99 protein-coding genes, 1 tRNA gene and 3 pseudogenes (2 of these 103 running past the window's edge) are annotated in these 114,909 nt (G+C 71.9%); 41 read left to right on the top strand and 62 right to left on the bottom strand.

Annotated elements, in window-relative coordinates; genetic code table 11:
• Window positions 1-805, bottom strand: the 5' portion of a protein-coding gene (locus OG904_RS16605) for a hypothetical protein (protein WP_405491656.1). It extends 23 nt beyond the left edge of the window; only the first 805 of its 828 coding nucleotides appear in the window; the start codon lies at window positions 803-805; its stop codon lies off the left edge, out of view.
• A 160-nt stretch (window positions 806-965) separates the two neighbouring features.
• Here OG904_RS16605 and OG904_RS16600 point away from each other — a divergent pair, with 160 nt between their 5' ends.
• The 7 genes and pseudogenes from OG904_RS16600 to OG904_RS16570 all read left to right on the top strand — a co-directional run bounded on the left by OG904_RS16600 (window position 966) and on the right by OG904_RS16570 (window position 7,410).
• A complete protein-coding gene (locus OG904_RS16600; protein WP_405491654.1) occupies window positions 966-1,580 on the top strand; it encodes a phosphatase PAP2 family protein in 615 nt (204 codons plus the stop codon).
• A 23-nt stretch (window positions 1,581-1,603) separates the two neighbouring features.
• A pseudogene (locus OG904_RS16595) lies at window positions 1,604-2,488 on the top strand (A/G-specific adenine glycosylase); the annotation flags it as partial.
• A gap of 213 nt (window positions 2,489-2,701) precedes the next feature.
• Window positions 2,702-3,262, top strand: a complete 561-nt coding sequence (locus OG904_RS16590) for a SigE family RNA polymerase sigma factor (RefSeq protein WP_405491652.1) — start codon at window positions 2,702-2,704, stop codon at window positions 3,260-3,262.
• A 38-nt stretch (window positions 3,263-3,300) separates the two neighbouring features.
• Window positions 3,301-3,966, top strand: a complete 666-nt coding sequence (locus OG904_RS16585; RefSeq protein ID WP_405491650.1) for a hypothetical protein — start codon at window positions 3,301-3,303, stop codon at window positions 3,964-3,966.
• 70 nt (window positions 3,967-4,036) lie between these two features.
• Entirely contained in the window at window positions 4,037-4,744 is a 708-nt protein-coding gene (cseB, locus tag OG904_RS16580) for a two-component system response regulator CseB (protein ID WP_405491648.1), read from the top strand.
• A gap of 48 nt (window positions 4,745-4,792) precedes the next feature.
• Entirely contained in the window at window positions 4,793-6,109 is a 1,317-nt protein-coding gene (gene cseC / locus OG904_RS16575) for a two-component system sensor histidine kinase CseC (RefSeq protein WP_405491646.1), read from the top strand.
• Between the two features lie 50 nt (window positions 6,110-6,159).
• Entirely contained in the window at window positions 6,160-7,410 is a 1,251-nt protein-coding gene (locus OG904_RS16570; RefSeq protein ID WP_405491644.1) for a LamG-like jellyroll fold domain-containing protein, read from the top strand.
• Between the two features lie 18 nt (window positions 7,411-7,428).
• On the opposite strand, the gene OG904_RS16565 is transcribed toward OG904_RS16570, so the two are convergent.
• Window positions 7,429-8,043 carry a M23 family metallopeptidase gene (locus OG904_RS16565; RefSeq protein ID WP_405491642.1) on the bottom strand — a complete coding sequence of 205 codons (615 nt, stop codon included), beginning with the start codon at window positions 8,041-8,043 and terminating at the stop codon, window positions 7,429-7,431.
• A 412-nt stretch (window positions 8,044-8,455) separates the two neighbouring features.
• Between OG904_RS16565 and OG904_RS16560 the strand changes: the two genes are divergently transcribed.
• Window positions 8,456-11,497, top strand: a complete 3,042-nt coding sequence (locus tag OG904_RS16560; RefSeq protein WP_405491640.1) for an NACHT domain-containing protein — start codon at window positions 8,456-8,458, stop codon at window positions 11,495-11,497.
• A 90-nt stretch (window positions 11,498-11,587) separates the two neighbouring features.
• Here OG904_RS16560 and OG904_RS16555 read toward each other — a convergent pair whose 3' ends face one another.
• Window positions 11,588-14,113, bottom strand: coding sequence for an ATP-dependent Clp protease ATP-binding subunit (locus OG904_RS16555; RefSeq protein ID WP_405491638.1), 2,526 nt, complete (start codon window positions 14,111-14,113; stop codon window positions 11,588-11,590).
• A gap of 475 nt (window positions 14,114-14,588) precedes the next feature.
• Here OG904_RS16555 and OG904_RS16550 point away from each other — a divergent pair, with 475 nt between their 5' ends.
• Window positions 14,589-15,218, top strand: coding sequence for an SCO3374 family protein (locus OG904_RS16550; RefSeq protein WP_405491636.1), 630 nt, complete (start codon window positions 14,589-14,591; stop codon window positions 15,216-15,218).
• Here OG904_RS16550 and OG904_RS16545 read toward each other — a convergent pair.
• The 12 genes from OG904_RS16545 to OG904_RS16490 form a co-directional block, all read right to left on the bottom strand.
• Window positions 15,200-15,538, bottom strand: a complete 339-nt coding sequence (locus OG904_RS16545) for an Lsr2 family protein (RefSeq protein ID WP_405491634.1) — start codon at window positions 15,536-15,538, stop codon at window positions 15,200-15,202. The two genes, OG904_RS16550 and OG904_RS16545, sit on opposite strands and share 19 nt — an antisense overlap.
• Before the next feature lie 165 nt (window positions 15,539-15,703).
• On the bottom strand, window positions 15,704-16,234 hold the full coding sequence (locus OG904_RS16540; protein ID WP_405491632.1) for an amino-acid N-acetyltransferase: 531 nt from the start codon (window positions 16,232-16,234) through the stop codon (window positions 15,704-15,706).
• Between the two features lie 9 nt (window positions 16,235-16,243).
• Complete coding sequence (locus OG904_RS16535) at window positions 16,244-16,780, bottom strand: BlaI/MecI/CopY family transcriptional regulator (protein WP_405491630.1); 537 nt, start codon at window positions 16,778-16,780, stop codon at window positions 16,244-16,246.
• Between the two features lie 124 nt (window positions 16,781-16,904).
• Complete coding sequence (locus tag OG904_RS16530; RefSeq protein WP_405491628.1) at window positions 16,905-17,084, bottom strand: hypothetical protein; 180 nt, start codon at window positions 17,082-17,084, stop codon at window positions 16,905-16,907.
• A gap of 13 nt (window positions 17,085-17,097) precedes the next feature.
• Window positions 17,098-17,775: a hypothetical protein gene (locus tag OG904_RS16525; RefSeq protein ID WP_405491626.1), complete on the bottom strand. Its 678-nt coding sequence runs from the start codon at window positions 17,773-17,775 to the stop codon at window positions 17,098-17,100.
• Window positions 17,776-17,871: 96 nt separating this feature from the next.
• Window positions 17,872-18,057 carry a DUF397 domain-containing protein gene (locus OG904_RS16520; protein ID WP_405491624.1) on the bottom strand — a complete coding sequence of 62 codons (186 nt, stop codon included), beginning with the start codon at window positions 18,055-18,057 and terminating at the stop codon, window positions 17,872-17,874.
• A 237-nt stretch (window positions 18,058-18,294) separates the two neighbouring features.
• Entirely contained in the window at window positions 18,295-19,026 is a 732-nt protein-coding gene (locus OG904_RS16515) for a GntR family transcriptional regulator (protein ID WP_405491622.1), read from the bottom strand.
• A 148-nt stretch (window positions 19,027-19,174) separates the two neighbouring features.
• Complete coding sequence (locus OG904_RS16510) at window positions 19,175-19,984, bottom strand: type III pantothenate kinase (protein ID WP_405491620.1); 810 nt, start codon at window positions 19,982-19,984, stop codon at window positions 19,175-19,177.
• A 3-nt stretch (window positions 19,985-19,987) separates the two neighbouring features.
• The gene (gene nadC, locus OG904_RS16505; protein ID WP_328303973.1) at window positions 19,988-20,938 is read right to left on the bottom strand and encodes a carboxylating nicotinate-nucleotide diphosphorylase; all 951 of its coding nucleotides are present in this window, start codon (window positions 20,936-20,938) and stop codon (window positions 19,988-19,990) included.
• Between the two features lie 53 nt (window positions 20,939-20,991).
• Window positions 20,992-22,740, bottom strand: a complete 1,749-nt coding sequence (locus OG904_RS16500; protein ID WP_405491618.1) for an L-aspartate oxidase — start codon at window positions 22,738-22,740, stop codon at window positions 20,992-20,994.
• A complete protein-coding gene (gene panC / locus OG904_RS16495; protein ID WP_405491616.1) occupies window positions 22,737-23,741 on the bottom strand; it encodes a pantoate--beta-alanine ligase in 1,005 nt (334 codons plus the stop codon). Before panC ends, OG904_RS16500 begins: the two co-directional genes overlap by 4 nt.
• The gene (locus tag OG904_RS16490) at window positions 23,738-24,718 is read right to left on the bottom strand and encodes a Rossmann-like and DUF2520 domain-containing protein (RefSeq protein ID WP_405491614.1); all 981 of its coding nucleotides are present in this window, start codon (window positions 24,716-24,718) and stop codon (window positions 23,738-23,740) included. The genes panC and OG904_RS16490 overlap by 4 nt, the downstream gene beginning before the upstream one ends.
• 409 nt (window positions 24,719-25,127) lie before the next feature.
• Between OG904_RS16490 and OG904_RS16485 the strand changes: the two genes are divergently transcribed.
• From OG904_RS16485 to OG904_RS16475, 3 genes are all read left to right on the top strand, one after another.
• Complete coding sequence (locus tag OG904_RS16485; RefSeq protein ID WP_405498059.1) at window positions 25,128-26,285, top strand: threonine aldolase family protein; 1,158 nt, start codon at window positions 25,128-25,130, stop codon at window positions 26,283-26,285.
• A 392-nt stretch (window positions 26,286-26,677) separates the two neighbouring features.
• Window positions 26,678-27,802, top strand: coding sequence for a DUF5937 family protein (locus tag OG904_RS16480; RefSeq protein WP_405491612.1), 1,125 nt, complete (start codon window positions 26,678-26,680; stop codon window positions 27,800-27,802).
• A gap of 176 nt (window positions 27,803-27,978) precedes the next feature.
• Window positions 27,979-29,532, top strand: coding sequence for a M28 family metallopeptidase (locus tag OG904_RS16475; protein WP_405491610.1), 1,554 nt, complete (start codon window positions 27,979-27,981; stop codon window positions 29,530-29,532).
• Between the two features lie 139 nt (window positions 29,533-29,671).
• Here the strand turns inward: OG904_RS16475 and OG904_RS16470 are convergent, their stop codons facing one another.
• Window positions 29,672-30,622 carry an SAM-dependent methyltransferase gene (locus OG904_RS16470; protein ID WP_405498057.1) on the bottom strand — a complete coding sequence of 317 codons (951 nt, stop codon included), beginning with the start codon at window positions 30,620-30,622 and terminating at the stop codon, window positions 29,672-29,674.
• A gap of 136 nt (window positions 30,623-30,758) precedes the next feature.
• Here OG904_RS16470 and OG904_RS16465 point away from each other — a divergent pair, with 136 nt between their 5' ends.
• The 3 genes from OG904_RS16465 to OG904_RS16455 are packed head-to-tail and all read left to right on the top strand — an operon-like array spanning window position 30,759 to window position 33,806.
• On the top strand, window positions 30,759-31,958 hold the full coding sequence (locus OG904_RS16465; RefSeq protein WP_405491608.1) for a sensor histidine kinase: 1,200 nt from the start codon (window positions 30,759-30,761) through the stop codon (window positions 31,956-31,958).
• Between the two features lie 3 nt (window positions 31,959-31,961).
• Complete coding sequence (locus OG904_RS16460) at window positions 31,962-32,654, top strand: response regulator (protein WP_405491606.1); 693 nt, start codon at window positions 31,962-31,964, stop codon at window positions 32,652-32,654.
• Between the two features lie 3 nt (window positions 32,655-32,657).
• On the top strand, window positions 32,658-33,806 hold the full coding sequence (locus OG904_RS16455) for an endonuclease/exonuclease/phosphatase family protein (RefSeq protein ID WP_405491604.1): 1,149 nt from the start codon (window positions 32,658-32,660) through the stop codon (window positions 33,804-33,806).
• A 95-nt stretch (window positions 33,807-33,901) separates the two neighbouring features.
• Here OG904_RS16455 and OG904_RS16450 read toward each other — a convergent pair whose 3' ends face one another.
• A complete protein-coding gene (locus OG904_RS16450; protein ID WP_405491602.1) occupies window positions 33,902-35,395 on the bottom strand; it encodes a PH domain-containing protein in 1,494 nt (497 codons plus the stop codon).
• Window positions 35,392-35,883 (bottom strand): PH domain-containing protein, encoded by a 492-nt coding sequence (locus tag OG904_RS16445; RefSeq protein WP_405491600.1) that lies wholly within the window; start codon window positions 35,881-35,883, stop codon window positions 35,392-35,394. The genes OG904_RS16450 and OG904_RS16445 overlap by 4 nt, the downstream gene beginning before the upstream one ends.
• 31 nt (window positions 35,884-35,914) lie before the next feature.
• On the opposite strand from OG904_RS16445, the gene OG904_RS16440 reads away from it, so the two are divergent.
• The 3 genes from OG904_RS16440 (at window position 35,915) to OG904_RS16430 (ending at window position 38,278) form a co-directional block, all read left to right on the top strand.
• Window positions 35,915-37,057 carry an NADH-quinone oxidoreductase subunit D gene (locus OG904_RS16440; RefSeq protein ID WP_405491598.1) on the top strand — a complete coding sequence of 381 codons (1,143 nt, stop codon included), beginning with the start codon at window positions 35,915-35,917 and terminating at the stop codon, window positions 37,055-37,057.
• A gap of 26 nt (window positions 37,058-37,083) precedes the next feature.
• Window positions 37,084-37,995 carry an arylamine N-acetyltransferase gene (locus tag OG904_RS16435; RefSeq protein WP_405491596.1) on the top strand — a complete coding sequence of 304 codons (912 nt, stop codon included), beginning with the start codon at window positions 37,084-37,086 and terminating at the stop codon, window positions 37,993-37,995.
• A 67-nt stretch (window positions 37,996-38,062) separates the two neighbouring features.
• Window positions 38,063-38,278: a hypothetical protein gene (locus tag OG904_RS16430; protein ID WP_405491594.1), complete on the top strand. Its 216-nt coding sequence runs from the start codon at window positions 38,063-38,065 to the stop codon at window positions 38,276-38,278.
• A gap of 160 nt (window positions 38,279-38,438) precedes the next feature.
• On the opposite strand, the gene OG904_RS16425 is transcribed toward OG904_RS16430, so the two are convergent.
• The 4 genes from OG904_RS16425 to OG904_RS16410 all read right to left on the bottom strand — a co-directional run bounded on the left by OG904_RS16425 (window position 38,439) and on the right by OG904_RS16410 (window position 42,090).
• Window positions 38,439-39,599: a hypothetical protein gene (locus OG904_RS16425; RefSeq protein WP_405491592.1), complete on the bottom strand. Its 1,161-nt coding sequence runs from the start codon at window positions 39,597-39,599 to the stop codon at window positions 38,439-38,441.
• Between the two features lie 97 nt (window positions 39,600-39,696).
• On the bottom strand, window positions 39,697-40,683 hold the full coding sequence (locus tag OG904_RS16420) for a glycine betaine ABC transporter substrate-binding protein (protein WP_405491590.1): 987 nt from the start codon (window positions 40,681-40,683) through the stop codon (window positions 39,697-39,699).
• Window positions 40,684-40,738: 55 nt separating this feature from the next.
• Entirely contained in the window at window positions 40,739-41,404 is a 666-nt protein-coding gene (locus OG904_RS16415) for an ABC transporter permease (RefSeq protein ID WP_328300104.1), read from the bottom strand.
• Window positions 41,404-42,090, bottom strand: a complete 687-nt coding sequence (locus OG904_RS16410; protein ID WP_405491587.1) for an ABC transporter permease — start codon at window positions 42,088-42,090, stop codon at window positions 41,404-41,406. Before OG904_RS16410 ends, OG904_RS16415 begins: the two co-directional genes overlap by 1 nt.
• A gap of 133 nt (window positions 42,091-42,223) precedes the next feature.
• On the opposite strand from OG904_RS16410, the gene OG904_RS16405 reads away from it, so the two are divergent.
• A complete protein-coding gene (locus tag OG904_RS16405; RefSeq protein WP_405491585.1) occupies window positions 42,224-43,186 on the top strand; it encodes an ABC transporter ATP-binding protein in 963 nt (320 codons plus the stop codon).
• A gap of 33 nt (window positions 43,187-43,219) precedes the next feature.
• On the opposite strand, the gene OG904_RS16400 is transcribed toward OG904_RS16405, so the two are convergent.
• The gene (locus OG904_RS16400) at window positions 43,220-44,329 is read right to left on the bottom strand and encodes an alpha/beta hydrolase (RefSeq protein ID WP_405491583.1); all 1,110 of its coding nucleotides are present in this window, start codon (window positions 44,327-44,329) and stop codon (window positions 43,220-43,222) included.
• 152 nt (window positions 44,330-44,481) lie between these two features.
• On the opposite strand from OG904_RS16400, the gene OG904_RS16395 reads away from it, so the two are divergent.
• The 6 genes from OG904_RS16395 to OG904_RS16370 all read left to right on the top strand — a co-directional run bounded on the left by OG904_RS16395 (window position 44,482) and on the right by OG904_RS16370 (window position 49,412).
• A complete protein-coding gene (locus tag OG904_RS16395) occupies window positions 44,482-46,332 on the top strand; it encodes a phosphatidylglycerol lysyltransferase domain-containing protein (protein ID WP_405491581.1) in 1,851 nt (616 codons plus the stop codon).
• A gap of 81 nt (window positions 46,333-46,413) precedes the next feature.
• Window positions 46,414-47,319, top strand: a complete 906-nt coding sequence (gene folP / locus OG904_RS16390) for a dihydropteroate synthase (protein WP_405491579.1) — start codon at window positions 46,414-46,416, stop codon at window positions 47,317-47,319.
• Window positions 47,316-47,759: a nuclear transport factor 2 family protein gene (locus OG904_RS16385; RefSeq protein ID WP_405491577.1), complete on the top strand. Its 444-nt coding sequence runs from the start codon at window positions 47,316-47,318 to the stop codon at window positions 47,757-47,759. Before folP ends, OG904_RS16385 begins: the two co-directional genes overlap by 4 nt.
• Window positions 47,760-47,890: 131 nt before the next feature.
• Window positions 47,891-48,250 carry a dihydroneopterin aldolase gene (folB, locus tag OG904_RS16380; protein WP_405491575.1) on the top strand — a complete coding sequence of 120 codons (360 nt, stop codon included), beginning with the start codon at window positions 47,891-47,893 and terminating at the stop codon, window positions 48,248-48,250.
• Window positions 48,251-48,258: 8 nt separating this feature from the next.
• On the top strand, window positions 48,259-48,855 hold the full coding sequence (folK, locus tag OG904_RS16375) for a 2-amino-4-hydroxy-6-hydroxymethyldihydropteridine diphosphokinase (protein ID WP_405498055.1): 597 nt from the start codon (window positions 48,259-48,261) through the stop codon (window positions 48,853-48,855).
• A gap of 71 nt (window positions 48,856-48,926) precedes the next feature.
• The gene (locus OG904_RS16370) at window positions 48,927-49,412 is read left to right on the top strand and encodes a DUF3180 domain-containing protein (protein ID WP_405491573.1); all 486 of its coding nucleotides are present in this window, start codon (window positions 48,927-48,929) and stop codon (window positions 49,410-49,412) included.
• Between the two features lie 48 nt (window positions 49,413-49,460).
• On the opposite strand, the gene folE is transcribed toward OG904_RS16370, so the two are convergent.
• The 6 genes from folE to dacB all read right to left on the bottom strand — a co-directional run bounded on the left by folE (window position 49,461) and on the right by dacB (window position 57,048).
• A complete protein-coding gene (folE, locus tag OG904_RS16365) occupies window positions 49,461-50,069 on the bottom strand; it encodes a GTP cyclohydrolase I FolE (RefSeq protein WP_328300096.1) in 609 nt (202 codons plus the stop codon).
• A gap of 96 nt (window positions 50,070-50,165) precedes the next feature.
• Entirely contained in the window at window positions 50,166-52,193 is a 2,028-nt protein-coding gene (ftsH, locus tag OG904_RS16360; RefSeq protein ID WP_405491570.1) for an ATP-dependent zinc metalloprotease FtsH, read from the bottom strand.
• 216 nt (window positions 52,194-52,409) lie between these two features.
• The gene (gene hpt / locus OG904_RS16355) at window positions 52,410-52,970 is read right to left on the bottom strand and encodes a hypoxanthine phosphoribosyltransferase (RefSeq protein WP_405491568.1); all 561 of its coding nucleotides are present in this window, start codon (window positions 52,968-52,970) and stop codon (window positions 52,410-52,412) included.
• Between the two features lie 66 nt (window positions 52,971-53,036).
• Window positions 53,037-54,164, bottom strand: a complete 1,128-nt coding sequence (gene tilS, locus OG904_RS16350; protein ID WP_405491566.1) for a tRNA lysidine(34) synthetase TilS — start codon at window positions 54,162-54,164, stop codon at window positions 53,037-53,039.
• Between the two features lie 233 nt (window positions 54,165-54,397).
• Window positions 54,398-55,549, bottom strand: coding sequence for a zinc-dependent metalloprotease (locus OG904_RS16345; protein ID WP_405491564.1), 1,152 nt, complete (start codon window positions 55,547-55,549; stop codon window positions 54,398-54,400).
• 38 nt (window positions 55,550-55,587) lie between these two features.
• Window positions 55,588-57,048 carry a D-alanyl-D-alanine carboxypeptidase/D-alanyl-D-alanine-endopeptidase gene (gene dacB / locus OG904_RS16340; protein ID WP_405491562.1) on the bottom strand — a complete coding sequence of 487 codons (1,461 nt, stop codon included), beginning with the start codon at window positions 57,046-57,048 and terminating at the stop codon, window positions 55,588-55,590.
• 165 nt (window positions 57,049-57,213) lie between these two features.
• Between dacB and OG904_RS16335 the strand changes: the two genes are divergently transcribed.
• Window positions 57,214-57,708 carry an inorganic diphosphatase gene (locus OG904_RS16335; protein WP_008742522.1) on the top strand — a complete coding sequence of 165 codons (495 nt, stop codon included), beginning with the start codon at window positions 57,214-57,216 and terminating at the stop codon, window positions 57,706-57,708.
• Between the two features lie 211 nt (window positions 57,709-57,919).
• Window positions 57,920-59,578: a threonine/serine exporter ThrE family protein gene (locus OG904_RS16330; protein WP_405491560.1), complete on the top strand. Its 1,659-nt coding sequence runs from the start codon at window positions 57,920-57,922 to the stop codon at window positions 59,576-59,578.
• A gap of 188 nt (window positions 59,579-59,766) precedes the next feature.
• On the opposite strand, the pseudogene OG904_RS16325 reads toward OG904_RS16330, so the two are convergent.
• Window positions 59,767-60,435: pseudogene (locus OG904_RS16325) on the bottom strand (DedA family protein); the annotation flags it as partial.
• Between the two features lie 82 nt (window positions 60,436-60,517).
• Entirely contained in the window at window positions 60,518-61,276 is a 759-nt protein-coding gene (locus OG904_RS16320; RefSeq protein WP_405491558.1) for a MerR family transcriptional regulator, read from the bottom strand.
• Between the two features lie 241 nt (window positions 61,277-61,517).
• Here OG904_RS16320 and OG904_RS16315 point away from each other — a divergent pair, with 241 nt between their 5' ends.
• Window positions 61,518-62,471: an IS481 family transposase gene (locus OG904_RS16315; protein WP_405491034.1), complete on the top strand. Its 954-nt coding sequence runs from the start codon at window positions 61,518-61,520 to the stop codon at window positions 62,469-62,471.
• Here the strand turns inward: OG904_RS16315 and OG904_RS16310 are convergent.
• The 4 genes from OG904_RS16310 to OG904_RS16295 all read right to left on the bottom strand — a co-directional run bounded on the left by OG904_RS16310 (window position 62,468) and on the right by OG904_RS16295 (window position 67,640).
• A complete protein-coding gene (locus OG904_RS16310; RefSeq protein WP_405491556.1) occupies window positions 62,468-62,980 on the bottom strand; it encodes a DinB family protein in 513 nt (170 codons plus the stop codon). The two genes, OG904_RS16315 and OG904_RS16310, sit on opposite strands and share 4 nt — an antisense overlap.
• 104 nt (window positions 62,981-63,084) lie before the next feature.
• Entirely contained in the window at window positions 63,085-65,160 is a 2,076-nt protein-coding gene (mrdA, locus tag OG904_RS16305; protein ID WP_405491554.1) for a penicillin-binding protein 2, read from the bottom strand.
• Between the two features lie 60 nt (window positions 65,161-65,220).
• The gene (locus tag OG904_RS16300) at window positions 65,221-66,678 is read right to left on the bottom strand and encodes an aldehyde dehydrogenase family protein (RefSeq protein ID WP_405491552.1); all 1,458 of its coding nucleotides are present in this window, start codon (window positions 66,676-66,678) and stop codon (window positions 65,221-65,223) included.
• A gap of 101 nt (window positions 66,679-66,779) precedes the next feature.
• A complete protein-coding gene (locus tag OG904_RS16295) occupies window positions 66,780-67,640 on the bottom strand; it encodes a helix-turn-helix domain-containing protein (protein WP_405491550.1) in 861 nt (286 codons plus the stop codon).
• 311 nt (window positions 67,641-67,951) lie between these two features.
• Between OG904_RS16295 and OG904_RS16290 the strand changes: the two genes are divergently transcribed.
• Complete coding sequence (locus tag OG904_RS16290; RefSeq protein WP_405491548.1) at window positions 67,952-68,464, top strand: ATP-binding protein; 513 nt, start codon at window positions 67,952-67,954, stop codon at window positions 68,462-68,464.
• A 158-nt stretch (window positions 68,465-68,622) separates the two neighbouring features.
• On the opposite strand, the gene OG904_RS16285 is transcribed toward OG904_RS16290, so the two are convergent.
• On the bottom strand, window positions 68,623-68,859 hold the full coding sequence (locus tag OG904_RS16285; protein ID WP_328300083.1) for a DUF397 domain-containing protein: 237 nt from the start codon (window positions 68,857-68,859) through the stop codon (window positions 68,623-68,625).
• Window positions 68,860-68,963: 104 nt separating this feature from the next.
• Window positions 68,964-71,033, bottom strand: a complete 2,070-nt coding sequence (locus OG904_RS16280; protein WP_405491546.1) for an FUSC family protein — start codon at window positions 71,031-71,033, stop codon at window positions 68,964-68,966.
• A 130-nt stretch (window positions 71,034-71,163) separates the two neighbouring features.
• On the opposite strand from OG904_RS16280, the gene tatA reads away from it, so the two are divergent.
• Window positions 71,164-71,358 (top strand): Sec-independent protein translocase subunit TatA, encoded by a 195-nt coding sequence (tatA, locus tag OG904_RS16275; RefSeq protein WP_405491544.1) that lies wholly within the window; start codon window positions 71,164-71,166, stop codon window positions 71,356-71,358.
• Between the two features lie 152 nt (window positions 71,359-71,510).
• On the opposite strand, the gene OG904_RS16270 is transcribed toward tatA, so the two are convergent.
• Window positions 71,511-72,677 (bottom strand): DUF2786 domain-containing protein, encoded by a 1,167-nt coding sequence (locus OG904_RS16270; RefSeq protein ID WP_405491542.1) that lies wholly within the window; start codon window positions 72,675-72,677, stop codon window positions 71,511-71,513.
• A 214-nt stretch (window positions 72,678-72,891) separates the two neighbouring features.
• On the opposite strand from OG904_RS16270, the gene OG904_RS16265 reads away from it, so the two are divergent.
• A complete protein-coding gene (locus OG904_RS16265; RefSeq protein ID WP_405491540.1) occupies window positions 72,892-74,550 on the top strand; it encodes a bifunctional 3'-5' exonuclease/DNA polymerase in 1,659 nt (552 codons plus the stop codon).
• A gap of 80 nt (window positions 74,551-74,630) precedes the next feature.
• Here the strand turns inward: OG904_RS16265 and OG904_RS16260 are convergent, their stop codons facing one another.
• The 4 genes from OG904_RS16260 to OG904_RS16245 all read right to left on the bottom strand — a co-directional run bounded on the left by OG904_RS16260 (window position 74,631) and on the right by OG904_RS16245 (window position 78,421).
• Window positions 74,631-75,911 carry a hypothetical protein gene (locus OG904_RS16260; protein ID WP_405491538.1) on the bottom strand — a complete coding sequence of 427 codons (1,281 nt, stop codon included), beginning with the start codon at window positions 75,909-75,911 and terminating at the stop codon, window positions 74,631-74,633.
• Window positions 75,912-76,033: 122 nt separating this feature from the next.
• The gene (locus OG904_RS16255; RefSeq protein WP_405491536.1) at window positions 76,034-76,546 is read right to left on the bottom strand and encodes a SigE family RNA polymerase sigma factor; all 513 of its coding nucleotides are present in this window, start codon (window positions 76,544-76,546) and stop codon (window positions 76,034-76,036) included.
• Between the two features lie 66 nt (window positions 76,547-76,612).
• Entirely contained in the window at window positions 76,613-77,137 is a 525-nt protein-coding gene (locus OG904_RS16250; protein ID WP_405491534.1) for a GNAT family N-acetyltransferase, read from the bottom strand.
• A 126-nt stretch (window positions 77,138-77,263) separates the two neighbouring features.
• Complete coding sequence (locus OG904_RS16245; protein WP_405498053.1) at window positions 77,264-78,421, bottom strand: serine hydrolase domain-containing protein; 1,158 nt, start codon at window positions 78,419-78,421, stop codon at window positions 77,264-77,266.
• A 338-nt stretch (window positions 78,422-78,759) separates the two neighbouring features.
• Here OG904_RS16245 and OG904_RS16240 point away from each other — a divergent pair, with 338 nt between their 5' ends.
• Window positions 78,760-80,502, top strand: coding sequence for a hypothetical protein (locus OG904_RS16240; RefSeq protein ID WP_405498051.1), 1,743 nt, complete (start codon window positions 78,760-78,762; stop codon window positions 80,500-80,502).
• On the opposite strand, the gene OG904_RS16235 is transcribed toward OG904_RS16240, so the two are convergent.
• A complete protein-coding gene (locus OG904_RS16235) occupies window positions 80,470-82,905 on the bottom strand; it encodes an NB-ARC domain-containing protein (RefSeq protein WP_405491532.1) in 2,436 nt (811 codons plus the stop codon). The genes OG904_RS16240 and OG904_RS16235 overlap by 33 nt on opposite strands.
• Before the next feature lie 106 nt (window positions 82,906-83,011).
• Window positions 83,012-83,290: a TetR/AcrR family transcriptional regulator C-terminal domain-containing protein gene (locus OG904_RS16230; protein WP_405491530.1), complete on the bottom strand. Its 279-nt coding sequence runs from the start codon at window positions 83,288-83,290 to the stop codon at window positions 83,012-83,014.
• A gap of 139 nt (window positions 83,291-83,429) precedes the next feature.
• Here OG904_RS16230 and OG904_RS16225 point away from each other — a divergent pair, with 139 nt between their 5' ends.
• Window positions 83,430-83,936: a DinB family protein gene (locus OG904_RS16225; RefSeq protein ID WP_405491528.1), complete on the top strand. Its 507-nt coding sequence runs from the start codon at window positions 83,430-83,432 to the stop codon at window positions 83,934-83,936.
• Between the two features lie 463 nt (window positions 83,937-84,399).
• Here the strand turns inward: OG904_RS16225 and OG904_RS16220 are convergent, their stop codons facing one another.
• The 13 genes and pseudogenes from OG904_RS16220 to OG904_RS16160 form a co-directional block, all read right to left on the bottom strand.
• A complete protein-coding gene (locus OG904_RS16220) occupies window positions 84,400-84,639 on the bottom strand; it encodes a hypothetical protein (protein ID WP_405491526.1) in 240 nt (79 codons plus the stop codon).
• A gap of 13 nt (window positions 84,640-84,652) precedes the next feature.
• Window positions 84,653-85,762, bottom strand: a complete 1,110-nt coding sequence (locus tag OG904_RS16215; protein ID WP_405498413.1) for a hypothetical protein — start codon at window positions 85,760-85,762, stop codon at window positions 84,653-84,655.
• Window positions 85,763-85,849: 87 nt separating this feature from the next.
• A pseudogene (locus OG904_RS16210) lies at window positions 85,850-86,134 on the bottom strand (WhiB family transcriptional regulator); the annotation flags it as partial.
• A gap of 127 nt (window positions 86,135-86,261) precedes the next feature.
• On the bottom strand, window positions 86,262-86,876 hold the full coding sequence (locus OG904_RS16205; protein ID WP_405491524.1) for a hypothetical protein: 615 nt from the start codon (window positions 86,874-86,876) through the stop codon (window positions 86,262-86,264).
• Window positions 86,873-87,928, bottom strand: coding sequence for a hypothetical protein (locus tag OG904_RS16200; RefSeq protein ID WP_405491522.1), 1,056 nt, complete (start codon window positions 87,926-87,928; stop codon window positions 86,873-86,875). The genes OG904_RS16205 and OG904_RS16200 overlap by 4 nt, the downstream gene beginning before the upstream one ends.
• On the bottom strand, window positions 87,925-88,545 hold the full coding sequence (locus OG904_RS16195; RefSeq protein ID WP_405491520.1) for a hypothetical protein: 621 nt from the start codon (window positions 88,543-88,545) through the stop codon (window positions 87,925-87,927). The genes OG904_RS16200 and OG904_RS16195 overlap by 4 nt, the downstream gene beginning before the upstream one ends.
• A 31-nt stretch (window positions 88,546-88,576) precedes the next feature.
• On the bottom strand, window positions 88,577-89,191 hold the full coding sequence (locus OG904_RS16190) for a hypothetical protein (protein ID WP_405491518.1): 615 nt from the start codon (window positions 89,189-89,191) through the stop codon (window positions 88,577-88,579).
• A 12-nt stretch (window positions 89,192-89,203) separates the two neighbouring features.
• Window positions 89,204-91,465, bottom strand: a complete 2,262-nt coding sequence (locus tag OG904_RS16185; protein ID WP_405491516.1) for a hypothetical protein — start codon at window positions 91,463-91,465, stop codon at window positions 89,204-89,206.
• Between the two features lie 110 nt (window positions 91,466-91,575).
• On the bottom strand, window positions 91,576-92,115 hold the full coding sequence (locus tag OG904_RS16180) for a hypothetical protein (protein ID WP_405491514.1): 540 nt from the start codon (window positions 92,113-92,115) through the stop codon (window positions 91,576-91,578).
• 47 nt (window positions 92,116-92,162) lie between these two features.
• Complete coding sequence (locus tag OG904_RS16175; protein ID WP_405491512.1) at window positions 92,163-95,144, bottom strand: ATP-binding protein; 2,982 nt, start codon at window positions 95,142-95,144, stop codon at window positions 92,163-92,165.
• A 7-nt stretch (window positions 95,145-95,151) separates the two neighbouring features.
• Complete coding sequence (locus tag OG904_RS16170; protein ID WP_405491510.1) at window positions 95,152-95,685, bottom strand: hypothetical protein; 534 nt, start codon at window positions 95,683-95,685, stop codon at window positions 95,152-95,154.
• A gap of 114 nt (window positions 95,686-95,799) precedes the next feature.
• Window positions 95,800-96,069 carry a hypothetical protein gene (locus tag OG904_RS16165; RefSeq protein ID WP_405491508.1) on the bottom strand — a complete coding sequence of 90 codons (270 nt, stop codon included), beginning with the start codon at window positions 96,067-96,069 and terminating at the stop codon, window positions 95,800-95,802.
• 53 nt (window positions 96,070-96,122) lie between these two features.
• A complete protein-coding gene (locus OG904_RS16160; RefSeq protein WP_405491506.1) occupies window positions 96,123-97,811 on the bottom strand; it encodes a conjugal transfer protein in 1,689 nt (562 codons plus the stop codon).
• A gap of 274 nt (window positions 97,812-98,085) precedes the next feature.
• Here OG904_RS16160 and OG904_RS16155 point away from each other — a divergent pair, with 274 nt between their 5' ends.
• The 8 genes from OG904_RS16155 to OG904_RS16120 all read left to right on the top strand — a co-directional run bounded on the left by OG904_RS16155 (window position 98,086) and on the right by OG904_RS16120 (window position 105,742).
• Window positions 98,086-98,493, top strand: a complete 408-nt coding sequence (locus tag OG904_RS16155) for a hypothetical protein (RefSeq protein WP_405491504.1) — start codon at window positions 98,086-98,088, stop codon at window positions 98,491-98,493.
• Between the two features lie 12 nt (window positions 98,494-98,505).
• Window positions 98,506-99,165, top strand: a complete 660-nt coding sequence (locus OG904_RS16150) for a hypothetical protein (protein ID WP_405491502.1) — start codon at window positions 98,506-98,508, stop codon at window positions 99,163-99,165.
• On the top strand, window positions 99,162-100,169 hold the full coding sequence (locus tag OG904_RS16145; protein WP_405491500.1) for a hypothetical protein: 1,008 nt from the start codon (window positions 99,162-99,164) through the stop codon (window positions 100,167-100,169). The genes OG904_RS16150 and OG904_RS16145 overlap by 4 nt, the downstream gene beginning before the upstream one ends.
• Window positions 100,170-100,199: 30 nt before the next feature.
• Window positions 100,200-100,898 (top strand): DUF4913 domain-containing protein, encoded by a 699-nt coding sequence (locus OG904_RS16140; RefSeq protein WP_405491498.1) that lies wholly within the window; start codon window positions 100,200-100,202, stop codon window positions 100,896-100,898.
• A gap of 192 nt (window positions 100,899-101,090) precedes the next feature.
• Complete coding sequence (locus tag OG904_RS16135) at window positions 101,091-101,771, top strand: hypothetical protein (protein ID WP_405491496.1); 681 nt, start codon at window positions 101,091-101,093, stop codon at window positions 101,769-101,771.
• A 6-nt stretch (window positions 101,772-101,777) separates the two neighbouring features.
• Window positions 101,778-103,838, top strand: a complete 2,061-nt coding sequence (locus tag OG904_RS16130; RefSeq protein WP_405491494.1) for a peptidoglycan DD-metalloendopeptidase family protein — start codon at window positions 101,778-101,780, stop codon at window positions 103,836-103,838.
• A 27-nt stretch (window positions 103,839-103,865) separates the two neighbouring features.
• The gene (locus tag OG904_RS16125) at window positions 103,866-104,003 is read left to right on the top strand and encodes a hypothetical protein (protein ID WP_405491492.1); all 138 of its coding nucleotides are present in this window, start codon (window positions 103,866-103,868) and stop codon (window positions 104,001-104,003) included.
• 2 nt (window positions 104,004-104,005) lie between these two features.
• Window positions 104,006-105,742: a type IV secretory system conjugative DNA transfer family protein gene (locus OG904_RS16120; RefSeq protein ID WP_405491490.1), complete on the top strand. Its 1,737-nt coding sequence runs from the start codon at window positions 104,006-104,008 to the stop codon at window positions 105,740-105,742.
• A 163-nt stretch (window positions 105,743-105,905) separates the two neighbouring features.
• On the opposite strand, the gene OG904_RS16115 is transcribed toward OG904_RS16120, so the two are convergent.
• The 5 genes from OG904_RS16115 to topA form a co-directional block, all read right to left on the bottom strand.
• A tRNA-Thr gene (locus OG904_RS16115) sits at window positions 105,906-105,979 on the bottom strand.
• Between the two features lie 126 nt (window positions 105,980-106,105).
• Entirely contained in the window at window positions 106,106-107,677 is a 1,572-nt protein-coding gene (locus OG904_RS16110; protein WP_405491488.1) for an alpha/beta hydrolase, read from the bottom strand.
• Window positions 107,678-107,986: 309 nt separating this feature from the next.
• Window positions 107,987-109,198 (bottom strand): DNA polymerase III subunit delta', encoded by a 1,212-nt coding sequence (locus OG904_RS16105; protein WP_405491486.1) that lies wholly within the window; start codon window positions 109,196-109,198, stop codon window positions 107,987-107,989.
• A gap of 117 nt (window positions 109,199-109,315) precedes the next feature.
• Entirely contained in the window at window positions 109,316-112,651 is a 3,336-nt protein-coding gene (tmk, locus tag OG904_RS16100; RefSeq protein WP_405491484.1) for a dTMP kinase, read from the bottom strand.
• A 305-nt stretch (window positions 112,652-112,956) separates the two neighbouring features.
• Window positions 112,957-114,909: the 3' portion of a type I DNA topoisomerase gene (gene topA, locus OG904_RS16095; protein WP_405491482.1), read on the bottom strand. It continues 846 nt past the right edge of the window; only the last 1,953 of its 2,799 coding nucleotides appear in the window; its start codon lies off the right edge, out of view — the gene reads right to left on this strand; it ends in the stop codon at window positions 112,957-112,959.

Genomic DNA, 114,909 nt, shown 5'->3' with positions numbered 1-114,909 from the left:
AGGTTCGGGCCACCGGCATGCCCGGGGACTTGACCTCGACCACGTACGTGTCCGCCGCAGCCGCCCCCGCCGGGGGCGTCTGGCACTGGTCCGCCGCGCTGAAGTGGCGGTCCCATTCCAGTGATTGCCTGGTCTCGCCCTGCGAGGCGACCCGGAAGAACACGTTGCCCGCGCCCGCCGGGCAGTCCGAGGAGGACCAGACCGGCTTGGCGTTGCTGGCCTGAGTGATGGTCAGCACGGCCTGCTTCGGGCCGAGATCGACCTTGCAGGTCGTACCGGAGACGTTGCGCGCGATGAGTTCGAGGCGCGGCTTCTCGCTCGCCTCGTACTCGTTCTTCACGCTCCTGACCTCCCACTGCAGCGCGCTCGGCACGCACGTGGGCACCGGCGAGTCCGCCGGGACGACCTGGCCCGCGCCGGATCCGCCCGCGCCGCCCTGGTCCGCGGAGCCCGGCTCGCTGCCCGGCTCGCCGTTCTTGCCCGTGCCGGAGCTGGCGCCGGGGCCGGGGCCGGGGCTCGCGCCCGTGCCGCCGCCGCCCGTGCCGCCGCCGCCCGAGCCCGATCCCCCACGCCCGCCCGGGGCCTGACTGATCGCCGGGCCGGACCCGGCGGGTCCCGGGGTGATCTGGGTGGCGGGGCCGGAGCCGCCCTGCCCCTTGCCGTTGGTACTCGGCTGCCCTCCGCCGGAGCTGACGGTCCATACGGCGAGGAGCGCGAGGAGCGCGGCGACGGACGCCAGCACGGCCCTCCGTCGCCAGTAGATGGAGGAGGGGAGCGGCCCGACCGGATTGCGCAGAGATCCCACGGACGGAACTTTACGAGAGTTCGCGGCGCGATCCGTGCCCCACATGCCGCGCACCCGGCTTGTTTTGCCGATGATCATCCTGCGGGGGGATCCCAGAGCCTCCGGAATCAGCCAGGAGTCTGATGAGGACGTTATTCCGCTTTGGATACCGTCGGTGACCATGGACAGCTCCGGCCTCTACCTCGACGTCACCGATTTCGCCCACTCGACCCCCACCTGGGTGCAATCGGCGTTCGAGTTCTTCACCGAGTACGGGCTGCTGGTCTTCGGCGCCCTCTTCATAGCCGTGTGGTGGCGCTCGCGGGGTGCCCGCGACCCCCGCGCGGTGGCCCTCGCACTGCTCGCCCCGCTCGCCACCGCCCTCGCCTACGTCGCATCCGAGCTGGTGAAGTCCAGCGTCGACGAGGAGCGCCCCTGCCGGGCCGTGGCCGGGGCGGCGGCCTCCCTGATCAAGTGCCCGGCCACCGGGGACTGGTCCTTCCCGAGCAACCACTCCGTCATCGCGGGCGCCGCCGCCGTCGTACTGGCCCTGGCCGTTCCCCGCCTCGCGCTGCTGACCGTTCCGCTCGCGCTCCTGATGGCCTTCTCCCGCGTGTTCGTCGGCGTCCACTACCCGCACGACGTGGCCATGGGCCTGCTGCTGGGCGCGAGCCTCGCCCCGCTCGCCGTCCTCGCGCTCACCGGCCCGACCGCCAAGGTCGTCACCGCCGTGCGGGCCGGGGGTGGGCGCGCCGCTGTCCTGATCACCGGCCCGGGCCCGGCACGCCAGGCCTGAAACGTGCCAGGATGCCGTCTGACATGACTGCAACCATTCCCGCCGCCGCACTGCACTCACCCGTCATCGCGTGGTTCGAAGCACACGCCCGCGACCTGCCCTGGCGCCGCCCCGAAGCCGGTCCCTGGGGGGTGATGGTCAGCGAGTTCATGCTCCAGCAGACCCCCGTCAACAGGGTCCTGCCGGTCTACGAGCAGTGGCTCGCCCGCTGGCCCCGTCCCGCCGACCTCGCCGCCGACGCCCCCGGTGAGGCCGTACGCGCCTGGGGGCGGCTCGGCTATCCGCGCCGGGCCCTGCGCCTGCACGGCGCGGCCGTCGCCATAACGGAGCGGCACGGGGGCGACGTACCGCGCGAGCACGCACAGCTGCTGGCCCTGCCCGGGATCGGCGAGTACACGGCGGCCGCCGTCGCCTCCTTCGCGTACGGACAGCGGCACGCGGTCCTCGACACCAACGTGCGCCGGGTCTTCGCGCGCACCGCCACCGGGGTCGAGTACCCGCCGAACGCCACGACCGCCGCCGAACGGCGCCTGGCTCGGGCCCTGCTCCCCGAGGACGAGGACACCGCGGCCCGCTGGGCGGCGGCCTCCATGGAGCTCGGGGCGCTGGTGTGCACGGCCAGGACCCCGGACTGCGGGAGCTGCCCGGTCGCCTCGCTGTGCGCGTGGCGGCTCGCCGGGAAGCCCGCGCACGAGGGCCCGCCGCGGCGCGGGCAGACGTACGCCGGGACGGACCGGCAGGTGCGCGGCAAACTCCTCGCGGTGCTGCGGGAGGCGGTCGGCGCGGTGCCGCGGTCCGTCCTGGACACCGTCTGGGACGAGCCCGTGCAGCGGGCCCGCGCGCTGGACGGGCTGGTCTCGGACGGGCTCGTGGAGCCGCTGGCGGGCCGGATGTACCGGCTTCCGGCAGGCCCCGCGACGACGGCCGGCCAGGCCCCTGAGGCTGAGTCAGGCATTCCGCTTGACTCGGAGAAACCGCAGCTCACGGGCACTGTTACACAACCTATGGGTGTCCGTGCGCCCACCGAAGGCTGACCCGCACAGGCCCGTGACAACGCCTCCGTACCGTCGGATCCGTAAGGCAGCGGATGAACGGTTTGGTCGGAACGGAGGCGGTCTGAGATGGCGCACGGCGAGGTACTCGAATTCGAAGAGTACGTACGCACCCGGCAGGACGCGCTGCTGCGCAGTGCCCGTCGCCTGGTTCCGGACCCGACCGACGCCCAGGACCTCCTGCAGACCGCCCTCGTCCGCACCTACGGCCGCTGGGACGGCATCGCCGACAAGTCCCTCGCCGACGCCTACCTGCGCCGTGTCATGATCAACACGCGCACCGAATGGTGGCGCGCCCGCAAGCTCGAAGAGCTTCCCACCGAGCAGCTCCCCGACGCCTCCGTCGAGGACGGCTCGGACCAGCGCGCCGACCGCGCCCTGCTGATGGACATCCTCAAGGTGCTCGCGCCCAAGCAGCGCAGCGTGGTGGTGCTGCGACACTGGGAGCAGATGAGCACCGAGGAGACGGCAGCGGCGCTCGGCATGTCGGCGGGTACCGTCAAGAGCACTCTGCACCGCGCGCTGGCCCGGCTCCGGCAGGAACTGGAGAGCCGGGACCTGGACATGCGCGCGCTGGAGCGCGGTGACCACACCATCCGGTACGAGGGGCGTGAGCGGTGCGCGGCCTGACTGGCCCAAGACTGAGCGGCAGGAGCTCGGTGGTACTCATGTCGGCGGGGACGGCTGTCCTCGCCGGCACCGTGCTGTTCGCGGCCGGCTGCTCCACCGGGGGCACCGGGCTGCGTGACGGCGGCCCGGCCCGCACCGAGGCGGCGGCCAAGACCGGCGCACCGTCCTCCGCGCCCACCGACCCCGACGGGGGCTCCGCCACCGGGCACCTCCCCCAGGCCTCCGGCACCGCGGGCACGGCCGGCAAGAAGGCCGACCCGGTCGCGATCCTCAAGGCCGACCCGAAGGTCAGCGCCGCGATCAAACGGGACCTGAAGCCCTGCTCGGGCAAGGAGTACCCGGTGGACGTCAGCTACGGCAAGGTCACCGGCGGACCGGCGGCCGACATCGTCATCAACGTCCTGTCCTGCGCCGACGCGCTGGGCCGCGGCTCGTTCGTGTACCGCGCGGACGGGGACAGGTACGAGAATGTGTTCTCGGACGAGCAGCCGCCCGTCTACGCCGAGATCGACCGGGGCGACCTGGTCCTCACCAAGCCGGTCTACGGGAAGAGCGACGCGCTCTCCTATCCGTCCGGCGAGGACCTGATCACCTACCGCTGGAACGGGGAGAAGTTCACCGAGCAGGACCGGGTGCACACCGACTACAGCAACGTGGTCGACGGTGGAACGGTCCCCGCCCCGGCCGTCACCCCGAAGAGCTGACCCCGGACGGACCGCAGGACAGAAGCGAAGAGCACCCAGTACGAGTACCGAGGCGAGGCGAGGCTCCCGAATGGCCGAGACCCATGTCCTGTTCGTGGAGGACGACGACGTCATCCGTGAGGCCACGACCCTGGCGCTGGAACGCGACGGGTTCGTGGTCACCGCCATGCCCGACGGACTGTCCGGCCTGGAGTCCTTCCGCGCGGACCGGCCCGACATCGCCCTGCTGGACGTGATGGTGCCCGGGATGGACGGCGTGAGCCTGTGCCGCCGCATCCGCGACGAGTCCACCGTCCCCGTCATCATGCTGTCGGCGCGCGCCGACTCCATCGACGTGGTCCTGGGCCTGGAGGCGGGCGCCGACGACTACGTCACCAAGCCCTTCGACGGCTCCGTCCTCGTCGCCCGGATCCGCGCGGTGCTGCGCCGCTTCGGCCACGCCGGCGGCCCGCAGGGCAACGGCGGGGGCGAGGACGACGCCTCCGGCGAGCGCGGGGTCCTGGTCTTCGGTGACCTGGAGGTCGACACGGAGGGCATGGAGGTGCACAAGGCGGGTGCCGCGGTGGCGCTGACGCCCACCGAGATGCGGCTGCTGCTGGAGTTCTCCACCTCCCCCGGCACCGTGCTCTCCCGCGACCGGCTGCTGGAGCGGGTCTGGGACTACGACTGGGGCGGCGACACCCGCGTGGTGGACGTCCACGTACAACGGCTGCGCACCAAGATCGGGCAGGACCGGATCGAGACGGTCCGGGGTTTCGGATACAAGCTGAAGGCCTGATGCCTTGAGAAGACGAGCACGGGGGGCGAACGCGGGGATGAAGGCCCGATGAAGCGGTTCACCCTGCGGACCGGGATCCGCTGGAAGATCACGCTCGCCATCGCTTCCGTCGGCGCGCTGACCGCCGTCGCACTGAGCCTGGTGGTGCACAGTGCTGCCCGCGTGTCGATGCTGGAGAGCGCCCGCGAGGTGCAGCTGGACCGGGTGCAGTTCATCTCCCGCACCGCCGAGGCCGGCCGCAAGCCCCAGATGGGTGCCAAGCTCAACGATCCGGAGCTGCCCGCGGTCCTGCGCGAGAAGGCCCGGTCGGGACGGCGCGGCACCTTCATCCAGGACAACCCGCGCGGACTGCCCGAGGTGTGGGCGGCGGTACCGCTCGGCAACGGGCAGGTGCTGTCGCTGAACAGCCCGTTCCGGGAGAGCGCCAACATGCTGCGCGACCTGGACCGGGCGCTGGTCGTCGGATCCCTCGCCGTGGTGATCGGCGGCTCGGCGCTCGGCGTGCTCATCGGCGGCCAGATCTCGCGCCGGCTGCGCAAGGCGGCGGCCGCCGCTCAACGGGTGGCGCACGGGGATCCGGAGGTACGGGTGCGGGACGCGGTCGGGGGCGTCGTGCGCGACGAGACCGACGACCTCGCGCGGGCCGTCGACGCGATGGCGGACGCGCTCCAGCAGCGGCTGGAGGCGGAGCGGCGGGTGACCGCCGATATCGCGCACGAGCTGCGCACCCCCGTGACGGGCCTGCTCACGGCGGCGGAACTGCTGCCTCCGGGCCGGCCGACCGAACTCGTGCGGGACCGCGCGCAGGCGCTGCGGGCACTGGTCGAGGACGTGCTGGAGGTGGCCCGGCTGGACAGCGCGTCCGAGCGGGCGGAGCTCCAGGAGGTGGCCCTGGGCGAGTTCGTCAGCCGCCGGGTCTCCTCGCTGATGCCGGAGGCGAGCGTACGGATCGTCGCGGACGAGATCGTCTCCACCGATCCGCGCCGCCTGGAGCGGATCCTCGGCAACCTCCTGGCCAATGCCGCGCGGTACGGGCGGGCGCCGGTCCAGGTCGACGTCGAGGGCCGGGTCGTACGGATCCGGGACCACGGGCCGGGCTTCCCCGAGGCACTGCTGCGCGAGGGGCCGAGCCGGTTCCGGACCGGGTCCACGGACCGCGCCGGGGTGGGGCACGGGCTCGGGCTGACCATCGCCGAGGGGCAGGCGCGGGTGCTGGGCGCCCGACTGACCTTCCGCAACGTGGCGGCCCCGGGCGGCTTCGTCCGCGAGGGCGCGGCGGCGGCGGGGGCGGTGGCGGTGCTGTGGCTTCCGGAGCACGCGCCGACGGCGACGGGGAGCTTCCCGATCGTCCCGCGGACGGACTGAGCGGCCGGCGGCTGTTCGATTGCCCGCACCGATGTTTTAGCATCCGACGCATGACTGACGGTACGGATCGCCCGCACAGCCCCCAGCCCGAGCCCGGCGCCCCCGACAACGGCGACTACGGCTACCCCCAGGGGCAGGTACCCGCCGGCGGGTACGGCTATCCGCAGGCCGGGCAGCAGCCCGGGGGCTACGGCTACCCGCCCGCCCCCGCCGAGCCCGGTGGTTTCGGCCCGCCGCCCGGCGGCCCGGCGGAGCAGCCCGCCGGGTACGGGTACCCGCAGGCGGGTCCGTACCAGCAGGGTCCGTACCAGCAGGGGCCCTTCCAGCCGGGGTCCTTCGAGCAGCCGCCCTTCGAACAGGGCCCGGGCACGCCGTTCCCGGCGCAGTTCCAGCCGCCGTCCGACGAGCCGGACTGGGCCGCGCTGGCGGACGGGGCGGACCGGGAGCGGCGCCGCAAGCGGCTGTGGGCGATCGGCGGCGGGGTGACCGTACTGGCCCTGCTGGCCGGTGGCGGAGCGTACGTACTGCTGGGCTCCGGGGGGAGCGACGACGACGCAAAGCCGAGCGCCTCGTCCTCGGCCCCGTCCTCCCCCTCGCCGTCGGCGAGCGGGCCCAAGCCGCCGGCCGATGCCCCGACCGTGGCGGGCGACCCGACCCTGCTGCGCGACCGCAGCGGCAAGACGCACCTGAAGATGGGCTCCGAGGCCTCCGTGGTCGCCGTCGACAAGCGCTTCGAGTTCCGCACGACGGGCGGGGAGAACTCCTACGCCGAGTCCGAGAAGGCCCTCGTCGACGTGGCCAAGAGCTTCACCGTCTCGGCCCGCGTCTCGAACAGCGCCCCGAAGGGGCGGCAGATCGCCGTCAGCCAGGGCAACCAGAAGACGTTCTCCTTCGAGCTGGGCTCGGACGAGGTGAACGGCAAGCTGGTGTGGATCTTCCGGGTCCAGACGGACGCGGCGGGCGCGGACGCCACCACCAAGACCGTGGTGGCCGAGGGCCGCAAGGTGGACAACACGCTGACGGAGCTGACCGGCACCTACGACGCCAAGGCCAAGAAGATCTCGCTGTACATCAACGGCAAGGCGGCCGGCGAAACCCCGGTGCCCACCCTCTTCCGGGCCCCCGGCTCGCTGGAGCTGGGCCGGACCCGCGCGCAGGACAAGTGGGCCGGCGGGTGGAGCGGGGCCATGGACAGCGTGCGGGTCTACCGGATCGCGCTCTCGCCGGAGCAGGTCCTCAACCAGCAGCCGGGCAAGCTCGACGCGTCGATCAGGCCGTTCGGCTCCTGGCTGCTGTTCTGATCCCGGACGGGACCGGCGTCAGACGCTGACGCCGACCTGGCGCAGGAAGGCCACCGGGTTCACGGCCGAGCCGTAGTTCGGGGTGGTCCGGATCTCGAAGTGGAGGTGCGGGCCGCTCGAATTGCCGGTGTTGCCGGAGAGGGCGATCTGCTGGCCCTTGGACACCTTCTGGCCGATCTTGACCTGGATCTTCGAGAGGTGCGCGTACTGCGAGTACGTGTTGTCCGCGTGCTTGATCACGATGGCGTTGCCGTAGGCCGGGCCGTCGCCGCCGCCGTTCGGGCCGGCCTTGACGATGGTGCCCGTCGAGACGGCGTCGACCACGGTGCCGACCGGGACGGCGAAGTCCTGGCCGGAGTGCTTGTGCGACCACATGGCGCCGCCCTTGCCGAAGGTCGCGGAGAGCGTGTACTTCGACACCGGCTTCTCCCACAGGGCGGCCGGCTTCGCGGCGACGGCCGCGGCCTGGGCGCCGGCCTGCTCGGCCACGAGCCCGGCGGTGCCGGTCAGGGCGGTCTGGGCCTCGTCGGCGAAGGCGGCGGTCGTCCCGGCCCCGAATGCCAGGGCCGCGCCGAGGGCGCTCGCGCCGATGGCGATACGGGTACGACGGGTGCTGACGCGCTTCGCGGACATGAAGGGGACCTCCGGGGCCGGGGACGGGGACGGTACTGCCGGTACTGCCGGTACTTCGGGTGCTGCGGGTGCTGCGGGCGCTTCGGGCACTTCGGGCGCTTCGGGCAAGAAAGGACCCGGCACGCTGAGCGGGTGCCGGGCTTGCTTGCTCATCCTTGGTAACCCGGGCACCCCGGCTTCCCCAAACCCCTCCGGTACTAACCGGGCTCGTAGGTGCGAGGAGGGCTGTCAGGCCTGTTGACCGCTCTCTTACTGGGGTTGGGGTGGGGCAAATCGGACACCCAGCTCTACGAATGCTCCTAGTAGGTCCGATTTGCCCTGTGCCGCTTGTCACCGGCCCGGGACCTCCGCGGACCTCCGGCGGGACCAAAGCCCTGCGCCCCGTTCCACCCCGGAGCTACGCTCACGGGTCGTGGACGCATCCGTGGTGGGGATCCGGCTGGCCTCGGGGGCCTTTGCCCCTCTCGTCAAGAAACTCTTCCGGGGGGAAGGCGCGGGCGCGGGCCTCGTGGACCGGCCCCTGCGGATCTCCTCGTACGTCTCCCTGCGCGAGCAGCGCGTGCTGGCCCGGGACGACCTGCGCCGGCTCGCCGACGGGCTGGTCGACGCGGCGTTACGGGCCCCCGGCGAGCAGCCGCTGCCGCCGGGCGAGGAGGCGGGCGTCGCGGCGGCGCTGGCCGTCACCCTGCACGCGCTCGGGGACCTCGCCCTGGAGGACGCCCAGGCGGTAGAGATGGGCGCGGGCGCCTTCGCCGCCGAACTGCGCAGGGCCGCGCCCGCCACGGGCCTGGGACGGGACGCGGAGCTCTTCCACGACCGGCTGCTCGAAACCACCTGCCTGCACATCCTGCAGTTCTTCACGACCCGCTCCACCTACATCCCGCGGGCCCTGGTCGACGCCGCCCGCCGCCAGGCCGAGATCATCGCCAAGGTCGACGCACTGCTCGCCCGGATCCCCCGCCAGGACGGCCGGGACGCGGAGTTCGAGGCCCGGTACCTGGCGTACCTCGTCAAACGGCACGGCAGCCTGACGATCTTCGGGCTCGACCTGCCCCCGGGCTCGGCGCGCTGGCCGCTGGACGCCGCGTACGTGGGCCTGGAGACGGTCTCCCACGACCACGACCACGACCACGACCAAGGCCACGGCGCCGATCCCATGCCCCCCGAGACCGCCGGCGCCGCCGGGACCGCCGGGACCACCCCGCCCTCGTTCGGGCGGTGGGCCCAGCAGCACGCCGACCTCGCCGACGCGGTGCTCGCCCACCGCCACCGCGTCCTGCTGCGCGGCGAGGCCGGCTCCGGCAAGACCACCCTGATCCAGCAGCTGGCCGTCTCCGCCGGCCGGGAAGGGGCCGCCGAAGGCGGTCCGGTCCCGTACGTACTGCCCCTGCGGACCCTGACCCGGCACGGGGAGCCGCTGCCCGCCGCCAAGGACTTCCTGGCCGCCACCGCGCTCAAGGGGCAGTCCCCCGAGGGCTGGGAGGACCGGGTCCTGAGCGCGGGACGCGGCCTGGTCCTGATCGACGGGATCGACGAGATCCCGGAGACCGAGCGGGCCCGCGCCCGCGACTGGCTCGTCGACCTCTTCGCCGTCTACCCCGGCAACCGCTGGCTGGTCACCTCCCGGCCCTCGGCGGTCCGCCAGGACTGGCTCGCCGGCGAGGAGTTCGCCGAGCTGGCCCTCGTCCCCATGAACCGGGCCGCCGTGGCCTCCTTCGTCACCCGGTGGCACACGGCGACCGGGGCCGGCGAGGAGCTCCGCGACCAGCTGCTGGAATCCCTGGCCACCAAGCCGGAGCTGGCCCGGCTCGCCACCAACCCCCTGCTGTGCGGCCTCATCTGCGCCCTGCACCGCGAACGCCGGGGCTTCCTGCCCTCGGGCCGCAAGGAGCTCTACACGGCCGCCCTGTCGATGCTGCTGCACCGCCGCGACCGGGAGCGGGAGCTGCGCCTGCCCGAGCTCGCCGAGGAACCGCAGCTCCAGCTCCTCCAGCGGCTCGCGTACTGGCTGATCCGCAACGGCCGCACCGAGATCGGCCGCGGCCGGGCCGAAGGGCTGATCTCCGCCGCGCTGGCCTCCGTACCGGCCGCGCAGGCGCTGGGTGACGCCCCGGCCGTCCTGCGGCACTTCCTGGACCGGACCGGCCTCCTGCGGGCCCCCACTGAGGACACCCTGGAGTTCGTCCACCGCACCTTCCAGGACTTCCTGGGGGCCCGGGCGGCCCTGGACGAGGGCAGCCTGGGCGAGCTGACCCGGCACGCGGACGACGACCAGTGGGAGGACGTCATCCGCATGGCCGTCGCCCAGGGCCGCCCCCTCGAACGCGCGGCGATCATCGGCGACCTGCTGGTCCGGGGCACGGACCGGGCGGTCCTGCTGGCCCTGGCCTCGCTGGAGTACGCGACGGAGCTGGAACCGGAGCTCCGCGAGGACGTCCGCTCGGCCGCCCGCCGGCTCATCCCCCCGAAGGACGAGAACGCGGCGCGGACGCTGGGCCTGCTCGGCCCCCTGGTCCTGGACCTGCTGCCGCGGTACACGGAGGCCGGCTACGGAGCCCACCTGTCGGTGATCACGGCCGAGCAGGCGGGGAGCGAGGCGGCCGTCGGATACCTCGCCGGCTACGCCCGGCACCCCGACGACCGGGTCCGCAAGACGCTGACCGACGCGTGGGACCGCTTCGGCGTCCGCCAGTACGCCGCCGAGGTGCTCGCGCGGATGGACCCGCCGCCCGTCGGCCTCAACCTCGACTCGGACGCCAAGGCCGCGGCACTGACCGGCCTCACCGGCCCGCCCGACCTGTCCGTCGGGCGCCTGGTGTCCCGGGACGCCCTGGCGCGCCTGCTGGAGCGCCAGCCGGTGGCGGGCCTGAGGCTGTGGAGCTTCGCCGGCGGGGCCGACGCGGAGTTCCTGCGCGGCCACACCTCGCTGCGGCTGCTCCAGATCAGCTCCTGGCCGGAGCTGGCCGACCTGAGCGCCCTGCACGGACTGCCCCTGGAGGAGGTCTCCTTCCACCTGGAGAACTCCACACCGCTCGGCCCGGCCCTCGCGAGCTGGCCCGGGCTGCGCAGGCTCACGCTGACCGACGGGAACGGCCCCTGGTCCTTCCGGGACTTCGCCGGGGACTGCCGGCCGGAGTGGCTCGACGTGAGCGGCGCCGCCGCGGACCTGGCGGGGCTGGGACGCCTGCGGAGCCTGCGGCACCTGGGGCTCGGCCGCGGCTGGCGGCCCTCCGGGGCGGCCGCGTGGGCGGAGCTCTCGGCCCTGCGGGACCTGCGGGGGATCGAGGTCCACCCCGACGTGCTGGAGGGCCTCGCCGAGTTCGCGGACCTGCCCTCGCTGCGGAAGGTGTGGTGCTACGACGACAGGGAACGTGATCCCGGTGTCGAGGAGCAGGTGCTCCGGCGCTTCCCGAACGCGCGGATCCGGCGGCTGCCGCCGGCGTACGACATCTGATCGGCCCCGCCCCGGAGCACGGCGAAGGGGCGGCCCCGGAACCTCTCGGTCCCGGGGCCGCCCCTTCGTACTGCTGTCAGCGACTAGCGCTTACGCACCCTTCGACAGGTCCGGGCCGGAGCCCGTGGCCTCGATCGGGGGGAGGTCCGGCAGAGCCGACTTCTCCTCGCCGCGGAAGGTGAACTTGGCTTCCTCGCCCTCACCCTCCTTGCCGACGACCACGATGTGACCGGGGCGCAGCTCGCCGAAGAGGATCTTCTCCGAGAGCACGTCCTCGATCTCGCGCTGGATCGTGCGACGCAGCGGACGCGCACCCATGATCGGGTCGTAGCCGCGCTTGGCGAGCAGTGCCTTCGCCTCGGTGCTGAGCTCGATGCCCATGTCGCGGTCCTTCAGGCGGTCGTCCACCTTCGCGATCATCAGGTCGACGATCTGGACGATGTCTTCCTCGGTGAGCTGGTGGAAGACGACCGTGTCGTCGACACGGTTGAGGAACTCGGGCCGGAAGTGCTGCTTGAGCTCTTCGTTGACCTTCGCCTTCATCCGGTCGTATCCGGTCTTCGTGTCTCCCTGGGCCGCGAAGCCGAGGTTGAAGCCCTTCGAGATGTCCCGCGTACCCAGGTTGGTCGTCATGATGATGACCGTGTTCTTGAAGTCCACGACCCGGCCCTGGGAGTCGGTCAGGCGACCGTCTTCCAGGATCTGGAGAAGGGAATTGAAGATATCCGGGTGCGCCTTCTCGACCTCGTCGAAGAGGACGACGGAGAACGGCTTCCGGCGGACCTTCTCGGTCAGCTGGCCGCCCTCTTCGTAGCCCACGTAGCCGGGGGGCGAACCGAAGAGACGGGAAACCGTGTGCTTCTCGCTGAACTCCGACATGTCGAGGGAGATCAGCGCGTCCTCGTCGCCGAAGAGGAATTCGGCGAGCGTCTTGGAGAGCTCGGTCTTACCGACACCGGACGGACCGGCGAAGATGAACGAGCCACCCGGGCGCTTCGGGTCCTTCAGACCCGCACGGGTACGGCGGATCGCCTGGGAGAGCGCCTTGATGGCGTCCTTCTGGCCGATGACCCGACGGTGGAGCTCGTCCTCCATGCGGAGCAGACGCGAGGACTCCTCCTCGGTGAGCTTGAAGACGGGAATGCCGGTCGCGGTCGCGAGGACTTCGGCGATGAGCTCGCCGTCGACCTCGGCGACGACGTCCATGTCGCCGGCCTTCCATTCCTTCTCGCGCTTGGCCTTCGCCGCCAGCAGCTGCTTCTCCGAATCACGGAGGGAAGCCGCCTTCTCGAAGTCCTGGGAGTCGATGGCCGACTCCTTGTCGCGACGCACGTTCGCGATCTTCTCGTCGAACTCGCGGAGGTCCGGCGGCGCGGTCATCCGGCGGATGCGCATCCGGGAGCCGGCCTCGTCGATCAGGTCGATCGCCTTGTCCGGGAGGAAGCGGTCCGAGATGTACCGGTCGGCCAGGGTGGCCGCCTGCACGAGGGCCTCGTCCGTGATGGAGACGCGGTGGTGGGCCTCGTAGCGGTCGCGCAGGCCCTTGAGGATCTCGATGGTGTGCTGGAGGGAAGGCTCCGCCACCTGGATCGGCTGGAAACGGCGCTCGAGAGCGGCGTCCTTCTCGAGGTGCTTGCGGTACTCGTCCAGCGTCGTGGCACCGATGGTCTGGAGCTCACCACGGGCCAGCATGGGCTTCAGGATGCTGGCGGCGTCGATCGCGCCCTCGGCGGCACCCGCACCCACGAGGGTGTGGAGCTCGTCGATGAACAGGATGATGTCGCCGCGGGTGCGGATCTCCTTGAGCACCTTCTTGAGGCGCTCCTCGAAGTCACCGCGGTAGCGGGAACCGGCGACCAGTGCACCCAGGTCGAGGGTGTAGAGGTGCTTGTCCTTGAGGGTCTCGGGCACCTCGCCCTTGACGATCGCCTGGGCCAGGCCCTCGACGACCGCGGTCTTGCCGACGCCGGGCTCGCCGATGAGGACCGGGTTGTTCTTGGTCCGGCGGGACAGCACCTGCATGACCCGCTCGATCTCCTTCTCGCGCCCGATGACCGGGTCGAGCTTGGATTCGCGGGCGGCCTGGGTGAGGTTGCGGCCGAACTGGTCCAGGACGAGCGAGGTCGAGGGCGTGCCCTCGGCCGGGCCGCCGGCCGTGGCCGACTCCTTGCCTCCGCCGGAGTAGCCGGAGAGCAGCTGGATGACCTGCTGCCGGACTCGGTTGAGATCGGCGCCCAGCTTCACCAGGACCTGGGCGGCGACGCCCTCGCCCTCGCGAATGAGGCCGAGCAGGATGTGCTCGGTGCCGATGTAGTTGTGGCCGAGCTGGAGGGCCTCTCGGAGCGAAAGCTCCAGGACCTTCTTCGCCCGCGGGGTGAAGGGGATGTGGCCGGAAGGGGCCTGCTGCCCCTGTCCGATGATCTCCTCAACCTGCTGGCGAACAGCCTCGAGCGAAATCCCGAGGCTCTCCAAGGCCTTAGCGGCGACACCCTCACCCTCGTGGATCAAGCCCAGGAGGATGTGCTCGGTGCCGATGTAGTTGTGGTTGAGCATCCGGGCTTCTTCCTGAGCCAGGACGACAACCCGCCGCGCGCGGTCGGTGAACCTCTCGAACATCGTTTATCGCTCCTCAGAGCGGTCGGGCAGTTCGGGGTCGGTCCCCGCCCTGTCCTTCCGCATGCTAGTCCCGCGGGGCGGGACAGCTCATTCCAACTGCCGACATCCGTCCGCGGCTCACCCTCACGTCCGTGGGAAAAACCGGCTGTAAGTGCCGACTACTGCTCCAACCCGATGGTGCGAGACGATGTTCCCGCAGGCCAGGCAGATACCCGTCACACGTGTACGCCGATGGCGAACGGAAGCCGGTCTCGGACCCTGCAAATCTGCGTGTCGCCCCGATCCACTAGGAATGTCTTACCCGTAAGAGCGGACAGTTCACGTCGGTGGACGACGGTTCCCTCCGCTACGGGCGAACACGCTCCCGTCCCGAATGTGGGACTCCACCCCCGCGGATGTTTACGTTCCGCATTGGTTCGAGTGCTGAACGTCACACCGCGCGTAACCCCGGAGCGTTTCGGGAGTTGCTCCGGACATGGCTCTTACCGCGCCGCCCGTCACCGTCCCGCTCCCCCGCGCCGCGACCGGCACGCCGGCGTCCTGGTACGAACGCGTGCTCGGCTGGCCCGTGGCCGGCGGACCGCCCGCCCAGCTCGTGACCGGAGTCCGGTTCGACGTGCTGGAGCTGCCGGCCGATGCCGGTGCCGCGGTGCTGCGCAGACCCCTCGCGACGGGACCCGTGGCGCTCATGGGCCGCAGGATGCGGTTCCTGGTGGCCCCGGGGAGCGCCGACGAGCTGGAGGGGCTGCTCGAGTGGCTGGAGTGGGGCGGGGTGGCCCTGGACCTGACCGCCCTGGGTACGGGTGGCCGGATCACCGCTCCGTGGCCGCCGGGACACCTCGTGGGGCCCGGGGAAAACCCTCGGGGGGCCGCCGTCTGGCTGCGGCCCCCCGAGCAGGGGTGCGAGGCACTGCTGCCCGCCCTGCCCGCGTACGGGCAGGGCACCGGGCCCGGTCTCGGAGAAGACGCCACCGGGCCCGGTCTCGTACGCCTGGTCGCGGCGGCGGCGACGGAATGCCACCGGGCGCGGCTGAGGCGGCGTACGACCCCTGCGAGGTGCGTCATCACCGGGGGGCTGCCCGAGGGTCAGCCCCGGTTCTCGTAGGCCTCGCGGATCTCCTGCGGCACGCGGCCGCGATCGTTGACACTCATTCCCTGGGCCTTGGCCCAGGCGCGGATCTCGGCGGTGTCCGGGTTACCGGACGCCGCGGGACCGCGGCCACCCTTGGCACGCCCGGCCGCGGCACGGCCACCGGTGCGGCGACCGCCCTTGGTGAACGGGTCGAGCAGGGTGCGGAGCTTTTCCGCGTTGGCGGTGGTGAGGTCGATCTCGTAGGTCTTGCCATCCAGAGCGAACGTCACCGTCTCGTCCGCCTCGCCGCCGTCGAGGTCGTCGACAAGAAGGACCTGAACCTTCTGTGCCACCGGGATTTCCTTTCATCGAAAAGCAGTACGCGGAAAGGAAACCGCTTTTGCCTGGAAAACACAAACCCCCAGTCACGGGTTCGGGTCCGCAACGGGTCGGGAAACGTGCGCGATTCGGACATAGGCCACACGTACGGGGTCCCGGGAAATCCCCGCGGTGATCGATCACAGGTGCAGAAGCATCCGGCTGTTGCCCAAGGTGTTCGGCTTCACTCGTTCGAGACCGAGGAACTCTGCGACACCCTCGTCATAGGAACGCAGCAGCTCCATGTACACATCGGTCTCGACCGGGGTCTCGCCGATCTCGACGAAGCCGTGCTTCGCGAAGAAGTCCACTTCGAAGGTCAGGCAGAAAACCCGGCTCACACCCACCCTGCGGGCGGTCTGGAGCAACTTGTCGAGCACCAGATGACCGACTCCCACGCCCTTCAAGTCGCGGTCGACGGCGAGAGTGCGGACTTCGGCCAGGTCTTCCCACATCACGTGGAGTGCGCCACAGCCGACCACCTGACCGTCGGAGTCGCGTTCGGCGACCCAGAACTCCTGGATGTCCTCATAAAGGACGACCGGCGCTTTGTCGAGCAGGATGCGCTGCTGCACGTACTGGTCGAGGAGGCGGCGCAGCGCGGGAACGTCACCGGTGCGCGCTCGGCGGATCGTCACTGTTTTTGCATCTGCAGCGGAAAACTCACCCATGCCCGGACGTTATCGCCCCGGGTCTGCGCTCTGCCCGCCGGAGTCGCCCTCGGCGGGCGGAGCCTGCGCCGGGGAGTCCGCGGACACTTCGGGGGCGGCCTGTTCCGCGGCTTGTTCCGCGGCTTGTTCCGCGGCTTGTTCTGCGGCTTGTTCTGCGACCTGTTCCGCGGCTTGTTCTTCCGGGACGACCGGCTGCACGATGCGTACGGCGTCCCGGAGCGCCTCGCGCTGTTCCGCCGACATCATGCCGAAGAAGGCCACGAGGGCGGCGGCGGGGTTGTCGCTCGTCGACCAGGCTTCGTTCATCAGTGCGGCCGAGTATGCGGCGCGGGTGGAGACCGCCGTATATCGATAGGCCCGGCCTTCGGCTTCCCGGCGGACCCAGCCCTTCTGATGGAGATTGTCCATAACGGTCATGACCGTGGTGTACGCGATGGACCGTTCCTGCTGGAGGTCCTCCAGGACTTCGCGAACGGTGACCGGGCGGTTCCACTGCCACACCCGCGTCATCACTGCGTCTTCGAGTTCTCCCAAGGGGCGAGGCACAGCAGCACGATAGTGCGGGTTGTGTGCAATTGCCCGGCCATTCGGACTCCAACGCGCAACAAAAACGGGCGCACGGCCCTGGAGGCCGTACGCCCGTCCCCTTGCGGGGCCTGCTTGTGGGGCTCTACTCGTGGGTCTGGGACCGGGGCTGCTGGGCCGCCTCGGCGCGGGCGAGCACGGCGTCGACGGCCGCGTCCTCCTTCGCCTTGTTGGCACCGCCCTGGCTCTTCACGATCGTCACGACGAGCGCGATGAAGAACACGGCCATCACGAAGGGGGGCACGAGCGCGGATACGTAGTCCATGCGCACAGCCTAGCTACCCGGCCGCGCGCCCGGCTTCCGGGGGCGGGGAGGGCTTGCGGCGCGGCGGGAAGACCTCGCCCGGGGTGGGGACGGGGCGGCCGGGCCGGTCGGCGGGCTGCGGCTTGGGCTGCGGCCGCGCCGGTTCGTTGTCCTTGCCGGAGCCGGAGCCGGAGCCGGAGCCGGAACCCGAGCCCGAGCCGGATGCGGAGCCCCGGCTCGAGCCCTGGCCCGGTCCGGTGGCGGTGCCGCCCGCGAGGGTCAGCAGCCGGGTACGCGGCGCCGGCGCCGTGGACAGCCTGCGGCGTACGGAGCGCTCCGCGATCCCCTGGGCCCGGCCCAGCAGCGCGGCCGCGACCGGGTTGGCGCGCAGCGCCCGCAGGGCGGCGAGGTCGTCCGGCACCGGCTCGTACCCGGCGGCCAGGGCGTCCTGCAGCAGCTCCAGGTAGCCGGAGAGGCTCCCCGGCAGGGCGGTTCTGTAGCGGGCCAGGTCGGCGAGGAGGAAAGCTCTGAGCCGGCCCGCCTCCTGGACCGCGTCGTCCACCGACGCCGCGAGGCGCAGGCAGTCCTGGACCTCGGTGGCCGTCAGTGGGGCCGTCGAGGACTGAAGGGCGTGAGCGAGCGAGCGCCTGAGCACGTGAAGCTCATCGGCGCCGAACGCCATGCCGCCGCGGGATCCGTAGGGCGTGGGCATGGGCCGAAGATACGCGCTAATCGGACAAAATTCCTTGAGTGGACACGTACGTGGCGCGTGTCCCCGCGGAAAGGACGCAGCCCCGCCCCACCCGGCTCAGCCCGACTGCTTGACCTCGCGGAGGAAATCGGCCCAGGCGGCCTGGGTGGTGGCGAGAACGAGATGGGCCGGATCCGCGCGGTCGGCGACGCGGACCAGGGTGCCGGGGGCGGCGCTGACGTACACGCAGTTGTCCCCCTCGCCGCAGAACGAGGACTTCTGCCAGGCGGGCCGAGCGGTCATGGTGTCTCCTCCGTTCACAGGCGCGTGCGGCGCCGTGGACGAGCTCCCGGTATTTCTCGTGGGGTGACGGTATCCCCGTGTCGGCCGCACTCCGGCCATTTCCGGGGAATTTCCCACGTCGGGTGTCAGGACGCGGTAAGGACGGCCACGGGTTCCCGACCGTGGGTTTCGGGCCGGACGTTCCCGGCCACCTGTTCCGGGCCGGGCCTTCCGGGCCGGGCGGGTGCCCGTCCCGGATTACCGGAGGGGAATCTCGTAGGCGATCTCCGAGTGCCGGTCGCAGACCATGATGTCGGCGGTCTCCACCGCGCGGCCGTCCGCCGCGTAGTGGGTGCGCTCGATCTCGGTGATCAGGTCTCCGACGGAGATGCCGAGCAGGCCGGCCTGGCGCCGGGTCGCGCGCGCCGGGCGCGGGACCTCCAGCGCGGAGGTGACGGTGATGCCGATCGAGCGCATCCGCTCGACGATTCCGGCGCCCTTGTGGGGGCCCAGCTCGGGCAGCAGGACCGGGGTTCCGTCGGTGACGGCCATCGGCTCCCAGGACTCGCACACCTCGAAGGGCCGGTCCTCGTCGAGGAACGCGTACGTGGTGAGCACGCACGGGTCCCCCGGGGCTATCGCGAGCCGCTCGGCGATGGACTCGGTGGCGGCGACCCGGGTCTTGGTGTGGGACCGGGACGTCCCGGTCCCGCGCACGGGCCCGGAGCCGGCCGGGGCGCGGCGGCGGGAGCGGACCACGCGCAGCCGGGCGCGCGGGGCCCGGACGTAGGTGCCGGCGCCGGTCCGGCCGTCGAGGAGCCCCTCGATGATCAGGAGCTCCATCGCGCGCTGGGTGACGGACTGCCCGACGCGGTACTCGTCGGCGAGCCGGGCCCGGGAGGGCAGCCGCGCGCCGACGGGCCACTCCCCGGCCCGGATGCGGGTCCGCAGGGCGTCGGCCACCCGTGAGTAGGCCGTGTCACGGGGCATGCGGACCGTCCGTCCTGTACTCGCCTGGGCCGTCGGCTCGACAACATACGACATCCCCGGCGGGGCCGTGGGCCGAAAACGGCCCCCGCCCTGCGGGGAGGGCGGGGGCCGTCGGGCCGGGCGGCGGGCCCCCTGCGGGGCGGCCCGGTCAGTCGAAGCTGGGCGCGTTGCGCTCGTAGACCAGCCGCAGGCCGATCAGGGTGAGCCAGGGCTCGTGGTCGTCGATGGCCGCGGCCTCGCCGAGGACGATGGGGGCCAGGCCGCCCGTGGCGATGACGCGGACGTCGTCCGGGGAGCCGCCCGGGCCGGCCAGCTCCTTGGCCATCCGGGCCACGATCCCGTCGACCTGGCCGGCGAATCCGTAGACCACGCCCGACTGCATCGCCTCGACCGTGGACTTCCCGATGACGTTGCGCGGGCGGGCCAGCTCGATCTTGCGGAGCTGGGCGCCGCGCACGCCGAGGGCCTCCATGGAGATCTCGATGCCCGGGGAGATCACCCCGCCGACGTACTCGCCCTTCGCGGACACGGCGTCGAAGGTGGTGGCCGTACCGAGGTCGACCACGATCGCCGGGCCGCCGTAGAGCTCGACCACCGCGACCGCGTTGACGATGCGGTCGGCGCCGACCTCCTTCGGGTTGTCCATGAGGATCGGGACGCCCGTCTTGGTGCCGGGCTCCACGATCACCGCCGGGACGTCGCCGTAGTAGCGGCGGGTCACCTCGCGCAGCTCGTGCAGGACCGCCGGCACCGTCGAGCAGATCGCGATGCCGTGGATGCCGTCGCCCAGCTCGTTGCCGAGCATCGGGTGCATGCCCATCAGGCCCTGCATCAGCACGGCCATCTCGTCGGCCGTGCGGCGCGGGTCGGTCGAGACGCGCCAGTGCTCGACGATCTCGTCACCGTCGAACAGGCCCAGGACCGTATGGGAGTTGCCCACGTCGATGGTGAGGAGCATCGGTTACACCGCTTCGCGGAGGTCGAGGCCGATGTCCAGGATCGGGGAGGAGTGGGTGAGCCCGCCGACCGCGAGGTAGTCGACGCCCGTCTCGGCGTAGGCGCGGGCGTTGTGCATGGTGAGGCGGCCCGAGGACTCCAGCACCGCGCGGCCGTGGACCAGGGCCACCGCCTCCGCGGTCTCGATGGGCGTGAAGTTGTCGAGCAGGATCAGGTCCGCGCCCGCGTCCAGGGCCTCGCGGACCTGCTGGAGGGTGTCCACCTCGACCTCGATGGGGAGGTCGGGGAACTGCTCGCGCACGGCCTTGAAGGCCTCGCGGACGCCACCCGCCGCGATCACGTGGTTGTCCTTGACCAGCGCCGCGTCGGAGAGCGACATCCGGTGGTTGACGCCGCCGCCGCAGCGCACGGCGTACTTCTCCAGGCAGCGCAGGCCCGGCGTGGTCTTGCGGGTGTCGCGGACCTTGGCCTTGGTGCCCTCCAGCTCGTCGGCCCACGCGCGGGTCGCCGTGGCGATGCCCGACATCAGGCAGAGCAGGTTCAGCGCGCTGCGCTCGCCGGTGAGCAGGTCCCGGGTGCGGGCCCGTACGGACAGCAGCACCTGGCCGGGCTCGACGCGGTCGCCGTCCTCGACGTGCCGCTCGACCTCGAAGGTGTCGGTGCAGACGACGGAGAGGACCGCCTCCGCGACGCGCAGGCCGGCGACCGTGCCCGCCTCGCGCGCGGTGAAGTCGGCCGTCGCGACGGCGTCCTCGGGGACGGTGGCGACGGTGGTCACGTCGACCCCGCCGTCGAGGTCCTCGGAGATCGCCATGTGCGCGATGTCCTCGACCTCGATGGGGTCCAGGCCCGCGTCGACGAGCAGCTGGGCGAGTGCCGGGTCGAGGCCGGTCTCCTCGCCCTCGCCGCAGGCGCAGTCGTCGCCGCAGCCGCCGCCCTCGCTCTGGTCGAGCAGCGGAAGCTCCTCGTGCTCGTGGGGGGTGTGGTCGTGCTCGTGCGTGCTCACGGTTACCGCTCCAGGCTGTCGGTGCTCAGGGGGATCTGTACGGACGGGAAGTCCGCCGAGTCGGTGGGGGTGACGACCAGGGCCCGCCGCTCGGTCGCCGACAGGCGGACGACGAGGTGGCGGCGCCACTGCGCGTCGTCCCGGTCGGGGTGGTCCTCGCGCCAGTGGCAGCCGCGGGTCTCCGCGCGCCGCTGGGCGGCGGCGACCAGCACCCGGGCCACGCACAGCAGGTTGGTGGCCTCCCAGGTCTCCGTGCCGGGGACGGCCGTCTTGCCCTGGGTCTCCAGCTCCGTCAGCGCCGTCGCGTACAGGGCTTCGAGCGCGGCGGCGGCCCTGCGCAGCGACTCGGCGGAGCGGAGCACGCCCGCGCCGTCGGTCATGATGCGCTGGATCTCGTAGCGCGCCTCGGCGGGCTGGAGGGGGCCGGTGGCCGGGACGGGGATGCCGGGGCCGGTGCCGGCGGGCGGGTTCCCGATGATCTCGTCGGCGATCCGCTCGGCGAAGACCAGGCCCTCCAGAAGGGAGTTGGAGGCCAGCCGGTTCGCGCCGTGCACACCGGTGCAGGCGACCTCGCCGCAGGCGTACAGCCCGGGGACGGTGGTGCGGCCGTGCAGGTCGGTCCGTACGCCGCCGGAGGCGTAGTGCGCGGCCGGGGCGACGGGGATGGGCTCGGTGACCGGGTCGATGCCGTGCGAGCGGCAGGCGGCCAGGATGGTCGGGAAGCGCTGCTCCCACATCTCGGCGCCGAAGTGCCGGGCGTCCAGGTACATGTGCTCGGTGCCCTGCTCCTGCATGCGGCGCATGATGCCCTTGGCGACGATGTCGCGGGGGGCGAGCTCGGCGAGCTCGTGCTGGCCGGTCATGAAGCGCACGCCTTCGGCGTCGACGAGGTACGCGCCCTCGCCGCGGACGGCCTCCGACACCAGGGGCTGCTGGCCCTCGGCGTCGGCGCCGAGGAAGAGCACGGTGGGGTGGAACTGGACGAACTCGAGGTCGGAGACCTCGGCTCCGGCGCGCAGCGCGAGGGCCACGCCGTCGCCCGTGGAGACCGACGGGTTGGTCGTCGCGGAGAACACCTGCCCCATGCCGCCGGTCGCCAGGATCACGGCGGGCGCGTGGACGGCGCCGACCCCGTCGTGCTGGCCCTCGCCCATGACGTGCAGGGTGACGCCCGCGGTACGGCCCTGCGCGTCCTGCAGGAGGTCCAGTACGAGGGCGTTCTCGACGGTCTCGATGCCGGCCGCCTGGACGGCTTCGACGAGCGCCCGGGAGATCTCGGCGCCGGTGGCGTCCCCGCCGGCGTGCGCGATGCGGCGGCGGTGGTGGCCGCCCTCGCGGGTCAGTTCGATCTCGCCGGTCTCGGCGGAGGTGTCGAAGACGGCGCCCTCCGCGATGAGCCGGCGCACGGCGCCCGGGCCCTCGGTGACCAGGAGTCGGACGGCGGTCTCGTCGCACAGGCCCGCGCCCGCGACGAGGGTGTCCTCGAGGTGCTGCTCGGGGGTGTCCCCGTCGCCGAGGGCGGCGGCGATGCCGCCCTGGGCCCAGCGGGTGGAGCCGTCGTCGAGCCGGGCCTTGGTGACCACGACGGTACGGCGGCCCGCGGCCGCGCAGCGCAGCGCGGCGGTCAGGCCGGCGACGCCGGAGCCGACGACCACGACGTCGGCGTCGACGGACCAGCCGGGGGCCTGGGCGTGCAGCCGTATGCCGGTGCTGGTGCCCGCCGTTGCGGGACCTCTGCCTGGGGTGCTCACGCGTGTGCTCCGAACTCCAATGGGATGTTGTCGATCAGCCTGGTCGCGCCCACCTTCGCGGCGACGGCCAGTACGGCGTGACCGGTGAAGCCGGGGCCGGCCTCGGTGAAGTCCTGTGGGTCCACCAGCGCCAGGTAGTCCAGTACGAGGGGCGGCTCGTGGCGGCCCGCCTCCTGGAGGACGTGCCGCGCGGCGGCCCGTACGGCGTCCGGCAGCCCGGCGCCCGCCGCCGCGACGGCGTGGGCGTCGGCGGAGGCGCGGATCTCGCCGAGCCGGGCCAGGCCGGAGGCCCGCTCGTCGCCGGCCGGCGGGGCCTGTGCCTCGGCGCGGGCGCGCAGCGCGGACTGCGCGGCGAGCCGGTCGCGGCCGGCGAACAGGGCGCGGGAGAGGGCGAGGGCGGTGTGCCGCTCCTTGGCGGAGAGGTAGCGGTTGCGGGAGGACAGCGCGAGCCCGTCCTCCTCGCGGACGGTCGGTACGCCGACCACCTCCACGGGGAAGTTCAGGTCGGTCACCATCCGCCGGATCAGCGCCAGTTGCTGCGCGTCCTTCTGGCCGAAGAAGGCCAGGTCGGGGCGGGTGAGGTGGAGCAGTTTGGCGACGACGGTCAGCACGCCGTCGAAGTGCCCGGGGCGGGTGGCGCCTTCGAGGCGTCCGCCCATCGGTCCGGCACTGACGCGGACCTGGGGGTCGCCGCCGGGGTACACCTCGTCGACGGCCGGGGCGAACACGGCGTCGGCGCCGGCGGCTTCGGCCAGGGCCAGGTCGGCGTCGAGGGTGCGGGGGTAGCGGTCGAGGTCCTCGTTCGCCCCGAACTGGAGGGGGTTGACGAAGACCGTGACCACGACCTGGCCGGTGGGGCCGACCTGCGCGCGGGCGGTGCGGACCAGGGTGACGTGACCCTCGTGGAGGGCCCCCATGGTCATGACGACGGCGCGGCGGGCGGCGGGGCCGCCGGTGCGGGCGAGGCCGTGCAGTTCGCGGGCGGTGTCGAGCAGGATCACCGGTCACCACCTGCGGATCCGTCGGGGCCGGTGGGGCCGGTGGGGCCGGAGCCGTTGGCTCCGCCGGACCGGTCGGACCGGTCGGCGCTGTCGGCGAGGACGCCGAGGAGGTCCTCGGCGAGCTCGGGCTTGAGCAGACCGTGCGCCAGGGCCCGGTCGGCGGTCGTACGGGCCATCGCGAGGTACCCGGCGACCGTGCCCGGGGCGTGCTTGCGCAGCTCCGAGACGTGCGCGGCGACGGTTCCGGCGTCGCCGCGGGCCACGGGGCCGGTCAGGGCGGCGTCCCCGGAGCGCAGGGCGTTGTCGAGGGCCGCGCCGAGCAGCGGGCCGAGCATCCGGTTCGGGTGCTCGACCCCGGCCTTGGCCAGCAGTTCCATCGACTGGGCGACCAGGGTGACCAGGTGGTTCGCGCCGAGGGCGAGGGCCGCGTGGTAAAGCGGGCGGTTCGCCTCCGCGATCCACTCGGGCTCCCCGCCCATCTCGATGACCAGGGCTTCGGCGGCGAGCCGCAGCTCGTCGGGGGCGGTCACCCCGAAGGAGCAGCCCGCGAGGCGCTGCACGTCGACCTCGGTGCCGGTGAAGGTCATCGCGGGGTGCAGGGCCAGCGGGAGGGCGCCCGCGCGGCGCGCCGGGTCCAGCACGGAGACCCCGTACCGCCCGGAGGTGTGGACGAGGAGCTGTCCGGGGCGGACCGCGCCGGTCTCGGCGAGGCCCTCCACCAGCGAGGGCAGCGCGTCGTCGGGGACGGTGAGCAGGACCAGGTCGGCGACTTCGAGGACCTGCGCGGGCGGTACGACGGGGACGTCGGGCAGCATCCGCGCGGCGCGCCGTCGCGAGGCGTCGGAAACGCCCGACACCGCGACGGGGCGGTGCCCGGTCTGCTGCAGGGCACGGGCCAGCGCGGGACCGACCCGGCCGGCTCCGACTACACCGACGGCGAGCCTGGCGGGGCGCTCCGCCTGAGGGACTGTGTTCACGCGGGTAAGGCCTTCCGTTCCAGTCCGCGGGGGGTACCGGACGATACGCCGCCATGCTAAGCCGTCCCGGGGGGTGGGGTGCGTTTCCAGGTCGCCCGGTGCGGTGCCTTGGACGGGGCCGGACGGGGTGGAGGGAGCTGCGCACCCGCCACACGGAGCACGGCCGGGCCGGACCGGACAGCGCGGCACCGCACGGTGCAGGGGCAGGCCGGACGGGGCGGTGCGGCGCCGGGATTCGCTGTTCGCGGCCGCTCGGCTCCTGGCGTGCGGGCCGGTCGGCGATGATCGGGGCATGGACGAGGACACGGAGTGGAGCGCGGGCTCGGAGCCGATCGCCGGCGCGGGGGCGGAGCAGGCCGCGGGCGCGCGGGTGGCGGACTCGGTGGCGGAGCGGGCCGCGGACGCGCGAATGGCGGACTCGGTGGCGGAGCGGGCCGCGGACGAGCGGGCCGCGGAGGCGGTGGCCGAGCGGTTGGTGGCCGCCGGGCGGGTGGCGGGGCGGAAGCTGTCGCACAGTCTGCGGGAGGCGACGGTCGGCGAACTGCTGGCGGACCTGGGCGGACTGGCCCCGGACCCCGACGAGCCGGGCGACGTCTACGGCAACGGCGTCGTGGAGCGGCTGGAGCGGCGGGTCGCGGAGCTGCTCGGGACCGAGGACGCGGCCTTCTTCCCGACGGGGACCATGGCCCAGCAGATCGCCCTGCGCTGCTGGGCCGGACGGACCGGTAACCCGGTGGTCGCCCTGCATCCGATGAGCCATCCGGAGCGGTGGGAGGGCGGTGCGCTGTCCGTGGTCTCGGGGCTGCGGACGGTCCACCCGACGGGTGAACCGCGTCAGCCGGCCGCCTCGGAGGTCGCCGGGCTGCCGGAGCCGTTCGGGACGCTGATGCTGGAGCTCCCGCTGCGCGACGCGGGCTTCCTGCTGCCGACGTGGGAGGAGCTGTCGGCCCTGGTGGACACCGCCCGGGAACGGGACGCGGTGGTCCACTTCGACGGCGCCCGGCTGTGGGAGTCCACGGTGCACTTCGGCCGGACCCTCCCGGAGATCACGGCGCTGGCGGACTCGGTGTACGTCTCCTTCTACAAGTCGCTCGGCGGCCTGAGCGGGGCGGCCCTCGCCGGATCCGCCTCGCTCGTGGAGGAGGCCAGGGTCTGGCGCCACCGCTACGGGGGTCAGATCTTCCGCCAGTTCCCGGCCGCGCTCTCCGCCCTGGCCGGGCTGGAACGGGAGCTGCCGAGGCTTCCGTCCTACGTGGCCAAGGCGCGGGCGGTGGCGGCCGCGCTGTCCTCGGCGCTCGCCGCGGCTCCCGGGGTGCCCTGGTTCCGGGTCAACCCGGAGGTCCCGCACACGCACCAGTTCCAGGTGTGGCTCCCCTACGACGCGGACCGCCTCACCGAGGCGGGGGTCCGGCTGGCGGAGGAGACGGGCACGATGCTCTTCCGCCGGTGGGCTCCCGACGGGCCGCCGGGCCTGTCCATGACGGAGGTCGAGGTCACCGGACCGGCCCTGTCCTGGACGGACGCGGACGTGACCGAAGCGACCGCAGCCTTCGTGGCCCGGCTCTAGCCGCGGGGCGGACCCGCCACAGGACCGCCGCCGCGCGGCTCCTCTGGGGCTCCGCCCCAGACCCCGCTCCTCAAACGCCGGAGGGGCTGGTTTTCGGCTGACCCCAGCCCACACGTGACCGCCCGAACAAGCTGGATTTTGGCTGGCCCCAGACCGCAGGTGATCGCCGGGGGCTGCTAAATCCAGCCCCGCCGGCGTTTGAGGCGATCTTTTCAGCCCCGCCGGCGATTGAGGCGCGGAATCCGGGCGGCGTCCGGGGGAAGGGAGGGTAGGGGAGCCATGCCCCGCGCAGCGGGTGTTCGGGGGGCCGTTCGGGCCCGGGGCGGGGCCGGACGGGCGAAGGGCGACGCGTCCCGTCAACCGCGCGGCCAGCGCACCGGCAGAATGATCCGATGAGCGTCACCATCGACATCACCGGGCTCCCCGCGGAGCGGATCGGCTTCGCGCCGTCCCCCCTCGCAGAGCTCTGCATGGCGTTGCACGCGCTCTCCCAGCCCGGCCACCACCCCGGGCTCGCCTCCTGGACCTCCACCACCGCCGCCGCGCTCGAACCCGACCTCGCGGACCGGCTACTGGAGGGCGATTTCATGTGGCGCAGCTCCTTCGCCGACATCTTCATGGCCTGGGCCGGGATCCCCGGCGGCTCCGGCCGGCCCGCCGCGACGCTGGCCGCCGAGCTCGACGTACTGGACCGGCTGGACGACGAGCGGTTCGTGACGGCCGCCCTGGAACACTGCCGGCTGGCGCTGTACGACGACGGCGCCGGGCCGTCGCCGCTCTCGGATCCGCTCGCCCGGGCCAGGGCCCTGGAGACGGCCTCCGCGCGCGGCCCCGCGCAGCTGGCGTTCGCCGTGCGGGTGCTGGACGACACCGCGGGCGTCCGGGTCTGGCTGCGCCGGCTCCTGGAGGACTGCGACGAGGCCTTCTTCGCGGAGACCTGGCGCCGGGTCGAACCCCGTCAGAGCGCGGACGCCCGCCACAAGACGGAGCTGCTGCGGCGCAAGGGGCTGCCGGCCGTCCTCAAGGACGTCTCCTCGGCACTGAGCGTCGACGAGGGTCTGACCACGGTCACGGTGGACAAGATGGTCCACGGTTCCACGACCGCCACCGATGCCCGAATAGGCGACGGGCTGCTGTTCGTCCCCACGAACTTCGGCTGGCCCCACCTGCTGGTGCTGCACGCACCGGGCTGGCGTCCGGTCATCCACTATCCGCTCGGCTCTCCCGAACTGGCCTCTTCCCCGGGGTCGGTGGAACTGCTGCGGCGGCGCATGGAAGCCCTGGCCCACCCGATGCGGATGATGCTGTGCCGCAATCTGGCGCGCGCCCCGTACACGACCGGCGAATTGGCGGCCGCGCACGGGATCACCGCGCCCGAGGTCTCCCGCCACCTGGCGGTGCTGAAGAAGGCCGGGCTGCTCCAGACCCGCCGGCAAGGACGCTACGTGCAGCACCAGTTGGACCTCACGGCCGTCGCCCGTATCGGATCCGACTTCGTCGAGGGCATTCTCCGCTAGCCCGGAGAACGGGCATTGGCCGGTTCTCGACGGCTCGGACTCACCGATATACGGATTTCACAAACCGAAATCAGCAAAACTCTGGCCATGGCCGCCCCTTGGTGCCTACCGTGCGTCCACCGCTCCCCCCACGTAACGCACCGCACCTGACCTGCACCTGCCGTGGAAGGACTTTCATGCCCTCACGCCGTATAGCCGCAGCCACCGCCGCCCTGGCGGCCGCGGCCCTCGTCTCCCCGCTGCTGCTCGCCGGACCGGCCGGAGCCACCGGCAGCCCGCAGAGCGACGCCGCCCGGGGTGACGCGCTGGCCGCCAAACTGGTCAAGGAAGCCACCGGCAAGGGCGCGAACAACCACCTCAAGGTCTTCCAGGCCCTCGCCGACTACAACGACGGCACCCGCGTGGCGGGTTCCAAGGGCCACGTGCAGTCGGCCAAGTACGTCGAAGCCGTCATGCGCGCGGCCGGGTACAAGGTCACCAAGAACGAGTTCGACTTCGTGTACGTCGAGACGATCGCGGAGACCCTGAAGGTCAACGGCGCGGCGGGCCGCGACGTCCCGGTCAAGCTGATGACGTACACCGCCAGCGGCCCGGCGAACGGCGTGACGGCCCAGCTGGCCGTCGCCCCGGTCGACGCGGACGGTACGAACGGCTGCGAGCCCGGCGACTTCGCCGCGGGCGCCTTCACCGGGAAGATCGCGCTGGTCAAGCGCGGCGGCTGCACCTTCGCGATCAAGCAGTCGAACGCGGCGGCGGCCGGTGCGGTCGGCGCGGTCATCTACAACAACACGGCGGGCGCCCTGAACGGCACCCTCGGCTCGGCGGACGCGGGCAAGGTCCCGACCGGCGGCGTCTCCCAGGAGGAGGGCGAGAAGCTCGCCGCCGAGGCCGCGGCCGGTCCGGTCTCGCTCACCCTGGACATCCGCGAGTTCCGGGAGAACCGCAAGACGTACAACGTCATCGCGGAGACCCGTGGCGGCGACGAGAACAACACCGTGTTCCTCGGGGCGCACCTGGACTCCGTCAAGGCGGGCCCGGGCATCAACGACAACGGCTCCGGCTCGGCCGGCATCCTCCAGGTCGCCCAGCGGCTCGCGAGCAGCCAGTCGAAGATCAAGAACAAGGTCAAGTTCGCCTGGTGGTCGGCGGAGGAGTTCGGCCTGCTCGGCTCCGAGGCGTACGTCGACGGGCTGACGGACGCGCAGAAGAAGCAGATCAAGCTGTACTTGAACTTCGACATGATCGCCTCGCCGAACGCCGCGTACTTCGTCTACGACGGTGACGACTCCGACAAGGTCGGCTCGGGCCCCGGCCCGGAAGGCTCGGCGCAGCTGGAGAAGGGCATCACCGACTTCCTCGACGGCCGCGGCATCCCGCACGAGGGCTCGGACTTCACCGGTCGCTCGGACTACGGCCCGTTCATCGCGGCCGGGATCCCCTCCGGCGGTACGGACACGGGCGCCGAGGGCATCAAGACGGCGGCGCAGGCGGCGAAGTTCGGTGGCCAGGCCGGGGTCGCGTACGACGTGAACTACCACGGCAAGGGCGACACCATCGCGAACATCGACCAGAAGGCGCTCGACATCAACGTCGACGTCATCGCGAACGCGGTGGGGCACTACGCGTATGACCTGGCGCCGCTCTCGGTCCCGGTGGTCTCGAAGCCGAGCACCGGCGGTGCGGGTGGTGGCGGCCTGCGCGAGGGCCACGACCACGACGTGACGGAGTAATCCGGACCGGGCCCCGGAGGGGCGGGCAGGGGCGGCCGCTGCGCGGGGCCGTCCCCTACCCGCCCTTCCCCCGTTCCCCGGGCGCCGCCCGGACCCGCGCCTCAATCGCCGCCGGGGCTGGATTTTCCAGCCCCGGCGGCTACGCCGGCCAGCGGCGGACGCCGACCGGCTCCACCAGCCAGCCGAAGTCGCCGAGGCCGCCCCGGGCGGTGAGTTCCGCGGCCTCCCCGGCCAGGGACAGGGCCCGGACGTACGCCGCCGGGTCCGCGGAGGCCAGCGCGAGCGGGGGCCGGGCCCCGGTGACTCCGAGCGCGGCCAGCGCCGCCCGCTGGGTCAGCAGCACCGCGCCCGGCCCCGCGCACGCGTCGAGCGCCACGTGCGCCGTGACGTCGCAGCCGCCGTCCGGGACGGGCGCGACCTCCCGCCCGGCCCGGAATCCGGTGAGCGTTCCGAACGGCGGGCGGGTGTCCCGGGTGTGGGCGTAGTCCACCGCCACCGCGAGCCCCCGCTCCACGGTCGCGACGGCCGCCGACCAGGCCTCGTCACGCGCCCGCCCGATCTCGGCGCGGCCCGGGCCCGGCCACCACCGCTCCAGCCAGGCCCGGTCCCGCCCCTCCACGGGGCCGCCCTCGCTCTCCGTACCGTCCCGCGCGACCACCACGTAACGTCCGTCCTCGGCGAGGTCCAGCGGTACGTTGTCGAGCCACTCGTTGGCGAAGAGCAGCCCCCTGGCGCCCCCGGGCGGCTCGCTCACCCACCGGATCCGCTCGTCCAGCCCGCCGGGCCGCCCCGCGCGCTCCACCGCGTACGGCCGCACGCGCGCGGCCGTCTCCGCGGGCAGCGCCGCCAGCACCCCGGTCAGCAGCTCCCCCCGCCCGGCCCCCACGTCGACCAGGTCCAGCTCGTCCGGACGGCCGAGCTCCTCGTCCACCCACAGGAGCAGCCGGGCCACGGCCCCCGCGTAGAGCGGCGAGGCATGCACGGACGTGCGGAAATGCCCCGCGGGACCCGGCCCGCCGGGGCGTACGTAGAAGCCGTCGGGCCCGTACAGCGCCCGCTCCATCGCCGTCCGCCAGCGGACCGGCCCCATCTGCGCCGTGCCTTCACCCTGAGTGCTCACTGCAGAAAGGTTATGGTCGCCTCCACCTCCGGTAGTACTCCCTCGCCATGTGGATCGCCCCTCTGGTTGACTCCAGCACCTATCCGGCTTCCCTACTCTGGGTTACGTGCAGCGCCTCTACGACTTCCTCCGCAGACACCCGACCGGCGTCGACAGCTTCTGGGCCGTCCTCCTCTTCGGGTTCTCGATGGCATCCGTGGCCTCGACGCACCAGACCACCGGCGAGGCGCTGCTCGCCACGCCCGCTGTGGTGGCCCTGAGCAGTGCGGTCGCGCTGCGCCGCAAGTGGACCGTGCCGATGTTCTGGCTGACCGTCGTCACCGGCCTCTACCAGCTGGCCATCGGCGGCATCGCGGACGTCCACGACTTCGCCATGCTCGTCGTGCTCTTCACGATCGCCGCCGCCGACGTGCCGCGCTGGCTCTCGCGCACCGCCCTCGGCTGGGGCCTGCTCGCTTCCCCGCTGTACTTCGTGCGCGTCGGCGTGGACAAGGGGGCGTCCGGCCCCGAGAGCATCATGTTCGTCCTGTTCATGATGGTCCCCTTCGCCCTCGCCTGGGTGACGGGCGATTCCCTGCGCACCCGCCGCGCCTACTACGCCCAGCTCGTCGAGCGCAACCAGCGCCTGGAGCAGGAGCGCGCGGCCCAGGCCAAGGTCGCCGTGGCCGCCGAGCGCGCCCGCATCGCCCGCGAGCTGCACGACGTCGTCGCGCACAACGTCTCGGTGATGGTGGTCCAGGCCGACGGCGCCGCCTACGTCATGGACGTGGCCCCCGAGCAGGCCAAGGAGGCCCTGCAGACCATCTCCGGCACCGGGCGCCTGGCGCTCGCGGAGATGCGCCGGCTGCTGGGCGTCCTGCGCACCGGCGAGCCGCAGGAGTCCGAGGACTACGTGCCGCAGCCCGACGTGGAACAGATCGAGGTACTGGTCGAGCAGGTCCGCGCGGCCGGACTCGCGGTGGACTTCGAGGTCGAGGGCGCCCCGCGGAAACTGCCCAGCGGCGTGGAGCTGACGGCGTACCGGATCGTGCAGGAGGCGCTGACGAACACGCGCAAGCACGGCGGCCCGGACGCCAGCGCCAGCGTGCGCCTGGTGTACTTCGACGACGGACTCGGCCTGCTGGTCGAGGACAACGGCCGGGGCGCGGCCCACGAACTGTACGAGGACGGCGGCGCGGACGGCGCCGGCCACGGGCTGATCGGCATGCGCGAACGCATCGGTATGGTCGGAGGGACCCTGGACGCGGGTCCCCGGCCCGGAGGCGGCTTCCGGATCAGTGCCCTGCTCCCGCTCAAGAAAAGGTGATCGATGTCCTTCCCCACCGGCCCCTCCATCCGCGTGATGCTGGTCGACGACCAGGTGCTGCTGCGCACCGGCTTCCGGATGGTCCTCGCCGCGCAACCCGACATGGAGGTCGTCGCCGAGGCCGGCGACGGCCTGGAGGCGCTGGAGGTGCTGCGTGCCACGAAGGTGGACGTGGTGCTGATGGACGTCCGCATGCCCCGGCTCGACGGGGTGGAGGCGACGCGCCGCATCTGTGAGCCCGACGAGCACCCCAAGGTCATCATCCTGACCACCTTCGACCTGGACGAGTACGCCTTCTCGGGGCTGAAGGCGGGCGCGAGCGGGTTCATGCTCAAGGACGTCCCCCCGGGCGAACTGCTCGCCGCCATCCGCTCGGTGCACAGCGGCGACGCGGTGGTCGCCCCGTCCACCACGCGCCGGCTGCTGGACCGCTTCGCGCCGATGCTCCCGTCCACCTCCGCCGAACCGCGCAACAAGGACGTCGAGCGGCTGACGGAGCGCGAGCGCGAGGTCATGATGCTGGTCGCCCAGGGCCTGTCGAACGGCGAGATCGCCGCCCGCCTGGTCCTGTCGGAGGCCACGGTCAAAACCCACGTCGGCCGCATCCTGACCAAGCTGAACCTGCGCGACCGGGTGCAGGTCGTGGTCCTGGCGTACGAGACCGGGCTGGTCCGCGCGGGCGGCGGGGCCCAGTAGACCGTGCGCACCGCAGAACTGCCCTCCACCGCCGAGGGATCCATACCCCGGGCCGCCCGGGCCCGGCGCGGGCGCTCGACGCTCGCCGCAGTGCTGGGGGCGGCCGCGCTGGCCCTGGCGATCCTGTTCACGGCGGGCTGCCAGTCCGCCGCCCCGGACGCGGACGCGGACTCCTACGTGGATCCGGGCCCGGACCCGGACCCGGGGATCACCGTGGCGCAGACCTACTCGGTGTTCCACTGGAACGTGGCCGGCAGCGCCATCCACCGCGGGCGGACCGACACCGGTCTCGTCCAGGACGCCATCGCCTCGATCACGGCGGCGCAGCCCGACTTCATCTCCTTCAACGAGATCTGCCAGGACCAGTACGAGGCCATCCGCGACGGGCTCGCCGAGGTCTCGGGGTGGACGGTGCCCGATGCCCATGCGCGGTTCGCCGTGACCCGGGACCCCGGCACCGGCATCTGCCGGAGCGGCGGTTTCGGGAACGCGCTGCTCAGCAGCCATGAGCTCGGTACGTCCGAGGAGTACCTGCTGCCCAAGGACTACACCAAGGGCGAGAAGGCCAGGCTGTCGGCCGCGGGCCGGGGCGTCGAGGACCGCAAGATGCTGTGCGCGCCGCCGGCGGACCAGCCCCGGATGAAGTTCTGCACGGTCCACATCACCGGCTCGAACCGCGCCCTGCCCGCCCCCCGCGGCGGCTCCCAGCGGAAGGTCAACTCGCAGCAGCTGGCCGAGGTAGCCCGGATCCTCGACTCGTTCGCCAAGGCGAAGCAGGCGTACCTGGTGGCGGGCGACTTCAACGCCCAGCCCGACCTCAAGCAGTACGTGCGGCTGAAGCCCCTCATGAAGAGGCACACCGAGCTCGACGACAACAACGCCGCCCACTGCCCGGGCTACGGCACGTGGACGGCGCTGCCCCCGCGCGAGGCCGCCGGGCAGCCGGCCTGCGGGCCGCACCCCAAGATCGACCTGATCATCGCCCGCGGCAAACTCCCTGCGGGTGCCTACTCGGCGCAGGCGCAGAACATCCCGGCCGACTGCAAGGCCGTCGGTCCGGACAACCAGATCGTCCTGCCGGTGAGCCGGGTGTACTGCTCCGACCACCGGGCCCTGACGGGCCGCGCCACCATCCAGGTCCCGACGGGCTGAGCCCGCCGGGTGGTCCGGGCCGCTCGGGTGGCCCGGGCGGCTCGGGCCGTTCAGGCCGCTCGGACCGCTCGGGCCGTTCAGGCCGTTCAGGCCGTTCAGGTCATCCAGCGGTCCGGGCGGGCCGTGGCCCGGGAGGTGCGGGAGCGGGCCGCCTGGGCGTGGAGCAGCGCGTCGGCCTCGGCCGACCCGCGCAGGCGGGCCGTGACCGTCCCGTTCGCGCCGGTGTCCACGTGGACGTCGGCCACTGCGCGGGCCCGCTCCCACGGCCCCTGGGAGCGGCGCACGCTCTGCACCTTGGCGTGCGGCACGATCTCCGTACGCCGGCACAGGCGGCCGCGGCGCGCCGCGAACACGTCCTCGGAGACGGCCAGGCCGTACCCCTTCCACCACACCGGCACCACCCAGCGGGATCCGGTTCCGGGCGACGGCGCGAAGACGAGGCCCGCGAGGTCGACGCCGGGCAGCACCCGGGCGACGACGGCGTGGGCGGCGGCCCGGGTGGCCACCGGGACCAGCACGTCGTTCTTCGAGCCGGCCACCGCGAGCTCCACGCGGACCCAGCCGCGCCGGCGCCACAGCAGCGGCTCGACGATCCGTACGGTCTGCACGCGCCCCGGCGGCACCGTCTCGTGGGCCCGGTCGAGCAGTCCGTGGTCCAGGCGCAGCCCGTCCGGGGACTCGGCGACCGTCCAGTCGTACTCGGTGAGGTAGCGGCCCGCGGTGCCCTTCCAGACCGCGCCCAGCATCGGCAGCAGGGCCACGGCGGCCGCCCACGGGTTGGCGCTGAGCCACCACACGGCCACCGGCGCGGCGAGCCCGCCGACCACGGCCGCCGGGGTGGAGAGGGTGAGCAGCATCGACACCGCCAGGTCCCGCGGGGTCACCCGCAGCAGCTCCCGCTCGGGAGCCTCACCCAGGACGAGGGCCTCGGCCGGGGCGAAGCCGGCCGCGCGGGCCAGCAGTTCGGCGCGCAGCGCGACGGCGTCCTTCTCCCCGAGGAAGGCCAGCTCGTCCTTCTCCTCGGTGCCGATCACGTCCAGGCGGAGCTTGGCGACTCCGGCGAAGCGGGCCAGCAGGGGGCGGGTGACGTCGACCGCCTGGATGCGGTCCAGGCGGATGTGGGCGGTGCGGCGGAAGAGGAGCCCGCTGCGGATGCGCAGTTCGGTGTCGGTGACGGCGTAGTGCGTGAACCACCAGCTGAGGAAGCCGTACACGCCGAAGACGAGGACCAGCGCGGCCAGTGCCAGGACGCGCAGGGCGACGGAGACCGCCGTGACCCACTCCGAGACGTTCTCGCCCTGCTGGGCGACGATGCCGATGGTCGCGGCGATCGGCACCCAGGCGCGGCGCAGCGGCGTCAGGAAGTGCAGGCGCCGCTCGGAACCGGGGGCCGGTGCGGAGCCGGGGGCCGGTGCGGAGCCGGGGGCCGGTGCGGAGGCGGGGGCCGGTGCGGAGGCGGGGGCCGGTGTGGAGGCGGGGGCCGGTGTGGAGCCGGGCTCCGGTGCTGAGCCGGGCTCCGGTGCTGAGCCGGGCTCCGGTGCGAGGCCGGGCTCCGCTGCCTCCTGCCTCGTGGGCTCGGCGGCGCTCACAGACCCGCCGACCTTGCCTCGCCGAGCTCGGTCAGCCGGTCGCGCAGCCGCTCCGCCTCCTCGGGCGCCAGCCCGGGGATCTTGGCGTCCGTCGCCGCCGCGGCCGTGTGCAGCTGTACGGAGGCCAGCCCGAAGCGGCGCTCCAGCGGCCCCGAGGCCACCTCCACCAGCTGCATCCGGCCGTACGGGACCACGGTCTGCGCCCGCCACATCACGCCCCGGCTGATCAGCAGGTCGTCGGCGCGCTCGGCGTAGCGCCAGGAGCGCCAGTTCCGTCCGAGCAGCACCCAGCCCCAGGCGAGCACCGCGAGCCAGAACGCCCCCACGGCCGCCCACGCCGGCCCGACCGCCAGCCCCAGTACGACGGCGGTCACCCCCGCGAGCAGGGTCATCCACAGCACCAGCAGCAATCTGCGAAGAGTCAGCAGCCCGCCCGGCAGCCCCACCCACTCGGGTGGAACCGTCTCACCCTCTGTCCCCGTTTCCATACCCCCACAGTAGGGCTGCGAGAATGCCCGCATGACGGAGACCACGGTCGGCATCGGCGGCGCGGCGGAGAGCACCGACATGGTGCTCAACATCGGCCCCCAGCACCCTTCCACGCACGGCGTGCTGCGCCTGCGGCTCGTCCTGGACGGCGAGCGCATCGTCAGCGCCGAGCCGGTGGTCGGCTACATGCACCGAGGCGCCGAGAAGCTCTTCGAGGCCCGCGACTACCGCCAGATCGTGATGCTCGCGAACCGCCACGACTGGCTGTCCGCGTTCTCCAACGAGCTGGGCGTCGTCATGGCCGTCGAGCGGATGCTCGGCATGGAGGTCCCCGAGCGGGCCGTGTGGATGCGCACGCTGCTCGCCGAGCTGAACCGGGTGCTGAACCACCTGATGTTCCTCGGCTCGTACCCCCTCGAACTGGGCGGCATCACCCCGATCTTCCACGCGTTCCGCGAGCGCGAGGAGCTCCAGGCCGTCATGGAGGAGATCTCCGGCGGCCGGATGCACTACATGTTCAACCGGGTCGGCGGCCTCAAGGAGGACCTCCCGGCCGGCTGGCTCGGCCGCGCCCGCGAGGCCATCGCCGACGTCCGCACCCGGATGAACGTCTACGACGACCTGGTCCGCGGCAACGAGATCTTCCGCGGCCGCACGCGCGGCGTCGGCGTCCTGTCCGCCGAGGCCGTCCACGCGTACGGGGTCTCCGGCCCGATCGCCCGGGCCTCCGGCGTCGACTTCGACCTGCGCCGCGACGAGCCGTACCTCGCCTACGGCGAGCTCCAGGACGTCCTGAAGGTGGTCACCCGCACCGAGGGCGACTGCCTGGCCCGCTTCGAGGTCCTGCTGGAGCAGACCCACAACGCCCTGGACCTGGCGGTGGCCTGCCTGGACCGGATGGCGGAGCTGGCGCCCGGCCCGATCAACCAGCGGCTGCCGAAGGTGCTGAAGGCGCCCGAGGGCGAGACGTACGCGTGGACCGAGAACCCGCTGGGGATCAACGGCTACTACCTGGTCTCCAAGGGCGAGAAGACCCCCTACCGGCTCAAGCTGCGCTCGGCCTCGTACAACAACATCCAGGCCCTGGCGGTGCTGCTGCCCGGCCAGCTGGTCGCCGACATGGTCTCGATCCTCGGGTCGCTGTTCTTCGTGGTCGGCGACATCGACAAGTGACGGTGCCCGCGGATTAGGCTGCCCGCATGACCTCTGCCACCTCTGGCGCCTCGGGCACCTCCGGCACCTCCGGCACCTACGCGGCGTATCTGCGGCGGCTCGGCATCGCCGAACCCGGCGTCCCGTCCGCCGAGGGGCTGTTCGCCCTGCAGCGGGCCCATCTGGAGCGGGTTCCGTACGAGAACCTCGACATCCAGCTCGGCCGTGCGCCGGGCATCGACCCGGAGCTGTCGGCGCGCCGCTTCGCCGCCGGCCGCGGGGGGTACTGCTTCCACCTCAACGGGGCCTTCGCCGCGCTCCTGGACCACCTCGGCTACGAGGTCACCCGCCATGTCGGCGGCGTGTACAAGGAGTCCGAGACCGAAGCCGCCGCGGAGGGCGCGGGCGGCAACCACCTGGCGCTCACGGTCCGGATCGGGTCCTCGGAGTACTTCGTGGACGCCGGTCTCGGCGACGGCCCGTACGAGCCGCTGCCGCTGCGCGAGGGCTCGTACCGGCAGGGCGCCTTCACCTACTCCCTGGAACGACCGGCCCGGCGGAACGGGGAACACCGGCCGGACCGGCCGGGCTGGATCTACCGCCACCCGGGCAGCTCCGCCCCGATCGTGAGCTTCCGCTCGGAGCCCGCCTCGACGGCCGACTTCGAGGCCGAGCACATCCGCCTGTCGACCTCCGAGGACTCCGGTTTCGTACGGGCCTTCGCGGCCCTGCGGCGCGACGCGGACGGCATCGACGTGCTGCGGGGGCGGGTGCTGAGCCGGATCGACCCGGCGAAGGGAAACACGGAACGGGTCCTGGAGACCCCGGAGGAGTTCTACGCCACCCTGACCTCCCTCTTCGCCCGCAACCTCGACGACCTGACCCCGACGGACCGCACGACCCTGTGGACCCGGGTGACCGAAGCCCACGAGGCCTGGCTGGCGACGCGGGAGGCCTGAGGCGCGGGGCCCCGGGGGACCGAGGGGCTGGAGTGCCGATGTCCTTGGGGCAGGGCAGACTTGGGGGATGTCCCACTCACCCCGCCGGGCCTGCCCCTCCTGTGGGCGCGACTGCGCCGTCACCGCCGGGCGGATCGCCCGCCACGACCCGCCCTCGGGGCGGGGCCGCGGGGACCTCGTCTCCTGTCCCGGCTCCCGTGCCCGCGTGATGCTCGGCGCCTGCGCCCCGACCCTGGACGGCTTCGCCCTGGCCCCCCACCCGGGCCAACTCCCGCTGTTCTGAACCCCACCGGGCCGCACCCCGACCCCGGAACCCCACCGGGCCCGGCCCCGACCCCGGACCCCTGCCGCGTGCGGCGGCGCTGCCGGGGTGTTCCGGCACCTTGTGCACAGGCTATGGAAGGACCGTTCGGCGGGAAGCCCGCCGTCCCCGGCCCGGTCCGCTAGGAGATCGCGCTGCGCAGCCGGCCCACGTCGATCGGCTCGGTCTCGTCGTGGGCCGTCAGGTCGATGACCTGGCCCACGGCGCGCTGTTCGGCGGTGGGTGCCTTGAACTCCGGCTCCGCGCCGCTCTGGGCGGACTCCGCCTTGTGGACCGCGAGGACCTCCGCGCCGACCACGTCGGCCAGGTCCTCGTTCTGGACGGACTCGATGACCGCGCGGGCCTGCGCCGCGGTCTTCGTGCCGAAGAAGTCGAAGCCGCCCTCGACGCGCGAGGCCGGCCGCCGCTGGGCGGCGTACGGGGCCACCGTGGCCGCGAGGCGGCGCGCGGGAACGGCGGCCGCGGGGCCGACGGGCGCCGGGCCGGCGAGCGCGGGCCGGGAGTGCGCCTCCAGCGCGGAGGGAGCCGCCGGAGCCGCCGGACCCGCCCCGGCGACCGGGGCAGCCTTCGTGGACTTGGGCGGCTTCGGAGGCTCCGGGGTCTCCGCGGACCCGAGCCTCGGAGCCGCGGGAGCCGCCGCCAGCGCCGCCGGAGCCGCGGGAGCCGCCAGTGCCGCCGGCTTCGCCGTGCGGGGTGCGTCCGCCTTGCCCGCGAGGGCCGCCAGTGCCGCGTTGGCGCGGGCGAAGCCGACCGTGGTGGCCGCACCGGCCGTGGTGCGCTCCTCGGAGACGGCGGGAAGTTCCTTCGGGCCCGGGGCGGCGGGCAGGGCCGCCTCGATGGCCAGCAGCCGGCGCCGCTCCAGGGCGCTCGCCCGCTCGGTCTCGGCGGTGGCGTACCGCCGCAGCAGCGAGGCGTGTTCGCCGCGCAGCCCGGCGAGCTCCACCCGCTTGGCCCGCAGCTTGGCATCGAGCTTGCCGCGCAGCACCCGGGCCTCTTCGAGGTCGGATTCGAGCTCGGCTATCCGCTCGTCGGTACGCCATTCGTCCTTGACCCGCTCGCGCCCGAGCTCGGTGACCCGGCGGCCGGCCGCCCGGTCCCAGGAGCGCATGACGACGGCGCCGACGACCCCGGCGGCGGCCGTGACGGCCACGAGCAGGCGCAGCGCCATCGGTTCCGCGAGCAGCCAGGCGGCGCCGGCACCGGCGACGGACACACCGGCGACGGTCGTCGGCGTGAGCAGCCGGTGAAGGGGTTCGGGATTGCGGTGGCGTCCACGGGGCATGGCCCGAAATTTACAGGGCGTTGACAGGGTGTGGGGTAGCCGCCCGGGAATCTGTTTCCGAGCAGTTACCCCACGTGCCGCACGAAAGGCGCAACTCCTACTTCTTCAGCAGGCCCTTGGACTCCAGATAGGCCTTCGCGACATCCGCCGGCTTGGCGCGCTCGGCGTCGACCTTGCGGTTCAGCTCGACCAGGTCGGCCGTCGTGAGCGCCTTGGTGATCTTGTCCAGGGCCGCCGCGATCTCGGGGGCGCCGGCATCCTTGGCGTTGACCACCGGGAGCACGTTGTCGGCGTTCTGGAGCTTCTTGTCGTCCTCCAGCAGGACCAGGCCGTAGCTGTCGAGGGTGGCGTCCGTGGTGGTGGTCAGGACCAGCTGGTCGGCGCCGTCCTTCACCGCCTGCTTGGCCTGCGGGGTTCCGACGCCCTTCGGGTCAATACCGGAAACATCGATTCCGTATGTCTTCTGCAATCCGGGCGCGCAGAAGGGCCGCACCGCGCATTCGTCACCCGCGGCGATCTTCACCTTCAGACCCGACTTGCCCAGATCGGAAAGGGTCTTGAGATTGTTCTTCGCGGCGAATTCCTTGCTCACCGCGAAGGCGTTCTGGTCGACCGCCGAACCCGCCGGCAGCGCCTTGAGCCCCAGCGGGCCCGCCAGCTTCTCCAGGGCCGCCACGGTCGCCGTCACGTCGCTGGACGCGACCGGCTTCTCCGCCGGCGCCTTCGAGCCGTTCACCTTGGCGTTGAGGAACTCCGCGAGGGTCGCCGCGTACTCCGGGACGACGTCGATCTCGCCCTTCTCCAGCGAGGGCTCGTACAGCTCGCGGTTGCTGACCGTGGTGACGGAGGCGGAGTACCCGGCGTCCTTGAGGACCTGCGCGTACAGCTCGGCCAGCACGTTGGACTCGGTGAAGCCGGCGGCGCCGATGACCAGCTTGCCGCCCTTGCCGCCCTCGGCCGGAGCGGAGGCCGAGGAACCGCCGTCCTTGGTCTTCTCCAGGCTGTCGCCGCCGCACGCGGCGAGCGAAGCGGTCAGGGCGACGGCCCCGAGGGCCGCGCCGAGGACGCGCGTGGACTTGCTCATCTCAATCTCCTTCGAGGGGCGGGATGCAGGGGGGAGGTGACGCGACGGGCTCCGCTCAGCGCGATGCCGCACCCGGCAGCAGCCGGTCGGCCGCCACCAGCGCGCCCTCCACCAGCAGGGCCAGCGCGGCGACCAGCAGGGCGCCCGCGACGACCTGCGGGGTGTTGTACGTGTTGAAGCCGGCGGTGATGATCCGGCCGAGGCCGCCCTGGCCGACCATGGCCGCGATGGTGGCGGTGGCGATGACCTGGACGGCGCCCGAGCGCAGCCCCGTCATCACCAGACCGCGCGCGAGCGGCAGTTCCACCCGCCAGAAGAGCTGGCCGCCGGACATGCCCATGCCCCGCGCCGCCTCGACCACCGAGCGGTCGACCTCGCGCATGCCGACGTAGGCATTGGTCAGGAGCGGCGGGACGGCGAAGAGCACGAGCGCGGCGATGGTGGGCAGGTACCCGGCGTTGCGCAGCGGGGAGACCATGAACAGCGCCAGCACCGCGAAGACCGGCACGGCCCGGCCGATGTTGGAGACGTTGACGGCGAGGCCGCCGCCCTTGCCGAGGTGGCCGAGCCACAGCCCGACCGGGAGGGCCACCGCGCAGGCCAGTGCGAGGGCGATCCCGCTGACGTACACGTGCTCGCCGAGCCGGTGCCAGACCCCGCTCTCCCCGGACCAGTTGGCGCCGTCGGCCAGCCAGTCCCACGCCTGTCCCAGGACTCCCATCAGGCCCCCTCGGCGGCGCCGGCCGCGCGGGTCCAGGGCGTCAGCAGCCGCTGGAGCCCGAGCAGGGCCAGGTCCGCGACCAGGGCCAGCAGGACGCAAAGGACCGAGGCGGTGAGCACCTGGGCCTTGAAGGAGCTGTTCACGGCCGGTGCGATGAGGTTCCCGAGTCCGCCCTTGCCGACGATGGAGCCCACCGTGGTCAGCGCGACCGTCGAGACGGTGGCGATCCGTACGCCGGCCAGCAGGGCGGGCAGCGCCAGCGGCAGCTCGACCTGCCACAGCAGCCAGCCCGGGCCGTACCCCATCCCGCGCGCGGCTTCCCGCACCTCCTCGGGAACGGCTTCGAGGCCGGCCAGGACGTTGCGCACGAGGATGGTCAGCGAGTACAGCACCAGTCCGGTCACCACCAGCGCCGCCGAGAGCCCGAAGACCGGCAGCAGGAGCGAGAACATGGCGAGCGAGGGGACCGTGTAGAGCAGGGTGGTGATGCCGAGGACGGGGGCCGCCCAGCGGCGCCCGCGGCGGGCCAGCAGCGCGAGCGGGACGGCCACGGCGACGCCGATCAGCACCGACACCGCCGTGATCCAGACGTGTTCGACGGTGGCGTCGGTCAGCTCCTGGGAACGGGACGTGACGTAGTCCCAGCAGATCCAGTCGTTCGCCACCAGGCAGCTCTGCCCGGCCATCCGTCCTCACCCCCAGTCACCACACGCACGTAGGAGCGACCATAACCCCCACCGCGGACAATGGCCGGAATCCTTCGCACTGGGGCAACACGCCCTTCACAAACCGGCCGCGCGGGTAGGGAAGGATGGCGGTGTGATCCGATTCGAGCAAGTGACCAAGCGCTACCCCGACGGGACCACGGCCGTCGCGGACCTGTCCTTCGAGGTCGCGGAGGGCGAACTGGTCACCCTGGTGGGCCCGTCCGGCTGCGGCAAGACGACCACCATGAAGATGGTCAACCGCCTCATCGAGCCGACGTCCGGCCGGATCCTGCTGGGCGGCGAGGACATCGCCGCCGCCGACCCGGTCGAGCTGCGCCGCCGCATCGGCTACGTCATCCAGCAGGTCGGGCTGTTCCCGCACAAGACGGTGCTGGAGAACACGGCCACCGTGCCCCAGCTCATCGGCACCCCGAAGGCCAAGGCCCGCGCGCGGGCCGCCGAGCTCCTCGAGCTGGTCGGGCTGGACCCGGCCGTCTACGGGGGCCGCTACCCCGAGCAGCTGTCCGGCGGGCAGCGCCAGCGCGTCGGTGTGGCCCGCGCGCTCGCGGCGGATCCGCCGGTCCTCCTGATGGACGAGCCGTTCGGCGCGGTGGACCCGGTGGTCCGCGAGCGGCTGCAGAACGAGTTCCTCACGCTGCAGAAGACGGTCCGCAAGACGATCCTGCTGGTCACCCACGACCTGGAGGAGGCGATCCGGCTCGGGGACCGCATCGCGGTGTACGGAGCGGGCACCATCGAGCAGTTCGCCCGCCCGGCGGAGGTGCTGGGCGCCCCCGCGACGGAGTACGTGGCCGGCTTCGTCGGCGCCGACCGGGGCCTGAAGCGGCTCGCGGTCACCGCGGTGGCACCGGCCGACCTGGCGGCCGTGGACGGAAAGGCCCCCAGCGCCGCGGTGGCACTGGGGGCGAGTCTGCGCGAGGCGCTCGCGCTGCTGCTGCAGGAGGACTCCGGCCGGATCGGGGTCACGGACCCGGACTCCGGCGCACTGATCGGCGTACTCACCCCGGAGGGGGTGCACCGGGCACTGCGCCGGGCCCAGCTGCAGGAGGCCTGACCGGCTGCCGGGCGCAGGCGCCCTGACCGGCTGCTACGCCTGGATGCGCTTGCTCATCCACTCCAGCATCGGCGGGATCTCGCGGCGCCAGGTGTTGAAGTTGTGGCCGCCGCTGTCGAGGATGATCGAGGAGACCCGGTCCGGGCCCTTGACCAGCTTGATGAACTTCTTCGTGCCGCCGAGGTTCGGCTCGCCCTTCTCGCTGCTGGTGACGAGGAAGGACGTACCGGCCGGCTTCTTCGCCTTGATGGACTCCAGCACGTTCGCGCGCGCCTTCAGCTTCTCGTCCCCGTGGAAGAGGTCACCGGTCGTCGGGTCGTCCGCGGCCTCGTAGTACGCGGACAGGCCGGCGGCGGCGCCGAAGGTCTGCGGGTAGTGCGCGGCGATCTTCAGGGCGCAGTAGCCGCCCGTGGAGTTGCCGATGAAGCCCATGTTCTCCGGCTTCTTGCCGACCCGGAAGGTGTTCTGGATCGCCTGCGGGAGGTCCTGGGCGAAGAAGGTCTCGGTCTGCGGGCCATCGGGTATGTCCACGCACTCGGTGTCGCGGTTGCCGGAGATCGTGGGACGGAGCATGACCAGGATCATCGGCTTCATCCTGCCCGTCTTGGCCTGCTTGAAGGCCGTCATCGGGTAGTTCAGCCCTTTGATCAGGTTCTCGGCGGTGCCCGGGTAGCCCGTGAGGACGATGGAGGCCGGGAAGTTCTGGTTCTTGTGCTGCGGCTGGAAGTACTCCGGCGGCAGCCACACGTAGCCCGGGCTCGTTATCTTCGACTTCTGGCCGGTTATGGCGACTTTCAGGATCTGCCCGCCGACCTGCGGCTTGGCGCCGCCGGGCACGTCCAGCTTCTGCTTGTCGACGACCTTGATGTCCTCGCTGCTCATCCCGTGGTCGACGACCTTGCCGATCGAGGTCTCCTGGCCGAAGAGGTCGGCCCAGGACCCGTAGAAGAGGAACGACTTGTTCGCCGCGAGACCCACCGCCGAGAACAGCGCCAGCTGCGTCGCCAGGAGGAGGCCGATCCGGCCGAGGACCGAGCGCCAGGAGCGGCCCGAAAGCTTCGGCCAGAACCACACCGTGGCCGCGAAGAGCAGCACACCGGCGATGATGGCCAGCGCCAGGACCGTATTACTGGTGAGACCCATGAGCAGTCAGTCGACTTTCTATGGCAGGACTAGATTTTTCTCGGCGGATGAGTGAACCCGCTCCCCCTCGATGTCGTCCTAGTGGACGCACCACACTCCGGAGGCTGTCGCGGCCTTCGGCCACATGATCTCTCGCGGAGCAACGGGAAGCGATGTCTAGCAGGATAGATGGCGATAAGTCGGGACAGGTTCCGAAGCGGGTCAGCCGAATCCTCCGAGGCCCACGACCGGAGTCCGTCCCCGGGCTGGTGGGCACGGCCGTCATGGTCGTCGGTCTGCTGGACATCGCGGCGGGGGTCTTCCCGCGCTTCAGGCACAGCCGCATCCACGCGGTCACCGAGGTGCTGCCCGGCTCCCTGGGCCCCTTCGCCGCGGCCCTGGCCCTCAGCGCGGGCGTCCTGCTCCTGCTGCTCGCCCACGGGCTCAAGCGCCGCAAGCGCCGTGCCTGGCGGGCCGCGGTGGTGCTGCTGCCGGCCGGCGCGGTCGCGCAGTTCACGTACCGCCACTCCATCATCGGCATGGTCATCTCGGCGGTGCTCCTGGGGCTCCTGGTACGCCACCAGAGTGAATTCAAGGCCCTCCCGGACCCGCGCAGCCGCTGGAAGGCGCTCGCCAACTTCGTGCTGATGAGCGCGGGCTCCATCGGGCTCGGACTGGTCATCGTCAACTCGCACCCCGGCCGCGTTGTCGGCAATCCGGGTGTTTACGAGCAGATCAGTCACGTCGTCTACGGGCTCTTCGGATTCGAAGGTCCCGTCGATTACGCCGGCCGGGTGTCCTGGACCGTCGGCTACTCCCTCGGCGCCCTCGGCATGCTGACCGCCGTCACCACCATCTACCTCGCCTTCCGCCCCGAGCACCCGGCCGCCCGGCTCACCGCCGACGACGAGGTCAAGCTGCGCGAGCTGCTCGCCCGGCACGGCGGCCGCGACTCGCTCGGCCACTTCGCGCTCCGCCGCGACAAGGCCGTCGTCTTCTCCCCCAGCGGCAAGGCCGCCGTCACCTACCGCGTCGTCTCCGGCGTGATGCTCGCCTCCGGCGACCCGGTCGGCGACGTCGAGGCCTGGCCCGGCGCCATCGAGCGGTTCATGGAGGAGGCCAAGGCCCACTCCTGGACCCCCGCCGTCATGGGCTGCAGCGAGACCGGCGGCGAGGTCTGGACCCGCGAGACCGGCCTGGACGCCCTGGAGCTCGGGGACGAGGCGATCGTCGACGTCAAAGACTTCTCCCTGGCCGGCCGCCCGATGCGCAATGTCCGCCAGATGGTGAAGCGCATCGAGCGCAACGGCTACACCACCAAGGTCCGCCGGGTCAGCGAGCTGACCGCGACCGAGCTGGAGCAGGTACGGGGCGCCGCCGAGGCCTGGCGCGGCACCGACACCGAGCGCGGCTTCTCCATGGCGCTGGGCCGGGTCGGCGACCCGGGCGACGGCGACTGCTACATCGCCACCGCGCACCGCGTCGAGGAGGGCGACACCTCCCCCTTCGGCGACCTCAAGGCCGTCCTGCACTTCGTCCCGTGGGGCAAGGACGGCATGTCCCTGGAGCTGATGCGCCGCGACCGCGCCGCCGACCCCGGCATGAACGAGCTCCTGATCGTCGCCTCCCTGGAGGCCTCCCCGGCGCTCGGCATCGAGAAGGTCTCGCTGAACTTCGCGATGTTCCGCTCGGCCCTGGCCCGCGGCGAGAAGATCGGCGCCGGACCGGTGCTGCGGATGTGGCGCAGCCTGCTGGTGTTCCTGTCGCGCTGGTTCCAGATCGAGTCGCTGTACAAGTTCAACGCGAAGTTCAAGCCCCGCTGGGAGCCCCGCTTCGTGGTCTTCCGCACCACCCGCGACCTGCCCCGCATCGGCTTCGCCGCGATGCAGGCCGAGGGCTTCGTCACGCTGGCCCTGCCCCGCCTGTTCGCCAGCCGGCGCCGCCCCAAGCCGGTCCGCACCTGCGCCCACAACCACGTGCACACGGTCCCCGCCCAGGCCGAGCACAAGGTCCGGGCCGCGTAAACGGACGTACGCATTCCAGGGCCCCCGCAGCTCAGAGCTCCGGGGGCCCTGCCATGTGCAGGGCAGCCCTACCCTGGACCCATGAACACGAAGCGCGGGGCAGCCGACAGGGGCCGGGTCACAGGGCTGCCGGAGTGGGACCGCTGCGGGGTCATGGGCGTCGTCAACGTCACCCCCGACTCCTTCTCCGACGGCGGCCGCTGGTTCGACACCACCGCGGCCGTCAAGCGCGGCCTCGACCTCGTCGCCCAGGGCGCCGACCTCGTGGACGTCGGCGGCGAGTCCACCCGCCCGGGCGCCTCCCGCGTCGACGAGGAGGAGGAGCTGCGCCGGGTCGTCCCCGTCGTGCGCGGCCTCGCCTCCGAGGGCGTGGTCGTCTCCGTGGACACCATGCGCGCCTCCGTCGCCTCCCGGGCCGTCGCCGCCGGTGCCGCGCTGGTCAACGACGTCAGCGGCGGCCTGGCCGACCCCGGCATGATCCCGGCCGTGGCCGCCGCCGAGGTGCCGTTCGTCGTGATGCACTGGCGCGGCTTCAGCGACGGCATGAACAGCCTCGCCGTCTACCGGGACGTACTCGCCGAAGTCGGCTCCGAGCTGCGGACCCGCATCGACGCCGTCGTGAGCGGCGGAATCGCCCCCGAGCGGATCCTCGTCGACCCGGGCCTGGGCTTCGCCAAGAACGCCGAACACGACCTGGCCCTGGTCGCGCACCTCTCCGAGCTGCGCGCCCTGGGCTTCCCGCTGCTGGTCGCCGCATCGAGGAAGCGTTTCCTCGGCCGGGTGCTGGCCGGCGCCGACCACACCTCCCCGCCCCCCGCCCGCGAACGCGACGCCGCCACCGCGGCCGTCTCCGCGATCGCCGCCCACCAGGGCGCCTGGGCCGTACGCGTCCACGAGGTACGGGCGAGCGCCGACGCGGTTCGGGTGGCCCGCGCCGTGGAAGGGGCACTCAGTACCAGCCGCAGCAACCGGGAAGGGGAACGGTGAGCCGTACCGACATCGAATCCGTCGAAGAGGTCAACACGGCCTTCTACGAGGCCATGGAGCGGGGAGACTTCGACGCACTGTCGGCGCTCTGGCTCGAGGACGAGATCTCCTGCGTGCACCCGGGCTGGCCGGTGCTGTCGGGGCGCGGAGAAGTGCTGCGCTCCTACGCGCTGATCATGTCCCACACCGAGTACATCCAGTTCTTCCTCACCGACACCAAGGTCACCGTCATCGCCGACACCGCCCTGGTGACCTGCACCGAGAACATCCTCAGCGGCGGACCCGCCGAGGACGGCGGGGAACTGGGCCCGCTCGTCGGCCAGCTCGTCGTCGCCACGAATGTGTTCCGACGCACACCGGAGGGCTGGCGGCTCTGGTCGCACCACGGTTCTCCCGTCCTCACGGACTCCGACGAGGACGAGGAGGAGGAGCCCTCCTGACCCCTCCGTCGGGGTCCGGAGTATTTCGCAGGTAAATTCGAAGCTGGACGACGCCGACCGCACTCGGCCTAGGCCCATGGATCCGGGGAGTCCCGGACCGGAAGCACCTACGAAAAGCAGGAGTGATTCGCGTGGATCGTGTCGCGCTGCGCGGCCTCAAGGCTCGCGGGCACCACGGCGTCTTCCCCCGGGAACGCGAGGAAGGCCAGACCTTCATCGTCGACCTGGTGCTCCACCTGGACACCCGTCCCGCCGCTGCCGGAGACGACCTGGCTAAGACCGTGCACTACGGGGTAGTCGCGGAAGAAGTCGTCGACGTGGTCCAAGGAGAGCCGGTCGACCTGATCGAAACGCTCGCCGAGCGGATCGCCCAGCAGTGCCTCAAGCACGAGGCGGTCGCTGAGGTGGAGGTCATCGTCCACAAACCGGACGCGCCCATCACCGTCCCCTTCGACGACGTGACCATCACGATCACCCGGAGCCGCGCGTGAACAACGGAATGAACGCCCAGAGCGACCCCACCGTCCAGCCCGTACCGGCGTCCGTCGTCGAGGCCGTGGACGCGGCGGACATCACGCTGTCCAACCCCAAGTGGGCCGTCATCGCGCTCGGCGCGAACCTGGGCAACCGGCTGGAGACCCTGCAGGGCGCCATCGACGCCCTCGGCGACACCCCGGGCCTGCGGGTCAAGGCCGTGTCCCCCGTCTACGAGACGGAGCCGTGGGGCGTGGACCCGGGCTCGCAGCCGGCGTACTTCAACGCCGTCATCTCGGTGAAGACCACGCTGCCCCCCAGCTCCCTGCTGGAGCGCGGCCACGCCATCGAGGAAGCCTTCGACCGCGTCCGCGAGGAGCGCTGGGGACCCCGCACGATCGACGTCGACATCATCGCCTACGCCGACGTGGTCTCCGCCGATCCCGACCTCACCCTCCCGCACCCGCGCGCCCACCAGCGCGCCTTCGTGCTGGCCCCCTGGAACGACATCGACCCCGAGGCGCAGATCCCGGGCCACGGGCCCGTCGCCGCGCTGCTGACCGGGGTCGGCCTGGCGGGGCTCGCGCGCCGCCCCGACCTGGAACTGCGCCTCCCGGAGTAGCCCGCCGCGCCCGGCCGAACACTTAGGATCACCAGGTACCAGGTACGGACGGAGAGCGGGGAGAGGCGCACGTGAAGCAACTGAGGCCGGCGGTCCTGGCGGGTATTTTCGCGGTCGCCGGAGTGCTGTCCTGGGCCGGCGCCCGGCTGTGGAACTCCTACGGCTCGCTTCCGGGCGTCCCCCTCGCCGCGCCCATCGTGCTCGGCGCCATCGCGGTGGTCCTGCTGGCGACCGCCCTGTCGATGCGCGCCCGCCTGAAGGCGCAGCGCGAGCGGGTGCCGGGCGCCAAGGGCGTGGAGCCGCTGATGGCGGCCCGCGCGGTGGTCTTCGGCCAGGCCAGCGCCCTGGTGGCGGCCCTGGTGGCGGGCGCCTACGGCGGCGTGGGCGTCTTCCTCCTCACCACCGCCCTCGACGTCCCGGCCCGCCGCGACCAGACCTGGTACGCCGCCTTCTCGGTCCTGGCGGGCGCGGCGGTCATCGCGGCCGCCCTCTTCCTGGAACACGTCCTCAAACTCCCGGACGACGAGGACCCCACAAAGTCCCCAGCCGGCGCCTGAGCCGCCCGAACCGGCGCCCGCGAGGACGGTCTCCCCGGCTCGACCCGCTCAGCGCGCCATGATCAGGCTCATCGCCTCGTTGCGGGTCGCCGGGTCGCGGAGCTGGCCGCGGACGGCCGAGGTGATGGTCTTGGCGCCGGGCTTGCGGACCCCGCGCATGGTCATGCACATGTGCTCGCACTCGATGACCACAATGACCCCGCGCGGATCCAGGATGTCCATGACCGACTCGGCGATCTGGGTGGTCAGCCGCTCCTGCACCTGGGGGCGGCGGGCAAAGACGTCCACGAGCCGGGCCAGCTTCGACAGGCCGGTGATCTTGCCGTCCGTGGACGGGATGTAGCCGACGTGCGCCACGCCATGGAAGGGCACGAGATGGTGCTCACACGTGCTCATGACCTCGATGTCCTTCACCAGGACCATCTCGTCGTGACCGAGGTCGAAGGTCGTCGTCAGGACGTCCTCCGGCTTCTGGTAGAGGCCGGCGAATATCTCCTTGTACGCCCGCGCCACCCGGCCCGGGGTCGCCAGCAGCCCCTCGCGGTCGGGGTCCTCGCCGACCGCGATCAGGAGCTCGCGGACCGCCGCCTCGGCGCGCTTCTCGTCGAACTCGCCGATCGTGCCCTCGCCGCCGGTCAGGGTCACTGGGTCGGTCATCTCTGCCTCGTTCCTGTCTGTGCACGCGCGGGCATGTGAAAGTGCCGCGCCCCCCAGGCTAGAACCTGGGGGGCGCGGCATCCATTCCGGGAGGGATCAGGCCTCCGGACGCTCCTCCGGGGAGGGCTCCGGGGACTTCTCCACCGACACGGCCGGGGTCGCCGACGTGCCGTTCGCCGCGTTCGTCAGCTGGAGCTCCTTGGGAGAGAGCACCGGCGGACGGGTGGACGGCGTGCGGTGCGAGGAGCCGGTCCACGCCGGGCGGGCCGGGCGCTTCACGATCGTCGAGAAGACCTCGGCGATCTGCTCCTTGTTGAGCGTCTCCTTCTCGAGGAGCGCGAGGACCAGGTTGTCCAGGACGTCGCGGTTCTCGACCAGGATCTCCCAGGCCTCGTTGTGCGCGGTCTCGATGAGCTTCTTGACCTCTTCGTCGACCAGCGCGGCGACCTCTTCCGAGTAGTCCCGCGGGTGCGACATCTCGCGCCCCAGGAACGGCTCGGTGTTGTCTCCGCCGAACTTGATCGCGCCGAGACGCTCGGTCATGCCGTACTGCGTGACCATCGCGCGGGCCGTTGCCGTGGCCTTCTCGATGTCGTTCGCGGCGCCCGTGGTCGGGTCGTGGAAGACCAGCTCCTCGGCCGCGCGCCCGCCCAGCATGTACGCCAGCTGGTCGAGCATCTCGTTGCGCGTGGTCGAGTACTTGTCCTCGTCGGGCAGGACCATGGTGTAACCCAGGGCCCGGCCGCGGGACAGGATCGTGATCTTGTGGACCGGGTCGGAGTTCGGGGAAGCCGCCGCGACCAGGGCGTGTCCGCCCTCGTGGTACGCGGTGATCTTCTTTTCCCGGTCCGACATGATCCGGGTCCGCTTCTGCGGACCCGCCACGACGCGGTCGATCGCCTCGTCCAGCGCGTGGTTGTCGATCAGCTTCTTGTCCGAGCGGGCCGTGAGCAGCGCGGCCTCGTTCAGGACGTTGGAGAGATCGGCACCCGTGAAGCCGGGCGTGCGACGGGCGACGGCGCCGAGGTCGACGTCCGGTGCCACCGGCTTGCCCTTCTGGTGGACCTTGAGGATCTCCAGACGGCCCTGCATGTCCGGACGGTCGACCGCGATCTGGCGGTCGAAGCGGCCGGGGCGCAGGAGGGCCGGGTCGAGGATGTCCGGACGGTTCGTGGCGGCGATCAGGATGACGCCGCCCTTCACGTCGAAGCCGTCCATCTCGACCAGCAGCTGGTTGAGGGTCTGCTCGCGCTCGTCGTGACCGCCGCCCAGGCCCGCACCGCGGTGCCGGCCGACGGCGTCGATCTCGTCGACGAAGACGATCGCCGGGGCGTTGGCCTTGGCCTGCTCGAACAGGTCACGGACACGCGAGGCACCGACACCGACGAACATCTCGACGAAGTCGGAACCGGAGATCGAGTAGAAGGGGACACCGGCCTCGCCCGCGACGGCACGCGCGAGCAGGGTCTTTCCGGTACCGGGCGGGCCGTAGAGCAGCACGCCCTTGGGGATCTTGGCGCCGACGGCCTGGAACTTCGCCGGCTCCTGGAGGAACTCCTTGATCTCGTGGAGCTCCTCGACGGCCTCGTCCGCTCCCGCGACGTCCGCGAACGTCGTCTTCGGGGTGTCCTTGGTGATGAGCTTGGCCTTGGACTTCCCGAAGTTCATCACTCGGGAGCCGCCGCCCTGCATCTGATTCATCAGGAACAGGAAGACGACGACGATGAGGACGAACGGCAGCAGGGAGAGCAGCACGCTCAGGAACGGGCTGGTCTTGTCCGGCGAGACGGAGTAACCGTCCTTGATCTGACCGGCTTCGTACTTGGTCTGGAGGTTCTGGGCGAGCTGTACGCCCTGGTCCCCGATGTAGTTGGCCTGGAACTTGGTGCCGTCGTTGTCGCCGAGCTTCTCGTCCTTCTTCAGCTCGATCTTGATCATCTGGCTGTCACCGGTGGTGAGCTTGGCGCTCAGCACCTGGCCATTGTTGATCGCCTTGATGACCTCGCTGGTCTCCACCGACTTGTAGCCGCCGCCGGAGCCGACGACGTTCATCAACACGACCACGGCGAGGACGGCCAGCACGATCCACATGACCGGCCCACGGAAGTATCGCTTCACGTCCATCCATACGGGGCGCTAGGCACCCCGTCCCTCCTGCCCGTAGGTAAATGCTGCTGTGAGTAAAGACTGTTCTTCGGAATGTACCCCTGTATTGTCACCCGCTGCCTCATGGGACGGCTGACAGACCCGCCTTTCCATGCTCCAACGGCGGGAATCGCTCCAGGGTTCCCCTGCCGGACGGTTGATCCGGCTGTCGGTCCGTCCACTGGTCCGGCTGGGTCAGCCGCCGTAGACGTGGGGTGCGAGGGTGCCGACGAACGGCAGGTTGCGGTACTTCTCCGCGTAGTCCAGGCCGTAGCCGACGACGAACTCGTTCGGGATGTCGAAGCCGACCCACTTCACGTCGATCGCGACCTTCGCGGCGTCGGGCTTGCGCAGCAGCGTGACGACCTCGAGGGAGGCCGGCTGGCGGGAGCCCAGGTTCGACAGCAGCCAGGACAGGGTCAGGCCCGAGTCGATGATGTCCTCGACGATCAGGACGTGCTTGTCCTTGATGTCGGTGTCCAGGTCCTTGAGGATCCGGACCACGCCCGAGGACTGGGTCCCGGCGCCGTACGAGGACACCGCCATCCAGTCCATGGTGAGCGGGGTGGACACGGCGCGCGCCAGGTCCGCCATCACCATCACCGCGCCCTTGAGGACGCCGACGATGAGCAGGTCCTTGCCCGCGTACTCCGCGTCGATCTTCGCGGCCAGCTCGGCCAGCTTCGCGTCGATCTCTTCCTTGGTGATGAGCACCGACTTGAGGTCGGTACCCATGTCCTTCTCGTCCACCCGCATCACTTTCGTTGTCGGCTGGGGCTCCGGGGGGTGACCCCGGAGGACTCAGCCGTGTTTCAGCACCAATCAGCCCTGCCGGATGACCAGTCTGCCACCCTGCCGCTGAGCCTCGACGCGGCCGGGCAGGTTGATGGCTCCCTGGCCCCGCCATCCGGTGATGAGCCGGTCGACTTCTTCGATGTGACGGGCGAAGAGGGAGCCCGCGGGAGACCCGGCGGCGACGACGGCCCGGCGCAGTACGCGGCGGCGGACGGCGGGGGGCAGCACGTACAGCTTGGCGCACTCCAGGCGGCCGTCCTCGTCCCGTACGCCGTGCTCCGCCTCGGCGGCCCAGGCGTCCAGTGCGTCGGCGTCGTCGCGGGACAGCTGGGCGGTGCGGGCGAGCGCCTCCACGACCCCCTTGCCGAGCGCCTTCTCGAGGGCGGGCAGTCCCTCGTGGCGCAGCCGGGAGCGGGTGTAGGCGGGGTCGGTGTTGTGCGGGTCGTCCCAGACGGCGAGGGACTGGACCATGCAGGCCTTGCGGGCGGTCTGCCGGTCCACCTGGAGGAACGGGCGGCGGTAGCGGTGGCGGCGGCCGCGGGCGCCCGGGGTGCCGGGTCCCCCGGACACTTCCGCCATGCCGGAGAGCGAGCGGATGCCCGAGCCGCGGGCGAGGCCCAGCAGGACGGTTTCGGCTTGGTCGTCGCGGGTGTGGCCGAGCAGCACGGCCACGGCGCCCAGCCGGTGGGCGGCCTCGTCCAGGGCCGCGTAGCGGGCGTCGCGGGCGGCGGCCTCGGGACCGCCGTCACGGCCGACGCGCACGGCGACGGACTCCACCGGGTCCAGGCAGAGCGCGGTCATGCGGGCGACGACCTCGGCGGCGCGCAGGTCGGAGCCGTCCTGGAGGCCGTGGTCGACGGTGATGCCGCCGGCCCGGATTCCGAGTTTGGGGGCCTCGAAGGCGAGGGCGGAGGCGAGCGCCATGGAGTCGGCGCCGCCGGAGCAGGCGACGAGCACGAGCGGCGCGGTGTCGGGGAGGGGGTCGTGGGGGGCGGGCCCGCCGGGGACCCCGTGGATCGCGACGGTGCGGCTCGGGCGGCCGACCCGGGGCGCCGCCGGAGGGGGAGCGGGACGGTCGGTGAGGTCGGTGAGGACGTCGTGGAGTGCGCGGCGGACCGCCAGGCGTATCGCCGCGACCGCAGGATGGGGACCCATGTCCGGTGCCCTTCGGTGGAGTTCGGATGCCTCGGAGGGGCTTGAGAGGCGTTGGGGAGGGTGGTGTGCCGAGGTGCTGCCCGGCTTCCCCGCGAACGGGGGTTGTCACTCAGAGTGCGATGATGGTGACAGAACCGAGCCGTTCCCCGAGCATCGCACGCCCTTCCACGCCCCACGGTCCCTCGGACGGGTGACGCTGTTTACCCCAGAGGGACATCTTCACGCCTCTCGTGTCACACCTCCTCGCTGGCCTCGCTCTGTTCGCTCCCCTTGCGGTGCACGCGGGCCACCCAGTCCGCGGGCCTGGCGATCTCGGCCTTGGTCGGCAGTGTGTTCGGGGAGGTCCAGACCCGGTTGAAGCCGTCCATGCCGACCTGGGCGACGACGGCGCGCACGAACCGCTCGCCGTCGCGGTACTGGCGCAGCTTCGCGTCTAGGCCGAGCAGTTTGCGCAGGGCGGCGTCGAGCCGGCCCGCGCCGCTGGCCCTGCGCTGCTGGAACTTCTCCCGGATCTCGGCGACGGAGGGCACGACCTCGGGTCCGACCCCGTCCATGACGAAGTCGGCGTGGCCCTCCAGCAGGGACATGACGGCGGTGAGCCGGGCCAGCACCTCGCGCTGTTCGGGGGTCTGGACGAGCTCGACCAGCGAGCGGCCCTCCTCGCCGCTCTCCGCGTCGGGGCGGGCGCCGGCGAAGGACTGCGCGGCCTCGCGCAGCCGCTCCAGGACGGTCGCCGGGTCCACCTCGGTGGCGCCGAGGAACGTCTGGATTTCGCCCTCCAGGTGTTCGCGGAGCCACGGGACGGCCGTGAACTGGGTACGGTGCGTCTCCTCGTGCAGGCAGACCCAGAGCCGGAAGTCGTGCGGGTTCACCTCCAGCTCCCGCTCGACGTGCACGATGTTGGGCGCGACGAGCAGCAGCCGGCCGCCGCCGGCCGGGCCGGGCAGGTCGAGCGCGGAGGGCGCGAAGGTCTCGTACTGGCCGAGCACCCGGGAGGCCAGGAAGCTGAGCAGCATGCCGAGCTCGACGCCGGTGACCTTGCCGCCGACCGCACCGAGCAGGGTGCCGCCGGGGGTGCCGGTGCGGCGCTCCTGCATCTTGTCGAGGAGGGGTGCCAGGAGTTCGCGGAAGCCGGCCACGTTTGCCTTGACCCAGCCGGCCCGGTCCACGACGAGGACGGGGGTGTCGGGCGGGACCGAGCCCTCCGGCATCATCCTGGTGAACTCGCGCACGTGCCGTTCCGAGGTCTTGGCGTGCCTGCGCAGTTCCGCGACGACGGCCCGCGCCTCGTCCCGGCCGACCTCCGGGCCGGGCCGCACGAGCCTGGTCGCGGTCGCCACCGCGAGGTTCCAGTCGACCATCTCCGCACCGCCGAAGCTCGTCATGCGTCAACCGTACGTGGACTCCCGCGCGCGCGGGATCCCTAGGAAGCGGTCGCCACGGCTGCCGCGAGCTTGTCGAGGGCCTTCTCGGCGGCGCCCGGGTCGGGTGCGTTCGCGGTCAGGAACGCGAAGGCGAGGAGTCGGCCGGAGGGGTCCACGACGGTGCCGGCGAGGGAGTTCACACCGGTCAGGGTGCCCGTCTTGGCGCGGAGCAGACCGGCTGCCGGGGAGGTGCCCGAGTTGCGGGTGCGCAGGGTTCCGGTGAATCCGGCGACGGGCAGTCCGGTGAGGACGGGGCGCAGCTGGGGCCGCTGCGGATCGGCGGCCTTGGCGAGGAGGGCGGTGAGCAGGCCGGCGCTGACCTTGTCGGCGCGGTTGAGGCCGCTGCCGTCGGTGAAGCGGGAGCCGGCGGTGTCGATGCCGAGCGAGGCGAGCTTGGCTCCGAGGGACTGCTCGACGCCGTCGAAGCTCGCGGGCGCTCCGGAGGCGAGGGCCGTCTGGCGGGCCAGCGCCTCGGCGATGTCGTTGTCGCTGTTGGTCAGCATCCGCTCGACGAGCCCGGACAGCGGGGGCGAGAGGGTGGCGGCGAGCGGGACGGCTCCGGTGGCGGCCCTGGCCTTGGCGGGTTCGCCGGTGACCTTGACGCCGCGTTCCCCGAGCAGGGCGGCGAAGGCGCGGGCGGTGGCCCTGGAGGGGTCGTCGGTGCGCGTGACGGGGCCGGAGAAGGAGTCGTCGGGACGGCCTTCGTCGGCGGTCAGGGCGGTGACGGGGGCGAGGTTGTCGTTGGCGCCGATCGGGTGGCGGGCGGGGCCGGTGTAGAGCGAGTCGTCGTAGCCGAGGGTCACCGTGTCGGTGCCGGCGGCCTTGAGGGCCTGGGCGGTGTCGGCGGCCAGCGCGACGAGGCTGCCGCCGGCGCCGGCGGGTGCCTTCTTCTTCGCGGTGAGCGAGGGGTCGCCGCCGCCGACCAGGATGATCTGGCCGGGGCCGGCGCCGGGGGTCACGGTGGTCCGGATCCGGTGGTCGGGGCCGAGGGCGGTGAGGGCGGCCGTCGCGGTGGCGATCTTGACGGTGGAGGCGGGGGTCATGGCTTCCCGGGCCCCGGACTCGTACAGCACCTGTCCGGTGGCGGTGTCGATCACCGAGGCGCCGCGGACGCTGCCGAGCGCGGAATCGGCGAGCAGCGGCCGCAGGGCGGCGGCGAGGGATCCGGAATTCACCGCTCCGGCCTGATCGCCGGATCCGGAGCCGGATCCGGAGCCGGATCCGCCGGGCCGTACTCCGGGGAGCACTCCGGGGGCGCTGGGGGCGGCCTGCGGCAGCCCGGAGCCGCCCTCCTCACCGTGATCTGCGCCACCCGTACGGCCCCAGGAGGCGGCCTTGTCCCGCTCGGCCTTACGCTGGCCGGAGTCCCAGGGACCCGCGGCGGCCACCGTCGCGGCCGACAGGGCGAGGCCGGCCACGGCCGACACCGCGATGAGCTGCCACGTCTTGACCAATGGCACCTCGGACCAGCCCCTTTCGCGATCACACATATGCGTGAGGGACACTTAACCACTGCGTCTTGCCGCGAGCATGGCACCCCACCCGGCAGGGCCGGGGCGTCCGCGCACGCAGGTGAACCAAACGCAGTCTCGAAAGCAATGAAGCTGATCATGGAGGAGCAGGACGTGGAGTTCGACGTCACCATCGAGATCCCCAAGGGTTCGCGGAACAAGTACGAGGTGGACCACGAGACCGGCCGGATCCGCCTGGACCGTCGCCTGTTCACGTCCACCAGCTACCCGGCGGACTACGGCTTCGTCGAGAACACCCTCGGCGAGGACGGCGACCCGCTGGACGCGCTGGTCATCCTGGACGAGCCGACGTTCCCGGGCTGCCTGATCAAGTGCCGCGCGATCGGCATGTTCCGCATGACGGACGAGGCGGGCGGCGACGACAAGCTGCTGTGCGTGCCGGCGTCCGACCCGCGTGTGGAGCACCTGCGCGACATCCACCACGTGTCCGAGTTCGACCGCCTGGAGATCCAGCACTTCTTCGAGGTCTACAAGGACCTGGAGCCGGGCAAGTCCGTCGAGGGCGCGAACTGGGTCGGCCGTACCGAGGCCGAGGCCGAGATCGAGGCCTCGTACAAGCGCCTCGAGGCGCAGGGCGGCCACCACTAGGCTCCGCTGACGGGTGGGCGGGAGTCCCGCCGGCCCCTGTGACACCGCGGGCGGTATCCCTTCGGGGGTGCCGCCCGTTGTCGTGCCCCGGGTGCGGGTCCGTTGCCGGGGGCCGGCCCCCGGACCCCCGCGCCTCAAACGCCGGCGGGGCTGAAGATGGATCAAACCGTTCCGCATACTGATACGGGCCGGGTCGGGGACTGGAGGACGCGTGGCGGAGGGCGAAGCATCCGGGGCCGAGGACCGGAAGCCGAAGTCGGACGAGGCGCACAGTGCGTTCTCCGTGCCGGACGGGGTCGGGGTGGACCCCGAGGTGACGGAGGAGGAGCAGCCGACCTCCGAGTTCGCCGTCCCCGACGGGCTCGCCGCGGTGGGCCTGGAGCCCGGGGAGGGCTCCGCCTTCGCCACCCCGCACACCTACAGCGCCGCGCACTCCCCGCCGGCCTACACCGGCCCCACGGGCCTTCCCGTCACCCGGATGAAGGAATCCCCCTGGCAGGACCGCATGCGCACGGTGCTGCGCATGCCGGTCGACATCCGGCCGGTACCGGAACCCGCGCAGCGGCTGGCCGCGGAGACCGGGCCCGCCGTGGGGCGCGTGCTCGACCTGACGCTGCGCATCGGCGAGCTGCTGCTCTCGGGCGGCGAGGGCGCCGAGGACGTGGAGGCCGCGATGTTCGCGGTGGCCCGCAGCTACGGTCTGGACCGCTGCGAGCCGACCGTCACCTTCACCCTGCTGTCGATCACCCACCAGCCGTCCCTGGTGGACGACCCCGTGTCGGCGAACCGCACCGTCCGCCGCCGCGGCACCGACTACACCCGGCTCTCGGCCGTGTTCCGCCTCGTGAACGACATCACCGCGCACGAGGTCGAGATCTCGCTGGAGGACGCGTACCGCCGGCTCGCCGAGATCCGCCGCAACCGGCACCCGTACCCCGGCTGGATGCTCACCGCCGCCGCCGGGCTGCTCGCCGGCGCGGCCTCCACGCTGGTCGGCGGTGGGGTGCTGGTGTTCTTCGCGGCCGCACTCGGGGCGGTGCTCGGCGACCGGCTGGCCTGGCTGTGTGCCGGGCGCGGGCTGCCGGAGTTCTACCAGTTCGTGGTCGCGGCGATGCCCCCGGCCGCGATGGGCGTGGCGCTGAAGCTCACCGAGTTCGACGTGCGCTCCTCCGCCGTGATCACCGGTGGACTGTTCGCGCTGCTGCCGGGGCGGGCCCTGGTCGCGGCCGTGCAGGACGGCCTGACCGGCTACTACATCACCGCCTCCGCCCGGCTGCTGGAGGTCATGTACCTCTTCATCGGCATCATCATGGGTGTCCTGGTGGTGCTCTACCTCGGCGTGCAGTTCGGCTCCAATCCGCGGCCGGAGGACGTACTCCAGATCGAGCAGCGGCCGCTGCTCCAGATCGCCGCCTCGATGGTGCTGGTGTTCACGTTCGCGATCCTGCTTCAGCAGGAACGTTCCACCGTGTGGTTCGTGACACTGAACGGCGGGATCGCCTGGGTGATCTACGGGGCCCTGCACTTCGCCGCCAAGATGCCGCCGGTGCCGTCCACCGCGATCGCGGCCGGGCTCGTCGGACTCTTCGGCCAGCTCCTCGCCCGGCACCGGTTCTCCTCGGCCCTGCCCTTCGTCACGGCCGCCATCGGCCCGCTGCTGCCGGGCTCGGCCACCTACTACGGGCTGCTGCTGATCGCCGAGAACCGGCTCAACGAGGGGCTGGGCTCGCTGACGAACGCCGCGGCCATCGCGCTCGCCATCGCGATCGGCGTCAACCTCGGCTCGGAGATGTCCCGCCTGTTCATGCGGATCCCGGGCGCGGCCAGCGCGGCCAAGCGCGGCGCGGCGAAGCGCACCCGCGGCTTCTAGGCGCTCCCCCGCGCCCTGCGGACGGCCCCCGGACACCCCCGGACACGGCGATGCCCCGCGGACCGGGAATCCGGTCGCGCGGGGCATCGTACGTACGGGGCCGGGTCGGCCTCAGCCCTTGACCCGGCGGGCCTCACCGCTTGGCGTGGCGGGCCTCAGCGCTTGGCGTGGCGGCCGCTGCGCTGGCCCGGGGCCTGCGGGTCGTCCCCGGAGCCGGGCTGCGCGCCCGTCTCCGCGGCCGCCTTCTTGTGCCTGCGGGACTTCAGCACCTCGAAGATCACCGGGATCACGGAGATCAGGACGATGCCGATGAAGATCGGCTCGACGTTGTTCTTGATGACCTCGAACTGGCCGAGCTTGTAGCCCAGGACCGTGACGCCCGCGCCCCACAGGACGCCGCCGATGACGTTGAACATCAGGAAGGTGCGGTACTTCATCGCGGTGGCGCCCGCGACCATCGGCGCGAAGGTGCGGATGATCGGCACGAAGCGCGCGAGCACGATGGCCTTGGGGCCGTGCTTCTCCATGAACTCGTGCGCCGCGTCGAGGTTCTCGCGCTTGAAGAGCCGGGACTGCGGCCGGTTGAAGATCTTCGGCCCGAAGACCTTGCCGATCATGTATCCGACCTGGTCACCGAGGATCGCGGCGGCCACGATCAGGGTGCACACCAGCCACAGCGGCTGGCTGATGGTGCCGCTCGCGACGAACAGGCCCGCCGTGAAGAGCAGCGAGTCCCCGGGCAGGAAGGCGAAGAGACCCGACTCCGCGAAGACGATGACCAGGATGCCGATCAGGCCGAAATGCCCGATCAGATACTCCGGAGAGATCCACTGAGGTCCGAGCGCAAGCATGTTCACGGGTTCCGGGCTCTCCTGGATCGGGGGGTGTCCGTCCAATTATGAACGCACACCACCCCTGGCTGGTTCCAGAGCCCGGCCGTCAAACCTTGCGCACCGCATTGGCCATGATCGAATCCCGCAGGTGCAGGGCGAGGCCCGGGTGCACGGAGTCGTAGAACCCCTTGAACCGCTCGTCGGCCACGTACATCTCGCCAAGGCCCGTGTGGATCTCGTACGAGCAGTCGTAGAACCACGTGCAGATGTGCAGGCGGTGCTCCTCCGCCAGGTCCATCGCGCGCTCGCCCCCGGCGGACTCACCGGCCTCCATGAGGGCCCGGTACCGGGCGCCCCAGTCGGCGGCCTGGTCCTGCATCCGCTGCCAGTCGTCCTTCGTGTGGCCGGCGGACCGGCGCTGCGACTCGGCGTAGGTGTCGGTGCCGCCCCAGCGGCGCTCCGCCTCCTCGGCGTACTGCTCGGGGTCCTTGTCCCCGAAGACCTCGAACTTCTCCTCGGGCGTGAGGTTGATGCCCATCTTCTTCGCCTCCATGGCGTGCTCAACGGCCGCGGCCATCTGCTGGAGCCGGGCGATCCGGTCGGACAGGAGGGCGTGCTGCCGGCGCAGGTGCTCCCTCGGGTCCGATTCCGGGTCGTCCAGCAGGACCATGACCTCGTCGAGCGGGAAGCCGAGCTCCCGGTAGAACAGGACCCGCTGCAGCCGGTCGAGATCGGCGTCCTCGTACCGCCGGTGTCCCGCGTGGCTGCGGCCGCCCGGGGAGAGCAGCCCGATCTCGTCGTAGTGGTGCAGCGTGCGCACCGTGACTCCGGCGAAACCGGCGACCTGGCCCACGGAGTAGCTCATCGTTCCCGCTCCTCTGGTTGGGTACGCCCTTCACTGTGGTCCCTCACGCGGCGTGAGGTGCAAGCCGCACGGTGCGCGGGCCCGGTTGGCCCGGCAAGATCCGAAAGGGACGGCCTAGCTGTATTGCCTCGGGAGGTTGTGGACGGGTGATGGAGGTCTCGGCTGAGGCGTCTTGAACGGGTGAGGGCCTTCCGGGTTCGGTGTGGATTGCGACGTCTACACCGAACGACAGAAGGCCCTCATGCCCCACCGTAATGCACCCCTGACCGAGACCGGACGCCTGCGCCTTGCCCGCTGCGTGGTCGTAGACGGCTGGACCTACCGCCGTGCAGGCGAGCGCTTCCAGGTCTCGCCGACGACGGCCCAGCGGTGGGCCGACCGCTACCGAGATCACGGCGAAGCGGGCATGAGTGACCACTCCTCGCGCCCGCGTCACAGCCCGCGCCGGACCCCGACCCGCACCGAACGCCGGATCATCAAAGTCCGCGTCCTGCGCCGGTGGGGACCGGCCCGCATCGCCCACCTGCTGGGTTTGGTGCCCTCAACCGTGCACCGCGTCCTGACCCGCTACAAGCTGGCCCGCCTGAGCCATCTGGACCGGGCCACCGGCCGTGTCATACGACGCTACGAACGCGACAAGCCCGGCGAACTCGTCCACGTGGACATCAAGAAGCTCGGCAACATCCCCGACGGCGGCGGCCACAAGACCCTCGGCCGCCAGGCCGGCCGCAGGAAGCGGCCCCGCCTGGGCTACAGCTACATCCACACCGCCGTCGACGACCACTCCCGCCTCGCCTACAGCGAGATCCTCACCGACGAGAAGAAAGAAACCGCCACCGCCTTCTGGCAGCGGGCGCACGCCTACTTCACGAGCGTCGGGATCACCGTCGAGCGGGTCCTGACCGACAACGGCTCCTGCTACAAATCCCACCTCTGGCGGGACGCACTGGCGGCAGCGGGGATCACCCACAAGCGAACCCGGCCCTACCGGCCACAAACCAACGGCAAGGTCGAACGCCTCAACCGCACCCTCGCCGAGGAATGGGCCTACGCCCGCCCCTACCAGTCAGAACAGGAACGCCGCGACGCGTTCCCGAAGTGGCTGCACACCTACAATCACCACCGCGGACACACCGCACTCGCAGGCAAACCACCCGCCAGCCGCGTCCCCAACCTCACAGGGCAATACACCTAGCCCATGGCGCGGGTGCCGTCGATGGACTCGCGGATGATGTCCGCGTGGCCCGCGTGCCGGGCGAACTCCTCCACCAGGTGCAGGAGCATCCAGCGCATCGAGACCTTGGCGTCCTGCGGGAACCACGGGGCCGGCGGCAGCGGGAAGCTGTCGTCGAGGCTGGGGACGGCGGCGATGAAGGCCTCCGTCTGCCCCCTGACCCCGTCCCAGAAGGCCAGGACCGACTCCACGGACTCGCCCTCGACCAGGCGGAACGCATCGCTCCAGGACTGCTCCGAGTCCTCGTCCCCGCCGGGCGCGCCCCCTGCCATGCGCAGCCAGTTGAGCTCACACTGCGCCGCGTGCTTGAGCAGCCCGGACAGGGAGAGCTCGCTGACGCTGGGCCTGCTCGCCGCCTGCTCCGCGGTCAGCCCCTGCGCCGCCTCGCGCAGCGCGGCCCGCTGGGACTCGACGAAGGAGAGGAGCGTGCCGCGCTCGTCACCGGGGACCTCTGCAGAAATCTGAGCCATGCCGACCGCCTGCTTTCCGTGGTTCTTCTCCTGCTGACGAGAACCACGTTACGGAGCCTTGCGGTCAGTTTCTGTCCTCGATCGCACGCGCCGGCCGCGCGCGTCTACTGGCCTTCCTGGCGGGTCGGCGGGAGCCCGGTCTGCGGCTTGGGGAGCAGGGCCTTGGACAGGTCCTGGTTGCCCTTGTCGTCCAGGCCGTACATCGCCTCGTAGATGTTGCGGACGGCCGGTCCCGAGGCTCCGGAGCCGGTGCCGCCCTGGGAGATCGTCATCACGATCGAGTAGTCCTCGGTGTAGGAGGCGAACCACGAGGTGGTCTGCTTGCCCTGGACCTCGGCCGTACCGGTCTTCGCGTGCATCGGAATCTGCTTCTGCGGCCAGCCGCCGAAGCGCCAGGCCGCGCTGCCGGTGGTGGCCACGTCGGCCAGGGCGCCGTCGATGTTGTCGCGCAGCTTGGCGTCCATCGGGAGCCTGCCCTGCTCCTTCGGGGCGATCTCCTTCACCGAGGTGCCGTCGGCGCTGACCACGGCCTTGCCGATGCTGGGCTGGTGGAGCATGCCGCCGTTGGCGATGGCCGCGTAGACGGAGGCCATCTGGATCGGGGTGACGAGGGTGTCGCCCTGGCCGATGGAGTAGTTGATCGCGTCGCCCTCGCGCAGCTGGTTGCCCTGGCGGCAGTTCTCGTAGGCGATCTTCTCGGCGTACGAGCCGTCCTTCTTGCCGTCGCGGCACCAGGCGGCCTTGTTCGCCTCGAAGAAGTCCTTCTTCCACTGGCGGTCGGGGACCCGGCCGGGGACCTCACTGGGCAGGTCGATGCCGGTGGGCTTGCCGAGGCCGAACTCGTGGGCGGTCTTGAAGAAGACGTCGCCCGGCTGCGCCTTGGGCTTGATCCCGCCGTCCTTCTTCCACTCCTTGTCGGCGATGCCGTAGTAGACCGTGTCGCAGGAGACCTCCAGGGCCTTGCCGATGGTGATGTCGCCGTAGCCCTGGGACTCGAAGTTGGTGAAGACCTGGCTGCCCACCGAGTACGAGCTGGGGCAGCCGTAGCGGCCGTTGAAGGGGTAGCCGGCGTTGACCGCCGCCGTCGAGGAGACCACCTTGAAGATCGAGCCGGGGGCCGCCTGGCCCTGGATGGCGCGGTTCAGCAGCGGGTAGTTCGACTCCTTGTCGGTGAGGGAGGCGTAGTCCTTCGAGGAGATGCCGCCGACCCAGGCGTTCGGGTCGTAGGTCGGGTTGGACGCCATCGCGACGACCCGGCCGGTCTTGGCCTCCATGACCACGACGGCGCCCGAGTCGGCCTCGTAGTTGCGGTGCGTGTTCTTGTCGTACCCCTTGCGGGCTTCGATCATCGCGCTGTTCAGCTCGCGCTCGGCCACCGCCTGCACCCGCGAGTCGATCGAGGTCACGATGTTCGCGCCGGGCTCCGCCTTGTCGCTGACGCCCTCGCCGATGACCCGGCCGAGGTTGTCCACCTCGTAGCGGGTGACGCCCGCCTTGCCGCGCAGTTCCTTGTCGTACGTGCGCTCCAGGCCGCTGCGGCCCACCTGGTCGGAGCGCAGGTACGGGGAGGCGGAGTTCTTGGCCTTGGTGATCTCCGCGTCGGTCACCGGGGAGAGGTAGCCGAGGACCTGGGAGGTGTTGGCGCCGTCGGGGCCGGCGTAGCGGCGCAGGGCGGTGGGCTCGGCGGTGATGCCGGGGAACTGCTCGGCGTGCTCCCGTATCTCCAGGACCTGGTCGGTGGTCGCCTCGTCGGTGATGGGGATCGGCTGGTACGGGGAGCCGTTCCAGCAGGGCTTGGGGGTCTTGGCGTCGCACAGCCTGACCCCGTTGACCACGTCCTCGGGCTTGAGACCCAGCACCCCGGCGAGGTGGGTCAGGACGCCCTGGCCGCGGTCCTTCATCTTGGACAGCTCGGTGCGGCTGGCGGAGACCACCATGCGGGTCTCGTTGTCGGCGAGCGGGACCCCGCGGGAGTCGAGGATCGAGCCGCGCACGGCGGGCTGGACCACCTGCTGGGTGTTGTTGTTCTTCGCCTCGTCCGTGTACTCCTGGCCGTTGCGTATCTGGAGGTACCAGAGACGGCCGCCGAGGGTCAGCAGCAGCGAGAACACCACGATCTGGATCATGATGAGCCGGTTCTGGACCCGGGGCGTGCGCCCGGTCTCCGGTATGTTGCTCAACTCGGCTCTCCCCGGGACGCGTCCTCGCCTGACCCGCCCGAGTCTAGGTCTCCCGGACGGCTAGAACGGGAACTGGGTCCGGCCGTGCTGGACCGAGATCCATTTCTGGGTGGTGAAGGCCTCCACGGTGGCCTCGCCGTTCAGCCTGCCCATGCCGGAGGCCTTCTCCCCGCCGAACGCGGCCAGCGGCTCGTCGCCGATGGTGGAGTCGTTGACGTGGATCATGCCGGTCTCGATGCGCCGCGCGAAGCGGACCCCGCGCTCCACGTCGCGCGTGTGGACGGCGCCGCTGAGGCCGTAGGGGGTCTCGTTGGTGAGGCGGACCGCCTCGTCCTCCCCGTCGAAGACGACGAGGAGCGCGACGGGGCCGAAGATCTCCTGGCCGAGCAGCGGGGAGTCCTCGGGGATCCCGGCGAGCACGGTGGGCTCTACCAGGTTGCCGCGCGTAGAGCCCCGTACGAGCGCCTGCGCGCCGGAGGCGACGGCGCGGTCGACGAGCGCGGTGAGGGCGTCGGCCTGGAAGGAGTTGATCAGCGGGCCGATGTGGGTATCGACGTCGTGCGGGTCGCCGGTCTTCAGGGCGCGCACGCGGGCGGTGAACTTCCCGGTGAACTCCTCGGCGACCGAGGCGTCGACCAGGATCCGGTTGGCGGCCATGCAGACCTGGCCCTGGTAGACGAAGCGGCTGAAGACGGCCGCGTCCACCGCGTAGTCGAGGTCGGCGTCGTCGAGGACGACCAGCGCGCTGTTGCCACTCAGCTCCAGGACGGTCCGCTTGAAGTGGCGGGCGGCGACGGCACCGACGTGCCGGCCGACCCGGTCGGAACCGGCGAAGGAGATGACCTTGGGGACGGGGTGGGTCAGGAGCGCGTCGCCTATTTCGGCTATGTCGGTGACCAGGACGTTGAGCAGCCCGGCCGGGAGCCCCGCGTCCTCGAAGATCTTGGCGATGACCCCGCCGCCGACGACGGGCGCGTTCTGGTTCGGCTTGATCACCACGGCGTTGCCCAGCGCCAGGGCCGGGGCCACGGACTTGAGGGTGACCAGGAAGGGGAAGTTGAAGGGGCTGATCACGGCGACGACCCCGACGGGCAGGCGCTGGACCCGGTTCTCCTTGCCCTCGACCGGCGAGGGCAGGATGCGGCCCTCGGGGCGGACGGCCAGCTGCATGGCCTCGCGGATGAACTCCTTGGCGAGGTGGACCTCGTACTCGGCCTTGGGACGGGTCCCGCCGAGCTCGTCGATCATCGCCTCGATGATCTCCTTCTCGCGCACCTCGGTGATCCGCAGGGCGCGTTCCAGAACGGCCCGTCTGGTGTACGGGCTGGTGGCGGCCCATTCCTTCTGGGCGCGCTCGGCGGCGCGGTAGGCCCGGTCGACCTGCTCCACGGTGGCCACGGTGATGGCCGCGAGCTTCTCCCCGTTGTACGGGTTGACGTCGATGATGTCCCACGAACCGGTACCGGCCAGCCATTCGCCGTCGATGTACTGGTGAGCCAGGTCGTCGAATATGGACATGCCATCCCTTACTGCGAGCGCGCGTCCTTGCGCTGCAACGGAGACCCATGGGTCGTCGCCATGCTGATCATGCACTGATCAGCCGTCATAGTACGTGTGAATCAAGACAGTTGGAGAAGTCCACGCAGAAGGTCCCGGGTCTGGTCGGGGTCCGGGCAGTCGTTCTGGAGCCGCAGCATCGCCCGCTCGTACTGCCCCACTTCCTCGTCCTTGTCCAGGTAGAGGGCGCTGGTGAGCTGTTCCAGATAGACGACGTCCTGGAGGTCGGACTCGGGGAAGCGCAGCAGGGTGAAGGCCCCGCTCTCGCCGGCGTGGCCGCCGAAGGAGAACGGCATGACCTGCAGGTGCACGTTGGGCCGCTGGGAGATCTCGATGAGGTGCTCCAGCTGGCCGCGCATCACGTCCCGGTCGCCGTACGGGCGGCGCAGCGCGGCCTCGTCGAGGACGGCGTGGAAGACGGGCGCGTTCTCGGAGACCAGGACCTTCTGGCGCTCCAGGCGCAGCGCGACGCGGCGGTCGATCTCGGCGCGGCCGGCGCCGGGCATGCCGCGGCTGACCACCGCCTGGGCGTACGCCTCGGTCTGCAACAGGCCGTGCACGAACTGCACTTCGTAGATGCGGATGAGGGAGGCGGCGCCTTCCAGGCCGACGTACGTCTGGAACCAGCCCGGCAGGACGTCGCCGTAGCTGTGCCACCAGCCGGCCACGTTGGCCTCGCGGACCAGCCCCAGGAGGGACTCCCGCTCCGCGCCGTCCGTGACTCCGTAGAGCGTGAGGAGGTCCTCGACGTCTCTGGCCTTGAAGCTCACCCTTCCCAACTCCAAGCGGCTGATCTTCGATTCGGATGCGCGGATCGAGTAGCCGGCCGCCTCACGGGTGATGCCGCGGGATTCTCGGAGTCGCCTGAGCTGTGAGCCCAGGAGAATGCGGCGCACCACAGAACCACTGGCTTCTGCGGTCACTGGTCCTGCCCCTCCCCACTAGTGGATGGCTGCGTCTTGAACGACTGCGTCGCAGGGGCCCCCGTGCCCCTCAAGGCCCGCAGTCTGCCACCAAAACGCTTCTCTCCGTACTCGTTCTGTAACGGAATTGGCCCCACCGTAAAAGAAGTCCGTAAGTATGCGTAGGAAGAAATGAGCAAGAACCGTCACGGGAGTGGACAGGTCCGGCGCGTGCACGTGCATCTGCCCTTGCATCCGGCTTCCGCATTCGGAACCATGGTCCCGCGCACCTGCGTGCCCCGCAGTTCTTTCGAATCCCGGGAGTGCCTCGCATGGGGACGAATGGATCGACCATGCTCGAGCCGTTACGGCAGGGGCTTCCCCCGGTCGACCCCACGGCTGTCTCCGGGTCCGCGTCCTGCGCCCTGCCCGCCCGCTTCGACGCGGTGCGCGGAGCACGCACCTTCACGCGTTCCACCCTCTCCCAGTGGGGCCTCGACGACCGCTTCGACGACGTGGCGCTGGTCGTTTCCGAGCTGGTCACCAACGCGCTTCGGCATGCCCTGCCGGACGAATCCCGCCCAGGCACAGGTGAGTTGGAGCACCCGGAACAGCCGGTACGGCTGCACCTGATGCGGTGGAGCACCCGACTGGTGTGCGCGGTGCGCGACCCCAGTGAGGACCGGCCCGGCGGGAGCTTCGCACCGGAGGCGACGGAGCAGAACTGCGACCTGGAGTCGGGGCGCGGGCTCTTCCTCGTCGACTCCTACAGCGACAGCTGGGGCTGGCACCCGCTCGCGGGGCGGCTGACCGGCAAGGTGGTCTGGGCGCTGTTCACCCTGTAGGACGGACCGCCGGACGGACTGTCGGGCGCGCTGCCGGACGACCGGACGGGCCACCGGACGAACCACCGCATACACGGCAACCGGCCGGGACCGATCATTGCGATCAGTCCCGGCCAGTGCACGTGCATGGCTTGATCCTTTGCGCGGATCCGTGATTCTCAGCTGATCAGGTGATCGAACTCGCCGTCCTTGACACCCAGCAGCAGCGCTTCTATCTCGGCCGGCGTGTACACGAGCGCCGGTCCGTCCGGAAACCGCGAGTTGCGCATGGCAACCTCGCCTCCCGGCAGTTTCGCGAACTCCACACAGGAACCCTGCGAGTTGCTGTGTCTGCTCTTCTGCCAGGTCACCCCGTCAAGCTCTGCAGCTGCCATCCCGTTGTACGCGTGGTCCACAGGAAGCCCCCGATAGTGCAGATGTCAACTGCACCGGATCATAGCCGTGTTCATGAACGCCTGCATGGGCAGATGCACGTGCACGAACGGAGGCCCCGGTGCCGCTAGGGCCCGGGCTCCTTGGGGGGCGGGGGGCGCAGGGCCTCGGAGACCTCCTCCAGGGATTCCAGCAGCTGCCCCGCCGCTCCGTGCAGAACGCCCTGCTCCGGGGCGTCCCAGCCTGCCAGCACCGCGCGGACCCCGTCCCATTCGGGCACCTTCCGCTCCCGGACCGCCTTCGCGCCGGCCTCCGTCGCCGAGCGCAGCACCCGGGCCAGCTCGGCCGCGCCCGGGGCCGGAGCCTGCGCCCGGTCCGGGAAGTGCGCCTCCAGCAGCATCGCGTGACGGCCCATGGCGGCCAGGGCCCGGCCCGCGTCCTCGGCGGCCGCGGCGGAGATCCCGCGGTGGCGCACCGGCTCCCCGGCCGCCCGGTCCACCGCCTCCTGCCAGGCGACCCGGGCGTCCCGGGCGGCCAGCAGCGCCTCCCGCACGTCCGCGCGCCGGGCCCCGGCCGGGTCGGCGTACTGCCCGAGCACGGCCGCCGCGTACCGCCCGCCGGCGGCCACCCAGTCGGCCAGGCGGGTCCGCAGCCGCGGGGTCTCCCAGGCCGGGTAGACGGCGTAGGCGAGCATCGCGAGGACTCCGCCGACCAGGGTGAGGGCGACGCGGTCGGGCACGGTCTGGTCCCAGCGGACTCCGCCCATGCCGAGCAGGAAGACGACGTAGGCCGAGACGCAGACCATCGCGACGGCGTACCCGGTGCGCATGAGGGTGTACATCAGACCCGCGCTGATGACGGCGAGCAGTCCGGAGAGGTACATCCCCGGGTGCGCGAGCTGGACGACGGCGGTAGCGAGGGCGACCCCGACCAGGGTGCCGCCGAAGCGGGCGACCGCGCGGGTGTAGGTCTGCGTGAAATCGGGCCGCATGACCATGACGGAGGCCATCGGGGCCCAGTAGGCGTGGCCGAGCGGCAGCGCGTGGCCGATGCCGTAGCCGGCGCAGGCGACGGCGGTGACCCGCAGCGCGTGCCGCAGGATCGGCGATCCGGGGCGCAGCTCGGCCCGTACGGCGGCCAGCACCATCGGCGCGAGCGCGGGCAGGGTGGGCCGCAGCATCGACTCGCCGGGATCGGCGGTGCGACCGGAGCCCGGCTCGGCGGTGTCGAGCACGTCGTCCAGCAGGGCTGCGAGCCGTCGCGCGGCCCGCAGCGGGGCGCCCTGGAACAGGTCGGCGGTGTCGGGTGCCTTCAGCACCGCGAGGGCCGGTGCGGGCAGCCGTACCGCCTCCCCGTGCCGGATCGCGGAAGCGGCGGCGTCCAGGACCGACCCGGCGGCGGCGAGCAGTTCCCGCACCCGGTCCCGCGCCGGGCCCTCGGCCGGGGCCCCGACCGCCGGGTCGGCCAGCGAGGCCAGCACCGGCCGGATCCGCTCCGCGAGCCCCCGCGCCCCGTGCAGTTCGGCCGGGCGGCGGCGGGCCTGGCGGAGCGTCACGGTCGCGGCGTCCCGCGCCCTCATCAGCGGCTGCGGGTCGAAGGAGGCGGCCGGGTCCTGGCGCAGGCGGCGCGCGTAGTCGGCCTCGGCGGCGAGCGCGTCGGCCAGCGCGTCGCGCTGGGCGCCCCAGCGGCGGACGGGAAAGAGCACGATCAGCGCTGCCTGGACCACCCCGCCGGCGGCGATCATCGCGGCGTGCCCGGCGGCCTGCGGCACCGAGGTGGGCAGGGTGACGGTGACGAGCATGATCGCGACGTTGCCGGAGGCGATCATGCCGGCGGTGGGCCCGGCCGCCCACATCAGGCCTGCCAGGAAGCTCCAGACGGCGAGCAGCAGCATGAAGGCCAGGACGTGCGAGGAGCCGACGAGGTAGCCGATGAAGGTGGAGACGGCCAGGGTCAGCCCGGCGGCCAGCGCCAGGACGGGGCGCGGCCGCCAGCTCTGCTGGAAGGTGGCGATGGCCGCCATGTACGCCCCGAAGGCGGAGCTGGCGGCGGCGCCCGGCCCGAGCAGGGCGAGGCTCACACCGATGACGATCGCGAGCCCGGCGGCGGCGCGGAGGGCGATGAGGGGCTGGAGACGGGTCCGCTCGACCCGCAGTCCGGATCGGGCGGTGTCCTTCAGCGCCCGGACCCAGCTCATGGCACCGAGGGTAGCCCGGCTTCAGGTGTTCTTCAGATATGACGTGATCTATGGCGTTGTGCCCGGACACGCCCCATCATCAGCCAGTCGGCACACGGCCGACCCCGTCCGGAAGGTGGAGGACCGACCCATGCTCAGGAACGGCCTGGAGCCCTGGCACGTCGTCATCGTCGTGCTCGTCTGTCTGATGCTGTTCGGCTCGAAGAAGCTGCCCGAAATGGCCCGTGGCCTGGGCCGATCGGCCCGCATCCTGAAGTCGGAGGCCCGCGCCCTCCGCGAGGACGTCCCGGCTCCCGCGGCACATTCCAGCCCGGCCGGCGATTGAGGCGGTCTGTTCGGCCCCGCCGGCGATTGCGGCGGTCTGTGTTCAGCCCCGCCGGCGATTGAGGCGGTCTGTGTTCAGCCCCGCCGGCGAATGAGGCGGTCTGTGTCCGGCCCCGCCCGCGATCGAGGCGCACGTGCCGGGGAGGGGTGCAACTACCCCCGGAGGGACGGGCGGCTGCCCTCCGCCATGTGCGCCCGGTCGGCCGCCGCCGTCCCGTCCTCCCAGCCCGCGAGGTCGGTGGCCCCGCGCAGCCGGGTCGTCGTGGTCCGGGGGAACATCTCCTCGGCCCGCGAGGTGACGGCCACGTCCCGGGCCACGAGCGCGGGCAGGTTGTCGGGGGCCTCGGCCACCGTGTGCTCGGCCGTCTCGGCCAGCCGCTGGCCGAGCCGGCTCGCGTAGGCCAGCAGGAAGGACTGCCGGAAGGTCTTGGTGCGCTTGCGCCCGCCCGCCCGCTGACCGGCCTCGGCCCGGGTCATGGCGGCGGTGCCCTGCACGAGCAGCGAGGTGTAGAGCAGTTCCACGGCCTCCAGGTCGCTCTCGAAGCCGACGACGGTGGAGAACTCGTAGGCGCTGTTCCACACGGACCGGCACCGGTTCGCGCCCGCCACGGCATCGAGCAGCACCGCCTTGGCCTCCTCGTACGGGGCCTCGACGCCGATCCGGCAGGCGCCGGGTATCTGCTTGACGCCGCTCTTGACCGCGAGCAGGGCCTCGTCCACGGTGTGCCGGGCCATGAGCTCCTGCGCCTTGGCGCTGAGCGCCTCCGCCTCCTCCGGGAACGTGGTCGCCTCGGCCTTCGCGAGGAGCGCCCGGATCCGGCCCAGCATGCGGGGCTCGATGTGCGCGTGTTCGAGTCCGTCGGTCGCGTCCCCCGGCAGCGGCCCGACCGGCTCGATGGACGGCAGCCGGATCAGCAGCCGGAACACCTCCAGTACGGCGGTCGCCAGGCTGAAGCGGTCGGTCCGCTCCCGTTGCGCGAGCTGCTCGCCGTACCGCGTGTCGTCCCCCCACCACACCTCGGCGTCGCTCCAGCGCTCGGGGAGCCGGGCGTAGCGCCGCGCTTCGGCGGCGACCAGGTCCCCGGCGATCCGTGCGTGAGGCTGCTCCAGGTCCCGGCGCACGAGGCGCAGTACGTCGTCCGGCCGCCAGCCCCGCTCCCAGGCCTGGCGCACGTACTCCTCCCCGCGCGCGAGCAGCGCCTGGCCGACTCCGGCCCACCGCTCCCCCTCGGCGACGAGCACCGACGCCCCGGCGTCCAGCCCGGCGTCGTCCTGGTTGTACAGCGCGGCCTCGCAGGCCCGGTCGACGATGTCTCTCACACCGTCCAGCTTGGCATGCCCGCCTCCCCGCCCCGCACCGGGAACGGGCGTGGCCCGCCCCTCCCGGGGCTCCGCCCCGGACCCCGCTCCTCGATCGCCGGAGGGGCTGGATTTTCTGCCGGCGTTCGAGGCGCGGGGGTCCGGGGGCCGGCCCCCGGGAGCGGCGCCGCGCGGCGCACCGCCACTGTCAGCCCCCGGTGGGACCATCGCACGCATGACCGAGCACAGCCCCCGGTGGGCCCTGGCCGAGGACGGCGACGGCCAGTGGCACGCCACGTCACTGGACCCCACCGCGGGCGGCCCCCGCATCACCACCACCGACCCCGCGGACGCGATCCGCGCCGCCCCCGCCGGGACCCGCTGGGTCTGGCGGTCCACCCCCGCCGTGTACCCCCGGCTGCTCGCCGCCGGCGCCCGCGTCGAGCGCTGCCACGACATCGAGGACGCCGAGCTCCTGCTCCTCGCCCACGAGGGCCGCCTCGGCGAACCGCGTTCGGCCGCCGCCGCCTGGGCCCGCCTGACGAACGCCCCCGTACCGTCCGACCCCCCGCAGCGCGCCGCGGAGCCCGGCAGCCAGCACTCCCTCTTCGACCCCCAGCCCGCCCCCGTACCGCTCGACGCCCTCGTCGCCGTCCACGCCGACCAGGCGAAACGGCTCGACGCCACCGCCCACCCCGACCGGATGCGGCTGCTCGTGGCCTCCGAGTCGGCGGCCTTCCTCGTGGCCGCCGAGATGAACCGCGCCGGGCTGCCCTGGCGGGCCGACGTGCACCGGGCACTGCTCACGGAGCTGCTCGGCGAGCGGTACGCGGGCCGCGGTCAGCCCCGCCGGCTCGCCGAGCTCGCCGACGCCGTCTCCGCCGCGTTCGGCCGCCGCGTACGGCCCGAGCTGCCCGCAGATGTGATCAAGGCCTTCGCGGAGGCCGGGATCAAGCTCAAGTCCACCCGCCGCTGGGAGATCCAGGACGTGGACCACCCCGCCGTGGAACCCCTCCTGGAGTTCAAGAAGCTGTACCGCATCTACACCGCCCACGGCTGGTCCTGGCTCGCGGACTGGGTCCACGACGGCCGCTTCCGCCCCGAGTTCATCCCCGGCGGCACCTACACCGGCCGCTGGGTCACCAACGGCGGCGGTGCCCTGCAGATCCCCAAGGTGATCCGCCGGGCCGTCGTCGCCGACCCCGGCTGGCGGCTCGTCGTGGCCGACGCCGACCAGATGGAGCCGCGGGTGCTCGCCGCCATCTCCCGCGACCCCGCGTTCATGGACGTGGCCGGCCGCCCGGAGGACCTCTACACCTCCATCTCCCGTCAGGGCTTCTCCGGCGACCGGGACATGGCGAAGATCGCCGTGCTCGGCGCGGTGTACGGGCAGACCTCCGGGGACGGCCTGAAGAACCTGGCCGCGCTCCGCCGCCGCTTCCCCCGGGCCGTGGCCTACGTGGACGACGCCGCGAAGGCGGGCGAGGAGGGACGGCTCGTACGGACCTGGCTGGGCCGGACCTGTCCGCCGCCGGCCGACGCCGCGGACGCCGAGGAGGCCCCCGACGGCTGGGTGCCGAGCTACGCCTCGACCGATGCGCGGGCGCGCGGCCGCTTCACCCGCAACTTCGTGGTGCAGGGCAGCGCCGCGGACTGGGCGCTGCTGCTGCTCGCGGCCCTGCGCCGGTCGATCGCGGAGGCCGGGATGCGGGCCGAGCTCGTCTTCTTCCAGCACGACGAGGTCATCGTGCACTGCCCGCAGGAGGAGGCGCAGGCGGTGGTGGAGGCGATCCGCGCGGCGGGCGATCTCGCGGGCCGGATCACCTTCGGCGAGACTCCGGTCCGCTTCCCGTTCACCACCGCGGTCGTCGAGTGCTACGCGGACGCGAAGTAGGCCGGTCCGCCCCGAATCCCGGAATCCCGGGATCCCGGAAGCCCGAGATCCCGGAATGCCGAGATCCCGAATTCGCGAGTTCAGTACCCGAACCCGGCCCACTTCGGGCTCGTGGCCATCTCCTTCAGCCGCTGCATCGTGAGCGCCGGCTCCTTGCGGGTCGGAGCGCCCTTCAGCGTCTTGGTGTTGTACGCCGACACGATCACCCGGGTCCCGTTCGTCCGCAGCACCTCCACGCTCCACCAGGCCGAGCCCGCGGCCTCGCCGCGCCGCTGGTGGGTCAGGATCTTCGTCCCGTCCGGGAGCGTCTCCGCGGCGTTGAACAGGTCGGCCCACGTGCCCGGCCGGTCCTTGCTGTCGGGCTGGATCTGGAGGTCGACCAGCGACTGGCCCTTGCCGTCGTCGAGCACGAAGTAGGCGAGCTGCGCGTCGAACTCCTCCCGGCCGGCGACCGGGATCCCGTACCCGCTCAGCAGCTGGTCCAGCGCGTCCGCCGCCTTCGACCCCGGCACGGCCGGTTCCTCCGGCTCCGCCGGGGCGGCCGGCAGGTCCTTCAGGGCCGGCACCCACAGTGGTGAGGTGGTGAAGGCCTTGAGCTGCGCGAGCGTCAGCGGCGGCGTGCTCCGGGAGACGGGCGCGCCCTTCTGGGCGGCCGCGTTGAACTCCTGCACGTCGACCAGGTACCCCTGCGGGGTGACCATCGTGGCGCGCCAGTTCTTCGTGTCCACCCGGCGGTCGGGGTACTCGTAGCCCTGGAAGAGCATGAGCGTCGAGCCGTCCGCGAGCTTCTCCGTGGTGCAACCGTCGTACGCCTGAAGGATCTTGGACGGGCACTTCACCGCCTGCCCGGCGCTGTGTCCCTTCGGGTCCGTGCGCGAGAGGCCCACGCTGACGGCGCCCTTGCCCCGGCCGTCGTCGAAGACCCCGGCCACCGCCGGACCGGGCGCCTCGCCCGTGCCCCGCGCCGTGGCCCCGGTGACCTCGCCGCCCGGCAGCAGCTGCTTGAACACCTCGATCAGCCGCTCGGCGGAGACGGCCCCGGTGCCGACGCGCTTGTTCGCCGCCTGGTCGCGGAGCTCGCCCGGGGTCGACGCGCTCGGCGCCGGCGAGGTCGGCTTCGGGGCGTCCGCCACGTTCGCGGGACCGCCGGAGCCGTCCCCGCCGAGCAGCCCGCCCGCGTAGGCCCCGGCCGTGGCGATCACCGCCAGGGCGAGCGTCGATCCGCCGATCACGGAGGCCCTGCGGCGGGCCACCAGCCGCCTGCCCCGCCGCTCCCCGGCCTCGGCGAGGCCGCGGCCGTCGGCCGTGAAGGTGTCTCCCGCACGCCGGAGGGCTTCACCGAGCTCATCTTCAAAGGGCATGCGGAATCAAACCTTCCGTCCAAGAGTCGTGTGGTGATGGGGAGTTGAAGAGAGGGGTGAAAGGAATGGGGGAATGGGGGAATGGGGAGTGACCCGAGCGGCGGGCCGTGCGGCCCGCCCGCTCAGCGTTCCGCGAACTCCACGAGCGAGCCGCCCAGTTGTTCCCGCAGCCGGGCCAGCGCCCGCGAGCTCCGGGTGCGGACCGCCGCCGAGCTGACGTTCATCGCGTCGGCGGTCTCCTCGACGCTGCGGTCCTCCCAGTACCGAAGCACCAGCACCGCCCGGTCCTTCGGCGCCAGCCGCCCCAGCGCCTGCAGCAGGGTCAGCCGCAGCGTCGGGTCGCCGCCCTCGGCCGCCGCGCCCGGATCGGGGAGCTCCCCGACCGGGCGCTCCCCCGTCGACCGGCGGCGCTGGTGCGTCAGGAAGGCCCGTACCAGCACGGTTTGCGCGTACGCCGCGGGATTGTCTATCCGCGTGATGCGCCCCCAGAGCAGGTACATGCGCCCCAGGGTCTCCTGTACGAGATCCTCCGCGAGGTGGGTGTCACCGCTCGTCAGCAGACAGGCCGACCGGTACAGGTGCGCCGATCTGCCCGTCGCGAACTCACGGAACCCGTCTCTGCGACCCTGCCGCATCCGCTCCCCCTCGCGTCCGTCTCACTCCAACGACGCGACGGAGGCCCCGGAATGTTTCAGCCGTTCTCAAACCTTCTCGGAGAGGTCGTGGAAGTACATGTGGAATTCCTCGCGCACGAAGCCCTCCGCCTCGTACAGCCCCTGCGCGAGGTGGTTGTCGTACGCCGTCTCCAGCTGCACGCCCGACACCCCGGCCTCCCGCGCCCGGCGCAGCACCTCGCGCAGCAGCGCGCGGCCCGCGCCCGTACGGCGGCCGGCCGGTGCGACGTACAGGTCGCCCAGCAGCCATGCGGGCCGCATCGCCAGCGAGGAGAAGATCGGGTAGACCTGGGTGAAGCCGACCGTGCCCGCGCCCGGGACCTCGGCGAGCAGGACGAAGGAATCGCCGGCCCCGATCCGTTCCGCCAGGAAGGCGCGCGGGCGCTCCGGGTCCTCGACCTCCACATCGTAGAACTCCAGGTAGCCGCGGAAGAGCTCGGCGGCGACGTCCAGATCCGCCTCGCCCGCCTCGCGCAGGACCACCTCGGCCGGGCCCCCGGCCGCGTCCCCGCCCACCCGCTCCGCCCCGCCCCGCATCGTCCGACCGCTCATGTCGCTCTCCCTAGTCCACTCCCGCGCGCCGTTGCCCATTGTGCGCGGGGGGTCGGACAGACACGCCGCGGCCCCACGCCGGGGGTGGCCGACGGGGGACCTTGGGGGCGGAGGCGGCCCTGGCCGTCAGTGGTCGCCGGTGACGGGCTGGGCCGGCAGGGTGTAGACGTGGTCCGGGGTGACGATCTTGGTGATCGCCTGGCCGAACAGGGTGCTCGGCTCCTCGCCCTCGGCGGAGATGTCGGTGTTGAGGAGGACGACCAGGGTGGCCTTGTACTGCGGGTCGTAGATGGTCAGCGTCTGGTAGCCGGGGATCGAACCGTTGTGCCCGATCCAGCCCTGGACGTTGAAGATGCCCAGTCCGTAGCCGGTGCCCGGGAGGGCGTTGACCACCTTGAGGCGCTGGGCCTGGGTGGCCTTGGTCAGCAGCTCACCCGTGGCCAGTACCTTGGCCCACTGCCGCAGGTCCTGGAGGTCGGAGATCATCGCTCCGGCGGCCCAGCCCCACGAGGGGTTCCAGTCGGCGGCGTCCTCGACCTTCCCGGAGGCCGTCTGGTCCGTGTACCCCTGGGCGTGCGGGTCCGGGAACTCGGCACCGGCCGGGAAGACGGTGTGCTTCAGCCCGGCGGGCTCGATGACCTCCTTCGTGATGTAGTCGGCCAGCTTCTGGCCGCTGACCTTCTCCACGACGAGGCCGAGCAGGATGAGGTTGGTGTTGCAGTAGTAGAACTTCGCGTTCGGCGCGGAGAGCACCGGGTGCTTGAAGGCGTACTCGAGCAGCTCCTGCGGGGTGAAGGGCCGTCGGGGATTGCTGGTCAGCGCCTTGTAGAAGTCCTCGTCGGCGGAGTAGCTGAACAGCCCGCTGCGCATCTCGGCCAGCTCGCGCAAGGTGATCAGCTCGCCGTTGGGAACCCCGTCGATGTACTTGCCGATGGGGTCGTCCAGCCCGATCTTGTGCTCGTCGACCAGCTTCAGCAGCGCGGTCACGGTGAAGGTCTTGGTCTCGCTGCCGATCCGCATGTTGAGGTTGTCGGTCATGGGCGCACGGGTGGCCTTGTCGGCCACGCCGAAGGCCCGTACGTACTCGCCCTTGCCCGGCGCCGACAGGGCCACTTGTACCCCGGGCACCTTGGCATCGGTCATCACTTTCCGGATGGCGGCGTCCAACTTCCGGGCCATGGCCGGGTTGAGCTGCGGAAACGTGTCGGAGGCGGCCTGACTGCTCGCCGCCGGGGGTGTCGGGGCGTCCACCGCGTACCCGGCACCGGCCCCCACGGGCACCATGAGGAGCCCCACGGCGGCTGCTCCCACAGCCGCCCTGCGCAACCGTGTCGTGCTCACCCGTCCAACGTAGCCCCGGCCCCGGGGCCGGGCGACCGGAGCGGCCGGGCACCCCAGTACCGTGTACCGGGCCCGGCCGGCTCATGCGTGCCGACGACGGGATCGAACGGGAACTGGTCAGTCCGCACGGGATGCGATAGGGGCACTGTGGAGCGATCCGCGATCCGCGATCCGCGATCCGCGATCCGCGATCCGCGATCCGCGATCCGCGATCCGCGATCCGCGATCCGCGATCCGCGACGGTGAACAGGGCGGGCGGCACGTAGTTTTCCGGGGTGGCCATGCACACCACCCCGCCTAGCCCGGCCGACTCGGCCGGCCCGGCCGCCGCCGGAGCCCGGGTCGGAGCCGACTCCGGCTCCGCCGCCGACCGCTGGGCCACGTTCCGCGCCGAACGCACCCTGGTCGTCGCCGCCCGTACCGTCACCTCGACCGTGCGCGTCCTCGAGTGCCTGCCCGCCCTCGTCCGCGACGACGGCCGGATCTCCGTCGTCTTCGCCCACGACCCCACCTCGGCCTTCAGCGAAGGGGTCCTCGACCTCCTCCACGACGCGGGCTGCCGCGTCATCCCCTGGGACCGGATCCCCGAGGCCGCCCCCGACCTCATCCTCTCCGCCAGCGAGAACATCGACGTCCCGGCCGGCGACTGCCCCGTCCTCGTCCTCCCGCACGGCGTCGGCTTCCAGAAGCTGGTCCCCGATTCCCGCGCCTCCCGGGTCCGCCTGTCCGGTCTCGTCCCGGACGCCCTCCTCGAAGCCGGCCGCGCCTGGCTCGCCGTCTCCCACCCCGGCCAGGAGGAGCAGCTCCGCACCGCGCACCCCAAGACCGCCGGGCACACCCTCCTCGTCGGCGACCCCTGCTTCGACGAGCTCCTCGCCGCCCTGCCCCGGCGCTCCGCGCACCGGCGGGCCCTCGGGGTGGCGGACGACCACCGGCTCGTCCTGATCAGCTCCACCTGGGCCCGGTCCTCCCTCATCGGGCAGGACCCGAAGCTGCCCGCGAGGCTGCTCGCCGCGCTGCCGTACGACGAGTACCGGGTCGCCCTGGTCCTGCACCCCAACGTCTGGTCCCGGCACGGGGCCTGGCAGCTGCGCACCTCCCAGCTGGCCTCCGCCCTCGACGCCGGCCTGCTCCTGATCCCGCCGGTCCACGACTGGCGGTCCGCGCTCGTCGCCGCCGACCTGGTGATCGGCGACCACGGCTCCGTGACCCTGTACGGAGCCGCGCTCGGCTCCCCGGTGCTGCTCGGCGCCTTCGGCGAGGAGTCCGTCCCCGGCACGGCCGCCGCCTCGCTGGCCCGCCTCGCACCCCGGCTGGAGCCCGGCGCGCGGGGTACGGAGCTGGCGGCGCGGGTCGCCGCCGCCATCGAGGGGTACGAGCCCGGGCGCTACGCCCCCGTCGCGCGGCAGGCCTTCGCCGAGCCGGGGCTGGCCCACGCCCGGCTGCGCGGCGCCCTGTACCGGCTGCTGCGGCTGGCGGAACCGGACTCCGCCGCGCCGTGCGCCCCGGCCCTCGCGCTCCCCGGGCCGGTCCGCGCCACGCCCTGCACCGCGTGGCGGGTGAGCACCGAGGTCACCGCCGAAGCCGTCCTGGTACGCCGTTTCCCCGCGGCGGCCGGGGAGCCGGACCGGGACGGCGCCGACCCCGCCCGCACACACCTGGCCTGCGAGGACACCGAGCCGGACCGGCGCCTGGCCGAGAGCGCCTCCGTGGTGCTCGGCCGCGCCGCCGGGGACCCGGCACGCTGGATCGCGGACACCCTGGAGGCCTGGCCCGGCGCCGTGCTGGCGGCGGTGGCCACGGGCCCGGGCCCGGGCGCAGCCGCCGTGCTCGTCGGGCTGCGCGACGGCCGGACCCTGGCCGTCAGCGGCTCCGGTGACCCGGGGCTCGCCGCGGCCGCCGTGTACGCCTGCCTGCGCTCGGGCCGGCCCCTCGCCGACGCGGAGGTGCCGCTGCGGCTGGGGACGGCCGGGGCGCGAAGGCTCGTACGCCTACGGTTCGAGGGCGCGCAGCCGCTCCCGTAGCGCCGCCGTGAGGGGGCTGCCGCCCGCCTCGTGGATCTCCAGCGCCCGCGCCAGGTCCGCCGCGAGGTCGGTCCGGTCGCCGCCCGGCCGCTCCGCGAGGTCCGCGAGGGCCAGCAGCGCCTCGGCCTCGTAGTGCGCGGCCCCCTCCCGCGCGAGGACCCGTACGGCCTCGCGCAGTTCGGCCGCCGCCCGCGCGGCGTCGCCGAGGTGGTCGTGGGTCCGGCCCAGGGCGATGCCAGCCCGGGCCGCCATCCGCCGGTCCGGCTCCGCCCCGGCGAGGAAGGCCTCCCGCGCCCGGGTCAGGGTCTCCAGCGCCCGGGCCGGATCCCCTGCGGCGTCCTGCGCGCGGCCGAGGAAGAGCAGGGCGATGGCCGCTCCCCGGGCCTCGCCGGCCTCGGTGTTGAGCTCCAGCGAGCGCTCGTACGCCTCGATGGCGCGGGACGGCTCGACGCGGTCCCGGTAGCGGCCGAGGAACTCCATGACGGAGGCCCGCAGTACGGTCCGGTCGGCCACCTCGGCGCAGGCCACGGCCTTCTCCAGCTCCCTGCGCGCCTGCGCGAGCTCGCCCAGGTCCATCAGCGGCCGCGACAGCATGCTCCGCAGCCGTGCCTCGGCCGCCGGTACGAGGTCCCCGGCGGCGGCCGCGGCGCCCAGTTCGAGGGATTCGCGCCAGTCCCCGAGGTGGCGGCGGTACAGGAAGAGCGCGGTGAAGCCCTCCGCGAGCTGCCACACGGGCGTGCACAGCCCGAGTCCGGAGGCCTCGCGCAGGACCGCGACGATCCCGGCCCGCTCCGCCTCCAGCCACGCCAGCGCCTCCTCGCGCCCGGCGCCGCCCCCGGCGAAGGGGCTCGGCTCCGGCCCGGGATCGAAGTCGGCGATCCGCAGCCGCTCGGCCCGTACGGCCCGGTCGGCGTGGCCGACGCGCACGACGTAGCTCCGCGCGACCCGCTCCACGAGCTCCCGGTGACTGCCCGGGCCCTCCTCCGCGTCGGCCCGCTCGCGCGCGTGCAGCCGTACGAGGTCGTGCATCCGGTAGCGCTGCTGTCCGTACTCCAGGAGGCGGGCGTCCTGGAGCGCGTCGAGCAGCTCCAGGGTCTCCTCCGCACCCAGGTCTGCGGCGGCCGCGGCGGTACCGGCGTCGAAGCTGCGGCAGGGCAGCCGTCCCAGTCGGCGGTACAACAGGGCTTCTGCGGGCCCCAGTTGCCGGTACGCGGAATCGAAGACGCCGGAGACGGACACCGTGCTCTCCCCTCGGAGGGACATCGCGGACAGCCGGCGGGAATCGTCGGCCAGTTCCGCGGCGAGCCCCGCGAGCGTCAGCCGGCGGGTGGTCAGCAGCCGGGCCGCCACGATGTGCAGGGCCACGGGCAGCCCGCCGCACAGCGCGACGAGCCGCTCGGCCGCCTCCGGCTCGGCGGCGATCGCCCGCTCCCCGCAGCGGTCGGCGAGGATCAGCAGCGCGCTCGCGGTGGTCAGCGGCTCCAGGTCCAGCGGCCGGGCCCCGTCGGCGAACAGCTCCGTGAGCCGGGCGCTGCTGCTGGTGACCACCAGCGCGCTGCCCGCACCCCGCGGGATCAGGGCCCTGACCTGCGCGGGGTCGCTGACGTCGTCGAGCATGAGCAGCATCCGCCGGCCCGCGGACCGCTGCCGGTACAGCCGGGTGCGTTCGGCCAGCGAGTGCGGGAGGTACTCCTCCTCGACCCCCAGGGACCGCAGGCACATCCCGACGGCGGCCGAGACGTCCCCGCCGCCGGCCGGACCGCGCAGCGCGGCGAAGTCCACGTAGAGCTGCCCGTCCGGGAAGCGGGAGCGCGAGGCGTGCGCCCAGCGGGTCGCCGTCGCGGTCTTCCCGACTCCGGGCGCGCCGCCCAGCAGGAGGACGCTGACGTGGTCGGCTCCTTCGGGGATCAGCCCGTCGATCTCGGCGAGTTCGCCGGTGCGGTTGTGGAAGCGCGTGCGCAGCGCGGGGATCTCGTCGGGCACCTCGACGGCCTTGGCCACCGGGGCGTGGTAGTTCACCCCGCCGTGGATCACGGCCCCCTGGTACACCCCGTACTGGGTCCCGGAGTTGACCCCCAATCCGGGCGGTCCGCCGAACCCGCCGAGCTGGGCGAGCTCGCCGAGCAGCGTCCTGAGCTCGGCCTCGGCTCCGGGCCGCTCCAGGAGCACGCGGAGCAGTCCCGCGCGCCACGCGTCCTGGTCCGCTCCGGCGAGCGCGTCGACGGTCGCGAGCTCCGCGCCCGCCGCAGGCTCCGCGCCGCCCGCGGCGCCGGTCCCCGCGCCCTCACCGCGGCGTCCGAGGAAACGTGCCACCCGCCCCTTGGCCGACTCCCAGCCGTCGGAGACGGCCAGCCCCACGAACTGCGCGGCCGCCGCCGCGGCAAGCGCCGCCAACTCCTCCACAGAGCCCCCCTCACACGCGTCGCCACCGGCCGCTTCCACCGTAAGGAGACGGCCCGGCCACGCCCCTGCATAGCCCACCCCCGGGCGCGCCGCCCCGGTTTCCGGCTCAATTGGCCCGATAGGCCCGCAGGAAGGCGGCCACACCGCCTTCGATCAGGTGGTCGGTGCGCTCCGGGGGCAGCGGGAGCACGCCGTAGTGGGAGAGCTGCACGATGGAGTGCGAGGTCAGCGCCATGAAGTGGGCGCTCGCCAGGGAAGGGTCGCCGTGTACGTCGTCGCCGTCCCTCTCGTCACAGAAGACCCCGTCCTCGCCGACGTGCACGGTCGAGCCGTCGTCACCGGCCTCGTTCTGGTGGCCGACATGCCACGGCGGATACACGATCACGGGGGCGGAGCTACCGGCGCACGAGTCGCGCATCCGCCCCTGGACCCCGCGACGAGCCTGCGCCCCTCACCACCTGCGCCCAGCCCCCCAGGCCCCCGGAGTTGGACACGGTCCGCACGCCCGGGTGATGCTTCGCCCGATGACCAGAATCGACGACACACCTCCCGCGTGGGACGAGCGCACGCAGCTCACCACGTTCCTCGACTACACCCGCGACACCGCCCGCGCCAAGTGCGAGGGCGTCTCCGCGGAGAACGCCCGCAAGGCGGTCCTGCCGGGCTCCCCGCTGATGACCATGAGCGGGGTGATCAACCACCTTCGCTGGGTCGAGTACTACTGGTTCCGGGTGGTCCTCCTCGGCGAGGAGGACCAGGCCCCCTGGACCGACGAGGACCCAGACCGCGAGATGCGCATCGCCGTCGACTTCCCCCTGACCCAACTGCTCGACGAATACGCCGAACACAGCGCCCGCCACCGCGAACTGGCCGCCGCAACCAGCCTGGACACCCGGGCCAAACGCCCCGTACGCGACGGCCTCCACGTCGACCTCCGCTGGATCCTCCTCCACCTCACCGAGGAAACGGCCCGCCACAACGGCCACCTGGACATCCTGCGCGAGCTCCTCGACGGCACGACCGGCGGCTGAGACCCACAACGCCGACCAGCCCAGTCCTGGCGGACCTCGCGGACCTCACCGACCCCTGACCGGGGCCTATGAGCCGGAGGTTGACCAGCGTCCACAGGCCACGGCCACCCCGGGACCAGCTCGATCGGGGCGGCTGCGCCGCAGGCCCATTCACACCTGCGATGTCGAGGTCGCCAGGAGGTCAGCGCCTCTGCCCGAGAGCCGCAGCAGATTGACATGCTGACCACCCGTAACCGCCGCCCCCGGACGCTGATCGCGCGCTTGATTCGAACCCGAGACCTACGCATCACGAGGCCCGACCAAATCGTCCCGAGTACTGCAGCCCTGTGCCAGAGAATCCTGTTTCCCCAGTCACGGCAGGCGCCCCGGCGCCTGGGCCAGGCGGCGCGGGAGCACGGCCGAGGGCCGGGGCCGGTTGCCGGGGCCGGTTGCCGGGGCCGGGCCTTGGTGGATGGGGAGCGGCTCAGTCCACGGGTTCCGTGGTTCCGTCCGGGTGGATCAGGAGGCGGATCGTGCCACCGTAGCGGTCGTCGCTGATCGTCACCAGGGCCGGCCCGCCCATCTGCTGGGCGCGCTGCTGGAGGATCGCGATGATGACCTCCTGGATGTCGACGTACAGCGGCGCGGTCACGGGCACGCCGTCGATGAGTCCCGCGCTCTGTGAGAAGACGCGGACTTCGGCGGGCGGGTGCATGAGATGCATGGTGCGGACCCCTTCAGGAGCTCGCGGCGTATTCGCCGGTGGACGGAACGGCCAGGGCGTACCTGCCGCGGGATACGCGCAGCAGGCGGCCCGCCTGGGTCATGGCGGACAGGGCGTTGCTGACCGACTTCGCCGGTTGCCGGTACGCCCCCCGGGGCAGCGCCAGCAGGACGTCCCGGCCGGTGAACGGCCCCGGGAAGGAGATCACCGCCTGTTCGACGGCCTGCCGCAGGCTCGGCGTGGTCGACGGGTCCGGCGTGAACGCGCCCCCGGAAGCGAAGTCCGGAACGGAGCGCAGCGGCGCGTCGCGCCGGAAGCCGTCACCGGGCCGGACGGGAACGTGCCGCTGGGGCGCGTCGGCAGCGTACTGGTCGATGTGGAGGCCGAGTTCGCACAGGGCAGTGTGCACGGCACCCAGTTCCGATCGGTACGGGGAGCCGCCGACCCGAACGCTGCCGCCCGGGGTGCCGCCCGGGGTGCCGCCCGGGGTGCCGCCCGGGGTGCCGCCGCCCAGGACCCCGTCGTCCGGTGCGGTGCTCAGCACCGCCGTGAGCACCTCGATCTGGCGAATCGATTCGGCAAGCCGGTTCAGCAGAGGTTCGAAGATGTCCTGCCGCAGCGCGCCGAGCGGATCACTGGTCACGAGCTCCACGCTCACCGATCCGGTGAGCCCGCCGGCCGCCGGGGGGTACGGGCCGTCGTCCCCCGATGCCGTACGCCACGCCACGAGGTGCCGGCGCACCTCGCCCAAGGCCTCGAGGAGTTGGGGCCTTACCCTGCCCGCGGGCATGCGGACCAGCATCGCCGCGATCTGCTCGGTGACTTCCAGGGTGGACAGCGTGGAGCGCACCAGGGGACCGAGTACGGCCGTCTGTATGGCGCGGGACGGATCGTCGAGTGAGAAAGTGATCCGTTCGCCTGCCGGGGCCGCCATCGATACCTCGTCCATGTTGACTCGCTGTTGACCTCCGTGCGGCTCTCCACATGCCGCGACGCGGTGTGCCTTGCCATCGTCCGGGCCGACCGGACCCGCTCCCGCACTCGTGGCCGCCGACAGCGCGGGCCGGTTCACCCAGTGCTCCTGCAGCGCCTGGAACGCGGTGAGGACGACGCCGACCTCCACGTGGCGCCCCCCGCGGTCCGGCCAGAGCGCCAGCCGTCCCTGTGCGTCACCGATTCCGATCCGCCGCCGGATCCACCGCCGGTCCTGCCGGGTGGTGCCCGCCGCGTACCCACCGGGATCGCTCTGGGCGACGGCGTCACGAAGGCATTCCGCCCAGAGGGGGCAGGAGGAGCAGAGCTGCCGGGCCGCGTGGGTGAGGGCCTGGCGCCTTCGCGTCTGGAGCGGAGGCCCCGCCCTACCCGCGGGCGGGTTCGTGAGCAGCGGCTGGCCGAAAATGTCGGGCCGCCGCTGGCATGGCAGAAGGGTGGCGGCGCCGACCGCCTGAACGGATGTCGGCGGCGTCCTGTGCGTTCTGTGGACTGTCGTGACCATAAAAAGATTTCCCCCGAAGCGATCAAGACTTACGGGGACTTTAGGTCAGGCGAGTTGGCGTCGGCAAAGTTGTCTCAGATGGAGTCCTGTGCCTGGCCAGCACCACAAGTGACGGTTCATCAATCAACTAGCTGTCCGTGGTGACCGTCGATACGGCGCGTCGCGCGAAACGGCGCTTCACCCACTCCATGCGCCGCCGTGCTGAGCCGATACCGCCTCCGCGAGCCGCCAGTACCAGGATCAGGCCGAGGAATCCGAGAGGGACGGTGAGGGCCGGAAGAACCGTTCCCACCCCGGAAGTCACGAGGAGGACCAGGTCGGCGGCCACCACGGTGATGCCGCGGCGGCCGGGATGGTCCTTGACCATCCAAGCCCCGAGCAGGGCCATCGCGGCGAGCGCCCAGTATCCGAACACGGCCTGCCCGCTGAGCAGTCCGTCCGCCTGACCACGGGCGATCTCGGCCGCGGACGCGAAGTAGCCGGCGACCGCGGCGGTGACGAGCGTCGAGGCGAGCGCGAGCAGCAACTGCCCACGGCGGCGCATCAGCCATAGCAGCGCGGAGAGGACCAGCAGCCCGCACACCGTGACGAACGAGGACATGCTGCTCGAGGCGAGCACGAAGAGGGTGTAGGCACCGGCCAGCCCGAAAACGATCCGGCGGAGCAGCCGCACGGCCCACGCGTCGTCGCGCTCCTGACGCACGAAGCGGCGGACGGAGTCGAGGGAGGGGCGAGACGTCATGCCGGACCGTCCATTCCTGTGGCGAGGGGGCGGGGTACGAGGGCCGGATCGGCCAAGGGGCCGGCACCGGTGCCCGGTGCGGGGGTCACGGCCCGGGTGGTCTTGAGCGGCTGCTTGAAACCCACCTGCCAGAGCGGGGTGCGCACGCTCTTCGACGGGGCTTGCAGCTCAGGCGCCTTGACGGCCTCGGCCTCGGCCTGCCCCGGGGCGAATACCTCCGAGATCTCGTCGATCCGCGCCTTGCGCACCTCGGGGGCCTCGGCGGCGAAGCCCTGCGGGTCGATGTAGCGCGGGAGGGTCGGGTCGTTGAACTGCGCGACGGCACGCACCGCGTCGGTTCCGGCCTCGGCCCGGGTCACCTCCGGCCACTTCTGATCGGGCTCGTAGGCGAAGTGGATGTTGTGCAGGCCGACGTCGGGGTTCTCGCAGAGCGCGCCCAACTCCTGCTGGTGGAGGATCGACCGGGTGTCGGCGCTCTGCCCGAACACGATGGCCCGGCCTTCGGCCAACCCGGCGTACGTTTCGGAGATCTTGGCCCAGGTGGCCTTGGCGTAGCCCGGCTGGAAGCCTGCTCCCTCACCACCGAGGGCCCTGATGACTGCAGGTTCCCACAGGAACATGTCGTCGAGTTCACGACCGCCTTGGGTCGTTTCCAGCGTCTGTGCCGCACCGGGATGGGTCTCGTTCTGCTCGGCCGCCCACTCTTCCGCGATGAAGCGCTGGGACAGGAACGGGGTGCCCCACTCGTTCAGCGGCGCGTCTGGGTGCTCGATGCCGTACGACCAGAAGGCGCTGATCGGCTTCGTCCCGTCGGGCGGAGTGAGCTTCGCCTTGTCCGCGGCCAGTTTGTCGATGTACTGCTTCTGCTTCGACTCCGCGGGCCTCTCGCCCGTCGCCGGCTTGTCCGTCAGTCCTGCCGCTGCGGCAGCCGCCCTGATGCGCCGTGCGACGGATCCCGGCCTGCGTGCGGCCTCCTGGGACGCCGCCTCCCGGGCGTTCGCTCGGCGCAGGGAGCCTTCCTCAATGTGTTTCGGTATCGGTTCCGGGCTCACAGCCGTCCAATCTTCAGAGGACGGGGATAGACGTCGAGGTGCATGTTGACCACGCCGATACCGGACCCGTCGGCGGTTCCGATCGCGGGGGTGATGGTCAGGCTGGCTAGGGCGCCGTCCGGAGCAGCGAGCTCCCAATAGGCGATGTGGTACGGAGTCTTGTCCTCCAGCCGGTCCTCCACACTGGGGATCGCATACTCACCGAGCTCATCGGGGAAGGAGATGGAGTCCCAGGCGCCGTCCCAGGCCGGTTCCCCGAGCACGGAGGACACGGCGTCGCGGTAGAGCGGCCAGACCCGATCGGCCTCGGCCAGAACCTGGGGGTTGTCCGCCGCCCTTCCGGCGCGCTCCCCCCAGACCCAGTGGGAGAGGCTCTGCACGGGCGCCCAGCTGCCACCCCTGGCGTTCAACACGAACTCGCCCCCGGTGTCGGTCAGCACGTTGAGGACGTACTCGAACTGGGTGGGCGTCCACCCGAACTGGCCGCACCACATGTCCAGGCCCTTTCCGGGCAGGGGCGGGCCGTTCCAGACGGTCTCCCAGTGCACGTCGGCCAGCCCGCGCAGCTCGGTGACCAGCTCCTGCGGGGTCCGGTTCACCGGCGGTTCAAAGGCCATCTGGCTGTCTCTCTTTCTCGCGTCTCGTACGTCACAGCCGCCAGCCGGGGCCACCGATCGGATGGGGGTCGGCCGGACCGTGGAAGGTGAGATTGATCGTGCCACCTCCCCGGCCCAGGCCCGTCCGGCAGTGCAGGTCGAGCACGATCACCGGGGCGAGCGGGTTGGCGTATCTCCACTGCGCGAGCCGGTACGGGGCGCGGTGCGCCAGCCGCTCTTCGGCGTCGCCCCACCGGCCGGGAGCGGGCGGCACCGGGAAGCCGGGGCTGTCCCAGGCGCCCTCCCAGCCAGGGGGGCCCAACAGGGTGGCCATCTGGGCGAGGTGGGCGGCGTAGCGGTCGAGGGCGACCGCCACGAGGCCCGTGTCCTCGGACGTCGCGTCCTCCCTGACCTTCCAGACGGTGTACGACGCGTAGGTCACGGGCCGGCCGGGCGCGGCCAGGTGCAGGCGGCCGCCCCGGCGCGTACGGACCCACAGGCCCGCCTCGAGCCAGAGCGGCTGCCACCCGAACTCCGCACACCACTCGCGGCGCTCGGCCTCGTCCGCCGGGATCCCGTCCCAGACGGTGCGCCAGTCCACGCGCAGGAGCGCGCCCAGCTCGGCGGCGAGCTCCCGCGGCGAGTGGTCGCTGATCACGCTTGCCATGGTCGGGGCCTCCTATCGGGGCATCCGGTCGCCGTTGCGCGGCGGCGGAGGCTGGTGCGACGGAGCGGGCGGCTGCGGGGTCCGCGGATCCGCCGCCCGCGCGGGCGGCTGCCGCCGCGGAGCGGCGTCGTCGCCGCTGACCCGGCCACCGGAGCGCGGAGCCGGCAGCGGTGCGGGCCCGGGGGTGGGGGCCTGTGGTGCGGGTCCGGGTGCGGACGGGGCGGCGGGGGCAGGTGCCGAAGGGGCTCCCTGGCCCTGCTGCTGCGGTGCCGACTGCGTGGACGCGCTGACCCGCCCACTGCGGCGAGGGGACGCCGTGGATCCCTGGTCGGCGGAGGGCCCGGTCTCCTGGGCCGCGTCCTTCCTCTTCACCATCTCGTCGTACTGGTCCTTCTGGACCTCCGCCCCCATCTGCGCGGTCTTGCGCTGCTTCCGCTTGGTGTTGCTCGGAGCGATCCAGCCGCCCTTCTGCAGCCGTCCCCCCAGCACGGCCTTGTCCATGCCCCGGCCGACGTTCCCGGCGCCCCGCCCGGCCACCCGGCCTGCCGTCCTGGCCGTGCCGGCGGCGGCATTGCCCGCGAGGCGCTGACCCTGGGCACCCAGCTTGCTGGTCAGCGAGTTCGCCATGTCGCCCACGCCGAGCGCGTCTTCCGCTCCCGCGATCTTCGGGCTGTAACTGCCCGAGAGCAGCTTCTTCAGCATCATCACCACGGCGATCGTGACCAGCAGGAGCATCAGCAACTGCATGCCCAGGGAAATCTTCGCGGGCAGGATCATCTGGTAGAGCACGAGCAGCACGGTGAGGATGATGCCGAAGCCCGCGCGCAGCACGAAGCTGTGGATGAACGTCTGCAGCCAGCCCTTGAGTAGCTTCTGCTGGGACGGATGGATACCGAGCGTGGCGATCAGCGGCAAGAGAATGATCATGATCAGAGTCACGGCGTGCCACAGGAGCGTCAGTGCGCTGAGGACGATCACCATCAGGCCGACGATCAGCGCCGCTATCAACGAGTAGAAGGCGAGTCCGACGCGGGCTCCGGCGTTGTGCCCGGCCCAGTCGTCGAAAGGCACCGGGTAGATCTTTTGGTCAGGGGCTTTGCCGGGATAGCCCTGCCCGTCGCCACCCGCTATATCCATGCGGATGGGTACCCACTCGTCCTTCTTCTTGTCGATTTCCTTACTGCCCTTTTTGGGGAACGCGTCGATGTTGGTCGTGGACTGTGACACCACCTGCTTGACCCGGACGTCCTCACAGCGTGCGCCCTTGCCGAAGTTGCAGTCGGTGCTTCCGCTCTTCGGTACGCACGCACCGTTGTCAATCCGGCCCTCACCCTTACGGAAGATGCAGTTCGTGCCGTTTTCGCCGAACTGACCCAAGGCCCAAGGCCGGAACGCCAGCGTGTCGTACATCGCGCAGCTGGATACGCGCAGACCGCGGTTGTAAGCCCCTTCGGCCAGATCGCAAGGTGACTGCATCTGGCCCGAGACGCCCGAGAGCACCGCCTCGGAAAGCAGCGAGTTGAAATTGCCGATGCCGGTGTCCGCCTCGCTGATGACCTTGTCGTAGTTACCACCGGTCAGGAGCACGACGACGGCGACCGTCGTCAAGGAAGCCCATCCGACGCCCGACCAGGCTTCACGCATTTCGTTCTTGCGCCACTTGGTGAAGACCCAGATACCGGTGAGCGAGATCATGACGGGCACCGCAGGAATGAAGACGTTGTCCTTCAGGGTCTTCACCACACTGTCCCGACCGGCGTAAAGACCGCTGAGGGGACTCGGGTTGGAGGCCAGTTCCTTGATGGAAATGGCGGAGCGCGTCAGGATCTTCGTTCCGTTGAAGACCATGTTGGCGATGCCGTTGTTGACGAGGTCCATGATCGAGCAGTGGTCCGCGCCACCGCCCGTGGTGTCGTCTACCTGGGAGGCGTTGCCCCGGCCTCGAAAGGTCATGGACCAGTCCAGGCCCCGCATGCCGTTCATCTCGTACAGGGTGTACTTCTCGGGGCCCTCCGGCATCCTGACCGCGCCGGTGATCATTCCCGTCGTGTCGTTGAGGTTCTTGGCGCGCTTTTCCTTGTCTTCCCACTGGTTGACGGCAGGCATGATGGATTCACCGCTGGCGCCAGGATTGTCATGGCTATAGCTGTCATCACCGGTGAAACTGCAGGCGAAGTCCTCGGCATGTGCCGTACTGGGAACGGCGAAAGACAGGGCGAGCAGCGCGAGGACGAGGAACGCGCCGGTCCGGACGGCACGCCCGGCGCTCCGCACCCGGTCGAGGGGAGACGGGGCTTTGGGGGAGGATCCAAGTGGCTGGGCGCTACGGCGCACGGACATCTTCTTTCGGGAGTTCCGCGATAGGGGTCGGTGGGAGTCGACGACTACGAGCGGTTGTAGTCGGTCAGGATGCAGCCCTCCACCAGACCCTTGTGCTGCTTGTAGCCGCTCGGGATCTGGTAGCCGTCCGGGTCGCAGGTCAGGGTGAGCATCTTGGCGTTCATCAGCGCCTTGACGGTTCCGTCGTCCGTCGGCACGACCGCGAAGTTCTTTCCGACCAGTGCTTCGTACTTCTTGCCGGCCCGGTTCGTGGCCTGGAACTTCGCCATGTCGGAGATCGACAGCAGCGTGATCGTCTGGCGCGAGCCGTCGTCACACACGGCGCGCTCCTTGATGGCCCAGGCAGGGTCCTTGGCCTCCTTCTCCAAGAGGCCCTTCCCTTCCTCGTCGACGGGCCGCAGGTTGGTGCACTTGGCGTGCTGGTTGATGAACTTCTCGATGGAGGCCATGTCCCCGGCCGCCGGAAGACCGAGATCGTCCTTCGACGGACCGCTGCTCCCCTTGTCACCGCCGCCCCCACAACCGGTCAGGGCCACGAGTGCCACGAGAGCGGCCCCGGCAGTGATGCTCTTGGACAAGCGCATGGTGTCTCCTTGGGTCAGTCGTTCGAAACGGTCTCGGTACGGCTCGGTCACACTGCGGCGGCCTGCGCCGCGGCCGCGGCCTCCGCCGCCTGGCCCGCCTCCTGCATGAAGGTCCAGTCCCACACGCTGAGCGGCGGGTCGATGCCCTGCCTGCCGGGGCGGGTCGTGCCGTTGGTGTCCGTGGCGGCGAGGATCTCCTTGAAGACCAGGTCAACGGCGACCGTGCCGACCCGCTTGTCGACGTCACGCTGCAGGCAGACGCCCGTACGGAGTTCCTGCAGGGCCGAGATGACCTTGGCGTCGTTCTCGGGCCGGCCGAGGAGCGGCGCCACCAGGGAGGCCTCCTGGGCGGACTTCTGCTTGAAGGCGAACACCGTGTGGATCTGGTTGGCGCCACCGCTGCGGGCCTCGGAGTCCTCGATCTGGACGAGGTCGATGGCCTGCTGGGTGATCAGGACGGTGACCGCCAGGTACGAGCGGCCCTGCTTGAGGGCGCGCCGCATCAGGTCCCGGCCGCTCTCGGTGGCGGTGACGACGTACGCCTCGTCGACGAAGAGCGCCTTGGGCCGCAGCCCGATCTCCCCCGTCACCGGGTTCTTCTCGTAGCCGACGTCGAGCATCTGGCTGCCCAGCTCCACGACCGCCATCAGCGCGGTGGCGGCGAGGCGTTCGGCCGGGTTCCAGTTGCGCGGGTCCGAGGAGGACGGGGACTGGAAGCCGCGCAGGGTGATGACCGTACGGCGCTTTCGCATCGCGGACAGGGTCTGCGGGTGCTCGGCGAAGGCGAGTCGCGCGTACGGCAGGGTCCGCAGCTCGGTGAGGAGCATCTGGGCGAGCTTGAGCTCCTTGGCGGCCTCGCGGTCGCCGCTGGACACCGCGTGGTCGTAGGCCTGGACGACCTCGTCGACGACCTGCCACAGCGTCGGCCGCGGTACCTTCTGCTCGGCCTCCCTGGCGGTCAGCCCGTGTTCGGTGGCCTGCCGCATCGCGGAGTTGTACCGGCCGACGACGGTGGCCATCCCCTCGATGACGGGCAGGCGTACGCGCTGGTAGTCCTCGTCGCCGAGGAAACCGCGCAGCATCGACTCGGCGAGCAGCCGGCCCGAGGGGACGTCGCGGGCGACCACCCACGGGTCGAGCACGCCGGCCTGGCCCTTGAGGAGGTCGACGACCTCGGTCTCGGCCCAGAACTCCGGGTTGACCGGCCGGAAGCGGCTCTGCTCGGTCCCCAGGATGCCCGTGTCCGCGTCGTGTGCGAAGGCCGGGTCGTTCACCTGGGAGCCGAAGCCCAGGTAGTAGCAGAGCTGGGCGAAGTCGGTCTTCGGGTCGATGACCAGGCAGCGCACGCCCGACTCCGACTCCTCGTAGAACTTCTGCAGCGCGAGCGAGGACTTGCCGCCGCCGGACGCGCCGACGATGGCGAGGCCACCGCCGTCGTTGCGGGCCGGCCCGACGTGCAGGGAGTAGTGGACGGGCATCTTCCCGGCCCAGCCCACGAGGTTGCCCACCCAGCCGAGCTGCTTGCCCGACCGGTGTTCGGGGTTGTCGCCGAGCTCGGTGCCCGCGGTGGGCAGCCCGGCGCCGAGCTGCTCGACCTCCTGCAGCCGCAGGTACGGCGCGATGGCCAGCTTGGGCGCGTCGCCCGGCAGCTGGGACTGGAGCAGCCGCCACTGCTGGCGGGTCGGCCGCAGGAGGGTGACCTTCAGGTCCTGCTTGAACTGCATCTCCAGCACGCGGCGCCGGCGTTCCAGTTCCGCGATGTCGGGCGCGGAGATGGTGAAGCGGATCTGCGCCTCCATGCCCGGCATCTTGTGCTCCTCGACGTCGTCGAGGAGGTGCTGGGCACGCGTGACCTGATTGGCCAGCTGGGTGCCGGGCGAGCGACCGGAGTTGGCCATGTCGTTCATCTCGTCGACCAGGTTGCCGCTGATCTTCTTCGCCCGGTCCTTGAACTTCAGGTACGGGATCAGGGTGAACCGCATGTCGATCTCGACCGGGAAGTCCACGTGCTGCGATGCGTACCGCGCCCAGGCGGTGGACTGCCGGAAGCGGGTCTCGGTGGGCCAGCTGGCGGCCACCAGCGTCGTCGTGTAGCTGGTGTGCTGTTCGCCGGTGACCTCGTCGTACTGGTGCAGCACGATGTGCGTCTTGTGGTTCTCACCGGAGAAGTCGACGACGAGGTCGAACTGGTCGGGGCCCCAGGAGCGGGACCCGAGCACCGGTTCCGGCGGCACGGCGAGATCACCGTGGAGCGGCTTGCGGATCAGCCAGACCAGCTCCTCGCGGGTCAGTGGCACGCCGTTCAGGCCCTCGAGGCTCTCGTGGACCTCTCGCGCCACCTGGGTCCACTGGGCCAGCACGCCGGGAGACAGGTACTCGTCGTGGACGCCGGTGGCGCCCGCCGCCGCCCTGTCGGCGGTGCCGCGCAGGGCGCGGCTCAGGCCGGGCTCCTCGACCGGGTCGTCACCGCCGGGGAGTACCCCGCTGCCGTTCGACCCCCGCTTCAACGATCCCAGCTTGACCAGCAGGATGTTGCGCTCGCGCGTCGCTCCGATGCGTTCCTGGTACTCGGCCTTGCGGAGGTTGTACGCCTTGTAGTTCTCCGTGGGGTCCCAGGCCACCGTGTTGAGCTGGTCGGCCCATTCCACGGCGGTGATCGGCCGGTACACCTTGCGGTAGTGGCACTCGACGTTGCGGTCGCCGCGGGCGAGGTTGAGCAGCCCGCGGGCGGGACCCTCGGCCATAGCCTGGAGCTCGGTGGCGTTGAGGTACTCGTCGATGGCGGTGGGCAGCACGATTCCGGTCCACACCGATTCGCCGTGGACGAAGACCATGTCGTCGGCGTAGCGGTAGGGCAGCCGCATGTCTTCGCGGCGCGTGGACCGGGCGGCCTGGTTCCGGGACCCGCCTGAGTTCCGCGTACCACCGGAACCCTGACCGCCCTTGGACTTCTTGGAGCCGGCGGAGGCGATGATCATGGCGATCACGAAGAAGGCGACCGCCCCGCCCAGAAGAATCATCATGATCATGAAGGAGTCATCCTGCAGTTTCGGAGTGTGCGGTTGCGGCGTGCGCCGCATGCGCGTGCGCGGCGTACGAGGAACCCTGCCGGGACGCCGCGGCAAGGGCCTCTTCGTACTGCCCCTGCCAGCGCCGCGAACCCGGCTGCCAGAGGATCACCTGCCAGTGCAGTTCCTCGGGTTCGCGGTCGGCGGCCAGACCCTGCAGACGCTTGGGCTGGAACCAGTAGTCGCCCCAGACCACCAGCTGCTGGCTGAGCGTGAGGGCGGAGGGCAGCGGCCGCCCCCACACGAAGTAGACGGCGACCGGCGGCCCGATGTAGAGCACCGACGTCAGCATCGATATGCCCAGAAAGGGCAGGACCGCGGAGAGCGAAAGCAGCGCCACCAGCCACAGGACACCGAAGCCGAAGGCCGCGCCCAGAGCGGGCAGGAGCAGTCCGGGGAGCGGGATGTTGCCCCAGTTCCAGATGCGCTTGGGCCGGTTGAGCAGATCCGTGTGGTCGTAGGCGACCATCGGCTCGGGTACGTCCGATGTGTCCTGTGCCATCAGCAGGTCCCCCTCTCTGACGTGGTTGCGGACCGTGGGTTACGGGTGCGGGCCGGACGCGTGCACCGGCCGCGCCCCGGCCGTGAATCGGCCGTGCCCCGGCCGTGCATCGGCTCAGGTCTTGGTGCCGCCGCCACCGATCTGGCTGCCCAGGTCGATCAGCAGACCGGCGAGACCGGTCGCGCCGCCGATGATCAGGGCGGCCAGCGCGATCATGCCGAAGCCCTGGAAGGCCTCGCGCATGCCGTCGCCGCGCTTCATCGACAGCAGCATCCGGATGCCGAGGATGAGCAGGGAGCAGATGGCCACGGTGGTGCCGATGCCCAGGAGGATCTTCTGGATCTCTCCGAACATGCCGTTGAGGGTGGTAGCCGCCAGGTACATGGCGATGTCCTTTCGCTGGGATTGGTGGGAGGGGATTCGTCGGTGATGTGCCGTCAGGGAGACTTGGGCGCGCCGGGGGTGGCGCCGCCGGCCGCCGGGGCGCTCTCCTCGGGAACCTGGACGGCGGGCGCGGCCGCTCCTGCGTCCGCCGTGCCGCCCGTCGGGTCGAGGACGCCGCCGCGGATGTCCTTGATGAACCAGCCCTGGGCGGTGTTCACCACCGTCACCCGGTAGGAGCGCTTCACGGTGGGGGCCGGGGAGGTTCCCTTCGCCCCGGCGGCCGGGGCGCCGCCCCAGACGACCGTCACCCGCGCCTGCACCGTCTGACCAGGCCCGTACTGGACGGCCTTGCCGTTCTCACTGCCTGCCGGCGCGAGCGCCACGACTTCCTGGACCTCGGGCGAGGCCAGCGCCCCGGCCAGGCCCGTGGTCGCCGACTGAGTCGCATCGGAGGTGGTGAAGCGGGGAAGCCCCGTCGCATCGGAAGCCGCCCAGGCCTTGAAGTAACCGGGCAGGACCTTCGACTTGAGCTGGTCGGAGAGCGACTGATCGACGGCCTCCTTGTCCTGACCGACGACGGGAGCGCTGCCGCGCGAAGGCATCGGCATCTCGCCCAGGTTGCCCGCGACGCGCAGTCCCGACCCGGCGGCCAGGTCCCTCACGTACACCGGCACGGAGAGGGTGGTGGTTCGACCGGTCGACAGCTTGACCTGGATGCCCAGGTAGCGGCCGTTCGCCCCGTACTCGGGAAGCTCCTCGACGGTCCCGTCCCATTTGGCCTCGCGGACGCTCTGGCTGCCCTGGCCGCTCACGCCGCAGTCACGGTCCACGCCCGACGAGGCGTAGTGGGCCAGCGCATCGCGGCGCTTGTCGGCGGTCTGCGGGGAGTACGTCATGCAGAGCGTCACGTACTCCTCCGCGAAGGTCGCCGCGGCCTGGGTCGGGAAGTCGGTCAGCCGGTACCGCCGCAGGTCCTTGTCGTCCAGGGCGCCGCTCTGCACGGCGACGGACGACTTGCCGATGACCAGGCCCGCGACACCGCACGAACCCAGGGCGAAGACACAGGTGGTGATCAGCAGCGTCGCACGGACGGCCACGTGGGTACGCCGACCCTGGGCGGGCAGGCGCCCACCGGGGCGAGGCACGTCGAAGCCCGATTGCGTGCGTGCGGGGGCCCTGAGCTGCGGGGCCGCGGCGGCGGAAGCCGGCTGGTTCGTCACCGGCGCGGTTGCCGACGGGGCCGGCGCGGCCACGGGGGCCGCTGCGCCGCCCTGCTTGCGCCCCTCGCGTGCGGCCTTCTTCTGCTCGTACGCGGCCTTGCGCACGCCCCTCTTGGCTTCCTTGGCGGCCTGGCTCTCGGCCTTGGCCTGCTCGCGCCTGTCCTTCTTCGACGGCTCGGACGGCTGGTTCGCGCGCGGGGGCAGGGCCGGCACGGCCGCTTCACCCGGCGGCACGGTTCCCGGCCGGGTGGTGCGCACCCAGGCCGCGGCCACCTGTGCGCGGGCGGCCTCCGAGGACTGCTGCGCCGGGGCCTGGGCGCTGCCCGGATAGCCGTAGGGAGCGGACCCCGGCTGCCCGGGCGGCTGCGCCTGGGCGTGCGCCTGGGCCTGGGCCTGGGCCTGGGCCTGCTGTCCGTCGGCGTGCCCTGCGGGGCCGAACTGCCCTCGCTGCTCGGAAGGCCGGCCCCCGCCGACCCCGCCAGCAGAGCTGTTGTGGTCCGTCATCGAGTCCGTCTCTCCCACGCGTGTGATCCCCCCTCCGCCAGCCGACCGGTTGGCGGGCCCCTGGAAATGAGGGCGGGTGTGCGGAACGGCAGTGTGGCAAATGAAGTGCCCATCGCCCTTCCCCTTTTCCCCGCGGGGAAAGAGTGGGGAAAGCCGGGGAATGTGTCGGGCATCCCCGTGAGGCGGTCCGGGGACCCCGGGGTGGCACGGCCCTGCCTGCGCTCCGCCAGAATGACGGGTCGTGCCCGGGTGACGGGCGTCGAGCCGTCCCCCACCATGCGAAGGACGAGAGTTGAGCGACCAGTACGCCCTCCCGCAGCAGAACGTTGGCCCCGCGACGGAGGCCCAGCACGCTTGGATCGACGGCTACGAGCCCGGAAACCCTTGGCAGTCGAAGCTCTGCCTGCGGACCCCGCACGGCACCGTCGCCTACCCCCTCACTCCGCACACGATGCCCGAGCTCCTGGAGGGGCTGGTCATGGTGGCGCAGGCCCAGCAGGGGACGACCGGAACGCCGGTCGCGGACGACGACCCGTCCGACGACGTGGACACGGGCACGGACCTGCACAACGGCCGCGCCGCACGGATGACGGGCTGGGCCGTGGTCCACGACCTCTGGGAGCAGGGAGACCCGCAGGTCCGCTTCATCATGGGCGCGGTGGTGGTCGGCCTGCTGATCCTCGGGATCGTCCTGTCCTGACCGTCTGCCACGATGCCCACAGGTGTACCGAGCGAGGAGCTGAAGACGATGCTGACGGAGACATCGGGCCGCACGGCCCAGGACCTGGCCGCCGAGCTGGAGGGTCTGCGCGGGGTGGACTGGGCCTCCGTATGGGCCGGGCCGCCGCAGGGTGGATCGTCGGAGTGCAGCAAGTGGTGTGCGAGGTACGGCTGGGAACCGCAGACGGCCGACCGCAACCTGGTCGTGAACACCGCTGGCGGCGGCAGGTGGACGTTCGAGTCGAACGGCAACTGGCACCCGGTCGAGGGCCTGACCCACTGGCCGTGGCACCTCAAGGCCGAGGAGGCGTCCGAAAACCCCGCCCTCCTGGCCCGCTCGGCCGAGGAGTGGCCGGCGTTCCTGAAGGCGGCCGAGGACGTGTTGGGACCGGCGGCCTGGAACGGCGTCTGGAACGCACCGGACTTCCCGGAACCGCCGGAGCAAGGGTTCTGGGCGGACCGGGACTACCGCCTTGAGACCCGTACCCCCTACCGGATGGCGTACTGGAAGCCGATGGGCGAACACCCCGGACAGGCATGCATCGTGCTGGAGCAGTCGGTGTCGTTCGCAAGCTGGACCACCGACAGATCGGGCGGCTCGCGAATCCGGCTGAGCGTGAACGCGACTGAGGGCTCACGGAGGCACCGGTGAGAGCCGACGCTCCCCCCACCCCTGAAGAGATAGCAAGGGCGTTCGTCCTCCAGGAGGCACAGGCCGATGTGGACCGTGCCGACCCGCGGGCCGGGCGGGAGGTAGCGGAAAAGGTTTACAGGGACTGCCTTTCGGCTCAGCCGGAGAGCTCCGAGCCGAATCTGCTGGGGTTCATCACGGCTCTTGCGCGGGAAGGATCCGTCACCAACGAGGAGCGGGGCGCCGACCGCGCCTTCTGGTCCTACGAGTCCCAGCTTGAGGGCGCGGACAAGCCAGTACCGAACCGGTTTCTGGCACGGGCCTGTGGAGAGTCACGTGGCCTCCAGGTTCTGGAGGACACTCCGGCGGGGCATCAGCTGAATTCGTACTCCCTCGGCAACCGCACCGTGGTGCGGGCCCTCGCCCAGCACTTCGACTTCGATCCGGACGAACTGGGCACCGCCCACGGCAGGGCCTGGGACACCCTCTCGGACCGGTACGCCGAGGCAACCGAGGGTCTGGTGATCACCTTCGCTGCCGACATCACCGAGGACTCGGTACTCGGCAAGACCGAGATTCCGGCGCTGCTCCAGAATTCCAAGGTCGGCAAGGAAGGCATCAAGTTCGCGACACCGATGCCCCGGCATGAGCACATTCCCGCCGAGATCGACGCGTTGATGGCTGACGCCCCCGTCCGCTGCCAGCTACGCAAGGGGGACTACGACCCCGAGAAGTCCCCGAAAGACCTCGCCGTGAAGCTCGCCGCCATCGACGTCCCGGAGAACCAGCGGATGGCACATGAAGCGGCGATGTGGCAGCTGGCGTCAGCCAACACCTATGACGAGCTGTCCGCCCGTGCCGCAGCGAAGCAGTCCCCGCAGGCAGGCAACGCCTTCATGCCCGGCATGGGCGCCCGCCCCGTCGCCCGCCCCGCGGCCCCCCGCGGCCCCACCGGCCACGGTGTGATCAACCCGGCGGCCGAATTCCCGTCCGTCGTACCGGCGCAGTCCGGCGTCGAGCGCTAACCGACCGACCCTGTGCGAGAGGCACCCCACTTGAGCAGCGACCACGAGCGGATCGCCCAGAGCTTGGCGGAGAAGGCGGCCTTCTTCGCCGCGACCAAAGCCTGGGCCGACATGCACATGAAGCTGACGTTCTTCCTGGCCGGAGCTCGTTCGGGCCATGAGGAGCATCAGCGCTCCAGGCAACTGGACGACTGGCAGGGGCGCGTGGTGGCCGCCCGCGAGGCGGGCGACACGGCAGCCGGGCATGCCGTCGAGTCCGAACTCCGCGAGTTGGTGCTGGCTGAGCTGCGGGGCCGGGACGGCGCTCTGGCCCAGCTGTGCGAGGCGTTCCCCCTCCTTGCCGCCGAGCGGCAGAGCGAACAGAAGTCGGCCGACGACGAGGTGGAGTTCTACTTCGCCGACGTCTTCGTCTTCGTCTCCGAATACCTGTCGCAGATGGTGCGGCGCCGAGTGAACGGCTCGACCGCCACCTGGTGTCCGCGCTGGTGGGAGCACCCCGAAGCGGGAGCCCGCCTTTCCGCGCTATGGCTGGCCTGGGAGCACTTGCGTCACGACCCGGCACTGGGCATGTCCACCTGGTGGCTCCACCATGCCGACCCGCACCTGCGCGTGTTGCTGGACGCGGATCTCGGCCCGTTCGCGGCCTGTTCGCCCAAGGACGGGCATACGGCCTATCCCTTCGGCCCCCTTCCCGTCGACCCCTACGACCCCGAGGGCTCTTCCGTCTGAGCAGGGGCGGCGAGGGGTTCCGGAGATCTCTTCGCGGATTCTTCGCACGGACTTCACCGGCTCGACCCGATCTGACCGCCCGGAAGTTTCCTCGCCTTTTCCCCGCAATTCCTCGCGGGGAAAAGGCGTGCGTCATCGGCTGTCCCTCCCCCTACCGTGTCCGGGCGACCTGACTGAGGGAGGCCCGGGACGGTGGAGTCACCTGCCGAGAACAAGCGAAGTGCGGCACTTGCCCTGGCGATACTGGGCGTTGTACTGATCGGCGCCCTGGTGGTACTCACCGTCTTCGACGGAGATGACGACGCCGAGGTGTCGTCCGATGCCAAGGCCCCCGCGGCGGCCGCCCAGGACAAGGGCGCGGGCCAGGCCGCCCCCGCCGGTGACGGCACGCAGCAGACCGGTGCCTCCGACGCCGTGCCGCCCATCGTCACACCGGCGGAACTGACCGAGGCACACCAGGCGATGGCCGCCTACATGGCCGGCCTGAGCACGTACAAGCACACCGACCAGACCGCCGCCTGGGCGAAGCCGCTGCTGGCGCTGGCCGTCGGCGGCGATCAGATGAACCGGCAGACCGCGCTTCCCACGGGCAAGGACTGGGCCACCTGTCAGGCCGTCCACTGCTCGTCCGTCGGGAAGGCGACCGTGGTCCGCGACGCGATGATCGCCGACGACCTCGCCCGCGGCAGCGGCGGGATGGTGTCCAGCGTGGTCTCGCTGACCGCCGTCCGTTCCGAGAACGGCAAGCAGACCCGTACGGAGAGCAACTCCTGGCTGGTCACCTCCCGCAAGGAGGGCGGTGCGTGGAAGGTCTCCGCGTTCGACCTGTACGGCCTGGGCAACGTGGGCGCATCCGACAAAGCGGGGGGCTGAGACTCGATGGTGGCTCCTGCCGTGCTGGCGGCCGCGTCGAAGGCCGCCAAGGTGGCGAAATCGGCCAAGGCGGCCGCCCAGCTGGCGGGCGGCCAGGGCGGTGACGGCGGCGGCGGCGGCAAGAAGAAGAGCAACGGCAAGTGGATGCTGATCCTCGGCGGCGGCAGCCTGCTGCCGATCGGCGCCGTCGGCTTCCTCGCCATCGTCATGATCAGCGCCCTGGTGGGCGGCCTCGGCAGCGGCGCCGCGCAGGCGGCCTGCGGCAACTACGGCGAGAACGCGGCCGGGGGCAACACCGGTGATCAGGCGGCCACCAACCCGATCATGCCGGCCGGCAAGGTCTACATGCCCAGCGATACGGCCCGCAACGAGATACCCCCGCGGATGATCCTGGCCGCGATGCGGGCCGCGGCCCGCTACGAGGGACTCGACTGGACGTTGATCGTCGGGCAGATGTACCAGGAGACCAAGTTCGGCCAGGACCCGTCCGCCGCGCCGGGAGGCAAGAACAGCGCGGGCTACATGGGCCTGCTCCAGTTCGGCGACGACGCCTGGCACGACTACGGCGGCGACGGCAACGGCGACGGCAAGAAGGACCTCTACAACATCGACGACGCGGCGTTCGCCGCCGCCAACTTCCTGCACGCGATGAAGGCCGAGACGAAGCCCTGGGACGCCTTGCTGTCCTACTCCGGTTCGACGAAGGACAACACCGTCTACCCCCGGGTGGTCCTCACCCAGGCGGCCCGCTACCGCGGCAACCTCACCGGCGAGAAGAGCCTGATCGAGGGCTGGTACGCCCACCTGAAGACGACCGTCGAGAAGAACCCCGGCTTCCCCACCCTCGGACAGCGCTCGGACATCCCCGAGCCGGTCGGCAACGACGCCCAGCCGAACGAGGCCTTGAGCATCAAGGCGTCCCCGCCCCGCTCCTGGTCCACCCCGCCCTACGGCGGCGACACGGGAGGGAGCCAGGACACGGCGAACAGGATGGAACCGGCCGCCTTCTCCCGTCCGCTGCTCAAGCCGGCCGCCGACCCACCGGCCACGGACGGCAAGAGCTGGCAGTGGCCGCTGAAGGAAGGCACGTATCAGATCGGCACCAAGTACCACGAGAGCGGCCCCCATTGGAGTCTCGGGTACCACACCGGACTCGATCTGGTCGCTCCCAGCGGTACCCCGATCTACGCCCCTGCCGACGGCAAGGTGGTGAAGGCGGGCAACGGCGGCTCGTACGGCAACGAGACCGACATCGAGCACGCGAACGGCGTCATCACCCTGTACGCGCACCAGACCACCATCTCGGTCTCGGTGGGCAGCACCGTCAAGCGCGGCGACCAGATCGGCACGGTCGGCGCCACCGGCAACGTGACCGGCCCCCACCTCCATTGGGAGGTACGCATGCCGGGCGTCGACAACCCCTTCGTCCCCGGCCAGGACAACGGTCCCGGCATGGTCGACCCGGAGGACTGGCTGCAGGGCAAGGTCTCGGCCAACCCCGACTACGGCACCGTTCCCGGCGGCGGCAAGGGCAAGGACGCCGATTACGCCGACTGCGCCAAGAACGGCAAGGGCACCGCGGTTCCCCCGGACGGCGCCGGCGTGACCGGCGTACTGCCGGGAGCCGACGACCCGGTCGTGCGGGCGGCACTGCGCTGGGCGCAGCGCGGCATCGGCCAGCCGTACGTCTGGGGCGCCCCACGGCTCCAGGGCGACAGCCCGGTCTCCTTCGACTGCTCCAGCTTCACGCAGTGGATCTACTACCAGGCCAGCGGCGGCAAGATCAACATTGGTTCGACCACCTACGAGCAGGAAGACCGGCTCCGTGCGTACAAGATCGATCTGAGCCAGGCGCGGCCCGGCGACCTGATCTTCTTCCACCCCAGCAGCGCGGGCTCCGAGCACGTGGGCATCGTGTGGGACCCGGCCGGCAAGAAGATCCTCCACGCCCCCCGCCCCGGCAAGAACGTCGAGTTCAGCACCTGGGACGTGCAGGACCCGATCACCGCCGTGTACCGGGTGCCGATCCCGCCGGGCACCAACCCCGCCGAGGCCGGCGGCAGCTAGAAACATGCGCAGAGGACAAGGGTGTCGATGAACAAGCGCAGGGCGCTCGCGCTCGCGAGCACGGCCGTACCGGCCCCGGGGCTGGCCGCCCGCTGCGGGGGCCCGGAGGAGAAGGGTCCCTCCGCCTTCCGTACCACGCCCGCCCCAGCGGAAGGAAAGGCCTGACCATGACCGTCCAACAACAGAAGAAGCCCCGCTCCGACGAGGACTGGACGAACGAGATCGTCCTGCTCGTCGTCTCGGTCCTGACCCTCCTCTGCGGCGCCTGGCTCGCCACCCGCGTCGCCGCGTCCTTCGGGGGTGAACCAGCCCCGCCGAGCAACCCCCTCTCCTTCGCCGTGGCCCTGGTCAAGGGCGACTACGCGTGGCCGGGCGGTGCGGCGAACGCCGTCGCGGCCGGCGAGGCGCTGCTGCTCGGCGCGGCCGCGACCGCCGTGTACCGGATCCGCCTGCGCATGCGCAACAAGCCCGACGTGGACGGCGCGGCCCGCCATCTCGCGCAGGGCGAGGAACTCGGCAAGCTCACCATGAAGGGCGCCGCCGCGACCGCCGAGCGACTCGGCGTGCACAGCAACGTGCCCGGCGTCTTCATCGGCCGCTCATTGCGGGGACGGCAGCCGCTGTACGGCTCCTTCGAGGACATGCACATCGACATCTGGGGCCCCCGTACCGGCAAGACGACCCGACGCGCCATCCCCGCGATCCTCGACGCCCCCGGCGCGGTGCTCGTCACCTCCAACAAGCGGGACATCGTCGACGCCACCCGCGGCCCCCGCGAGGCGCGCGGTCCGGTCTGGGTCTTCGACCCGCAACAGGTGGCCCAGGAGCCACCCGCCTGGTGGTGGGATCCCCTGTCGTACGTGACCGACATCGCCAAGGCCCGCAAGCTGGCCGACCACTTCGCGTCGGGCTCGCGGGACGCCGACGCATCGACGGACGCGTACTTCGACCCGGCCGGACAGGACCTGCTCGCCAACCTCCTGCTCGCGGCTGCCACGGCCAAGTCCTCGATCACCCAGATCTACACCTGGCTGGCCAACCCGAAGGACGACACCCCGGAGCGCATCCTGCGCGGCGCGGGACAGCTCATGCCGGCCGACTCCCTGGCCGGCGTGATCACCGCCCCGGACAAGCAGCGCAGCGGCATCTACGGCGTCGCCCAGCAGATGGCGTCCTGCCTCATCAACCCCGAGGTCAACCGGTGGGTGACACCGGCCTCCCCCCACGACGACCGTCCGGAGTTCGACCCCCGCGAGTTCGTCCGCAGCGACTCCACCCTCTACTCGCTTTCCCGCGAGGGCAGCGACTCGGCGGGTCCGCTGGTGACCGCCCTGACCGTGGCCGTCGTCGAGGCCGCCGAGGAGTACGCCACCACCCAGCGCGGCGGCCGGCTCTCGCGCCCGCTGGTCGGTGTCCTGGACGAGGCGGCGAACGTCTGCCGCTGGCGCGCCCTGCCCGACCTCTACTCGCATTACGGCTCGCGCGGCATCGTCCTGATGACGATCCTCCAGTCCTGGGACCAGGGCATCGAAGTGTGGGGCGAACGCGGCATGGAGAAGCTCTGGTCGGCCGCGAACGTGCGGGTCTACGGCGGCGGCGTCTCCGACACCCGCTTCCTGGGAGACCTGTCCGAGCTGGCGGGCGAGTACGAACTGCGCGAGTTCACCACGACCCGCGAGGCGGAGGCCGGCGGCTGGTCCGGCAACCGCACCATGAACGAGTCCGTACGCCGCGACCGCGTCCTGAAGGTCTCCGACCTGGGCGCGATGCCCCCCGGCCGGGCACTCGTCCTGGCCTCCGGCACCAAACCGGTCCTGGTGGAAACGATCCCGTGGTGGGAGGGCCCCTACGCCCGAGCGGTCAAGGCGTCCCTGAGCAAGCACGACCCGGGCGCCCGCACCTGACACGGCGCTGTGACCCCGCGGCGAAGGCCGGACGACCGAACCCCGGGTCGTCCGGCCTTCGCTGGACGGCCGACGGGTTCTGCTGTCTGGCCGTCAGCGGGGACCGACCCCGGAAATAGCAAAACCCCCAGGTCACGGCGAGTGAGTCCTGGGGGTTCTACAGAGCCGCCTTCGGGATTCGAACCCGAGACCTACGCATTACGAGTGCGTTGCTCTGGCCAGCTGAGCTAAGGCGGCACCGCTGGGAAGACAAGAATTTCCCTGGTGGGAGCCTCTCATCAGCAGCGGCGCCAAGTCTACAGGGTTAAACGGGGTGCCCCGAACAAGGTCGTGCAGGTGGTGCGGGCGCCGCCCCGGTGGGGGTCAGCACTTCTTGCCGGCCGTCGGCGCGGTGCCCTGCAGGAGGTAGGTGTTGATCGCCGAGTCGATGCAGTCGCTGCCCCGGCCGTACGCCGTGTGGCCGTCGCCGTCGTAGGTCAGCAGGACGCCCGAGTCGAGCTGACCGGCCAGGGCCTGGGCCCACTTGTACGGGGTCGCCGGGTCGCGCGTGGTGCCGACCACCACGATCGGCGGGGCGCCCTTCGCGGTCAGGGCGCGGGCCGTGCCGGTGGCCTTGGTCGGCCAGTACGTGCAGTTCAGCGAGGCCCAGGCGAGGCCCGGGCCGAAGACCGGGGAGGCCTTCTCGAAGGAGGGCAGCGCCTTCTCTACGCCTCCGGGGCCGTCGAAGGCCGGGGGCTGGTCGAGGCAGTTCACGGCGGCGTTCGCGGCCATGAGGTTGGCGTACTTGCCGTCCGGCTCGCGCTCGTAGTAGCTGTCGGCGAGGGCCAGCAGGCCGTTGCCGTCGTCGCCCTTGATCGCGGCGGTGAGCGCCTCGCGCAGCTGTGGCCAGGCGTTTTCGTCGTACAGCGCGGCGATCACCCCGGTCGTCGCCAGGGACTCGCCGAGCGCCGGGCGGGCCTGGTCGGTGGTGGGCACCGGCTGGGCGTCGACCTTGCGGAAGAACTCCTTCAGGCGCTCCGCCACCGCCTCCGGGCTGCCCTGGCCGAGCGGGCAGTCCGGCTGCTTCGCGCAGTCCGCCGCGAAGGCGCGGAAGGCCGTCTCGAAGCCCTCGGTCTGGTCCCGGTTCAGTTCGAGCGCCGGACGGGACGGATCCATCGCCCCGTCCAGGACCAGCCGGCCGACCCGGCCCGGGAAGAGGTCGGCGTACGTCGCGCCGAGGAAGGTGCCGTACGAGGCTCCGACGTAGTTCAGCTTCTCGTCGCCCAGCGCCGCACGGAGCACGTCCATGTCGCGGGCGGCGTCGATCGTGGACACGTGCGGCAGGATCCGCTGCGAGTGCGTCTGACAGGCCGCCGCGAACTCCTTGAAGGAGGCCACCAGCAGCGCCTGCTCCGCCGGGGTGTCCGGCGTCTGGTCCACCTGCGTGTACTTGTCCATGGCCGGCCCGGTCAGGCATTCCACGGGGCTGCTGCGGTCCACCCCGCGCGGGTCGAAGGAGACCATGTCGTACGCGGCACGGACCGGCGCCGGGTATCCGATGCCCGCGTACGCCTGGAGGTACCCGATGCCGGAGCCGCCCGGGCCTCCCGGGTTCACCACCAGTGAGCCGAGCCGCTTGGCGGGGTCGGTGGCCTTGCGGCGGGCCACCGCGATGTCGATGTCGCCGGACCCGGGGTGTTCGTAGTCCAGCGGGGCCTTCATGGTGGTGCAGTCGAAGCCCGGGACACCGCACTCGCGCCAGCTCAGCTTCTGGTCGTAGTACGGGCGCAGCGCTGCCGGGATCCCGGTCGGCGCGGCCGACGGCACGGCGGAACCCCCGCTGGACGAGGCCGCGGCGCGGGGTCCCCCCGAACTGCCCGAGGTGCACCCGGAGAGCAGGAGCCCCGCAGCGGCGAACACGGTTCCGGTGGTGCGCAGCAGGCGGCTGGTGTCCATCCCCGGAGCCTACGGCCTGCGGGCATGCCGGAGCGGTGACCTCCACGCCGGGCGGCGGACGGCCGCCCGGGCAAGGGCCGCCGCCCCGCACGGACCGGCGCCGTCCCGGACGCACCACCCGGACCCCTCGAACGGGTGAAGCCGTCAACGTGAGTTGAGAGTCCGCACTCGACGACGGACAGCGGGCACCGCCCGGACCGGTGAGGGCCCACGGAACGCAGGCCACCTACCTCAGGGCTCTTCAGCCCGACTCAGCCCGACTCACCCCGCCGCAGCCGACTCACCCCGCCGCAGGCAGACTCAGCCGGCTCAGCCCGCCCGCAGGGACATCGTCATCGCCTCGACCGCGAGCAGCGGGGCCACATTGCGGTCCAGTGCCTGCCTGCACGCGATGATCGCCTCGATGCGCCGCAAGGTGCGCTCGGGGCCCGACTCCCGGGCGATGCGGTCCAGGTCGTGCCGTATCTCCTCGTTCGCGATGGCCAGCGAAGAGCCGAGCTGCAGGGCCAGCACGTCCCGGTAGAAGCCGGTGAGGTCGGTCAGCGCCAGGTCGAGGGTGTCGCGCTGCGTACGCGTACGCCGGCGCTTCTGCCGGTCCTCCAGCTCCTTCATCACGCCCGCCGTACCGCGCGGCATCCGCCCGCTCGTACCGGCTCCGGCGCCCATCGCCGCCCTCAGCTCCTCGGTCTCCTTGACGTCGACCTCTTCCGCGACCTGCTTGGCGTCCTCGGCGGCGGCGTCCACCAGCTCCTGCGCCGCCTTGAGGCAGCTGCCCACGTCGTCCACGCGCATCGGCAGCCTCAGGACGGTGGCCCGCCGGGAGCGGGCCGCCTCGTCGGTCGCGAGCCGCCGGGCCCGGCCGATGTGCCCCTGGGTCGCCCGGGCGGCGGCCTGCGCGACGGCCGGCTCGATGCCGTCGCGCCGCACCAGCACCTCGGCGACGGCGGACACCGGCGGGGTGCGCAGCGTCAGGTGCCGGCAGCGGGAGCGGATGGTGGGCAGCACGTCCTCCAGCGAGGGCGCGCACAGCAGCCACACGGTGCGGGGCGCGGGCTCCTCCACGGCCTTGAGCAGCACGTTGCCCGCGCCCTCCGTCAGCCGGTCGGCGTCCTCCAGGACGATGACCTGCCAGCGCCCGACGGCCGGCGAGAGCTGCGCCCGGCGGACCAGGGCCCGGGTGTCCTTCACGCCGATGGACAGCTGGTCGGTGCGCACGATCTCCACATCGGCGTGCGTGCCGATCACGGTGGTGTGGCAGCCGTCGCAGAACCCGCAGCCCGGCGCCCCGCCGAGGGCCCGGTCCGGGCTGGTGCACTGGAGCGCGGCCGCGAAGGCGCGGGCGGCCGTTGCCCGTCCGGAGCCGGGCGGGCCGGTGAACAGCCAGGCGTGCGTCATCTTGGAGGCGGCCGGCGCCTCCGTCCCCGCCTCGATGGCGGTGACCAGCGCGTCGGCGTCGAGGGCGGCGGCGGCCAGCTGCGTCTGGACCCGCTCCTGTCCCACCAGGTCGTCCCATACGGGCATCCCGCCCACCACCTTTCCCCTCGCGTACCGTCCGTGCCTGCTCACCCAGTGTGGCGGCTCCCACTGACAATCCCCGTCAGCCCGCCGCCACTGCCACCGTCAGTGCCCCCACCGCCGTCAGCGGCGGCGCGGTCCCCGGCCCTGCTCGTCCTCGTCGTCCCGGCGCGGACCCAGCAGCTCGTCGGCCAGCGTCGGCAGATCGTCCAGCGGGGTCTCCTCGGCCCAGTCCGAGCGGGCCCGGCGGGGCCGGCCGTCCTCGCCCAGGACCGGCAGCTCGCGGGTCGCGTCGTCGCCCGCGTCGCGGAAGATGCCCGGCGGGACCCGGTCGGCCGGGTTCTCCTCGGGCCGCCGGGTCGTCGGCCGCGACGCGGAGTACCCGGCCCTGGGCGACCGCGGAGCCTCCGCACCCGTGCCCGCACCCGCACCCGTACCGCCATCGCCACCGCCGCCCGTCGGGCGTACGGGAGGCAGTACGGCCGTCTCGTCGGCCGGACTCGTCGCGCGGACCGGCGGCAGCACCGAGGTCTCCGCGGCCGGATCGACCTTCGGGACCGGGACCGTCTGGGTGACGTCGTCGGGCTGCACGACCCGCTTGACGACCGGAGTCTCGATCGTCACGGCCTCGTCGCGGTGCGGTTCATCGCGTCGATCGGCCTTGCGCAGATCGGCCTCGTGCAGATGGGCCTCGGGCAGATCGGCCTTGCGCAGGTCCGCCTTGGGCGCGGGCGCGGCGGGGGCCGCCGGCACCTCCGGCGCGCCGGGAGCCGCAGCGGCGGGAGCAGCGGCAGCCGGCACGGACGCCGAAGCAGCCGCCGCGGAGGCAGCCGCCGCGGCAGCGGCCTGAGCCGCCGTCTCGGCCGCAGCGGCGGCGGCGAGCCGCCGCGCCTGCTCGGCCTTCAGCAGGGCCTCCTCGGCCCTGCGCTGCTTCTCCAGGCGGCGCTCCTCGGCCTCGGCGCGCAGCCGGGACTCCTCCTCCGCCTGCTTGCGCAGCCGCTCCCGCTCCACCGCGCGGGCCTTCTCCTCGGCCTCCAGCCGCAGCCGCTCGGCCTCGGCCCGCTCGCGGGCCTCCTCCTCGGCGCGCAGCCGCTCCTCGCGCTCCTTGCGGGCGGCCTCGGCCGCGGCCTCGATCCGGGCCTCTTCCGCCTCGCGGGCCTGGCGGGCCTCTTCCTCGGCCAGCAGCCGGGCTTCCTCGGCCTTGCGCGCCGCCTCTTCCTCGGCCCGGCGCTTCGCCTCCTCCTCGGCGCGCCGGCGGGCCTCCGCCTGCGCGGCCACCTCGGCCTCCGAGAGCGGGAGCATCCGGTCCAGGCGGTGGCGCACGACCGTGCTGACGGACTCCGGGTCCTGGGCCGCGTCGACCACCAGGTAGCGCCCGGGATCGGCCGCGGCCAGCGTCAGGAATCCGGCCCGCACCCGCTGGTGGAACTCCGCCGGCTCCGACTCCAGCCGGTCCGGCGCCTCCGTGAACCGCTCCCGGGCCGCCTCCGGCGACACGTCGAGCAGCACGGTCAGATTCGGTACGAGCCCGTCCGTGGCCCAGCGCGAGATGCGGGCGATCTCGGTCGGCGACAGATCGCGGCCGGCGCCCTGGTAGGCCACGGAGGAGTCGACGTAGCGGTCGGTGATGACGACCGCGCCGCGCTCCAGGGCGGGCCGCACGACGGTGTCCACGTGCTCGGCGCGGTCGGCCGCGTACAGCAGGGCCTCGGCGCGGTTGGACAGACCGGCGGAGGACACGTCGAGCAGGATCGAGCGGAGCCGCTTGCCGACCGGGGTGGCCCCGGGCTCGCGCGTGACGACCACCTCGTGGCCCTTGTCCCGTATCCAGTCGGCCAGTGCCTGCACCTGGGTGGACTTGCCGGCGCCGTCGCCGCCCTCCAGGGCGATGAAGAACCCGGCGTCGGACGCCGCCTGGACCGGCTCCCCGCCGCGCAGCGCCTCGCGCAGGTCACGCCGCAGCGGTACGCCGCTGCGGTCGTCGGCCTTGGCCAGGACGACCACGGCGACGGGCAGCAGCAACGCGCCGACCAGCATCAGCGTGAAGGCCGCGCCGCCGTGCGCGAACACGACCTCGCCGGCGGCCAGCCGGTGCGGGCCGATCAGGGCGGCGAGCACCGGTGCGGCCACGGCCCCGGCGGCCACGGCGACCCGGACGACGGCCTGCAGGTGCTCGGTGACCCGGGCCCGGCGGAACTCCTCGGTCTCCTGGTCCAGCAGTGTGTGCCCGGTGCTGGCGGCGACGCCCGAGGCGACCCCCGCGAGCAGCGAGAGGAACACCACGGTCGAGGTGTCCGGAACAAGCCCCGTCAGCAGCAGCGCGAGGCCGGCCACCGCTATGGCCAGGGCCAGCAGGCGGCGCCGGGACAGGGCGGGGAGGACCTTGCCGGCCTGGGTGGCCCGGATGCCGAGGCCGGTGCCGCCGAGCAGGGCCAGTACGAACAGCGCGAACGCCGCCGCTCCGCCCCCCAGGTCGGTGGCGTGCAGGACCGCGACGGCGGCGGCGGAAGCAACGGCTCCGGCGACGGCCGCGCAGGCGAGGACGAACAGCGGGACGGCCCCCGTGCGCCCCTTCTCCGGCCGGTCCCCCGCCCTGGGCGCGCGCAGCCCCTCCAGCGGGGAGCGCGGACGCGGGGTCTTCGTCGCGGGCAGCACCAGCGGCAGCAACAGGGACACGGACGCCGCGAAGAGTCCGGAGGCCACATAGGACCCGAGCGCCGCCTGGTTCTCGGCGAACCAGCCGACACCGAGGCCGAGGGCCTTGCCGATCAGGGTCGCGGCGAGCAGCGCGGCCGCGGCGACCGGTAGGGCGGCGAAAGAGGTGCGCAGGTTCAGCCGGCGCAGCGCGTCCAGGTGGTCCGGCAGCGGCCGTACGGTCGCCCCCTCGGGCGGCGGCGCCGGCAGCAGGCCGGGCGCGGCACTGTCCTTGGCCAGCGCCCACAGCCGCTCGGCGGCGCCGGAGACGAAGACGGTGGCGAGCAGGGCGGTCAGCGCGTGGGCGCCGATCCAGTCGAGCCACAGCGGGGCCACGACGAAGAGCCCGAGCCGGATCCCGTCGGCGCCGATCATCGTCCAGCGGCGGTCCAGCGCGCCGCCGGGGGCGGTGAGCTGGGACAGGGGCCCGAGCAGGACGGCGCCGAAGAGGACGGTGGACAGCACGCGGACGCCGAAGACGGCGGCGACGGCGAGGGCCCAGCCGGTGTACCCCCCGCCGAAGGAGTCCTGGTCCACGGCCGCCTGGAAGGCGAGCACCACCAGGACCAGCAGGGCGAGGGCGTCACCGATGCCGCTCACCAGCTGGGCGCTCCACAGACGGCGCAGCCTGGGAGTGCGCAGCAGGGCGCGCACCGCCCGCTCGCGGGAGTCCGCGGCGAGGGCTTCGTCGTAGGTCGGGGCGGTGGGGGCGGTGGGAGCGGTAGTGGTGGCGGTCACGACCGTTGGCTGCTCGGCTCGCGTCATCCGCCCAGCCTATCCGCTGCGCTTGGCGGGTGCGGAGGGCTGTGGACAAGGTCCGGTGTGACCCCCGACCCATCTCTCCGGGGGGGGGCACGCCGGGGGCCGGTGCCGCCTCTCCGGGGGCACGCCCGGGGCCGGGGCCGCTGCGCGGGGCCGGTCCCCTACCCGCCCTTCCACCGTTCCCAGGGCGCAGCCCCGAGCCGCTTCTGGGGCTCCGCCCCAGACCCAGGTCCTCAAACGCCGGACGGCTGGAAAGGCACGCAGGGCCCGTGCGCATCGCACGGGCCCTGTCTGTGACTACTCGGCGACTACTCGTCCGCCGCAGCGGCCGCCGTCTTCTTCGCGGCCGTCTTCTTGGCGGTGGTCTTCTTCGCCGCCGTCGTCTTCTTGGCGGCAGCGGTCTTCGTCGCCGTCGCCTTCTTCGCCGGGGCCTTCTTCGCGGGAGCCTTCTTGGCCGTCTTCTTCACCGGCCCCTTCGCGCGCTTCTCCGCGAGGAGCTCGTAGCCCCGCTCCGGCGTGATCGTCTCGACGTCGTCGTCCCGCCGCAGCGTCGCGTTCGTCTCGCCGTCCGTCACGTACGGGCCGAAGCGGCCGTCCTTGACGACCACCGGCTTCTCGCTCACCGGGTCGGTCCCCAGCTCCTTCAGCGGCGGCTTCGCGGCCGCGCGCCCCCGCTGCTTCGGCTGCGCGTAGATCGCGAGCGCCTGCTCCAGGGTGATGGCGAACAGCTGGTCCTCGGTCTCCAGCGACCGCGAGTCCGTGCCCTTCTTCAGGTACGGGCCGTAGCGGCCGTTCTGCGCGGTGATCTCCGCGCCCTCCGCGTCCACGCCCACGACCCGGGGAAGGGACATGAGCCGCAGGGCGTCCTCGAGCGTGACCGTGTCCAGGCTCATCGACTGGAACAGCGAGGCCGTCCGCGGCTTGACCGCGTTCTTGCCGGTCTTCGGCGTGCCCTCGGGCAGGATCTCCGTCACGTACGGCCCGTAGCGACCGTCCTTCGCGACGATTTCGTTCCCGCTGATCGGGTCCTTGCCCAGCTCGAACTCACCGCTCGGCTTCGCGAAGAGCTCCTCCGCGTACTCGACCGTCAGCTCGTCGGGGGCCAGTTCCTCCGGGACGTCCGCCCGCTGGTGGCCCTCGGCGTCCTTCTCACCGCGCTCCACGTACGGCCCGTAGCGGCCGACGCGCAGGACGATGCCCTCGCCGACGGGGAAGGAGGAGATCTCCCGGGCGTCGATCGCGCCCAGGTCGGTCACCAGCTCCTTCAGACCGCCCAGCGCGTCACCGTCGGCCGGTACGACCTCGGTCGCGTCCTCCGCGCCGAAGTAGAAGCGCTTCAGCCACGGCACGGACTGGGCCTCGCCCCGCGCGATGCGGTCGAGGTCGTCCTCCATCTTGGCGGTGAAGTCGTAGTCGACGAGCCGCCCGAAGTGCGTCTCCAGCAGGTTGACCACGGCGAACGACAGGAAGGACGGCACGAGCGCCGTGCCCTTCTTGAAGACGTACCCGCGGTCCAGGATCGTGCCGATGATCGACGCGTACGTCGACGGGCGGCCGATCTCCCGCTCTTCCAGCTCCTTGACCAGCGAGGCCTCGGTGTAGCGGGCCGGCGGCTTGGTCGCGTGGCCGTCGACCGTGATCTCCTCGGCCGACAGCGCGTCGCCCTCACCGACCTGCGGGAGGCGCTTCTCGCGGTCGTCGAGCTCGGCGTTCGGGTCGTCGGCGCCCTCGACGTAGGCCTTCATGAAGCCGTGGAAGGTGATCGTCTTGCCGGACGCGCTGAATTCGGCGACGCGGCCGTCGGCGGACCGGCCGCCGATCTTCACGGTCACCGAGTTGCCGACCGCGTCCTTCATCTGGGAGGCGACGGTCCGCTTCCAGATGAGCTCGTACAGGCGGAACTGGTCGCCGGTCAGGCCCGTCTCGGCCGGGGTGCGGAAACGATCACCCGAAGGACGGATCGCCTCGTGCGCCTCCTGCGCGTTCTTGACCTTGCCCGCGTAGACGCGCGGCTTCTCCGGCAGGTACTCGGCCCCGTAGAGCTGCGTGACCTGCGCCCGGGCCGCCGTCACCGCGGTGTCCGACAGCGTCGTGGAGTCGGTACGCATATAGGTGATGAAGCCGTTCTCGTACAGCTTCTGCGCGACCTGCATCGTCGCCTTCGCACCGAAGCCGAGCTTGCGCGAGGCCTCCTGCTGGAGCGTCGTCGTACGGAACGGGGCGTACGGGGAGCGGCGGTACGGCTTGGACTCGACCGACTT

Origin of the sequence: Streptomyces sp. NBC_00096, from assembly GCF_045041305.1 — a bacterium.
GTDB lineage: Bacteria > Actinomycetota > Actinomycetes > Streptomycetales > Streptomycetaceae > Streptomyces.
The sequence above is the reverse complement of the archived record's forward strand: the minus strand, read 5'-3'. Positions and strand labels throughout refer to the sequence as shown.

Coding starts and splice junctions, on each gene's coding strand:
- OG904_RS16445 (WP_405491600.1), bottom strand. CDS start 35,883: ATGGAAACGGGGACAGAGGGTGAGACGGTTCCACCCGAGTGGGTGGGG.
- tmk (WP_405491484.1), bottom strand. CDS start 112,651: ATGACGCGAGCCGAGCAGCCAACGGTCGTGACCGCCACCACTACCGCT.
- OG904_RS16180 (WP_405491514.1), bottom strand. CDS start 92,115: ATGCGCTTGTCCAAGAGCATCACTGCCGGGGCCGCTCTCGTGGCACTC.
- cseC (WP_405491646.1), top strand. CDS start 4,793: ATGAAGCGGTTCACCCTGCGGACCGGGATCCGCTGGAAGATCACGCTC.
- OG904_RS16260 (WP_405491538.1), bottom strand. CDS start 75,911: ATGCCCTTTGAAGATGAGCTCGGTGAAGCCCTCCGGCGTGCGGGAGAC.
- OG904_RS16290 (WP_405491548.1), top strand. CDS start 67,952: ATGGGGACGAATGGATCGACCATGCTCGAGCCGTTACGGCAGGGGCTT.
- OG904_RS16300 (WP_405491552.1), bottom strand. CDS start 66,678: ATGTCCATATTCGACGACCTGGCTCACCAGTACATCGACGGCGAATGG.
- OG904_RS16395 (WP_405491581.1), top strand. CDS start 44,482: ATGTCTAGCAGGATAGATGGCGATAAGTCGGGACAGGTTCCGAAGCGG.
- OG904_RS16105 (WP_405491486.1), bottom strand. CDS start 109,198: ATGCCCGTATGGGACGACCTGGTGGGACAGGAGCGGGTCCAGACGCAG.
- OG904_RS16570 (WP_405491644.1), top strand. CDS start 6,160: ATGACTGACGGTACGGATCGCCCGCACAGCCCCCAGCCCGAGCCCGGC.
- OG904_RS16510 (WP_405491620.1), bottom strand. CDS start 19,984: ATGCTCCTCACCATCGACGTGGGCAACTCCCATACGGTCCTGGGCCTG.
- ftsH (WP_405491570.1), bottom strand. CDS start 52,193: ATGGACGTGAAGCGATACTTCCGTGGGCCGGTCATGTGGATCGTGCTG.
- folK (WP_405498055.1), top strand. CDS start 48,259: ATGAACGCCCAGAGCGACCCCACCGTCCAGCCCGTACCGGCGTCCGTC.
- OG904_RS16150 (WP_405491502.1), top strand. CDS start 98,506: ATGCCCACAGGTGTACCGAGCGAGGAGCTGAAGACGATGCTGACGGAG.
- OG904_RS16165 (WP_405491508.1), bottom strand. CDS start 96,069: ATGTACCTGGCGGCTACCACCCTCAACGGCATGTTCGGAGAGATCCAG.
- folE (WP_328300096.1), bottom strand. CDS start 50,069: ATGACCGACCCAGTGACCCTGACCGGCGGCGAGGGCACGATCGGCGAG.
- tilS (WP_405491566.1), bottom strand. CDS start 54,164: ATGGGTCCCCATCCTGCGGTCGCGGCGATACGCCTGGCGGTCCGCCGC.
- OG904_RS16310 (WP_405491556.1), bottom strand. CDS start 62,980: ATGGCTCAGATTTCTGCAGAGGTCCCCGGTGACGAGCGCGGCACGCTC.
- OG904_RS16550 (WP_405491636.1), top strand. CDS start 14,589: ATGGCTCTTACCGCGCCGCCCGTCACCGTCCCGCTCCCCCGCGCCGCG.
- OG904_RS16540 (WP_405491632.1), bottom strand. CDS start 16,234: ATGGGTGAGTTTTCCGCTGCAGATGCAAAAACAGTGACGATCCGCCGA.
- OG904_RS16320 (WP_405491558.1), bottom strand. CDS start 61,276: ATGAGCTACTCCGTGGGCCAGGTCGCCGGTTTCGCCGGAGTCACGGTG.
- OG904_RS16190 (WP_405491518.1), bottom strand. CDS start 89,191: ATGGCAAGCGTGATCAGCGACCACTCGCCGCGGGAGCTCGCCGCCGAG.
- OG904_RS16480 (WP_405491612.1), top strand. CDS start 26,678: ATGAGCGTCACCATCGACATCACCGGGCTCCCCGCGGAGCGGATCGGC.
- OG904_RS16240 (WP_405498051.1), top strand. CDS start 78,760: ATGCACACCACCCCGCCTAGCCCGGCCGACTCGGCCGGCCCGGCCGCC.
- OG904_RS16255 (WP_405491536.1), bottom strand. CDS start 76,546: ATGCGGCAGGGTCGCAGAGACGGGTTCCGTGAGTTCGCGACGGGCAGA.
- OG904_RS16430 (WP_405491594.1), top strand. CDS start 38,063: ATGTCCCACTCACCCCGCCGGGCCTGCCCCTCCTGTGGGCGCGACTGC.
- OG904_RS16130 (WP_405491494.1), top strand. CDS start 101,778: ATGGTGGCTCCTGCCGTGCTGGCGGCCGCGTCGAAGGCCGCCAAGGTG.
- OG904_RS16170 (WP_405491510.1), bottom strand. CDS start 95,685: ATGGCACAGGACACATCGGACGTACCCGAGCCGATGGTCGCCTACGAC.
- OG904_RS16265 (WP_405491540.1), top strand. CDS start 72,892: ATGACCGAGCACAGCCCCCGGTGGGCCCTGGCCGAGGACGGCGACGGC.
- OG904_RS16475 (WP_405491610.1), top strand. CDS start 27,979: ATGCCCTCACGCCGTATAGCCGCAGCCACCGCCGCCCTGGCGGCCGCG.
- OG904_RS16245 (WP_405498053.1), bottom strand. CDS start 78,421: ATGGTGCCCGTGGGGGCCGGTGCCGGGTACGCGGTGGACGCCCCGACA.
- OG904_RS16415 (WP_328300104.1), bottom strand. CDS start 41,404: ATGGGAGTCCTGGGACAGGCGTGGGACTGGCTGGCCGACGGCGCCAAC.
- OG904_RS16600 (WP_405491654.1), top strand. CDS start 966: ATGGACAGCTCCGGCCTCTACCTCGACGTCACCGATTTCGCCCACTCG.
- OG904_RS16120 (WP_405491490.1), top strand. CDS start 104,006: ATGACCGTCCAACAACAGAAGAAGCCCCGCTCCGACGAGGACTGGACG.
- OG904_RS16585 (WP_405491650.1), top strand. CDS start 3,301: ATGTCGGCGGGGACGGCTGTCCTCGCCGGCACCGTGCTGTTCGCGGCC.
- OG904_RS16110 (WP_405491488.1), bottom strand. CDS start 107,677: ATGGACACCAGCCGCCTGCTGCGCACCACCGGAACCGTGTTCGCCGCT.
- OG904_RS16280 (WP_405491546.1), bottom strand. CDS start 71,033: ATGAGCTGGGTCCGGGCGCTGAAGGACACCGCCCGATCCGGACTGCGG.
- OG904_RS16485 (WP_405498059.1), top strand. CDS start 25,128: ATGGCGGACTCGGTGGCGGAGCGGGCCGCGGACGAGCGGGCCGCGGAG.
- cseB (WP_405491648.1), top strand. CDS start 4,037: ATGGCCGAGACCCATGTCCTGTTCGTGGAGGACGACGACGTCATCCGT.
- OG904_RS16410 (WP_405491587.1), bottom strand. CDS start 42,090: ATGGCCGGGCAGAGCTGCCTGGTGGCGAACGACTGGATCTGCTGGGAC.
- OG904_RS16220 (WP_405491526.1), bottom strand. CDS start 84,639: ATGCATCTCATGCACCCGCCCGCCGAAGTCCGCGTCTTCTCACAGAGC.
- OG904_RS16460 (WP_405491606.1), top strand. CDS start 31,962: ATGTCCTTCCCCACCGGCCCCTCCATCCGCGTGATGCTGGTCGACGAC.
- OG904_RS16590 (WP_405491652.1), top strand. CDS start 2,702: ATGGCGCACGGCGAGGTACTCGAATTCGAAGAGTACGTACGCACCCGG.
- OG904_RS16400 (WP_405491583.1), bottom strand. CDS start 44,329: ATGGGTCTCACCAGTAATACGGTCCTGGCGCTGGCCATCATCGCCGGT.
- OG904_RS16525 (WP_405491626.1), bottom strand. CDS start 17,775: ATGCCCACGCCCTACGGATCCCGCGGCGGCATGGCGTTCGGCGCCGAT.
- OG904_RS16440 (WP_405491598.1), top strand. CDS start 35,915: ATGACGGAGACCACGGTCGGCATCGGCGGCGCGGCGGAGAGCACCGAC.
- OG904_RS16435 (WP_405491596.1), top strand. CDS start 37,084: ATGACCTCTGCCACCTCTGGCGCCTCGGGCACCTCCGGCACCTCCGGC.
- OG904_RS16205 (WP_405491524.1), bottom strand. CDS start 86,876: ATGACGTCTCGCCCCTCCCTCGACTCCGTCCGCCGCTTCGTGCGTCAG.
- OG904_RS16345 (WP_405491564.1), bottom strand. CDS start 55,549: ATGACGAGCTTCGGCGGTGCGGAGATGGTCGACTGGAACCTCGCGGTG.
- OG904_RS16175 (WP_405491512.1), bottom strand. CDS start 95,144: ATGATCATGATGATTCTTCTGGGCGGGGCGGTCGCCTTCTTCGTGATC.
- OG904_RS16225 (WP_405491528.1), top strand. CDS start 83,430: ATGACCAGAATCGACGACACACCTCCCGCGTGGGACGAGCGCACGCAG.
- OG904_RS16565 (WP_405491642.1), bottom strand. CDS start 8,043: ATGTCCGCGAAGCGCGTCAGCACCCGTCGTACCCGTATCGCCATCGGC.
- folP (WP_405491579.1), top strand. CDS start 46,414: ATGAACACGAAGCGCGGGGCAGCCGACAGGGGCCGGGTCACAGGGCTG.
- OG904_RS16425 (WP_405491592.1), bottom strand. CDS start 39,599: ATGCCCCGTGGACGCCACCGCAATCCCGAACCCCTTCACCGGCTGCTC.
- OG904_RS16125 (WP_405491492.1), top strand. CDS start 103,866: ATGAACAAGCGCAGGGCGCTCGCGCTCGCGAGCACGGCCGTACCGGCC.
- hpt (WP_405491568.1), bottom strand. CDS start 52,970: ATGCGGGTGGACGAGAAGGACATGGGTACCGACCTCAAGTCGGTGCTC.
- OG904_RS16195 (WP_405491520.1), bottom strand. CDS start 88,545: ATGGCCTTTGAACCGCCGGTGAACCGGACCCCGCAGGAGCTGGTCACC.
- OG904_RS16530 (WP_405491628.1), bottom strand. CDS start 17,084: ATGGACTACGTATCCGCGCTCGTGCCCCCCTTCGTGATGGCCGTGTTC.
- OG904_RS16420 (WP_405491590.1), bottom strand. CDS start 40,683: ATGAGCAAGTCCACGCGCGTCCTCGGCGCGGCCCTCGGGGCCGTCGCC.
- OG904_RS16250 (WP_405491534.1), bottom strand. CDS start 77,137: ATGAGCGGTCGGACGATGCGGGGCGGGGCGGAGCGGGTGGGCGGGGAC.
- OG904_RS16470 (WP_405498057.1), bottom strand. CDS start 30,622: ATGGGGCCGGTCCGCTGGCGGACGGCGATGGAGCGGGCGCTGTACGGG.
- OG904_RS16315 (WP_405491034.1), top strand. CDS start 61,518: ATGCCCCACCGTAATGCACCCCTGACCGAGACCGGACGCCTGCGCCTT.
- OG904_RS16515 (WP_405491622.1), bottom strand. CDS start 19,026: ATGCCCCGTGACACGGCCTACTCACGGGTGGCCGACGCCCTGCGGACC.
- OG904_RS16520 (WP_405491624.1), bottom strand. CDS start 18,057: ATGACCGCTCGGCCCGCCTGGCAGAAGTCCTCGTTCTGCGGCGAGGGG.
- tatA (WP_405491544.1), top strand. CDS start 71,164: ATGCTCAGGAACGGCCTGGAGCCCTGGCACGTCGTCATCGTCGTGCTC.
- OG904_RS16555 (WP_405491638.1), bottom strand. CDS start 14,113: ATGTTCGAGAGGTTCACCGACCGCGCGCGGCGGGTTGTCGTCCTGGCT.